108 protein-coding genes (2 of these 108 cut by a window edge) are annotated in these 112,830 nt (G+C 64.9%); 69 read left to right on the top strand and 39 right to left on the bottom strand.

Going from position 1 to position 112,830, the window contains the following annotated elements; all coding sequences use genetic code 11:
• The 4 genes from lysS to BM154_RS09820 form a co-directional block, all read left to right on the top strand.
• A protein-coding gene (gene lysS / locus BM154_RS09805; RefSeq protein WP_074882716.1) for a lysine--tRNA ligase crosses the window boundary here: on the top strand, positions 1 to 1,318 show its 3' portion. 185 nt of this gene lie to the left of the window's left edge; 1,318 of the gene's 1,503 nt are visible here — the last part of the coding sequence; its start codon lies beyond the left edge, outside the window; the stop codon is at positions 1,316 to 1,318.
• Between the two features lie 152 nt (positions 1,319 to 1,470).
• Positions 1,471 to 2,022: a hypothetical protein gene (locus BM154_RS09810; RefSeq protein ID WP_074882719.1), complete on the top strand. Its 552-nt coding sequence runs from the start codon at positions 1,471 to 1,473 to the stop codon at positions 2,020 to 2,022.
• 28 nt (positions 2,023 to 2,050) lie between these two features.
• Complete coding sequence (locus tag BM154_RS09815; RefSeq protein WP_074882721.1) at positions 2,051 to 3,346, top strand: flavohemoglobin expression-modulating QEGLA motif protein; 1,296 nt, start codon at positions 2,051 to 2,053, stop codon at positions 3,344 to 3,346.
• A gap of 90 nt (positions 3,347 to 3,436) precedes the next feature.
• Positions 3,437 to 3,739 (top strand): PA3694 family proteiin, encoded by a 303-nt coding sequence (locus BM154_RS09820; RefSeq protein ID WP_074882723.1) that lies wholly within the window; start codon positions 3,437 to 3,439, stop codon positions 3,737 to 3,739.
• A gap of 326 nt (positions 3,740 to 4,065) precedes the next feature.
• On the opposite strand, the gene lptF is transcribed toward BM154_RS09820, so the two are convergent.
• The 3 genes from lptF to BM154_RS09835 form a co-directional block, all read right to left on the bottom strand.
• A complete protein-coding gene (lptF, locus tag BM154_RS09825; RefSeq protein WP_074882725.1) occupies positions 4,066 to 4,851 on the bottom strand; it encodes a lipotoxin F family OmpA-related lipoprotein LptF in 786 nt (261 codons plus the stop codon).
• Between the two features lie 44 nt (positions 4,852 to 4,895).
• Positions 4,896 to 5,321, bottom strand: coding sequence for a DUF4398 domain-containing protein (locus BM154_RS09830; protein ID WP_074882727.1), 426 nt, complete (start codon positions 5,319 to 5,321; stop codon positions 4,896 to 4,898).
• Between the two features lie 268 nt (positions 5,322 to 5,589).
• A complete protein-coding gene (locus BM154_RS09835) occupies positions 5,590 to 5,916 on the bottom strand; it encodes a pilin assembly protein (protein ID WP_074882729.1) in 327 nt (108 codons plus the stop codon).
• Positions 5,917 to 6,080: 164 nt separating this feature from the next.
• Between BM154_RS09835 and ppc the strand changes: the two genes are divergently transcribed.
• The 6 genes from ppc (at position 6,081) to BM154_RS09865 (ending at position 13,001) form a co-directional block, all read left to right on the top strand.
• The gene (ppc, locus tag BM154_RS09840) at positions 6,081 to 8,717 is read left to right on the top strand and encodes a phosphoenolpyruvate carboxylase (RefSeq protein WP_074882731.1); all 2,637 of its coding nucleotides are present in this window, start codon (positions 6,081 to 6,083) and stop codon (positions 8,715 to 8,717) included.
• Positions 8,718 to 9,051: 334 nt separating this feature from the next.
• Positions 9,052 to 9,699 carry an adenylate kinase gene (adk, locus tag BM154_RS09845; protein ID WP_074882733.1) on the top strand — a complete coding sequence of 216 codons (648 nt, stop codon included), beginning with the start codon at positions 9,052 to 9,054 and terminating at the stop codon, positions 9,697 to 9,699.
• Between the two features lie 254 nt (positions 9,700 to 9,953).
• The gene (locus BM154_RS09850; protein ID WP_074882735.1) at positions 9,954 to 10,733 is read left to right on the top strand and encodes a 5'-nucleotidase, lipoprotein e(P4) family; all 780 of its coding nucleotides are present in this window, start codon (positions 9,954 to 9,956) and stop codon (positions 10,731 to 10,733) included.
• A gap of 179 nt (positions 10,734 to 10,912) precedes the next feature.
• The gene (gene tsaB, locus BM154_RS09855) at positions 10,913 to 11,605 is read left to right on the top strand and encodes a tRNA (adenosine(37)-N6)-threonylcarbamoyltransferase complex dimerization subunit type 1 TsaB (RefSeq protein WP_074882738.1); all 693 of its coding nucleotides are present in this window, start codon (positions 10,913 to 10,915) and stop codon (positions 11,603 to 11,605) included.
• 119 nt (positions 11,606 to 11,724) lie between these two features.
• The gene (locus tag BM154_RS09860) at positions 11,725 to 12,066 is read left to right on the top strand and encodes a hypothetical protein (RefSeq protein WP_074882741.1); all 342 of its coding nucleotides are present in this window, start codon (positions 11,725 to 11,727) and stop codon (positions 12,064 to 12,066) included.
• Between the two features lie 71 nt (positions 12,067 to 12,137).
• Positions 12,138 to 13,001: a DUF72 domain-containing protein gene (locus BM154_RS09865; protein WP_074882744.1), complete on the top strand. Its 864-nt coding sequence runs from the start codon at positions 12,138 to 12,140 to the stop codon at positions 12,999 to 13,001.
• 209 nt (positions 13,002 to 13,210) lie between these two features.
• Here the strand turns inward: BM154_RS09865 and BM154_RS09870 are convergent, their stop codons facing one another.
• The 9 genes from BM154_RS09870 to BM154_RS09910 form a co-directional block, all read right to left on the bottom strand.
• On the bottom strand, positions 13,211 to 14,305 hold the full coding sequence (locus tag BM154_RS09870; protein ID WP_074885248.1) for a DUF1513 domain-containing protein: 1,095 nt from the start codon (positions 14,303 to 14,305) through the stop codon (positions 13,211 to 13,213).
• Positions 14,306 to 14,314: 9 nt separating this feature from the next.
• Positions 14,315 to 15,376 carry an imelysin family protein gene (locus BM154_RS09875; RefSeq protein WP_074882746.1) on the bottom strand — a complete coding sequence of 354 codons (1,062 nt, stop codon included), beginning with the start codon at positions 15,374 to 15,376 and terminating at the stop codon, positions 14,315 to 14,317.
• 10 nt (positions 15,377 to 15,386) lie between these two features.
• Complete coding sequence (locus BM154_RS09880) at positions 15,387 to 16,805, bottom strand: di-heme oxidoreductase family protein (RefSeq protein ID WP_074882749.1); 1,419 nt, start codon at positions 16,803 to 16,805, stop codon at positions 15,387 to 15,389.
• A gap of 75 nt (positions 16,806 to 16,880) precedes the next feature.
• Complete coding sequence (locus BM154_RS09885) at positions 16,881 to 17,246, bottom strand: SH3 domain-containing protein (protein WP_074882751.1); 366 nt, start codon at positions 17,244 to 17,246, stop codon at positions 16,881 to 16,883.
• Positions 17,247 to 17,343: 97 nt separating this feature from the next.
• Entirely contained in the window at positions 17,344 to 18,681 is a 1,338-nt protein-coding gene (locus tag BM154_RS09890) for an imelysin family protein (protein WP_074882753.1), read from the bottom strand.
• A 144-nt stretch (positions 18,682 to 18,825) separates the two neighbouring features.
• Complete coding sequence (locus tag BM154_RS09895) at positions 18,826 to 20,889, bottom strand: putative bifunctional diguanylate cyclase/phosphodiesterase (protein WP_074882755.1); 2,064 nt, start codon at positions 20,887 to 20,889, stop codon at positions 18,826 to 18,828.
• 269 nt (positions 20,890 to 21,158) lie between these two features.
• Entirely contained in the window at positions 21,159 to 21,740 is a 582-nt protein-coding gene (locus tag BM154_RS09900; protein ID WP_074882757.1) for a superoxide dismutase, read from the bottom strand.
• 174 nt (positions 21,741 to 21,914) lie between these two features.
• Positions 21,915 to 22,754 carry an EamA family transporter gene (locus tag BM154_RS09905; protein ID WP_074882760.1) on the bottom strand — a complete coding sequence of 280 codons (840 nt, stop codon included), beginning with the start codon at positions 22,752 to 22,754 and terminating at the stop codon, positions 21,915 to 21,917.
• Between the two features lie 62 nt (positions 22,755 to 22,816).
• Positions 22,817 to 23,419 carry a LysE/ArgO family amino acid transporter gene (locus BM154_RS09910; protein WP_074882762.1) on the bottom strand — a complete coding sequence of 201 codons (603 nt, stop codon included), beginning with the start codon at positions 23,417 to 23,419 and terminating at the stop codon, positions 22,817 to 22,819.
• A gap of 122 nt (positions 23,420 to 23,541) precedes the next feature.
• Between BM154_RS09910 and BM154_RS09915 the strand changes: the two genes are divergently transcribed.
• From BM154_RS09915 to BM154_RS09925, 3 genes are all read left to right on the top strand, one after another.
• Entirely contained in the window at positions 23,542 to 24,450 is a 909-nt protein-coding gene (locus BM154_RS09915; protein WP_074882764.1) for a LysR family transcriptional regulator ArgP, read from the top strand.
• A 45-nt stretch (positions 24,451 to 24,495) separates the two neighbouring features.
• Positions 24,496 to 25,482: an NAD-dependent epimerase/dehydratase family protein gene (locus BM154_RS09920; RefSeq protein WP_074882765.1), complete on the top strand. Its 987-nt coding sequence runs from the start codon at positions 24,496 to 24,498 to the stop codon at positions 25,480 to 25,482.
• Between the two features lie 182 nt (positions 25,483 to 25,664).
• Positions 25,665 to 26,537, top strand: a complete 873-nt coding sequence (locus tag BM154_RS09925) for an ATPase (protein ID WP_074882767.1) — start codon at positions 25,665 to 25,667, stop codon at positions 26,535 to 26,537.
• A gap of 63 nt (positions 26,538 to 26,600) precedes the next feature.
• On the opposite strand, the gene BM154_RS09930 is transcribed toward BM154_RS09925, so the two are convergent.
• Positions 26,601 to 27,650 (bottom strand): alkene reductase, encoded by a 1,050-nt coding sequence (locus tag BM154_RS09930; RefSeq protein ID WP_074882769.1) that lies wholly within the window; start codon positions 27,648 to 27,650, stop codon positions 26,601 to 26,603.
• A gap of 79 nt (positions 27,651 to 27,729) precedes the next feature.
• Complete coding sequence (locus tag BM154_RS09935) at positions 27,730 to 28,041, bottom strand: ArsR/SmtB family transcription factor (RefSeq protein WP_074882771.1); 312 nt, start codon at positions 28,039 to 28,041, stop codon at positions 27,730 to 27,732.
• 154 nt (positions 28,042 to 28,195) lie between these two features.
• Between BM154_RS09935 and BM154_RS09940 the strand changes: the two genes are divergently transcribed.
• A complete protein-coding gene (locus tag BM154_RS09940) occupies positions 28,196 to 28,792 on the top strand; it encodes an acyl carrier protein phosphodiesterase (RefSeq protein WP_074882773.1) in 597 nt (198 codons plus the stop codon).
• Between the two features lie 4 nt (positions 28,793 to 28,796).
• Here BM154_RS09940 and BM154_RS09945 read toward each other — a convergent pair whose 3' ends face one another.
• The gene (locus BM154_RS09945) at positions 28,797 to 29,735 is read right to left on the bottom strand and encodes a GntR family transcriptional regulator (protein ID WP_074882775.1); all 939 of its coding nucleotides are present in this window, start codon (positions 29,733 to 29,735) and stop codon (positions 28,797 to 28,799) included.
• A 326-nt stretch (positions 29,736 to 30,061) separates the two neighbouring features.
• On the opposite strand from BM154_RS09945, the gene BM154_RS09950 reads away from it, so the two are divergent.
• Entirely contained in the window at positions 30,062 to 31,111 is a 1,050-nt protein-coding gene (locus tag BM154_RS09950; RefSeq protein WP_074882778.1) for an AbrB family transcriptional regulator, read from the top strand.
• A 493-nt stretch (positions 31,112 to 31,604) separates the two neighbouring features.
• On the opposite strand, the gene BM154_RS09955 is transcribed toward BM154_RS09950, so the two are convergent.
• Positions 31,605 to 32,375: a lysophospholipid acyltransferase family protein gene (locus BM154_RS09955; protein WP_074882780.1), complete on the bottom strand. Its 771-nt coding sequence runs from the start codon at positions 32,373 to 32,375 to the stop codon at positions 31,605 to 31,607.
• Between the two features lie 98 nt (positions 32,376 to 32,473).
• The gene (olsB, locus tag BM154_RS09960) at positions 32,474 to 33,232 is read right to left on the bottom strand and encodes an L-ornithine N(alpha)-acyltransferase (RefSeq protein ID WP_074882782.1); all 759 of its coding nucleotides are present in this window, start codon (positions 33,230 to 33,232) and stop codon (positions 32,474 to 32,476) included.
• A gap of 230 nt (positions 33,233 to 33,462) precedes the next feature.
• Between olsB and BM154_RS09965 the strand changes: the two genes are divergently transcribed.
• From BM154_RS09965 to BM154_RS09980, 4 genes are all read left to right on the top strand, one after another.
• Complete coding sequence (locus BM154_RS09965; protein WP_074882784.1) at positions 33,463 to 33,744, top strand: hypothetical protein; 282 nt, start codon at positions 33,463 to 33,465, stop codon at positions 33,742 to 33,744.
• 88 nt (positions 33,745 to 33,832) lie between these two features.
• Entirely contained in the window at positions 33,833 to 34,618 is a 786-nt protein-coding gene (locus BM154_RS09970) for an oxygen-binding di-iron domain-containing protein (protein WP_074882786.1), read from the top strand.
• A 116-nt stretch (positions 34,619 to 34,734) separates the two neighbouring features.
• Positions 34,735 to 35,892 (top strand): phospholipase D-like domain-containing protein, encoded by a 1,158-nt coding sequence (locus BM154_RS09975; RefSeq protein ID WP_074882789.1) that lies wholly within the window; start codon positions 34,735 to 34,737, stop codon positions 35,890 to 35,892.
• Positions 35,893 to 36,083: 191 nt separating this feature from the next.
• A complete protein-coding gene (locus tag BM154_RS09980) occupies positions 36,084 to 36,521 on the top strand; it encodes a hemerythrin domain-containing protein (protein ID WP_074882790.1) in 438 nt (145 codons plus the stop codon).
• Between the two features lie 29 nt (positions 36,522 to 36,550).
• Here BM154_RS09980 and BM154_RS09985 read toward each other — a convergent pair whose 3' ends face one another.
• Complete coding sequence (locus tag BM154_RS09985; RefSeq protein WP_074882792.1) at positions 36,551 to 39,322, bottom strand: hybrid sensor histidine kinase/response regulator; 2,772 nt, start codon at positions 39,320 to 39,322, stop codon at positions 36,551 to 36,553.
• Positions 39,323 to 39,563: 241 nt separating this feature from the next.
• On the opposite strand from BM154_RS09985, the gene BM154_RS09990 reads away from it, so the two are divergent.
• The 3 genes from BM154_RS09990 to BM154_RS10000 all read left to right on the top strand — a co-directional run bounded on the left by BM154_RS09990 (position 39,564) and on the right by BM154_RS10000 (position 42,237).
• The gene (locus tag BM154_RS09990; RefSeq protein WP_074882793.1) at positions 39,564 to 41,168 is read left to right on the top strand and encodes a histidine kinase famiy protein; all 1,605 of its coding nucleotides are present in this window, start codon (positions 39,564 to 39,566) and stop codon (positions 41,166 to 41,168) included.
• Positions 41,169 to 41,284: 116 nt separating this feature from the next.
• Complete coding sequence (locus BM154_RS09995; RefSeq protein ID WP_074882796.1) at positions 41,285 to 41,584, top strand: PHP domain-containing protein; 300 nt, start codon at positions 41,285 to 41,287, stop codon at positions 41,582 to 41,584.
• Positions 41,585 to 41,697: 113 nt separating this feature from the next.
• Positions 41,698 to 42,237: a thioesterase family protein gene (locus tag BM154_RS10000; RefSeq protein WP_074882799.1), complete on the top strand. Its 540-nt coding sequence runs from the start codon at positions 41,698 to 41,700 to the stop codon at positions 42,235 to 42,237.
• A gap of 79 nt (positions 42,238 to 42,316) precedes the next feature.
• Here the strand turns inward: BM154_RS10000 and BM154_RS10005 are convergent, their stop codons facing one another.
• Positions 42,317 to 43,417, bottom strand: coding sequence for an oxidoreductase (locus BM154_RS10005; RefSeq protein ID WP_074882801.1), 1,101 nt, complete (start codon positions 43,415 to 43,417; stop codon positions 42,317 to 42,319).
• Between the two features lie 145 nt (positions 43,418 to 43,562).
• On the opposite strand from BM154_RS10005, the gene BM154_RS10010 reads away from it, so the two are divergent.
• The 3 genes from BM154_RS10010 (at position 43,563) to BM154_RS10020 (ending at position 46,050) form a co-directional block, all read left to right on the top strand.
• A complete protein-coding gene (locus tag BM154_RS10010; RefSeq protein WP_074882803.1) occupies positions 43,563 to 43,856 on the top strand; it encodes a hypothetical protein in 294 nt (97 codons plus the stop codon).
• 110 nt (positions 43,857 to 43,966) lie between these two features.
• Positions 43,967 to 44,959, top strand: coding sequence for a hypothetical protein (locus BM154_RS10015; protein WP_074882805.1), 993 nt, complete (start codon positions 43,967 to 43,969; stop codon positions 44,957 to 44,959).
• On the top strand, positions 44,956 to 46,050 hold the full coding sequence (locus BM154_RS10020; RefSeq protein WP_074882807.1) for a lipase family protein: 1,095 nt from the start codon (positions 44,956 to 44,958) through the stop codon (positions 46,048 to 46,050). Before BM154_RS10015 ends, BM154_RS10020 begins: the two co-directional genes overlap by 4 nt.
• A gap of 81 nt (positions 46,051 to 46,131) precedes the next feature.
• On the opposite strand, the gene BM154_RS10025 is transcribed toward BM154_RS10020, so the two are convergent.
• Together BM154_RS10025 and BM154_RS10030 are read right to left on the bottom strand one after the other, a co-directional pair.
• Positions 46,132 to 46,596, bottom strand: a complete 465-nt coding sequence (locus BM154_RS10025; protein WP_074882810.1) for a hypothetical protein — start codon at positions 46,594 to 46,596, stop codon at positions 46,132 to 46,134.
• Between the two features lie 217 nt (positions 46,597 to 46,813).
• Positions 46,814 to 47,032 carry a hypothetical protein gene (locus tag BM154_RS10030; protein ID WP_139225429.1) on the bottom strand — a complete coding sequence of 73 codons (219 nt, stop codon included), beginning with the start codon at positions 47,030 to 47,032 and terminating at the stop codon, positions 46,814 to 46,816.
• Positions 47,033 to 47,342: 310 nt separating this feature from the next.
• Here BM154_RS10030 and BM154_RS10035 point away from each other — a divergent pair, with 310 nt between their 5' ends.
• A complete protein-coding gene (locus tag BM154_RS10035) occupies positions 47,343 to 48,923 on the top strand; it encodes a YdgA family protein (RefSeq protein ID WP_074882813.1) in 1,581 nt (526 codons plus the stop codon).
• A 64-nt stretch (positions 48,924 to 48,987) separates the two neighbouring features.
• Here the strand turns inward: BM154_RS10035 and BM154_RS10040 are convergent, their stop codons facing one another.
• Positions 48,988 to 51,180, bottom strand: coding sequence for a TonB-dependent siderophore receptor (locus BM154_RS10040; RefSeq protein ID WP_074882816.1), 2,193 nt, complete (start codon positions 51,178 to 51,180; stop codon positions 48,988 to 48,990).
• Positions 51,181 to 51,359: 179 nt separating this feature from the next.
• On the opposite strand from BM154_RS10040, the gene BM154_RS10045 reads away from it, so the two are divergent.
• Positions 51,360 to 51,836, top strand: a complete 477-nt coding sequence (locus tag BM154_RS10045) for a GNAT family N-acetyltransferase (RefSeq protein WP_074882818.1) — start codon at positions 51,360 to 51,362, stop codon at positions 51,834 to 51,836.
• On the opposite strand, the gene BM154_RS10050 is transcribed toward BM154_RS10045, so the two are convergent.
• A complete protein-coding gene (locus tag BM154_RS10050; protein WP_074882819.1) occupies positions 51,833 to 53,080 on the bottom strand; it encodes an MFS transporter in 1,248 nt (415 codons plus the stop codon). The genes BM154_RS10045 and BM154_RS10050 overlap by 4 nt on opposite strands.
• Before the next feature lie 266 nt (positions 53,081 to 53,346).
• On the opposite strand from BM154_RS10050, the gene BM154_RS10055 reads away from it, so the two are divergent.
• The 3 genes from BM154_RS10055 (at position 53,347) to BM154_RS10065 (ending at position 56,168) form a co-directional block, all read left to right on the top strand.
• Entirely contained in the window at positions 53,347 to 53,709 is a 363-nt protein-coding gene (locus BM154_RS10055) for a hypothetical protein (protein WP_074882820.1), read from the top strand.
• Between the two features lie 163 nt (positions 53,710 to 53,872).
• Positions 53,873 to 55,456, top strand: a complete 1,584-nt coding sequence (locus BM154_RS10060; protein ID WP_074882822.1) for a sensor domain-containing diguanylate cyclase — start codon at positions 53,873 to 53,875, stop codon at positions 55,454 to 55,456.
• Positions 55,457 to 55,565: 109 nt separating this feature from the next.
• Positions 55,566 to 56,168, top strand: coding sequence for a hypothetical protein (locus BM154_RS10065; RefSeq protein WP_208609430.1), 603 nt, complete (start codon positions 55,566 to 55,568; stop codon positions 56,166 to 56,168).
• A gap of 6 nt (positions 56,169 to 56,174) precedes the next feature.
• Here BM154_RS10065 and BM154_RS10070 read toward each other — a convergent pair whose 3' ends face one another.
• Positions 56,175 to 57,077, bottom strand: coding sequence for a LysR family transcriptional regulator (locus BM154_RS10070; protein WP_074882826.1), 903 nt, complete (start codon positions 57,075 to 57,077; stop codon positions 56,175 to 56,177).
• A gap of 92 nt (positions 57,078 to 57,169) precedes the next feature.
• Here BM154_RS10070 and BM154_RS10075 point away from each other — a divergent pair, with 92 nt between their 5' ends.
• The 5 genes from BM154_RS10075 (at position 57,170) to BM154_RS10090 (ending at position 61,938) form a co-directional block, all read left to right on the top strand.
• A complete protein-coding gene (locus tag BM154_RS10075) occupies positions 57,170 to 57,946 on the top strand; it encodes an SDR family NAD(P)-dependent oxidoreductase (protein WP_074882828.1) in 777 nt (258 codons plus the stop codon).
• 9 nt (positions 57,947 to 57,955) lie between these two features.
• Positions 57,956 to 58,138 (top strand): hypothetical protein, encoded by a 183-nt coding sequence (locus BM154_RS24285; RefSeq protein ID WP_170286252.1) that lies wholly within the window; start codon positions 57,956 to 57,958, stop codon positions 58,136 to 58,138.
• Positions 58,139 to 58,142: 4 nt separating this feature from the next.
• Positions 58,143 to 58,898, top strand: a complete 756-nt coding sequence (locus tag BM154_RS10080; RefSeq protein WP_074882830.1) for an SDR family NAD(P)-dependent oxidoreductase — start codon at positions 58,143 to 58,145, stop codon at positions 58,896 to 58,898.
• Between the two features lie 214 nt (positions 58,899 to 59,112).
• Positions 59,113 to 60,504 carry an aspartate aminotransferase family protein gene (locus tag BM154_RS10085; RefSeq protein WP_074882832.1) on the top strand — a complete coding sequence of 464 codons (1,392 nt, stop codon included), beginning with the start codon at positions 59,113 to 59,115 and terminating at the stop codon, positions 60,502 to 60,504.
• 66 nt (positions 60,505 to 60,570) lie between these two features.
• Positions 60,571 to 61,938 (top strand): glutamine synthetase family protein, encoded by a 1,368-nt coding sequence (locus tag BM154_RS10090; RefSeq protein ID WP_074882834.1) that lies wholly within the window; start codon positions 60,571 to 60,573, stop codon positions 61,936 to 61,938.
• 39 nt (positions 61,939 to 61,977) lie between these two features.
• On the opposite strand, the gene BM154_RS10095 is transcribed toward BM154_RS10090, so the two are convergent.
• Positions 61,978 to 62,439, bottom strand: coding sequence for an Lrp/AsnC family transcriptional regulator (locus tag BM154_RS10095; RefSeq protein ID WP_074882836.1), 462 nt, complete (start codon positions 62,437 to 62,439; stop codon positions 61,978 to 61,980).
• A 218-nt stretch (positions 62,440 to 62,657) separates the two neighbouring features.
• On the opposite strand from BM154_RS10095, the gene BM154_RS10100 reads away from it, so the two are divergent.
• On the top strand, positions 62,658 to 63,788 hold the full coding sequence (locus BM154_RS10100; protein WP_074882838.1) for a cysteine desulfurase family protein: 1,131 nt from the start codon (positions 62,658 to 62,660) through the stop codon (positions 63,786 to 63,788).
• Positions 63,789 to 64,033: 245 nt separating this feature from the next.
• Entirely contained in the window at positions 64,034 to 64,690 is a 657-nt protein-coding gene (locus BM154_RS10105) for a hypothetical protein (protein WP_074882839.1), read from the top strand.
• A gap of 23 nt (positions 64,691 to 64,713) precedes the next feature.
• Here the strand turns inward: BM154_RS10105 and BM154_RS10110 are convergent, their stop codons facing one another.
• A complete protein-coding gene (locus BM154_RS10110) occupies positions 64,714 to 65,679 on the bottom strand; it encodes a LysR family transcriptional regulator (RefSeq protein WP_074882840.1) in 966 nt (321 codons plus the stop codon).
• 164 nt (positions 65,680 to 65,843) lie between these two features.
• Between BM154_RS10110 and BM154_RS10115 the strand changes: the two genes are divergently transcribed.
• The 7 genes from BM154_RS10115 to BM154_RS10145 all read left to right on the top strand — a co-directional run bounded on the left by BM154_RS10115 (position 65,844) and on the right by BM154_RS10145 (position 72,977).
• Positions 65,844 to 67,154 (top strand): MFS transporter, encoded by a 1,311-nt coding sequence (locus BM154_RS10115; protein WP_074882842.1) that lies wholly within the window; start codon positions 65,844 to 65,846, stop codon positions 67,152 to 67,154.
• On the top strand, positions 67,151 to 67,906 hold the full coding sequence (locus BM154_RS10120) for a class II aldolase/adducin family protein (RefSeq protein WP_074882844.1): 756 nt from the start codon (positions 67,151 to 67,153) through the stop codon (positions 67,904 to 67,906). The genes BM154_RS10115 and BM154_RS10120 overlap by 4 nt, the downstream gene beginning before the upstream one ends.
• A gap of 4 nt (positions 67,907 to 67,910) precedes the next feature.
• The gene (locus BM154_RS10125) at positions 67,911 to 68,843 is read left to right on the top strand and encodes a 2-hydroxyacid dehydrogenase (protein WP_074885252.1); all 933 of its coding nucleotides are present in this window, start codon (positions 67,911 to 67,913) and stop codon (positions 68,841 to 68,843) included.
• A gap of 47 nt (positions 68,844 to 68,890) precedes the next feature.
• On the top strand, positions 68,891 to 69,907 hold the full coding sequence (locus BM154_RS10130; protein ID WP_074882846.1) for a histone deacetylase family protein: 1,017 nt from the start codon (positions 68,891 to 68,893) through the stop codon (positions 69,905 to 69,907).
• A gap of 289 nt (positions 69,908 to 70,196) precedes the next feature.
• Positions 70,197 to 70,625 (top strand): DUF2231 domain-containing protein, encoded by a 429-nt coding sequence (locus BM154_RS10135; RefSeq protein WP_074882849.1) that lies wholly within the window; start codon positions 70,197 to 70,199, stop codon positions 70,623 to 70,625.
• Positions 70,622 to 71,914 (top strand): PQQ-dependent sugar dehydrogenase, encoded by a 1,293-nt coding sequence (locus BM154_RS10140; protein ID WP_074882851.1) that lies wholly within the window; start codon positions 70,622 to 70,624, stop codon positions 71,912 to 71,914. The genes BM154_RS10135 and BM154_RS10140 overlap by 4 nt, the downstream gene beginning before the upstream one ends.
• A 580-nt stretch (positions 71,915 to 72,494) precedes the next feature.
• Entirely contained in the window at positions 72,495 to 72,977 is a 483-nt protein-coding gene (locus BM154_RS10145) for an OsmC family protein (RefSeq protein WP_074882853.1), read from the top strand.
• A gap of 39 nt (positions 72,978 to 73,016) precedes the next feature.
• On the opposite strand, the gene BM154_RS10150 is transcribed toward BM154_RS10145, so the two are convergent.
• Positions 73,017 to 73,256, bottom strand: a complete 240-nt coding sequence (locus BM154_RS10150) for an Atu4866 domain-containing protein (protein WP_074885255.1) — start codon at positions 73,254 to 73,256, stop codon at positions 73,017 to 73,019.
• Between the two features lie 128 nt (positions 73,257 to 73,384).
• The gene (locus BM154_RS10155; protein WP_074882855.1) at positions 73,385 to 73,894 is read right to left on the bottom strand and encodes a nuclear transport factor 2 family protein; all 510 of its coding nucleotides are present in this window, start codon (positions 73,892 to 73,894) and stop codon (positions 73,385 to 73,387) included.
• Between the two features lie 238 nt (positions 73,895 to 74,132).
• Here BM154_RS10155 and BM154_RS10160 point away from each other — a divergent pair, with 238 nt between their 5' ends.
• The 3 genes from BM154_RS10160 (at position 74,133) to BM154_RS10170 (ending at position 76,629) form a co-directional block, all read left to right on the top strand.
• Positions 74,133 to 75,056, top strand: coding sequence for an AraC family transcriptional regulator (locus tag BM154_RS10160; RefSeq protein ID WP_074882857.1), 924 nt, complete (start codon positions 74,133 to 74,135; stop codon positions 75,054 to 75,056).
• A gap of 197 nt (positions 75,057 to 75,253) precedes the next feature.
• The gene (locus tag BM154_RS10165) at positions 75,254 to 76,258 is read left to right on the top strand and encodes a TerC family protein (RefSeq protein WP_074882859.1); all 1,005 of its coding nucleotides are present in this window, start codon (positions 75,254 to 75,256) and stop codon (positions 76,256 to 76,258) included.
• A gap of 50 nt (positions 76,259 to 76,308) precedes the next feature.
• Positions 76,309 to 76,629, top strand: a complete 321-nt coding sequence (locus BM154_RS10170; protein ID WP_074882860.1) for a hypothetical protein — start codon at positions 76,309 to 76,311, stop codon at positions 76,627 to 76,629.
• A gap of 630 nt (positions 76,630 to 77,259) precedes the next feature.
• Here BM154_RS10170 and BM154_RS10175 read toward each other — a convergent pair.
• Positions 77,260 to 78,135, bottom strand: coding sequence for an NUDIX domain-containing protein (locus BM154_RS10175; RefSeq protein ID WP_074882862.1), 876 nt, complete (start codon positions 78,133 to 78,135; stop codon positions 77,260 to 77,262).
• A gap of 120 nt (positions 78,136 to 78,255) precedes the next feature.
• Here BM154_RS10175 and BM154_RS10180 point away from each other — a divergent pair, with 120 nt between their 5' ends.
• On the top strand, positions 78,256 to 79,293 hold the full coding sequence (locus BM154_RS10180) for a GlxA family transcriptional regulator (RefSeq protein WP_074882864.1): 1,038 nt from the start codon (positions 78,256 to 78,258) through the stop codon (positions 79,291 to 79,293).
• Positions 79,294 to 79,425: 132 nt separating this feature from the next.
• Here the strand turns inward: BM154_RS10180 and BM154_RS10185 are convergent, their stop codons facing one another.
• On the bottom strand, positions 79,426 to 81,477 hold the full coding sequence (locus BM154_RS10185) for an HD domain-containing phosphohydrolase (RefSeq protein ID WP_244157127.1): 2,052 nt from the start codon (positions 81,475 to 81,477) through the stop codon (positions 79,426 to 79,428).
• Positions 81,478 to 81,751: 274 nt separating this feature from the next.
• Between BM154_RS10185 and BM154_RS10190 the strand changes: the two genes are divergently transcribed.
• Both BM154_RS10190 and BM154_RS10195 read left to right on the top strand, forming a co-directional pair.
• Entirely contained in the window at positions 81,752 to 82,105 is a 354-nt protein-coding gene (locus BM154_RS10190) for a FecR family protein (RefSeq protein WP_244157164.1), read from the top strand.
• 12 nt (positions 82,106 to 82,117) lie between these two features.
• A complete protein-coding gene (locus tag BM154_RS10195) occupies positions 82,118 to 82,714 on the top strand; it encodes an OmpA family protein (protein WP_074882871.1) in 597 nt (198 codons plus the stop codon).
• Positions 82,715 to 82,722: 8 nt separating this feature from the next.
• Here the strand turns inward: BM154_RS10195 and BM154_RS10200 are convergent, their stop codons facing one another.
• Positions 82,723 to 84,801: a CHASE2 domain-containing protein gene (locus BM154_RS10200; protein ID WP_074882873.1), complete on the bottom strand. Its 2,079-nt coding sequence runs from the start codon at positions 84,799 to 84,801 to the stop codon at positions 82,723 to 82,725.
• A gap of 234 nt (positions 84,802 to 85,035) precedes the next feature.
• Positions 85,036 to 85,938 (bottom strand): LysR family transcriptional regulator, encoded by a 903-nt coding sequence (locus BM154_RS10205; RefSeq protein ID WP_074882875.1) that lies wholly within the window; start codon positions 85,936 to 85,938, stop codon positions 85,036 to 85,038.
• 100 nt (positions 85,939 to 86,038) lie between these two features.
• Between BM154_RS10205 and BM154_RS10210 the strand changes: the two genes are divergently transcribed.
• The gene (locus BM154_RS10210; RefSeq protein ID WP_074882877.1) at positions 86,039 to 86,902 is read left to right on the top strand and encodes an oxidoreductase; all 864 of its coding nucleotides are present in this window, start codon (positions 86,039 to 86,041) and stop codon (positions 86,900 to 86,902) included.
• 16 nt (positions 86,903 to 86,918) lie between these two features.
• On the opposite strand, the gene BM154_RS10215 is transcribed toward BM154_RS10210, so the two are convergent.
• Positions 86,919 to 87,377, bottom strand: a complete 459-nt coding sequence (locus BM154_RS10215) for a GNAT family N-acetyltransferase (protein WP_074882879.1) — start codon at positions 87,375 to 87,377, stop codon at positions 86,919 to 86,921.
• Between the two features lie 91 nt (positions 87,378 to 87,468).
• Here BM154_RS10215 and BM154_RS10220 point away from each other — a divergent pair, with 91 nt between their 5' ends.
• The 3 genes from BM154_RS10220 (at position 87,469) to BM154_RS10230 (ending at position 89,742) form a co-directional block, all read left to right on the top strand.
• A complete protein-coding gene (locus BM154_RS10220) occupies positions 87,469 to 87,960 on the top strand; it encodes a MarR family winged helix-turn-helix transcriptional regulator (RefSeq protein ID WP_074882880.1) in 492 nt (163 codons plus the stop codon).
• Entirely contained in the window at positions 87,953 to 89,164 is a 1,212-nt protein-coding gene (locus BM154_RS10225; protein ID WP_074882882.1) for a PrpF domain-containing protein, read from the top strand. The genes BM154_RS10220 and BM154_RS10225 overlap by 8 nt, the downstream gene beginning before the upstream one ends.
• Before the next feature lie 98 nt (positions 89,165 to 89,262).
• Positions 89,263 to 89,742 (top strand): GNAT family N-acetyltransferase, encoded by a 480-nt coding sequence (locus BM154_RS10230; protein ID WP_208609431.1) that lies wholly within the window; start codon positions 89,263 to 89,265, stop codon positions 89,740 to 89,742.
• Positions 89,743 to 89,799: 57 nt separating this feature from the next.
• Here BM154_RS10230 and BM154_RS10235 read toward each other — a convergent pair whose 3' ends face one another.
• From BM154_RS10235 to BM154_RS10250, 4 genes are all read right to left on the bottom strand, one after another.
• Positions 89,800 to 91,272 (bottom strand): inorganic phosphate transporter, encoded by a 1,473-nt coding sequence (locus tag BM154_RS10235; protein WP_074882885.1) that lies wholly within the window; start codon positions 91,270 to 91,272, stop codon positions 89,800 to 89,802.
• A gap of 462 nt (positions 91,273 to 91,734) precedes the next feature.
• The gene (locus tag BM154_RS10240) at positions 91,735 to 92,295 is read right to left on the bottom strand and encodes a cytochrome b (protein WP_074882887.1); all 561 of its coding nucleotides are present in this window, start codon (positions 92,293 to 92,295) and stop codon (positions 91,735 to 91,737) included.
• A 110-nt stretch (positions 92,296 to 92,405) separates the two neighbouring features.
• Positions 92,406 to 92,612: a hypothetical protein gene (locus BM154_RS23825; RefSeq protein ID WP_139225430.1), complete on the bottom strand. Its 207-nt coding sequence runs from the start codon at positions 92,610 to 92,612 to the stop codon at positions 92,406 to 92,408.
• Positions 92,613 to 92,681: 69 nt separating this feature from the next.
• Positions 92,682 to 93,302, bottom strand: coding sequence for a TetR/AcrR family transcriptional regulator (locus tag BM154_RS10250; RefSeq protein WP_074882892.1), 621 nt, complete (start codon positions 93,300 to 93,302; stop codon positions 92,682 to 92,684).
• A 142-nt stretch (positions 93,303 to 93,444) separates the two neighbouring features.
• Between BM154_RS10250 and BM154_RS10255 the strand changes: the two genes are divergently transcribed.
• The 5 genes from BM154_RS10255 (at position 93,445) to BM154_RS10275 (ending at position 98,975) form a co-directional block, all read left to right on the top strand.
• A complete protein-coding gene (locus tag BM154_RS10255) occupies positions 93,445 to 94,707 on the top strand; it encodes a serine hydrolase domain-containing protein (protein ID WP_074882894.1) in 1,263 nt (420 codons plus the stop codon).
• Positions 94,708 to 94,846: 139 nt separating this feature from the next.
• A complete protein-coding gene (locus BM154_RS10260) occupies positions 94,847 to 96,181 on the top strand; it encodes an alginate export family protein (RefSeq protein WP_074882895.1) in 1,335 nt (444 codons plus the stop codon).
• A gap of 41 nt (positions 96,182 to 96,222) precedes the next feature.
• Positions 96,223 to 96,747, top strand: coding sequence for a DUF3237 domain-containing protein (locus BM154_RS10265; RefSeq protein ID WP_074882897.1), 525 nt, complete (start codon positions 96,223 to 96,225; stop codon positions 96,745 to 96,747).
• 41 nt (positions 96,748 to 96,788) lie between these two features.
• Positions 96,789 to 97,961 (top strand): MFS transporter, encoded by a 1,173-nt coding sequence (locus tag BM154_RS10270; RefSeq protein WP_074882900.1) that lies wholly within the window; start codon positions 96,789 to 96,791, stop codon positions 97,959 to 97,961.
• An 81-nt stretch (positions 97,962 to 98,042) separates the two neighbouring features.
• Positions 98,043 to 98,975, top strand: a complete 933-nt coding sequence (locus BM154_RS10275; protein WP_074882902.1) for a cation diffusion facilitator family transporter — start codon at positions 98,043 to 98,045, stop codon at positions 98,973 to 98,975.
• A gap of 24 nt (positions 98,976 to 98,999) precedes the next feature.
• On the opposite strand, the gene BM154_RS10280 is transcribed toward BM154_RS10275, so the two are convergent.
• Complete coding sequence (locus BM154_RS10280; RefSeq protein WP_074882904.1) at positions 99,000 to 99,824, bottom strand: IclR family transcriptional regulator; 825 nt, start codon at positions 99,822 to 99,824, stop codon at positions 99,000 to 99,002.
• 79 nt (positions 99,825 to 99,903) lie between these two features.
• Between BM154_RS10280 and BM154_RS10285 the strand changes: the two genes are divergently transcribed.
• From BM154_RS10285 to BM154_RS10330, 10 genes are all read left to right on the top strand, one after another.
• Positions 99,904 to 100,710, top strand: coding sequence for an enoyl-CoA hydratase/isomerase family protein (locus BM154_RS10285; protein WP_074882906.1), 807 nt, complete (start codon positions 99,904 to 99,906; stop codon positions 100,708 to 100,710).
• Between the two features lie 3 nt (positions 100,711 to 100,713).
• Positions 100,714 to 102,798: an acetate--CoA ligase family protein gene (locus tag BM154_RS10290; protein WP_074882908.1), complete on the top strand. Its 2,085-nt coding sequence runs from the start codon at positions 100,714 to 100,716 to the stop codon at positions 102,796 to 102,798.
• Between the two features lie 218 nt (positions 102,799 to 103,016).
• On the top strand, positions 103,017 to 103,844 hold the full coding sequence (locus BM154_RS10295) for an ABC transporter ATP-binding protein (RefSeq protein ID WP_074882910.1): 828 nt from the start codon (positions 103,017 to 103,019) through the stop codon (positions 103,842 to 103,844).
• Positions 103,845 to 103,868: 24 nt separating this feature from the next.
• Complete coding sequence (locus BM154_RS10300) at positions 103,869 to 104,636, top strand: ABC transporter permease (RefSeq protein WP_074882912.1); 768 nt, start codon at positions 103,869 to 103,871, stop codon at positions 104,634 to 104,636.
• 41 nt (positions 104,637 to 104,677) lie between these two features.
• Positions 104,678 to 105,676 (top strand): ABC transporter substrate-binding protein, encoded by a 999-nt coding sequence (locus tag BM154_RS10305; RefSeq protein ID WP_074882914.1) that lies wholly within the window; start codon positions 104,678 to 104,680, stop codon positions 105,674 to 105,676.
• Positions 105,677 to 105,752: 76 nt separating this feature from the next.
• The gene (locus BM154_RS10310; RefSeq protein ID WP_083414533.1) at positions 105,753 to 107,003 is read left to right on the top strand and encodes an OprD family porin; all 1,251 of its coding nucleotides are present in this window, start codon (positions 105,753 to 105,755) and stop codon (positions 107,001 to 107,003) included.
• 16 nt (positions 107,004 to 107,019) lie between these two features.
• A complete protein-coding gene (locus BM154_RS10315) occupies positions 107,020 to 109,098 on the top strand; it encodes a 3-hydroxyacyl-CoA dehydrogenase NAD-binding domain-containing protein (RefSeq protein WP_074882915.1) in 2,079 nt (692 codons plus the stop codon).
• A gap of 344 nt (positions 109,099 to 109,442) precedes the next feature.
• A complete protein-coding gene (pcaF, locus tag BM154_RS10320; protein WP_074885261.1) occupies positions 109,443 to 110,651 on the top strand; it encodes a 3-oxoadipyl-CoA thiolase in 1,209 nt (402 codons plus the stop codon).
• Between the two features lie 78 nt (positions 110,652 to 110,729).
• Positions 110,730 to 111,554: an AraC family transcriptional regulator gene (locus BM154_RS10325; protein WP_074882917.1), complete on the top strand. Its 825-nt coding sequence runs from the start codon at positions 110,730 to 110,732 to the stop codon at positions 111,552 to 111,554.
• Between the two features lie 49 nt (positions 111,555 to 111,603).
• Positions 111,604 to 111,987: a cupin domain-containing protein gene (locus BM154_RS10330; RefSeq protein ID WP_074882919.1), complete on the top strand. Its 384-nt coding sequence runs from the start codon at positions 111,604 to 111,606 to the stop codon at positions 111,985 to 111,987.
• Between the two features lie 45 nt (positions 111,988 to 112,032).
• Here BM154_RS10330 and BM154_RS10335 read toward each other — a convergent pair whose 3' ends face one another.
• Positions 112,033 to 112,830, bottom strand: partial view of a polyamine ABC transporter substrate-binding protein gene (locus tag BM154_RS10335; protein WP_139225432.1) — the 3' portion only. It continues 279 nt past the right edge of the window; 798 of the gene's 1,077 nt are visible here — the last part of the coding sequence; its start codon lies beyond the right edge, outside the window; its stop codon occupies positions 112,033 to 112,035.

Here is a 112,830-nt window from a genome sequence, read left to right on the forward strand (position 1 = left end):
AGCCGCTGCCATCCCGGTCAAGGTTGCCGGGCGCATCATGCTCAACCGCGGTGCCTTCATGGTCATCCAGGACATGAGCGGGCGCATCCAGGTCTACGTCAATCGCAAGACCCTGCCTGAAGAAACCCTCGCCCAGGTCAAGACCTGGGACATGGGCGACATCATCGCCGCCGAAGGTACCCTGGCCCGTAGCGGCAAGGGCGACCTGTACGTCGAGATGAGCAGCGTGCGCCTGCTCACCAAGTCGCTGCGCCCGCTGCCGGACAAGCACCACGGCCTGACCGACACCGAACAGCGCTATCGCCAGCGCTACGTCGACCTGATCGTCAACGAAGAGGTGCGCGACACCTTCCGCGTGCGTTCCCAGGTGATCGCCCATATCCGCCGCTTCCTCGCCGAGCGCGACTTCCTAGAAGTGGAAACGCCGATGCTGCAGACCATTCCCGGAGGTGCCGCGGCCAAGCCCTTCGAGACCCACCACAACGCCCTGGACATGGCCATGTTCCTGCGCATCGCGCCGGAGCTGTACCTCAAGCGGCTCGTCGTTGGTGGTTTCGAGAAAGTCTTCGAGATCAACCGCAACTTCCGTAACGAAGGCGTTTCGACCCGGCACAACCCCGAGTTCACCATGCTCGAGTTCTACCAGGCCTATGCCGACTACGAAGACAACATGGACCTGACCGAGGAGCTGTTCCGCGAGCTGGCCCAGACCATCCTCGGCAGCACCGACGTGCCGTACGGCGACAAGGTGTTCCACTTCGGTGAGCCGTTCGTGCGCCTGTCGGTGTTCGACTCGATCCTCAAGTACAACCCCGAGATCAGCGCCGCCGACCTGCAGGACCTCGACAAGGCCCGTGCCATCGCCAAGAAGGCCGGAGCCAAGGTGCTCGGCTTCGAAGGCCTGGGCAAACTGCAGGTGATGATTTTCGAGGAGCTGGTCGAGCACAAGCTTGAGCAGCCGCACTTCATCACCCGTTACCCGTTCGAGGTCTCGCCGCTGGCTCGTCGCAGCGACGACGATCCGAGCGTCACCGATCGCTTCGAGCTGTTCATCGGTGGCCGCGAGATCGCCAACGCCTACTCCGAGCTCAACGATGCCGAAGACCAGGCCGCGCGCTTCCTGCAGCAGGTAGCCGACAAGGACGCCGGTGACGACGAGGCCATGCATTTCGATGCCGACTTCGTACGGGCCCTCGAATACGGCATGCCGCCGACTGCAGGCGAGGGCATCGGCATCGACCGCCTGGTGATGCTGCTGACCAATTCGCCGTCGATTCGCGACGTGATCCTGTTCCCGCATATGCGCCCGGAACTCTAAGGATTGGACGAGCCGCCTCCGGGCGGCTTTTTATTGTCCGTGAATCAGCGCCTATCCTGTTGATGAACGCCCGGCCGGATGCTTGACGCGCGGCGCCAGGGAGTCGGACTATCAGCCCGGTGGCGGCCCGCAACGGTCTCGAGGAGAGCATGATGAAAGCCTGGCGCGCATGGGTAATGCTGTCGTTTCTGCTGTTGAGTGGCTGCCTGGTGACCTTCAAGGAACCGATCCCGGCGAACGAGACGGCGCCGATTCCGCTGCTGGGTCTGTGGTCGCGGGTGGATGAGTGGGGTGAGCTGCGCTATCTGGATATCAGCCGGTCGGGCGCCAACCTGTACAAGGCCGACACCTACGTCGACAACCCCGACAATGTGCCCAGCGTGCGCAGTTACAGCTTTACCGTGGCCCACCATGGGCGACGCTGGTACCTGTCTGCCGGCGTGCCCAAGCGCATGGGGGCGAACTTCGCCATCGGCGGCTTCGAGCTGACCCAGGCGGGCGAGCTGGTGCTGTTCAATCTCGATGTCGAGCGCATCAGGCAGGCCATCGCCAGTGGCGATCTGGCAGGCAGCGACGTGGAAATGCCCCAGGGTGAGGGCGTGCTGGTGAGCAGCTCGCTGGACAAGGTGTTCGCCTACCTCAACGACCCTGCCAACTCCGACCTGTTCGTCGAAGTGGCGCGCTACCAGCGCAGTGCGCCTTGAAAACGTCAGCCAAGCAAAGAGGATTGTCATGAACAGCCATACCGCACTCGACGGCTACCAACTGGTGGTGCGCGCGCTGTCGGACCGTATCGTCGAGGCGCAAACGCCGATCCGCGTACTCGACGCGGTGAAATGGGACGACTCCATCCGCCAGGGGTTTCTCAAGCACAAGGGGCGCGAGCTGCCGGCCATCGACCGCAGCTACTACGACAGCCGCCCGCTGGCGTTCGACCCGGCCGCCAAGAAGCTGGAATTCCAGAACATCGAGCGCGACATCACCCGCCAGCTCGGTCAGTTCAACCCGGTGGGGCAGATCATGCGCCGCATGTGCCGCGAGTACCGCATGGTGATTCGCATGCTGGAGGCGCGCGGCACCTCGGATTTCGGGCTGATTTCCCAGGAACTGTATGGTGCGGCGTCCGACGCCTTCCATGCCGGTGATCCGACCCTGGCCGATCTGGGGCTGATGTTTTCCGGCTACCTGAACAACATCGACAGCCGCGGCGACCTCAAGGACGAGCCCAAGACGCTGAGCGCCAAGGACGCCGTCGCCTTGCTGCAGGGCCGGCTGAATCTGGTGTTCGGCGAGAGCGACAGCACCATCCGGGTGTTCGAGTCCGATGGCATTCTTGCCGATGCGGCGGCGGGTGCCGATTACATCAAGATCCGCAGCGACGCGATGTTCAACGAACGCGACGTCAAGGCGCTGGAGGTGCACGAAGGGTTGGTGCACGTGGCCACCACCCTCAACGGCCAGAATCAGCCGATCTGTACCTTCCTGGCCAAGGGGCCGCCCTCGTCGACGGTCACCCAGGAAGGCCTGGCCATCCTCATGGAGGTGATCGCCTTCGCCTCCTATCCGAGCCGCCTGCGCAAGCTGACCAATCGTACCCGGGCCATTCACATGGCCGAGCAGGGCGCCGACTTTCTGCAGGTCTGCGATTTCTACCGCGAGCAGGGCTTCAGCCTGGAGGACAGCTACAGCAATGCCAGCCGTGCCTTCCGCGGCTCGGCGCCGGACGGTTTGCCCTTCACCAAGGACCTGTCGTACCTGAAGGGCTTCATCATGATCTACAACTACATCCAGCTAGCGGTGCGCAAAGGCAAGCTGGAACAGATCCCTTTATTGTTCTGCGGCAAGACCACGCTCGAGGATATGCGTACCCTACGCCAACTGGTCGATGAAGGGCTGGTGAGCCCGCCCAGGTACCTGCCGCAGCAGTTTCGCGACCTCAACTCGCTGTCGGCCTGGATGTGCTTCTCCAACTTCCTCAACCATTTGAGCCTGGATCGGATCGAAGCCGACTACGCCAACATTCTCTGAGCACCAACTCGGGAGTGGCGGCGCGGCACGCGACCGCCCTTCACTTCGCCGAGCTGCCGTGGGCGGCCGGCTCGTACTCGAGATGTCGGCATGACAGCGCGCAACCCCATCCCCCTGATTCTCACCGCCATTGGCAGCATCGCCGGCACCGTGGCGGTGCTCGGCTTCTACGGCTACCTGCATTTCGCCAAACCGGAGGATGCCTTGCTGCTGGCCGAATTCACCATGCTCAAGACCGTGCCCGGCGAGGACTATCGAGTCAGCCTCAAACCCGCCGACCAGGTGGCGCAGTGCATCGACGGCGTGCTGGTGCTGTTCGACCTGCAGCAAAAGGGCCTTAGCGGTGTGCTGGTCGACGACTCCAAGCGCGCGGTGCGCTGCAACCCTTCCTGATACCAGAAACGACAAACCCTGCTGGACCAGGGTGTCTGGTGAGGCAGCCCCCCACTCCCATGGGCGCAGGCTGGCTCAGGCAGGGCGGGGCGTTAGACTTTAGGCGTCCTCGCCGAAGGCAGTACGCCGTGACAAGCTTCTGCAGATGAGCCGCCTGTGGCCGGTGGGCTGTTCGCCCGGGCTACGAGTGGCCGGCATGCCGGGCTGTCCTGCGCAGCTGCAACCCCTCCCGATGCCAGAAACGACAAACCCCGCCTGAGCGGGGTTTGTCTTGTGAGGTTGCCTGCACCCTTTGCAGTGCAGGCTTGCTCAGGCAGGCCGCAGCCTTAGTTGCCCATCGACGAGCGAGGGGCGACCGGCTTGCTGTCGTTGGAAATGGTCACTTCCACACGACGGTTCATGGCGCGGCCGGCCGAGTCGCTGTTGCTGGCGACCGGGTATTCCTTGCCATAACCCTGGGCGACGATGCGCTCCGGACCAACGCCCTGCTTGATCAGTGCGGCGCGAACGGAGTTGGCACGGCGCTCGGACAGGCTCTGGTTGTACTGAGCCGAGCCGGTGCTGTCGGTGTAGCCTTCGACGATCACCTTGCGGTCCGGGTTTTCCTGCAGGAACTGGGCGAGCTTGGTGATGTTGTGCATGCCGCCGGGCTTGAGCTCGGAACGATCGAGGTCGAACAGCACGTCACCGAAGGTCACCAGGGTGCCGCGCTCGGTCTGCTTGGCGTTCATGCTCTCCTGCAGCTGCTTGATCTGCGCATCACGGGCATCCAGGCGGGCCTGGGCACGCTGGGCGCTGCTCTGCTCCAGGTTCTGCTCGGTGGTACGCAGGGCGATGGTCTGCTCGGCCAGCTCGATACGCTTGTTGGCCAGGTAGGACAGCTGGTCAACGCGCTTCTCGTCTTCTTTCTCGCGGTAGGCTTTTTCCGCACGCTCCAGCGCTTCACCGGCGTCCTTGGTTTCCAGGGCGGCGACTTTTACCGACTCAGGGTTGGTCTGCAGGCTGGAGTAGCTGCTGCGCGCCTGTTCCAGGTTGACGTTGGGCTTGGAGGCACAGGCGGCCAGGCCGACGCTCAGCGCCAGCAGGGCAGGAATCATCACTTGATTACGCATGGTCGTTCATCCTTCTATGAATTGGCGAAAGCTGTCGTGGGGCGTTACTGCTGCTGACCCTGGGTACGGATCTGCTGGGCGCCACGCATACCTTCCTGACGCAGTTCCTCGATGCCCTGCTGAGCATCCTTGAGCGCCTTGTCAGCCTTGGCGGCCTGAGTCTTGCGGGTGGCTACGCGAGCGTCCCACTCGGCCTGTTCGGCCAGGCGCTTGGCTTCTTCGTAATTCTTCTCGACCAGTTCCAGTTCGGCCTGCTTGAGCTTGTCCTGCGCGGACTTGGTCTCTACCGCGGCGAACTCGGTGCCACCGGAACTCACGGCTTCGTTGACCGCCGATTTGGTTACGGCCATTTGTTCGCTGGGCGGATTACCGGCGCAACCAGCCAGCAGCAGGCTGCTGCCAATGGCCAGCGCAGCGACCTTCCAGCTGGCCAGTTGAGTACGAGCGTTTGGGGCAGTTTTAGTGGTCATGGTGCAACTCCGTTGGTAAATACCTGGCAAAACAGTCGGTTTCCACGATGGTTACCTGCCGTGCGGGACTCAGGAGCGAGCGCGGCTGAGTAAGTTTTTTCCCGCCGACCGGTGGTCGGTAACGGCATAGTTCTGTGAGTTGGCGACGGCTGGAAACGTTCAGCAAAAAACTGCGATTTGCCGGATTCGCGTCGCCAGAAAATCGGCGTAGGCCCCGTCAACCGCGGACTTCGCCACTCCTGCTGATCGCTCAGGGCATGCTCGGCGGCTACTCGGTATCGAGTTCCTGGCGGTAATGACGGGCCAGTTCGAGAAAACGCGGGGTCGGCCCGATGTCCTCGTAGATGGGGTTGCCTTCCTCGTCGTTGGCCACCACTTGAGTGCCCTGCACGTAGGGCAGGCTGGCCTCGAGATCTTCCAGGGCGGCGCCCAGCAGCTCGGCGAGCAGGTCTTCGGGGCGGCGCTTGGGGTACATGTGGCTGAGCGCCGCCAGGCGTGCAGCCGCCTCAAGATCCAGGTGAACCTGGTAGGGCGTACTGGCCAGGCGGCCGGTGGCGTGCTGTTCCCATTGCTGGACGAGCTGGCGGATCTTCATAGGTACCTCGGTGCAGGGGTGTTTGCTAGAGACAGGCGCAGGCTGGCGGCGTTCCGGTTGCCGCGTGCAGTGCCTGGCGCCTGCTGCTTTGCTCGCATTGCGGCTTGTCAGGTGCTTCGCGGCTGGGCAATCTGCAGGTTCACGCAACGGCGCAGGAGACTGGTATGACGCAAATCGATGCACGTCTACGCGAGGACGTTCACCAGCTTGGTGAGTTGCTCGGCAGTACCATCCGCGACCAGCATGGCGAGGCCTTTCTCGACAAGATCGAGCGTATTCGCAAGGGGGCCAAGGCCGCGCGGCAAGGCTCGGCCGACGGCGCGCGGCAGCTCAGCGAGACCCTTGACGGGCTGCACGACGACGAGCTGCTGCCGGTGGCCCGCGCCTTCAACCAGTTTCTCAACCTGGCCAATATCGCCGAGCAGTACCACCGGGTGCGTCGCCGCGATACGGGCGAGGCGCAACCGTTCGAGAACCGCGTGTTCGACGAGCTGCTGCAGCGCCTGCGCGCCAATGGTCATGATCGCCAGGCCCTCGCGCGACAGGTCGCGCAGCTGGATATCGAACTGGTGCTCACTGCGCACCCCACGGAGGTGTCGCGGCGCACCCTGATCCAGAAATACGATGCCATCGCCGCGCAACTGGCCGAACAGGATCACCGCGACCTGTCGGCTGCCGAGCGCGAGGCCATCACCAGCCGTCTGCAGCGGCTGATCGCCGAGGCCTGGCACACCGAGGAGATTCGTCGCGTACGCCCCACGCCAGTGGACGAGGCCAAGTGGGGCTTCGCGGTGATCGAGAATTCCCTGTGGCATGCGCTGCCAACGGTGATGCGCAAGGCCGACCAGGCGTTGCAGCGCGAAACCGGGCAACGCCTGCCACTGGACGCCGCACCGATTCGCTTCGCCTCGTGGATGGGCGGCGATCGCGATGGCAACCCCAATGTCACCGCCACGATCACCCGCGAGGTGCTGCTGCTGGCGCGCTGGATGGCCGCCGACCTGTACCTGCGCGACATCGACAACCTGGCCGCCGAGCTGTCCATGCAGCGCTCCAACGACGAGCTGCGCGCACGCGCCGGCGATAGTGCAGAGCCCTACCGCGCGGTGCTCAAGCAATTGCGCGAGCGGTTGCGTGCTACCCGCACCTGGGCCCATGAGTCGCTTTCCGGCCCGGTCAGTGCATCGGCGCAGGTGCTGCACGACAACGCCGACCTGCGCGAGCCCCTCGAGCTCTGCTATCGATCCCTGCATGACTGCGGCATGGGCGTGATCGCCGATGGCCCGCTGCTGGATTTCCTGCGCCGGGTGGGCACCTTCGGGCTGTTCCTGGTGCGCCTCGACGTGCGGCAGGACGCCACCCGCCATGCTTCAGCCATGGCCGAGATCACCGAGTACCTGGGCCTGGGTCGCTACGACAGCTGGGACGAAGAGCAGCGGCTGGCGTTCCTGCAGGGTGAGCTGAGCGGTCGCCGGCCCTTGTTGCCCGCCGACTTCGACCCCAGCGCCGACACCGCCGAAGTGCTCGCCACCTGCCGCGAAGTGGCAGCTGCGCCGGCGGCCTCGCTGGGCTCCTATGTGATCTCCATGGCCGGCGCCGCCTCGGACGTGCTTGCCGTGCAACTGTTGCTCAAGGAAGCCGGGCTGCGCCGCCCCATGCGTGTGGTGCCGCTGTTCGAAACCCTGGCGGACCTGGACAACGCCGCCGTCGCCATCGAACGGCTGCTCGGCCTGCCGGACTATCGCGCCGGTCTGCAGGGGCCACAGGAAGTGATGATCGGCTACTCGGATTCCGCCAAGGATGCCGGCACCACCGCGGCCGCCTGGGCGCAGTACCGTGCCCAGGAAAGTCTGGTGCGCATCTGCCGTGAGCATGACGTCGAGCTGCTGCTGTTCCATGGCCGTGGCGGTACCGTGGGACGTGGTGGCGGCCCGGCCCACGAGGCGATTCTGTCGCAGCCACCCGGTTCGGTGAACGGGCGTTTCCGCACCACCGAGCAGGGCGAGATGATCCGCTTCAAGTTCGGCATGCCGGATATCGCCGAACAGAACCTCAATCTGTACCTGGCCGCGGTGCTGGAAGCCACCCTGCTACCGCCGCCCGTGCCGCGACAGGCCTGGCGAGAGCAGATGGACAAGCTGGCCGCTGACGGCGTGGCCACCTACCGCAGCGTGGTGCGCGAGCATCCGCAGTTCGTCGAGTACTTCCGCCAGGCCACGCCCGAGCAGGAGCTCGGCCGCTTGCCCCTCGGCAGCCGGCCAGCCAAGCGGCGTGAAGGCGGGGTGGAGAGCCTGCGCGCCATCCCATGGATTTTCGCCTGGACCCAGACGCGCCTGATGCTGCCCGCCTGGCTGGGCTGGGAAGCCGCGCTGCGCGAGGCACTGGCCCGTGGTGAAGGTGACCGATTGCGCGAGATGCGTGAGCAGTGGCCGTTCTTCCGCACACGTATCGACATGCTGGAGATGGTGCTGGCCAAGGCCGATGAGTCGATCGCCAGGCTGTACGACGAGCGTCTGGTGGACAGCGATCTGCATCCCCTGGGCGCGCATTTACGCGACCTATTGTCGCAGGCGAGCGAGGTGGTGCTGAACCTGACCGGGCAATCGCAGCTGCTGGTGCACAGCCCCGAGACCCTGGAATTCATCACCGTACGCAACACCTACCTCGATCCGCTGCACTTGCTGCAGGCCGAGTTGCTGGCCCGTTCGCGGCAGCGTGAGCAGCAGCCCGGCAGCGCTCTGGAGCAGGCGCTGCTGGTCAGCGTGGCGGGTATCGCGGCGGGGCTGCGCAACACCGGTTGAGGCGTGGCCAAGCGGAGTGCATTCAGAGGGGATCATGCGTGCAAAAGCGCTGATCCAGAGATGATTTACAGGGTATCTGCCGGACTGCAGCGCGCGTTCGACTTTGGTGGGATGGCGCAGGAAGCGCCGCTGCGGTCAAGCTGTGTCAGCGCAACGGCAAATTGGCGGTCGATCGCCATGACCTGCGGCTTTTCAACGGCTTGTGCGCCATTGGAGCGCTGTGTATCTTGATCGACCTTCTGACAGTTCGGCACCTGGCCGGGCTGCCGAAACCCTTTTCGAGATTGGCCCCGCAAGGCGAGTCCACAATACCAAGAACTTGAGGAGCACATCGATGCGCGTGATTCTGTTGGGGGCGCCCGGTGCCGGCAAAGGTACTCAGGCAGGTTTCATCACCAAGAAATTCTCGATTCCGCAAATCTCCACCGGCGACATGCTGCGTGCCGCGGTCAAGGCCGGCACCGAGCTGGGCCTGGCGGCCAAGAGCGTGATGGATGCCGGTGGCCTGGTCTCCGATGAGCTGATCATCAACCTGGTCAAGGAACGCATCGCCCAGCCCGATTGCGCCAACGGCTTCCTGTTCGACGGTTTCCCGCGCACCATCCCCCAGGCCCAGGCTCTAAAGGATGCCGGCGTACATATCGACCACGTGGTGGAAATCGCCGTCGACGACGAAGAGATCGTTGGCCGTATCGCCGGCCGCCGCGTGCACCCGGGCTCGGGGCGCGTGTACCACACCGAGCACAACCCGCCTAAGGTTGCTGGCAAGGACGACGAAACCGGGGAAGACTTGATCCAGCGCGAAGACGACAAGGAAGCCACCGTGCGTCATCGCCTGTCGGTCTATCACTCGCAGACCAAGCCCCTGGTGGACTTCTACCAGAAGCTGTCGGCTGCCGAGGGCACACCCAAGTACAGTGCCATCGAAGGTGTCGGCTCGGTCGAGCAGATCACCGCCAAGGTGCTGGCAGCGCTGAGCTGACCTGACCTACGCCAACAACGGCCCGCTTGCGGGCCGTTGTCGTTTCTGGGCATGCCAGGGCGGGCTAGGGCCCGGCTCGAGTCGCTGGTGGGCAGCCACCGTCGCCGCCGTTTCGTTACTATCGGGCTTCCCACCGCCATCAGGCATGCTCCGAGTGCCAACCGGCGCGCCCATGCGTCTGCTGGTTGCTCGACCGCCACCAACAGCGTCGAGAAAGGCGGCCATAACCACCACCCCCCAGCAGAGTGCATTCCATGACCCAGAACAGAAGATTCGCCTGCTTGCCCATCGCCCTGGTATCGGCGCTGAGTGCATCCGTCGCCCTGGCCGACGGCGCCGCCGAGAAGCACGAGTGCTCGGTAGACCAGTTCAGCATGGCATTGCGTTACCAGCAGCAATCCGCGGAAGTTCGCGCCTTGCAGATGCAGGCCTACAACATCGCCACCGAGAAGCTCGACGCCGCCGTGGCGGCCGCCGAGGATCCTTCCAAACTGGCCATCGTCACCGATGTGGACGAAACGGTGATCGACAACTCCGCGTTGCTGGCGCGCGACCTTGCCAACTGCCACACCTACGATGGCTGGGACACCTGGCTGCCGTGGGAGCGCGATGGTGATCCGGTGCTGATCCCCGGGGCCAGGAAGTTCCTCGAGCACGCCGACAAGCTGGGCGTGACCATCCGCTATGTGTCCGACCGTTCCGAGGAGCAGAAGGCCTACACCCTCAAGGCCTTGGAGAAGCTCGACCTGCCCCAGGTCAGCGCCGACAGCGTGCTGCTGCTCGGGCCGCCCAAGGTCGAGCGCCGTGCGCTGGTAGCCAAGGACCATCGTATCGTGATGCTGCTCGGCGACACCCTGCACGACTTCGACGCACGCTTTCGCAAGACCCCGGTGGCCGAGCAGCGGGCGACCGCCGAAGCCGAGTCGGCGAAGTGGGGCACCGAGTGGATCGTGTTCCCGAATGCCGGCTACGGCACCTGGTCCAAGGAGCCGCTCAAGGCCTGGGATGCCAAGCCCGTCATCGAGAAGTGGTAAAGGGTCTGGCGGATCGCTGATCCGCTGGCTGGCCGGCGCGTGCCTGGCGCGGCTGATGTGCTCAGGCGCTCGCCTGGCCGCCGAGCGTCCTTTCGGCAGGCCGGTTGGCTCGCTGCGCTGGAAAAAAACGGCCCAAACCGTTTTAATGCCCGCCCGCTCAGCCACCTCTACAGATTGCCATGACCACTCTGCTGGCCCTCGATACCGCTACCGAAGCCTGCTCCGTCGCCTTGCTGCATGACGGCCGCGTAACGAGCCACTACGAGGTGATTCCACGCCTGCATGCGCAGAAGCTGTTGCCGATGATCAAGGCGCTGCTGGCCGAGCAGGGCGTTGCGCTGTCGGTGTTGGATGCCATCGCCTTTGGGCGCGGCCCGGGCGCCTTCACCGGCGTGCGCATCGCCATCGGCGTGGTGCAGGGGCTGGCCTTCGCCCTGGATCGCCCGGTGCTGCCGGTTTCCAACCTGGCGGTGCTGGCCCAGCGTGCACAGCGTGAGCATGGCGCCGGCCAGGTGGCTGCGGCCATCGATGCGCGTATGGATGAAGTGTACTGGGGCTGCTACCGCGCCGAAGCGGGCGAGATGCGTCTGGTTGGTCGCGAGGCGGTGCTGGCTCCGGAGCTGGCCCAATTGCCAGGGGACGCCCAGGGCCCGTGGTTCGGTGCCGGCACCGGCTGGGGAACCTTCGCCGAACGTCTCCGTGGCCAGGTCGCTGCCTGCGACGGCAGCATGCTGCCCCATGCCGAAGACCTGCTCAGCCTGGCCCGTTTCGCCTGGGCCCGTGGCGAGGCGGTGGTGGCCGACCAGGCCCAGCCGATCTACCTGCGTGATCAGGTCGCTACCCCGAAAATGCCGCCACCGGCGGGCTTTTGAACGCCAGGCGACGAGAGGGTCGTCCTTTTGTCGTCAACTTCTCGGCATCCATTGCCAAGGATTCATGGCGCGGCTAAATTGCCAGTACTTCCGCACGCCTTCCTGCCGAGCCTTCATTGATGCGTATCGACGGTAACATCGCGCCCTACTCACCGGATCGTGGCCCCCGCTCGGGGACCGCGGTTACGCCTTATCGCGAGGCGAACCGGGAAGTAGAGGTAAAGCGCGAGCAACCGGCACCGACGGCAGGCACCCAGGGCTTCGAACAGACGCCGCAGATCCGTCGCGTGCAGCAGAGCAACGCCAGCACCGACTACTATCCGGTGCGCTCGGCCGACACCACCTACCAGCCGGCCATCAGCAACCGCGCCGCCCAGGCCATCGCTAGCTACAGCAGCACCGCGGCGTTCGCCCGTGACGTGGATGCTCAGCAGGTGCTGGGCCTCGACCTTTACGCCTGATCGACTTGTGGTCGGCCTGACTCGCCTGGGTCAGGCACAATAGGCGTTTTAGTCTGCCCTGCGATTTTCTGATGCTTCCGTATTTTGTTGGTTGTCCTTCCTGGAACGAGCCTGCCTGGCGCGGCAGCTTCTACCCACCCGACCTGAACATGAGCGACAGCGTGGAGCACTATTGCCGGGTGTTCAACGCGGTGGAGGGCAACACCACCTTCTATGCGCGTCCCGATCAGGACAAGCTCGCCCGCTGGGTGGCGCGCATGCCGGCGCATTTCCGCTTCTGCGCCAAGGTGCACAAGGACATCAGCCACGAAGGCGACCTGCGCGAGCAACTGGGCAGCACCCACGCATTTCTCGACCTGCTCGCGCCGCTGGGTGAGCGGATCACGCCGTTGTGGCTGCAGCTGCCGGCGCAGTTCGGCCCTTCGCGGTTGGGTGAGCTGGCGGTGTGGCTGGACGAATTCGCTAACCGGCGGATTGCCGTGGAAGTGCGCCATCCGGCGTTCTTCGACAAGGGCGACGAGGAACGCGTGCTCAATCGGCTGCTCCACGAGCGTGGCGTGGAGCGCATCTGCCTGGACTCCCGGGCGCTGTTCAGTTGCACCTCCAGGGACCCGGCGGTGCTGCATGCCCAGGCCAAGAAGCCGCGCCTGCCGATTCGCCCCGCGGCGTTCACGGACAGCCCCCAGGTGCGCTTTATCGGCGGGCCGGACCTGGCGGCCAATCAGCCGTTTCTCGAGCCTTGGCTGGACAAGGTGGCTGCCTGGATCGAACAGGGCCTGACGCCCCATGTATTCCTGCATACCCCCGACAACCACCTGGCCGCGGCCCAGGCGCTGCGCTTCCATGAGCTGCTCTGCGAGCGCCTGCCGGGCCTGCCGCCGCTGCCACCGTACACCGACAGCGAACCCAGAGCCGAACAGTTGGGGTTGCTTTAAGGCAGAAGCAGACATCGATGCAGGACCTGTGAGAGCGGGCCGGCCGCTCCCGCCACCTTGCTGTCCGTCAGGGTAGGATGGGTGAAACCCATCAATTAACCGATGGGTTTCACCCATCCTACGTTGGCAATTGGTGGTTTAGGAGTTCGTGATTGTGGGAGCGGGCCATGCCCGCGAAAGATCGCGGACACGCCGAGTTCCTACAGCCGTCAGGCCAGGCGCAGGTGGTTGTCCCAGAAACCGGCTGGCAGTTCCAGCGGCTGCATGGCGATGCGTTCGCTGCGGCAGTCGTAGAGGCGGCAGCGGCCGATACCGGCACTGACCACGAAGCCGTGCTCCGTCGCGCCGACGCCGGCGCAGTCGGGCAGGGCGGTATCCAGGCGTACGGCGCCGCTGTCCAGATCCCAGATGAACAGGCGATTGCCCCGCGGTGCGGTCATCGCCAGCAGGCGCAGGTCGCTGTGCACGGCCACGCTGGCGGTGTACTGGCTCATCATCTGGCGCTGCGCATCGGCCATGGGGAAGTGCTGGAACGGCTGGCCCGGACGCTTGATCGCTACCAGCGGCACGGCATCCATGGCATCGCCCATGTACTGCTGGCCACTGACCACGGTGCCGTCGCTGGCCACGGCCAGGTGGCGCACGCTGTTCATCGGCTCCGGCAGCTGTTCCTTGCTGTGCAGGGTGCCATCGCGGGCCATCAGCACCAGGCTGGCTTCCATGGCGTCGAGGTTCATCTCCACCCGGCTTTCCGCTTCGGTGCGAATGCCACCGTTGGCCACCACCAGGGTTTCACCGTCGGGCATCCACAGCAGCTGGTGCGGGCCCAGGCCGTGGCTGGACAGCTCGTCGCGGTGCACCAGGCGCTCACCTTCCAGTCGATAGGCGCCAAGCACGCCGCGGCCGGGATCGCGGGTATCGTTCTCGGTGGCGTACAGCCATTCACCGTCCTTGTGGAACACCGCGTGGCCGTAGAAATGCCGATCCTGTTCGCTGTGCAATGTCTGCAGCAGGCGGCCGTCCCGGGTGTCGATCAGGTAGCTCTCGGTGCTGGGCCGACGCCCGACGAACACCGCCATCGGCAAACTGGGATGGGGCACCACGTCATGGCAGCGTTCGCTGACCTGGGTAGCGAAGGCGCGCTGACCATCGAGGCGGTAGCCGACCGCGTAATGCTTGCCGCCTTCATCGTTGCGCGCCGACAGCAGCAGCGGCTGGTGGCCGGTGTGGGTCAGCCTCCAGCCGCCGACGGCGCCTGCCGCCAGCAGGGTGGCGCTCAGGCCGAGAAATGCCCGGCGTTTCATGCTCATGGTTCAGTCTCCGTCGTGGGCGTTGAAGCCCAGCTGGATGCCCAGCGCCCGGGCCAGCTCGCCTTCGTGCAGGCGATGCAGCACGTTGAGGCTGTCGTAGAAGGCATTGAGGGTCTGCCGCCCGTGCTCGTCGGCGAGCAGCTCGCCAAGAGGGCGCTGCAGGCCGGCGAGTTGTTTGCGGCTTTCGGCGTAGGCGGCGTCGATACGTTTCTTGAGATCATCCTGATCGCTGCCCAGCAGGGCTTGCAGGCCGTCGTCCTTGGCACCGTGCCAGAGCTGTTCGGCGCCGCTGAGCGCTGCGCCCAGGTTGCTCAGGCTGGCCTGGCTGCGCCAGGCTTCGGCCTGGTAGGGTTGCGGCACGCCCTTGCTCTGCCGGCCCAGGGGCGCGCCGAGCTTTTTCTTCAGGCCATCGATGGCGCTGACCTGGGTGCGCAGCATGTCGGAGATCGCCTCGCCGGCTTCGGCATAGCGCTCATTGGGGAAGGTGCGAAACAGCGCCAGGGCGCCGTTCTCGCCTTGCCACTGATCCAGCACGGTGTTGGCCAGTGCCTGCTGATGCTCGCCGATCGCCACCAGCAACGGGCAGTAGCGGGTTTTCTGCTCGGCGTTCTGCAGGTCGATCTCGGGGTCGAACATCAGGTATTCGTAAGCGGTAAGCCCCTGGACCACGACGCTGGCCTTTTCCAGGTCGGCGGCAGCCAGTTGCGGCTTGGCCTTGACCAATGCTTCGACCTGACGGGCCACCAGGTTCTTCTTGTCCGGCCAGAACTGCACCTGCCAGGCGCGATTGCCCTCGGCCAGCGGGCCGACCGCCAGGGGCTGCAGGCTGGCCCAGGCGCTTTGCGCGGTGAGGAACGCCTGGCGAGCGCTGGCCAGGTCTTCCTGGCCTGCGCAGAACGCATTGGCGCTGCTGGCCAGGGCGACATCCGCCTCTTTCCAGGTGGCGTGGGCCGGCAGCAACACGCCTTCGGCCAGTGCCGAGCTGGTGGTGGCCTGCGGGTCGGCCGGCGAGCAGGCGGCCAGGGTCAGGCCCAGCAGAGTGACGGTCAGCGGAGAACGGATCATGCGCGGCTCCTTACAGTGAATTCAGAAAGGCCAGGAGCGCGGCGCGCTCCTCGCTGGAAAATTGCAGCACCTGCTGCTTGGCCGCTTCGGCTTCGCCGCCATGCCAGGCGATGGCTTCGAGCAGGTTGCGGGCGCGGCCGTCGTGCAGAAACTGGGTGTGGCCGCTGACCGTTTCGGTCAGGCCGATGCCCCACAGCGGCGCGGTGCGCCACTGGCGACCGTTGGCCAGGAACTCGTCGCGGCCATCGGCCAGGCCGTCGCCCATGTCATGCAACAACAGATCGGTATAGGGGCGAATGGTCTGGTTGGCCAGCTCCGGTTCGGCGGCATCGGCGGCGGTGACGAAGCTTGGCGTATGGCAGCCCTGGCAGCCGGCGCGATGGAACAGGGTCTTGCCGGCCAGCACCTGGTCGTCGTCGACCTTGCGGCGCGCCGGCACGGCGAGGTTGCGAGTGTAGAACAGCACCATGCTCATGATGTTGTCGCTGACTTCCGGCTCGCCGCCGTGGGGCGCCTGGCGGCAGGGGGTCTGTGCCATGGTGCAGCCATCGCTGGGCTGCAGGCTGCTGGTCAGCCCCATGTCCTGCAAGAAGGCGTGGGCGTTCTGCTGGTTGAGCGTCGGTTGCCCGGCCTTCCAGCCGAAGCGGCCAAGTACGGTTTGCTGACGTGCATCGTCCCACACCCGGTTGGGTTGGCCGCGGATGCCATCGCCGTCGCGATCATCCGGGTCGGCGTTGGCCAGGATCGCCGCCTCGGGAATCGCTTCGAGCAGGCCGAGGCCGATCATCGGCGGGGCGACCCGCGCCGAGAACAGGGTGTCCGGGTGCATCGGCCCGTAACCAAGCTGGCTGATGTTCAGCTGCGGCTTGCGCAGTTCGATGCTGTAGCCGTCGGCGAAGCGCACCTGCTCGGTGCGGTAGTCAACGCGCACCTTGCCTTCCGGGGCGACGCCGGGGTTGGCCATGTCCTGCAACTGGCCACCATAGGTGGGCTCGGGCAGCACACCGAGGCGTTGCAAGGCGGCATGATCGGCATCGCTGGCCGGAATCGACAGGCGCACCAGCATCGACACGGCGTTGACGCTGCCCGGCTCTGGCGGGTGGCCGCGGCCATCGCGGATATGGCAGTTCTGGCAGGCGTTGGTGTTGAACAGCGGGCCGAGGCCGTCACGGGCGGTGGTGGTTGAGGGGGCGATCACCCAGGGGTTGCGAAAGAAGCTGTTGCCCACGCTGAAGTCCAGGCGGCGTTCGGGCGGCAGATTCGCGGAGGGCAGGGAAAAGGCCACGCGGTCGCTGCGTGACACCGTGGCAGCACCGCCGGACAGCGCTTCGCCGGGTTCGGCTGCGGTGAAGGTCGGCGACTTATCGCAGGCGGTCAGGCCGAGAGCCAGAAACAGCAGTGGCAGCAGGCGACCGGGTGACGCTGGCATGGATGGTCCGCAGGGCAGAAATCGAGGGCGGCAATCTTAGCAGTCTGCGTCGCTTTAAATAAGATGGATTTGCGTTTAATCGGCCAGCACAACCAGGCTCTGCCCCGGTACCCAACCGCTTTCGCCGCTGGCCTCGCGTAGGCACCAGAGCCAGCCGTTCAGATGGCGGCTGGCAACCAGCAGTTCGTTGACCCGGGTATCCAGCTCCCGTGCGGTATAGCGCTCTAGCGCGCGTGCGCTGCCGTCGCCAAGCAACTCGAGAATGCTCAGCGGCACCCAGCCGCCGGGGTGGGCGTCGGTGCGGCAGAAATACCAGTCCTGCCAGTCTTCAGGGCCGTCGTAGCGCTCGCCAAGCTGGAGCAGGGTTCCGGCGTCGAAGGCGATGGGGTTTGGATACTCGCTGCGGTGGGCGGTGACGACCCGGCAGCCTGTGGGCTTCATGATTACCTCTTGGGTTCGCGACAGGGTATGCCGCCAGGTATAAAAAAGCCGGTGCGAAACCGCGCACCGGCTTGTTAGTCGCTCGCTTACCGCGTGATCAGAACTCGTGATCGGCGGTGTCCGGGTTGAGGTCGCTGATACCCAGCTTACCGGCGGCCTGTTCGATGGCGCCGGTCTGCTTGACCAGTGCGGCGATGGCGTCGCGTACCAGCTGCTGGCCTTCGGCGTTGTCGGCGGCGATCAGCTGATCGAAGTGCACACCCTTGTTGGCGCTGTCGACCAGGGCCTGGAGCTTGGCCTGGGTGGCGTCCAGATCGGCCTTCACGGTGCTGTCGGTGGCCGCGTCGGCCTTGGCGACCAGCGACGACAGGCTCGGGCCGCTCAGGGTGCTGCCGTCGACCTTCTTGTACTCGCCCAGGTAGACGTTACGGATGCCCAGGCCGTTGTAGTAGTGCGAGTTGTGGGTGTTGTCGCTGAAGCAGTCGTGCTCGTCTTCGGTGGAGTTGGCTTCCAGGGCGACCTTCATGCGCTCGCCGGCCAGTTCGCCGAGGGACAGGCTGCCCATGCCGAAGAGCATCTTGCGCACGCCGTTTTCGGCGGACTCGCCTTCCAGGGTGGCGCGATAGTTGTCGGCCACACCGGCTTTCCACTGCCCGGCCATTTCGTCGAGGTCGGCGACCAGCAGGTCGGTGGCGGCTTTCAGGTAGGCACGGCGACGCTCGTTGTGGCCACCGGTGGCGCCGTCACCCACCACGTAGTCGGTGGCTGGGCGCTCGCCAGCGCCGGGGCCGGTACCGTTCAGGTCCTGGCCCCAGAGCAGGAATTCGATAGCGTGGTAGCCGGTGGCGACGTTAGCTTCGGAGCCGCCCAGCTCGTTCAGGCTGGCCAGCAGGTCCGGAGTGATTTCGCTGACGTCGAGCTTGTCTTCGCCAACCTGGATCTCGGTGTGGGCGATGATGTTGGCGCCCGCTGCCGGGTTGCCCAGGGCGTGCTGGTAGTCGGCGTCGACGTAGTCGATCAGGCCTTCGTCCAGGGGCCAGGCGTTAACCTGGCCTTCCCAGTCGTCGACCAGGGTGTTGCCGAAGCGGAACACTTCGCTCTGCATGTACGGCACGCGCGCGGCCAGCCAGGCTTCGCGGGCGGCTTTCAGGGTCTCGTCGTTGGGATTGGCGAGCAGGGCGTCGACGGCGCTCTGCAGCTTCTTGGCGGTGCTGGCGGCATCGTCGAACACGGCGGACGCGATGTCGGCGTAGTGCTTGACCACGGCCTGCGCAGCGGCTTCGTCGAAGGCGCCGGCTGCTGCTGGTGCACTGCTGCCGGTCGCTTGCGCAGCCGGTGCGGCGGCTTGGTTGGCAGGCGCCTTGTCTTCGCCGCAGCCCGCCAGGGCAATGGCGATGGTCAGCAGGCTGGCAGAGGCCAGGGGCATACGAATCATGACGAAATCCTTTGCGTGTTAATGGGGAGCGCGCGTGGGGGCCCACACGAGCTGCAACATAATGCGAAAGATTTGCATTTTAAGCAAAGGGTGGCTGTGCTGGCGCCACCGAGTCGATTGCGCCACTCGCTACTGATACGGGAGTTAGAGCGTGGCCGGATTGATAAGCCGCTGCGCGCGGCTGGCATGCTTGAGGTACTGGGTCAGTTCGCGGGCGGGCAGGGGCCGGCTGTAGTAGTAACCCTGCCCTTCATGACAGCCCTGGGCGATGATGTAGGCTTCCTGCTCGGCGGTTTCCACGCCTTCGGCGATGACCTGCATGCCCAGGCTCTTGCCCAATTGAATGATGGCGCGAACGATGGTGGCATCGTCCTCGTCGTCGAGCAGGTCCTGCACGAAGCTCTTGTCGATCTTGATCTTGTCCAGCGGCAGGCTCTTCAGATAACTGAGTGACGAGTAGCCGGTACCGAAGTCGTCGATGGCGATCAGCGCCCCGGAGCGGCGCAGGCTCAGCAGATGCTGGGCGGCAGTGCTGATGTCTTCCATCAGGCCGGTTTCGGTGACCTCCAGCTCCAGGCTGCGGGCCGGCAGGCGATACATCTGCATCAGGTTGTTGACCACCCGCGGCAGCTCGGCGTGGTGCAGCTGCACGGTCGACAGGTTGACCGCCATGCGCAGGTCGCCATAGCCCTGGTCGTGCCATTCGCGCAACTGGCGACAGCTCTGGTCGAGCACCCATTCGCCGATGGCGATGATGCTGCCGTTCTGCTCGGCCAGTGGAATGAACAGGTCCGGGCCGACGGAACCATGCTGCGGGTGCTGCCAGCGCAGCAGCGCCTCGACGCCGACCACCCGCTGGTCGCGGTAGCTGATCTGCGGCTGGTAGACCACGTGCAGCTGGTTCATCGCCAGGGCGTCGCGCAGATCCTTTTCCAGCTCGCGACGGCGGCGCATCTCGCTGTCGACGCTGGCGATGTAGAACTGGTAGCGGTTGCGCGAACGGCTCTTGGCCAGGGTCATGGTCTGTTCGGCTTTCTGCAGCAGTTTCTCGGGGCTGTCGCCATCTTCGGGGAACAGGGTGATGCCGATGGTGGCGCGCAACTGCACCTGGTGATCGTCTAGGGTGAAGGGCATCTCCAGGTCGTCGAGCACGCTCTGCGCCAGTTCGGCGGCTTCGTAGGGCTGCTCGATATCGGCCTGCACCAGGGCGAACTGGTCGCCGCCCAGGCGCGCCAGCGCTCCCAGCCGGCCGCTGTGGCTGCGCAGACGATCGGACAGTGCCAGCAACAACTGGTCGCCAGTCTGGTAGCTGAACTGTTCGTTGATACCCTTGAAGTCATCCAGGCCCACGCACAGCACGGCGACGCGGCGTTGCAGGCGCCCGGCATCCTCGAGAATCTGCTCGAGTTGCTGCTGCAGCTGCTGGCGATTGGGCAGGCTGGTCAGAAAGTCGTACTGCGACAGGCGCTGCAGGCTGTTTTCCGCCTCGCGGCGCAGATTGGTATTGCGCTCGATCGAGGCGAGCAGCCCGTTGGCGGTGTTGATCCACAGGCCTAATTCGTTCTTTTCGTTGCCCGGCAGCATCGGCAGCTTGTTCTCGCTGGGCCGGTCGGGGTTGATGCGACTCAGGTGCTCGATGATCACGCCCAGCGGCTTGGTCAGCAGCCAGTAGTAGACCAGGTACAGCACCAGGCCCATGGCCAGGGCGCGCAGCACCCCGGAAATGAAGATGATCACCGAATTGGTCAGAAAGCTTTCCCCGTACAGCGCGGTGTCCAGGGTGATGTTCAGGTCGCCGTAGTATTCGTTGTACGGCTCACGGCCGACCAGGCGGGTGCTGAAGTGCTGCTCTTCGCCAAGGATCGGGTCGGTCAGCCAGCGAATGGGCAGGTCGGCGAGCGGGCGGCTCTTTTCCGCGAGCATCTGCTCTCCGGGATGGCCGATGGAGGCCTGGCGCACCGATTCGTGCTGGAACAGGCCTTCGACCACCTGCATGCCCATTTCGCGATCCAGGCTGTAGACCGCCTGGGTGGAAGGGTCCCGGAACATGCCGAGGATACGCTGGGAATCGCTGGTGATGGAGTGGCGTGTCTTGTAGATGTCGAACACGATCTGCCCGAGGCTCAGCACCACGCCCACCGCAAGCGCGGACAGCAGCACCACGCGCAGCAGTTTCACCGACAAGCTGTGCTTGAGTTCCAGCTTCAAATGGCAGTTCCTTGTGCGATACCCGGCGCCGGATTGGGATTGAGTATTGGCAAAGTCGCGTTGGCAGTCAAAGGCCTCATGCATGGGGTACAGATTGTCGCCGTGCCGAGGGATGCATTATCTGCATTGTTTCGGAGAGAAGGGGGCATCTCTTGAGTACCATCCGTCGATGCCGGGGCCCCTTGGCAGGCGACGGCGCGCGGGCGATGGACAAAAAAATGCCCCCCTGATTCGCATCAGGAGGGCATCTTCATCTACCGGCCCTGGTCTCAGGCAGCGAAGTTCTTCGCCACGAAGTCCCAGTTGACCAGGTTCCAGAAAGCCTCGACATACTTCGGACGCACGTTGCGGTAGTCGATGTAGTAGGCGTGTTCCCAGACGTCGCAGGTCAGCAGCGGGGTGTCGCCGCTGGTCAGCGGGCAGCCGGCGCCGATGGTGCTGGCCAGGGCCAGGGAACCGTCAGCCTTCTTGACCAGCCAGCCCCAGCCGGAACCGAAGGTGCCGATGCTGACCTTGCTGAACTCTTCCTTGAACTTGTCGAAGGAACCGAAGGCCTTGTCGATGGCCGCTGCCAGTTCGCCGCTCGGCTGGCCGCCGCCGTTGGGGCTCAGGCAGTTCCAGTAGAAGGTGTGATTCCACACCTGGGCGGCGTTGTTGAAGATGCCGCCGGAGGAGGTCTTGACGATTTCTTCCAGGCTCTTGCCTTCGAACTCGGTGCCAGGTACCAGGTTGTTCAGGTTCACGACATAGGTGTTGTGGTGCTTGTCGTGGTGGTACTCCAGGGTTTCCTTGGAGATGTGCGGCTGCAGGGCATCGTGTGCGTAGGGCAGCGGCGGCAATTCGAAAGCCATGGTTATTCTCCTAATCAGGTCTGTTGCGGTGAGCGCAAGGCCGATCACGGGCGGCCAAACATGCATCGGCGGATTTATACCCTTTGCGACGCAGGGCAGGGATCATAGCACCGGGGCAACGCCATAACCACGCAGCAACTGTGCGGGATACCGGGCCAGAGCCGTTGCGCCGATTCAGGCCAGCTTCATCATCGCCACGCCGGTGAGAATGATCAGGCAAGCCACGGCGCGCAGCGGCGGCAGGCTTTCCTTGAGCCACAGCCGGCCGATCAGCAACGCGAACACCACGCTGGTTTCGCGCAGCGCCGAAACCAGCGCCACCGGCGCCAGGGTCATGGCCCAGATGGCGATGCTATAGGCCAGCATGGACATGGCGCCGCCGAGCAGGCCGGCGCGCCAGTGCGGTCCGAGCGCGGAGATGACCGTAGGGCCGCGCTGAGCGAAGATCACCAGCGCCATCACCAGCCCGTTGACCGCGAACAGCCACGCCGAATAGGACAGCGGATCGCCATTGGCGCGGGCGCCGCTGGCGTCGGCCAGGGTGTAGCCGGCGATGAACAATGCGGTCAGCAGCGCATTGATCAGCAGGCCACTGCTCGTCGCGCCGCGGCCGCCGCGGATCGCCATCAACCAGATGCCGCCGACCAGCACGCCGAGGCCCAGCCATTGGCCGGCCGGCAATACTTCGCCGAGCAGCAGAATGCAGAGCACCGCCACCAGCAGTGGCGAGCTACCCCGGGAAATCGGATAGACCTGGCCGAGATCCCCATGCTGGTAGGCGCGGCTGAGAAACAGGTTGTAGCCGATGTGCAGCAGCGCCGAGAGCACGATCCACGGCCAGGCTGCCGCGTCAGGGAAGGCCACGAAGGGCAGGGCGAAGAGGGCGACGATGCCGGCGCCGATCTGGATCAGCGAGGCGGTGAGAAAGCGATCCAGGCCGATCTTGAGCAATGCATTCCAGCCGGCGTGCAGGGCCGCGGCGGCGATGACCATGAGAAAGACACCTGTTTCCACTGCTGCTTCGCCCGTTGCCTGGAGCGCGCCAGCATAGCAGCTGGGCGCGCGTCGTGCGGGCGTTACAGCGGGCTGGCGATCAGTTGCCAGGCGATGGCGAACATCATGGCCGCCACCACCAGGTCGATGATCCGCCAGGTCAGCGGGCGCGCCAACCAGGGCGCGAGCCAGGCGGCGCCGAGGGCCAGGCACAGGAACCAGACCAGCGAAGCGCTGGCAGCGCCGGCAGCATAGGCCGGCGGCACGCTCTGCTGGGCGCCGAGCGAGCCGATCAGCAACACGGTATCCAGGTACACGTGGGGGTTGAGCAGGGTGACCGCCAGGGTCGCCAGCAGTACGGTGCGCAGCGAGCGCGGTGCGCCTGTTTCGGCCTGCAGCCCGGCGGGGCGGCAGGCACGCCGCAAGGCCTGGGCGCCATACCAGATCAGAAAAGCGGCGCCGCCCCAGCGGGCGACACCCAGCAGCAACTCGCTTTGCAACAGCAGGGTGGCCAGGCCGAATACCCCGGCGCTGATCAGCAGCGCGTCACACAGGATGCACAGCAGCGCCACGGGCAGGTGGTGCTCGCGGCGCAGGCTTTGCGCGAGCACGAAGGCGTTCTGGGCGCCAAGGGCGACGATCAGGCCGGCGGTGATTGCCAGGCCGTTGGTGTAGCTCTGCCACATGCTGAGGATCCTTGCTAAACCGAGCGTTCGAACGCTGTGGGCGGGTTGGGATGGCTATCAGTCTGCGCCCCGAGGCTGTATAAGAAAAAGCAATAGTGCTGATCAGTCATTAGGAAAATCGATTGCTCGATTACAAGCTGCTGGCCGCCCTTGCCGCGGTCGTCGAACAGGCCGGCTTCGAGCGTGGCGCCCAGGTGCTGGGCCTGTCGCAGTCGGCCGTGTCGCAACGCATCAAGCTGCTGGAGGCGCGTATCGGCCAGCCGGTGCTGCTCAGGGCTATGCCGCCGACGCCCACCGATGTCGGGCGGCGTTTGCTCAACCACGTGCAGCAGGTGCGTTTGCTCGAACGCGACCTGCAGCAGCAGGTGCCAAGCCTGGTCGCGGAAGGTGAAACCCAGCGCCTGCGGGTGGCGGTAAACGCCGACAGCCTGGCGACCTGGTGGGCCAGGGCCGTCGCCGAGTTCTGCGCCAGCCATCGGGTGCTGCTGGAGCTGGTGGTCGAGGATCAGGAAGTTGGCCTCAAGCGCATGCGCGCCGGAGACGTGGCGGCCTGCGTATGCGCCGCGGAGCGTCCGGTATCCGGCGCACGCAGCCTGCCGTTGGGCGCCATGCGCTACCGGGCCATGGCCAGCCCGGCATTCATCGCCCGGCATTTTCCGGACGGGGTAAGCGCCGAGCGTATCGCCCAGGTGCCGGCCATCGTGTTCGGCCCGGATGATCAGCTGCAGCACCGCTACCTCAACGCACTCGGGTTGTCGGGCAGCTTTCTGCACCACCTGTGTCCGTCGTCCGAGGGGTTCGTGCGCTTGACCGCCGAAGGCCTGGGCTGGGGCATGGTGCCCGAGCCGCAGATGACCGAGGCCATGGCCCGTGGCGAACTGGTCGAACTATTGCCCGGCCGGCCCATCGACGTGCCGCTGTACTGGCACCACTGGCGTAACGGCGGTGACCTGCTCGACCAGCTCACCGGGCATTTGCATCGCCATGCAGGGGATTATCTGGTGCCACTGGTAGCCGCACAGCTGCCGTGACAGGTACAACGCACTTATAGTGCCCAGCAGCGGGCGGAGGGCGTGATGAAGATTCTGGTCACCGGAGCAAGTGGTTTCATTGGCGGGCGATTCGCCCGGTTCGCCCTCGAGCAGGGCCTGGACGTGCGCGTCACCGGCCGCCGCGAAGAAGCGTTCGAGCACCTGATCCGCCGCGGCGCGCAGTTCATCCCCGGCGACCTGGCCGATCCCGAGCTGGCGCTAGGGCTGTGCAGCGGTGTCGAGGCGGTGGTGCACTGCGCTGGAGCCGTTGGCGTATGGGGGCGCTACGAGTACTTTCACCAAGGCAACGTGGTGCTTACCGAGAACGTCATCGAGGCCTGCCTCAAGCGCGGGGTGCGGCGCCTGGTACACCTGTCCTCGGCATCGATCTATTTCGATGGTCGCGACCACCACAGCCTGCTCGAAGAGCAGGTGCCCAAGCGCTTTGCCAACCACTACGCGCGCACCAAATTCCTCGCCGAGCAGCGTCTGTTCGGCGCCCAGGAGTTCGGCCTGGAGGTGCTGGCGCTGCGGCCACGCTTCGTGACCGGGGCAGGGGACGTGAGCATCTTTCCGCGGCTGATCGCCCTGCAGCGCAAAGGCCGCCTGGCGATCATCGGCAACGGCCTGAACAAGGTCGACTTCACCAGCGTGCACAACCTCAACGACGCCTTGTTCGGCGCCTTGCTGGCCGCCCGTCCGGCGCTTGGCAAGGCCTATAACATCAGCAACGGGGCGCCGCTGCCGCTGTGGGACGTGGTCAACTACGTATTGCGTCAGCTGGAGCTGGCGCAGGTGACCCGCCACGTGCCGGTGGCCCTGGCGCGTAGCCTGGCCACCGCCAGCGAGGGTGTGTGCAGCCTGCTGCCCGGGCGCCCCGAGCCTGCGCTGACCCGCCTGGCGGTGGACGTGATGAGCCGTGACTTTTCCCTGGATATCAGCCAGGCCCGTGAGCACCTGGGCTACCAGGCGAGCCATGGCCTGTGGCCGGCGCTGGACGAGTTCTGTCGCTGGTGGCGGGCGCAGGGTTAGCGCCAGAACGCTGCGCCTCGCCAGACCGTCGCGGAACCCGAGTCGCCCGCAGCAGGTCTCTGTGCCCAATACAGGCCGTCGCGACCCGTCGATTACTGGCACTACGACACCCAAGCGCCAGCCATGAATCGGTATACTGCGCGGCACTTTGCCTCCACCGTGGTTTTCTCAAGGTTCCCTACATGCGTAACGATGCCCACGACGACTTCGATGACGTACCCAGCCTGACACCGGATCGCCGCGACCCGGATGATTTCGAGCCCGAGCCGCAGCCCTACGCCCGTAGCGGCGCGGCTTCGCGTGCGGCCAAGGCGCCCCGGGCGGCCAGCACCGGCCCGCTGTGGGCGCTGGTCGGCGCCCTGAGCATCGCCCTGGCGGGCCTGGGCTGGTGGAGCTTCCAGCAGATCAGCCTGATGGAGCAGCAACTGGTGGCGACCCAGGAAAGCTTCGCGCGTATCAGCGAGGAAGCGGCCGGACGTATTCAGGATATTTCCGGCAAGGTGGTGGCGGCCGAGTCCAACGTCACCACCGGCAGCGAAGCCCTGCGTCTGCAGGTGCGTCAGCTGGAAAACAAGGTGGCCGAGCTGAGCAAGCAGCAACAGGCCGCCGGTGGCCAGCAGAGCGGGCAGGACAAGCGCATCGAGCAACTGGTCGCCGACCTCAAGGCCCAGCAGGGCGATGCCGGCAAGTATGGCGACAGCCTGAAGGCCCTGGGCAGTGGCCAGGACGCGCTGAAAAGCGAGCTGACGGCGATGAAAACCGAACTGGCTTCGCTCAAGGGCAGCCAGGGTGATGCCGGCAAGCTGGCCAGCCAGGTCAAGAGCCTGGCGGGCGAAGTCGAAGCCCTGAAGAAGGCCGGCAGTTCCAATGCTGCGGTCGAGCGCCTGGAGCAGGACATGCTGGTGCTCAAGAGCCAGCTGGACAACCGCCCGGCCGCCAGCAACAACGCCGGCAGTACCGCCGAGTTCGACGCCTTCCGCGCGCAGACCACCCGTAGCATCAACACCCTGCAGGCGCAGATTCAGAACCTGCAGCAGCAAATCGACGCGCGTTGATCCGCGCTGCAGATATGAAAAAGCCCGCGTTTTACGCGGGCTTTTTGTTAGTGCAGATGAAGCTTACAGGCGCGGGTAATCGATATAACCGACCGGGCCGGAAGCATAGAAGGTTTCCTTGTGCGGCTCGTTCAGCGGAGCGTCCTGGCGCAGGCGCTCGGGCAGGTCCGGGTTGGCGATGAAGGGCACGCCAAAGGCCACGGCGTCGGCCTTGCCGCTGGCCAGCCAGGCGTTGGCCTGGTCCTTGGTGAAGCCTTCGTTGGCGATGAACACGCCGCCGAACGCCTCTTTCAGGCTGGGCGACAGGCTGTCGTCGGCTTCGTGCTCACGGGCGCAGAGGAAGGCGATGTTGCGTTTGCCCAGCTCGCGAGCCACGTAGGTGAAGGTTTCGGCGCGGTTGGAGTCTCCCATGTCGTGGCTGTCTGCACGCGGCGCCAGGTGCACGCCAACGCGGCCCGGCTGCCACACGCTGAGTACCGCATCGGTGATTTCCAACAGCAGGCGGGCACGGTTTTCCAGGCTGCCACCATAGTTGTCGGTGCGCTGGTTGGTGCTGTCCTGCAGGAACTGGTCGATCAGGTAGCCATTGGCGGCGTGGATTTCCACCCCATCGAAGCCGGCGGCCTTGGCGTTCTCGGCACCCTGGCGGTAGGCCTCGATGACGTCGGCGATCTCCTCGCTTTCCAGGGCACGCGGGGTGACGAAATCCTTCATCGGGCGAATCAGGCTGACATGCCCAGCGGGTTTGATGGCGCTGGGGGCCACCGGCAGTTCACCGTCCAGGTAGACCGGGTCGGAAATACGGCCGACGTGCCACAGCTGCAGAACGATCTTGCCACCGTTGGCGTGCACCGCCTTGGTCACGCCGCTCCAGCCACGCACCTGGTCTTCGGACCAGATGCCGGGGGTATTCGGATAGCCAACGCCCATGGGCGTGACCGAGGTCGCTTCGCTGATGATCAGGCCGGCGGAGGCGCGCTGTACGTAGTACTCGGCCATCAGGGCATTGGGCACGCGGCCTTCGTCGGCGCGGCAGCGGGTCAGGGGCGCCATGATGACGCGGTTGGCGAGTTCCAGATCGCCGATCTTGATAGGGTCGAACAGTGTGGTCATTGCCTTGATCCTCGAATCATTCGCTCGGTAGGGTTGGTGGACGGTTGAAAGAAATGGGCCGGCTGGCGTTCCCCGAAGGTCAGAGATCGCGGGCGATCAGTTCGATGAAGGCCTCGATGGTCGCATCGTTGCGCTTGAAGAAATTCCACTGGCCGACCTTGCGGCTGGTCACCAGGCCGGCGCGCTGCAAGGTGGCAAGGTGCGCCGAGACCGTGGATTGCGAAAGCCCCGTGCGTTCGTCGAACTTGCCGGCGCACACGCCGATATCGAAGGAGTGATCGGGCTGCACGAAGTGCGCCTGCGGCTCCTTCAGCCAGCGCAGGATGTCTCTGCGCACCGGATGGGCCAGGGCCTTGATCACTTCGTCGAGGTCGATGTCGTTGTTACTCATCGGGACGCCTGCAAGGTGTAACGCTATATCGCGATGGAGCGAACTTTATATCGAGACTTGGCGATATACAGATCGTTCAAGCAGATAGTGCATATCGACCGGCATGATGGCGCGCCTCTCGCCGCCGGCAAGTGGAGGCTTTAAGCTGGTCGCCATGAACTACCTCGCACATTTGCATCTGGGCGGCGATGCGCCCGCCGAGCTGCTTGGCAGCCTGTACGGCGATTTCGTCAAGGGGCCGCTGGCCGGGCAGTGGCCGGTCGCCATCGAGGCGGGCATCGCCTTGCATCGGCGTATCGATGCCTTTACCGACAGCCATCCGCTGCAGGCCAGGGCGCGGGCGCGCTTTCCCGCCGAGCGGCGGCGCGTGGCCGGCATCTTTCTCGACCTGTTCTTCGATCATTGCCTGGCCCGCGACTGGCAGCGCTACAGCGAGCAGCCGCTGCAGCGCTTCACCGCGCGCGTATACCGCGTGCTGGCGGCCGAGGCGCAGTTGCCCGGCAGCCTGCAGCACATTGCCCCGCGCATGGCGGCGCAGGACTGGCTCGGCAGTTACCAGGAGTTCGAGGTGCTGGGGCAGGTGATCGCCGGTATGTCGCGGCGCCTGTCGCGCCCGGGCCTGCTGGATGGTGGGCTGGACGACCTGCGCAGTCTCTACGAGCCGTTGAGCGAAGATTTCAGCGCCTTCTATCCGGAGCTGATGGCCTTCGCCCATGAGCAACGTGAAGCGATGGTAAAGGCTGCGCGCTGAGCAATCAGCCCGGTGCGCAGCCGTTTTGCAGGTTATCGAACAGGGCTGCATCGACCTTCTTGCGCCGCGCGCCTTCCAGATGCGCGCGCATGCGGTCGGCGGCGGCGAGGCGATCGCCCTGTTCGATCAGGTCGAGAATCTCCAGATGCTGCTCGACCTGCGCGCGGCGATGCTCGCGGGACACCTCGACGCGGTATTCGACCAGGCGGCGCAGGCGATCCAGGCGTTTGAGCGACTGCAGCAAAAAGCGGTTGCCGGAGAACCCGGCGATGATCTCGTGGAAGTGCGAATTGGCTTCGTAGAGTTCCTCGATGGTCATGCTCAGGTAGCCGCCCTCGGCGATGAACGTCTGTTGCCTGCGGCAGCTGGCCAGCAGCTCGCGGTCGACCTGGAAGGTCGGTGACAGCAGCCCGGCCGGCTCGATGATCGAGCGGAACGCGAAACTTTCCTCATAGGCCTCGATGGAATCGATCACCGGCAGCATCTTCCAGCCCTGGCCGCTGCGCTGCTCGGCCCAGCCCTCCTGCTGCATGCGCAGCAGGGCCGCGCGCAACTCGGCGCGGGATACCCCGAACTGGCGCATCAGCTCGATCTCGGTGAACTGCTCGGGCAATTGCCGCGACAGACGCAGGGCGACGAAGCGGCGGTACACCGAATCCTCCTCGGCCTCGGCGATTTCCTGCACCAGTTCGTTGAGGTCTTCAGCCGCCCGGGCCAGGAAGAAGCCGCGATTGCGGTCGTGCGTGAGCATGCCGCGCTGGGCGAGATGGCTGAGCACGAACTTCACGGGCGTGCGCGAGGTGTTCAGCGTTTGCGCCAGGTGCGATTCGGCCAGGTGATGGCCGATGGGCAGACGCTCGCGACGCACGTAGGCGATCACCTCGCGGGCGACGCGCTTCTGCAGGGCAGTGAGAACCGCTGAAGGGGTGTTGTCCTGGGCCATGGCAGTGGGCGAGATCCTGTCTGGGCAATGCGTGCGCCGGTCTGCACGGCAAACGCTGCATTCTGCTACGTAATTCAGGCCACGGAAAGATGCAGTGCGCTGCGCTTCATCAGCTGCATATTGTTTTTTATGCTTCTAAAGATCAATAATAGTGAGGTCGAAATCACGAGGACAGCGGCAGATTCTCTAGCTAAATGCCGCTGCGCTCGACAGGCTGTGATCAACGTAGCGATATAAAACATCGAATAACCAGGCTTTCGTTTTCCGCGACCACCTCGATCTGGATCTCACACCAGGCTACTGGTGCACGTACCGAAGGGGACGCAATGTTCAAGACCCACTGGAGCAATCACCTGGGCACGCCACTGGTCGGTGCCTTTGGTGCGCTGATCGCCACGTTCATTGGCTGGCCACTGCCCTGGATGATCGGCTCGCTGGTGGCGGTGATCCTGGTGCGCTGCTTCAGTACCTGGCAGTTGCAGCCGCTGCCGGGCGGGCGCAAGGTCGGCCAGTGGATCATCGGCATAGGTATCGGCCTGCACTTTACGCCGGCGCTGGTGGCGCAGATTGGCGGGCATCTGCTGCCGATCATTGTCGGCGCGCTGATCACCGTGCTCAGCAGCATCGCCGGGGTGTGGTTCATGCGCCGAACCGGGGAAAGCATGGCCACGGCCTACTTTTCCAGCATGCCGGGCGGCTCCGGGGAAATGGTCAACCTGGGGGCTCGCAACGGCGCCGAACTGACCCGCGTTGCCGCGGCGCAGAGCCTGCGGGTGGTGGCCGTGGTGTTGCTGGTGCCGGCGCTATTCAAATTCCTGCTCGGCGACGGCGAGTTGCACCTGCACGCCGTTCAGGTGGACTGGCCCTGGCTGGCGTTGATCATGCCGGCGGCCGCGTTGGCCGGCTGGCTGCTGCAGCGCTATCGTCAGCCCAACCCCTGGCTGTTCGGCCCGCTGTTGGTTAGCGCCGCCGTCAGCATCGGCTTTGACCTGAGCAGCACGCTGCCGGCTGGCGCCAGCCAGCTTGGCCAGCTGATGATCGGCAGTGCGCTGGGCTGCTTCTTCAACCGTGCCTTCTTCCGTTACGCCCCGTCATTCCTGGCCCGCACGCTGCTCACCACGCTGGTGATGATGCTGGTGGCTTTCGTCGGCGCCGTACTGGTGAGCTGGGCGAGCGGGCTGGATATCCAGTCCCTGACCCTGGGCATGATGCCCGGCGGTATCGCCGAGATGAGCCTGACGGCGGAAACCCTGCAGCTGGCGGTGCCGCTGGTGACCGCCATGCAGGTGATGCGGCTGTTTCTGGTGCTGTTCCTGGCCGAGCCGATCTTCCGCCGCTGGTTGCAGACCGATAGCCGGCAGTTGCGGCGGGCTTGAGCGAAACTACATGGGCCGCGGACCTGGCCTGGGAAAGCGGGTATCAGCGTGCTACCTGTGGGAGCGGGCCATGCCCGCGAAAAATCATGGGCATGGACTAGGTGTCCGCGCCCTCTACCACAGCGAGCCCGACTGCATTACCGCGTTGTTTGTGCGCTTGGTTGCGCTCTGGCGAGCGGGTTTCTTTTGGCATTGCCCGGATGGCCGGCCCCGCCAAAAGAAACCAAAAGGTCTAGCCCCGACATCCGGCCCCGGCTGCGCCAGGGTTCCCTCGTTCCATCATTGTTCCGAGGGCCGGCCTGGAAGGGCCATCCCTGGCCCATCAGACCTCTCGCCGCATCCATGCTGCTCGTCCCCCTGCACAACGATTCCACTCGGCCTCCTGAAGGGGCGATTGGCGTCGTTAGTAATTTCTGTGCAAGAGAATCACCCAAAAAGCCAAAGCGATGGCCTTCGCTCTATGGAAATGCGAGCCCAAGGATCCTGAGTAGGACTACGCCGCCGCCTGCGCCTCCGGCTGCGGGCCGTACAGCGCTTCGCTGACCGCCGCCTGGGCGCGGCGGGCCAGTTCGTTGCGATTGCCCGAGTTGCTGGCGATCGGTTCGAGCAGCTGGATTTCCACTTCGGCGATATCGCTGTTCATCAGGCGCAGCAGATGCGAGAGCATGTCGTCGTCGCCGATAAAGGGCGCCACCTTGCAGCGCTGGCCATCGCGAACATAACGAATGGCCACCGGCTGCAGGTCGATACCGCTTTCGATGGCACTGCTCAGTAGACGGCCATGGAAGGTGCGCAGGGCTGCGCCGTCGCAGGTGGTGCCTTCGGGAAAGATCAGCAGGTGGCGACCGCCGCTCAGGTGACGTCCCAGTTGCCGGTTGAGCAGTCCACCATCACCAGCGCCGCGGCGGATGAACAGGGTGCCGGCCTTGTGTGCCAGCCAGCCGGCCAGCGGCCAGGTACGCACCTCGGCCTTGGATAGGAACGACAGCGGCGCCAGCATGCCGATCAGCGGAATGTCGGTCCACGAGATGTGGTTGCTCAACCACAGCATGGGTTTTTGCGGTATCTGCCCCTGCACGCGGACGCGAAAGGGCAGGGCATTGCCCAGACGGGCGAGAAACCAGCGGGTCAGGCCTTGGCGCAGGCCCAGCAAGTCGCGGCGCGTCAGGCGTTCGACCGGTACCAGAAAAGCTGCCAGCAGCGCACCGACGCCGAGCACTGCCGCAAGGCGGGCCAGGCGCAGGTACAGACGCAGTTTGTTCATGGATTCTTTAGCCTGGAAATAAGAGAGAAGGGCGCTAAAGCGGGCAGCGCCCGGCACGGCATTTCTACCGTGACGGGACAGCGTGGGCAAGTCGTCGATCAGACCGCGGCTTTGAAATGTTTGGCGTAGCGTGGGCACAGCTCGTCGCGCTTGAGCAGGATGAACACGTCGGCGACCTGGAAATCCTTGTCCCAGCAGGGCTCGCCGCAGATCTTGGCGCCCAGGCGCATGTAGGCCTTGAGCAGCGGTGGCATCTCGGCGATCACGTTGCCCGAAATCTCCAGGCTGGGCAGCGGCGTTTTCGGCTCGGCGCGCAGGTTCTCGGTGCACAGGTAGCGTTCGCGCAGGCGCTGCATGATCGCCTGGGCCTGAATGCCGCCGTCCTGCATGGGGATGCTGGCGCAGCCCATCAGGTAGCGGTAACCGCCCTCGTTGAGCACTTCGGCCAGCTCGGCCCACAGCACGGCGATGGTGCCGCCGTTGCGGTACGCCGCATCCACGCAGGTGCGGCCGATTTCCAGCACCGGGCCCTGCAGGTGGCGCAGGCCGTGCAGGGCGAATTCCTCTTCGCTGTAGAAACGCCCCAGGCCGGCGGCGGCTTGGTGATCGAGCAGGCGGGTTGTGGCCACCAGCTCGCCGCTGTTCAGGTCGCGCACGCCGATGTGCCGGCAGTGCAGGTCGTAGTCATCCATGTCCAGGCCCAGTTCGGCACCCTTGAGCTTGGCGTCGAATTCGGCGCTGAACACGCGAAAGCGCAGGGCCTGAGCTTCGCGCAAGGCGCGCGGCGTGGTCAGGCGTTCGGCCTGCAGGCGACGGGGAGTGTTGCTGCGCTCGGGTGCCATGGCGTTTTGGGTCATGCCTTACCTCCGTTGCGGATCGGGCAGCCTGGCTGCGCACGAACCGAAATTAGCCTGCAGACCTGAGTAATCTCAGGAAACACATTCAGGCTAGGCAGGGCGGGTGTCACGCCCATGAAGGTTCGGTGATGCTTATGTGACAGGGGGGATGGCTACCGGGCACTGGGAGTGCCGTGGGCAGGCAATCTTGCTTACCATATGCGCCCGCCGTCTTCGAGCACGTACAGCCTATGTTCTTCATCCGCAACCTTGGTTTGCCTTTCATCTTCATCATCGGCGGTGTGGTGACCATGATGGGACTGGTGATCCTTTCCCAGCAGGGCGGTGCCGCGGCGGGCTGGGCGCGGATGATCTTTCCCTGGATGATGGCATTGCCGGCCCTTGGTACGGCCTGGGCCGCACGGCGCCTGGTGCAGATCGGGCAGTGGCGACGCGGCACCCTGAATGGCGATTGCCCGCGCTGCACCGGGGTGATGGCGGGCGGGCGTTGTCGCATGTGCGGACAGCGCTGAGCCCGCGTCGACTTTCCCTGACCCACGTCATCACCCGCGCCCTGGTAGCTCCCTAAGCTCTGCCACTTTGGCTGACGAGTGTGCCGGTATGCGCCGCGACCCCATCGTGCTGTTCGACAACGGCACCCACCGCTGCATGATGTTCGACGATCTGGTCAGTGGCGAAGGCGTGCAGTCCAACCAGTTCCTGATCATCGACCATGACCAGTACCTGCTGCTCGACCCTGGTGGCGACCTGACCTACGTGCCGCTGAGCATGGAGCTGTCCAAGCACATTCCGGTGCAGGAGCTCACCTACATCTTCGCCTCCCACCAGGACCCGGACATCATCGCCTCGCTCGACAAGTGGCTGCTGCACACCAGGGCCCAGGTCATCTGCTCCAAACTGTGGGCGCGCTTTCTACCGCACCTGACGGCCAACTACCTGGCGCTGAGCCGTGGCATCAACACCTATGACCGCATTATCGCGCTGCCTGACCGTGGTCAGTCGTTCGCCCTCGGGCGCTGTACCCTCAAGGCCGTGCCGGCGCATTTCCTGCACTCGGTCGGCAACTTCCAGCTCTATGACCCGCTGAGCAAGATCCTCTTTTCCGGCGACATGGGCGCCTCGATGCTCGATGACAGTGGCCCCGTCGAGGATTTCTCCGCCCACGTGCCGAGCATGCTCGGTTTTCACCGCCGCTACATGGCCAGCAACAAGGCCTGCCGCCTGTGGGCCGCCATGGTGCGCAACATGGACGTGGAGATGATCGTGCCGCAGCACGGCCGGCCGTTCGTGGGCGGCGAGATGATCAGCGCCTTTCTGTACTGGATCGAAAACCTGGAATGCGGGCTGGATCTGCTCGGCCCCGAGGACTATCAGCTGCCGCGTTAGCGCCTGGCGTGCGCCGCGCTTTGCAAGGTGCACGCGGCCGGCTATCGTGGCGCCTCACCCAGCTGTCGCCGAGATGCCATGCGCCGCCTTTCCCATCCCTTGTGTGTGAGCGACTGATGCCTGGTCAGGTCTTTGCCTGGCGGTCGGGCAACCAGTTCACGCTGCTCAACGACGGCCCGGCGTTTTTTCCGCGGATGATCGCCTGCATCGATGCCGCCGAAGAAACGGTCGAGCTCGAGCAGTATCTGGTGTGCAGCAGTGCCTGCACCGATGCCCTGCTGCGCGCATTGTGCGCCGCCGCCGAGCGCGGCGTAGCGGTGCGCTGCCTGTTTGACGCATTCGGCTGCCAGGCGCTCAACGCCACCGACCGCCAGCGCATGCTTGATGCCGGTGTGCAGTTGCGCTGGTACAACCCACTGCGTTGGCGTCGCGGGGTGCGTAACCTGTACCGTGACCATCGCAAGCTGCTGGTGGTCGACAGCCGTGTGGCCTTCGTTGGTGGCACCGGCTCGACCGATGATTTCTGGACCCCCGGCGAGCCCGAAAGCGCCTGGCACGAAGTGATGGTGGAAATCGACGGGCCTCTGGTAGCCGACTGGCTGCAGCTGTTCGACCGCCAGTGGCAGGCCAACAACTCGCGCTTCGCCTGGCGCCCCTATCTCACCCCGCACCGCCAGCCCGTGCCGCAGCTGCCTGCGCAGGGGGCCGGCTGGGGCCGGGTGGCCTATGCCGACGCCCGGCAGCATCGCGACATCCTGCGATCGCTGGTTCGCGCGCTCAGCGGCGCCCAGGGCCGCGTGTGGCTGGCCACCCCGTATTTCCTGCCTACCTGGCGCGTGCGCCGGGCCTTGCGCAAGGCCGCCGGCCGCGGCGTCGACGTACGCCTGCTGCTCAGTGGCCGGCATACCGACAATCCACCGGTACGCTTTGCCGGTCAGCGTTACTACCCGCGGCTGCTCAAGTCGGGTGTGCGCATCTTCGAATTTCGCCCCCGCTTCCTGCACCTGAAGATGGTTCTGGTGGACGACTGGACCAGTGTCGGCTCCTGCAATTTCGACCACTGGAACCTGCGCTTCAACCTCGATGCCAATGTCGAGACGCTCGACGCGGCATTCACCGAAGCGGTGCAGCAGAGCTTCCAGAACGATTTCGCCCAGAGCCGGGAAGTCGACCTGCAGATGTGGCAGGCCCGGCCGTTCTGGAAACGCCTGCGTCAGCGAGTGTGGGGCTGGGCGGATCGTATGGTGGTCAATCTGCTCGATCGACGCCGCTGATCCGCCGGGCGCGCCTGCATTGATCGCGTGCTTATCCGCCGCTGGCGAATGATGGGTTCAGCGCTGCGGGAACGGCGAGTCGGCCGGCAAGGGCTGCGGTAAATGGTTGAACCTGCCTTTCGCCGCTTCGGTCACAGCCTGCAGACGGCCTACCAAGGCCGCGGATAGCCGAAAGCCGATGAGGAAACCCCATGCAGATCTTCGAAGCGTTGCGAGAAAGCCATGATCGTCAGCGGGCCATGGCCGAGGCGCTGGTGGCCACCCAGGGCGACTCGCCCGAACGTGCCCAGTATTACCAGGAACTGAAGGAGGAGCTGCTGGCCCATGCTCGAGCTGAAGAGCGCTTCTTCTATTCGCCGCTGATGAAACATGATGGCGGCGTCGACCTGTCCCGCCATGGTATGGCCGAGCACCATGAAATGGACGAGTTGCTGGAAACCCTGGAGGAAACCGACCCGTCCAGCCCGTCGTGGATCGCCACGGCGCGCAAGCTCAAGGACAAGATCTTCCACCACTTGGAGGATGAGGAGCACACCTTCTTCCAGCAGGCGGGCAAGATGCTCGGTGCCCAGGAAAAGACCACCCTGGCCACCCAGTACCTCAAGGACTACGAAGACGCCCTGGACTGATCAGGCGTGCGGGCAACCACCGAACACCATCAGTTGGCGAGCAGTTCGCGGACCCGCGAGGCCAGGGCATCCAGGGTAAAGGGTTTGGTCAGTACGGTAATGCCGGGCGCCAGCTGACCATCGGTAAGCAGCGAGTTTTCCGCGTAGCCGGTGATCAGCAGCACCGGCATCGCCGGCCTGGCCTGCAAGCCGATGTCGGCCATCTGCCGGCCATTCATGCCGCCTGGCAGGCCGACATCGCTGATCAGCATGTCGATGGTGACATCCGACTGCAGCAGCGTGGCACCGCTGGCACTGTCGCTGGCTTCGATGACCACCAGGCCAAGCTCTTCCAGCACATCGGTAACCAGCAGGCGGATCGTAGGCTCGTCGTCGACCACCAGCACCGTCTTGCCATGCCGTTCAGGCACGGGCTCCAACCCACTCGCTGCCTGGGGTAGCGTATCGGGTTGCGGCTTGCCGGCGTGGCGCGGCAGGTACAGCGTCACCACCGTGCCTGCGCCGACTGTCGATACGATGCGCATCTGCCCGCCGGACTGTTTGGCGAAGCCGTAGGCCATGGACAGCCCCAGGCCGGTGCCTTCGCCGATCGGCTTGGTGGTGAAGAACGGCTCCACCGCGCGGGCCACGATCTGTGGGGGCATTCCTACGCCGTTGTCGCTGACCGCCAAACTCAGGTACTGCCCTTCCGGTAGATTCAGCGCCGCACCGCGCGCCGCGTCGATCCACAGGTTCTGCGTGGCGACCTTGATCACGCCGCCATTGGGCATGGCGTCGCGTGCATTGATGCACAGGTTGAGCAGGGTGTTCTCCAGTTGCGAGGCGTCCACCAGGGCGGTCCACAGGTTGGCCTGCAGCTCGCTTTCCAGGCGGATGCCGGGGCCAACGGTGCGCTGGATCATCTCCAGCATGCCGGCGATCAACTGATTGGCGTCGGTGGGCTTGGGTAGCAGCGTCTGCCGGCGCGAGAAGGCCAACAATCGGTGGGTCAGTGCTGCAGCGCGGCGGGTGGCGGTCTCTGCCGAACCCATGTATTTGCCCACCTCGTGGAAGCGCCCCTGCTCGATGCGCAGGCGCATCAGTTCCAGCGAGCCGGAGATGCCCGTCAGCAGATTGTTGAAGTCATGGGCCAGGCCACCGGTCAGTTGGCCGATCGCTTCCATCTTCTGTGACTGGCGCAATGACTCCTCGGCCATGTGCTGGGCGGTGACGTCGCGGCCGACGAAGTGGAAAACCCGGCCTTCCGGATCCGGCGCGGCCGTCCACAGGAAGGTGCGGGCTTCCCCGCTCTTGCTGCGCAGGCGACTGCTGAAGCCGCTGACCCTCTCACCGTTGCCGAGGCGCTCCATCAGGTCGAGCACGTCCGCGCGGTCATCCTCGACCACCACCTCGAGAAACGGGCTGCTGAGCAGCTTTTCGGCCTCCCAGCCCAGCAACTGCGTCCAGGCCGGATTGATGGTCTTGAAGTAGCCGTCCAGCCCGGCAGAGCCCATCAGGTCGTTGGTACTCTCCCACAGCCGATCGCGTTCGGCGGTGCGCTTGCGCAGCTCGGCGCGGTTGAGTTTTTCCCGGGTGATATCACGCGCCGAGCAGTAGGTCTTGCGGCCATCGGGCACTGCCACCCAGGACAGCCAGCGCCATTCGCCGTTCTTGCACCGGAAGCGGTGTTCCAGCCCCAGTGCCGGCTCGCCGGCCTCCTTGAATTTCAGCCAGACATTCTGCGTGCCGGCCTGATCCCTGGGGTGGACGAATTCGAGGAAGTGCACGCTGGCCAGCTCTTCCTCGGACCAGCCAAGGGTTACCTGCCAGGCCGGGTTGGTCGCCTCGAAGTAGCCATCGTGGTTGAGCACGCCAAGCAGGTCGGGAGTGATCTGCCAGGTACGCCCGCGCTCGAAGGTCTGGGCGATGACCTTCTGTTCCAGCTCGGCATTGAGGGCCATGACCCGCGCGATGGCGCGGTCGCGCTCGCCTTCGATCGCGCGACGCTCTTCCACGTTGATCAGCACGCCCGGAAAGCTCAACCCGCTGCCATCGGCCGCCAGTTCCACTCGGCCATTGGCCTCCAGCCAGTAGTAATGGCCGTCGGCGCGGCGCACCCGATACTGGTGGGCGTAGGGGCCGCCGCGGGCTACCGCTTCGTTGATCGCCGCATGCAGGCTGTCGATGTCTTCGGGGTGCACCGTCGCCACTACCTGCTGCAGGCTCAGGCCACTGCGTCCCAGCGCCGGGTCGAGTCCGAAGCTGCGGGCGAAGGCTTCATCGACGGTAAAGCGGTTGCTGGGCAGATCCCAGAACCAGGTTCCGATGATCGCCCCTGCGGCCAGGGCCAGTTGTACCCGCTCGGCGTTGGCAATGGCCGGCTGCTCGATGGTGACCACCTTGGTGGTTTCGATGGCCACATTGAGAAAACCGGCGATCGCTCCGGTGGCGTCGGCCAGCGGGCTGTAGGAGAAGGTCCAGTAAGTGTCCTCGGGGTAACCCTTGCGAGTCATCAACAGGTACATGTCCTGGTGATGCACGGGCTCGCCGGCGAGCACCCGCTGGACCAGCGGGGCGATGGTTGGCCATACGTCTGACCAGACCTCTTCGATTGGCCGCCCCAGTGCGCCGGGGTGGCGTTTACCCAGAAAGGCGATGTAGGCATCGTTGTAGATCAGGGTTCGCTCGGGCCCCCAGGTCGCGCACATGGCGAAACTGCTGGTGCGCATGATGGCGTAAGCGGTGCGCAATTCGCTGGGCCAGCTGTCGTGCGCGCCTAGCGCGGTCGCGGCCCAGTCGAAATCGTCAAGGATGGATGGCACGGGGGAAAACCTTGCGCTGGCGGTGCGGGAAAGGTTGCGAGAGTGCCATTGCCAGGCACCTTCTCAACAGCTGCATGTGAGCAGTTTAAGCCACTGCTCGCTACGGCGCATTGATCCGACTCACAGCGGTCAGGTAGTTGTACAGCCTATATTCGTTGTAGAACTTCTCGCCGCCTCGTTGCTCGAATTCACTACAGGGGCCAGCTCTACTGGCCGCGCCAGCAGCTCTATAGGTGAGCCGATGCCAACAGGTGGCAAGCAGGATTTTCGAGTCGACAACGCCTCGTCAGGCGACATTTCCGATTCGGGCAAGAACATCTTTTTCGCGGCCGTGGAAACCACCCGCATGCCGATGATCGTGACCGACCCCAACCGTGACGACAATCCGATCATCTTCGCCAACAACGCCTTCCTGGAGATGACCGGCTACCACCCCGAGGAGATCGTCGGCAAGAACTGCCGCTTCCTGCAGGGGCCGGAAACCGATCGCAGCGTGGTTGCGCAGGTGCGCGAAGCGATCACCGCGCGCCGGGAGATTTCTGTCGAGCTGATCAACTACCGCAAGGATGGCTCGACCTTCTGGAATGCCCTGTTCATCTCGCCCGTCTATAACGATGCCGGCGAGCTGATCTATTTCTTCGCCTCGCAGCTGGATATCAGTCGTCGCCGCGACGCTGAAGAAGGGTTGCGCCAGGCGCAGAAGATGGAGGCCCTGGGCCAGTTGACCGGCGGCATCGCCCACGACTTCAACAACCTGCTGCAGGTAATGATCGGCTACCTGGAAGTGCTCGAACGAACGGCGAGCAAACCCGCGTACGATCATGATCGCATCCTGCGCTGCGTGACCAATGCCCGCAGCGCCGCTGATCGGGCAGCCACGCTGACCCAGCAACTGCTGGCGTTTTCCCGCAAGCAGAAGCTAGAGGGCAGGGTGCTCAACCTCAACGGGCTGATCGGCGGTTTTCAGGAGCTGGGCGAGCGTACCCTGGGCCGCGCCAACCTGCGCCTGACCCTCGACAAGTCGCTGTGGAACTGCCGCATCGATCCGACCCAGGCCGAGGTGGCGTTTCTCAACATCCTCATCAATGCCCGCGATGCCTTGGAAGGGCGCGAGCAGCCGGTGGTACACATCGAAACCAAGAACGTGACGGTGGAAGAACTCGCGAGCATGTCCTACGACGGGTTGATGCCTGGCCGCTACGTCAGTGTGGCCATCACCGACAATGGCGTTGGCATGTCCGACAGTGTGAGCAGCCGGGTCATGGATCCCTTCTTCACCACCAAGGATGAAGGCAAGGGATCGGGGCTCGGTCTGTCGATGGTCTATGGCTTCGTCAAGCAATCTGGCGGCGCTGTACGTATCTACTCCGAGGAAGGCGTCGGTACCACCCTGCGCCTGTATTTCCCGGCCGATGACAGCCAGGTGATTCACAGCCCGGCGAAGGAACGCACCAACGAACGCAACGGCACCGAGCGCGTGCTGGTGGTCGAGGATCGCCCTGACGTCGCCGATCTTGCACGAATGGTTCTGGAAGATTACGGCTATGTGGCGGAGATCGCCCTGAACGCCCGGGAAGCGTTGCAGCGCCTGGAGGCGGCTGACTACGACCTGCTGTTCACCGATCTGATCATGCCCGGTGGCATGAACGGGGTGATGCTGGCCCGTGAGGCCCGGCGTCGCAAGCCAGGCCTGAAGGTGCTGCTGACAACCGGCTACGCAGAGACCTCGATCGAGCGTACCGATGCCGGTGGCAGCGAATTCGACGTCATTTCCAAGCCTTACGTGCCCAACGAGCTGGCCCGCAAGGTGCGCCAGGTGATCGACGGGCCGACGGGGGTTGGCTGAATTGGCGGGGCTGCGACCCTGGCCTCAGCGGTCGCGCTGGGCGCCAGCTTGGCCCCGCGGTGCCCGGCCCCCGGGCACTCTGACGAGCGGTCAAAAGACTATACGAACTGTTCTGCATGTATCTGTCTCACAAGCTTATGGACAAATACATCAGCAGATTCACCAAGGAAACCGGCTGCCAGCTCGAGCTCGAAAGAGGCCCTACCGGAATATGCTTCAAAGCGATTTCCACTGAGGGACAATGCCTCGGCCAACGCCATCTGAGCACCTCGCAGCTGGGTAATGGGGTGCTCGTGCAGGCGGTGATGCTGGACTTCATCGCCCAGGTCAAGCGGCTGCAGGAACTCGGGGGAAAGACGGTGACGACAGGCTCCCATTCGTTGCGAGACGATTCGGGCGCCGCGCCGCGGCACTGAAACCGCCCAGCTCGGTTGTGCCTAAATCCCATGGTAAACGGCTGTTTCACAGCTACCTGGGATTGCCATGCCCCGTATAAAGTGGCGCCTTTTCGCTGATACAGGCCCGCCCCGTGAATCTCTGGTTTCGCCTCTTGCTGATGCTCCTTCGCCGCCCGTGGCGCGATTCGGTTGCTCCGTTCGCGACCACCGTGGTGCGCATGCGCGTCTGGCCACTGGATCTGGATCTGAATCGGCATGTCACCAATGGCCGCTACTTCACCCTTTCCGATGTCGGCCGTATGGATTACGTATTGCGAACGGGGGCCTTCAGGGTCGCGCTGCGTCATCGTGCGCTGCCCATCGTCGGTGATGTATGGGGCAAGTTCCGCCGCGAACTGAGGCTTTTCGAAACCTTCGAAATCCATACCCGCATGCTGGGCTGGGACCACAAATGGAGCTTCGTCGAGCACCGCTTCGTGAAGGACGGGCGTGTAGTGGGCGTGGTCATCATGCGCGGCCTGTTCCGCGGCCGAAAAGGCAATGTGCCGCCGGGCGAGTTCGCCGTGGAGCTGGGGCTGGCGCAACAGTCACCGGCGCTGCCGGACTGGCTGGCCAACTGGTCTGCCAGTTGCGACCGGCTGAGCGGCCAGCTGCGTGCCGAGGAGCAGTAAAGGCCGCGCAGACGCAGAGGAAGAGTCGGTTCGTTGATGGCGCGCACGGCAATCGCTTGCCGCGCGCGCGAGCGTGCAGTCAGACCAGCGTAGCGAGGTCTGCCGCGTCGAATCCCGGCAGCGGCGCACCGTTGCGGACTTTATCGGCCCACTGGGCATCGGAAATCAGCACCCGGCCCACGGCGATCAGGTCGAACTCCTCGCGCTCCATGCGCTGGTGCAGGTTGTCCAGCACGGCGGCGCCGGAGCCCTTGCCGCCGAAGGCTCCGAAGAAGTCGCCGTCGAGCCCGACCGATCCAACGCTGATGGTCGCTGCACCAGTGAGTTTCTTCGCCCAGCCGGCGAAGTTGAGCCCATCGGCGCCGTCGATGTCGGGGAATTCAGCTTCCCAGAAGCGCCGCTGGGAGCAGTGCAGGATATCCACGCCGGCGTCGACCAGCGGCGCCAGCCACTCGCTCATCTGTTGCGGCGTGGTCGCCAGGCGTGCGGCGTAGTCCTGCTGCTTCCATTGACTGACCCGCAGGATCAGCGGGAAATCCGCGCCCACGGCCGCGCGCACGGCACGTACCGCTTCTGCAGCGAAGCGCGAGCGTTCGGCGATGGTGGCGCCGCCAAAGGCGTCGGTGCGGGTGTTGGTGCCGGCCCAGAAGAACTGATCGATCAGGTAACCGTGGGCGCCATGCAGCTCCACCGTGTCGAAGCCCAGGCGCTTGGCATCGGCAGCGCCCTTGGCAAAGGCGGCCACGGTGTCGGCGATGTCTTCCAGGCTCATCGCCACACCACGCGGATCATTCGGCGCCACCAGCCCGGAGGGGCTTTCGACCGGCGCATCGGGCACCCACTCGCCGCGGGAACGGGTCGAACCGGTGTGCCAGATCTGCGGCCCGATGTGCCCGCCGGCTGCGTGCACGGCACTGGCCACTTCGGCCCAGCCGGCCAACGCGGTATCGCCATGGAAGAACGGAATGCCCGGCATGTTGCGCGAGGCCGGACGGTCGATCACCGTGCCTTCGGTCAGGATCAGGCCCACCCCGCCAGCCGCGCGGCGGCGGTAGCACTCGGCATGTTGCGCACCCGGTATGCCTTCAGGCGCCATCGCGCGGGTCATCGGGGCCATGACGATACGGTTGGGCAGATCCAGGCTTTTCAGTTTGAAGGGGCTGAACAGGACGTCGGACATAAAACACTCCATTTCGGGTTGAGTGGCCGCTGCACGGTCAGCGGTCTGCAAATAGGCTGAAGCCGGCTTGTGACGATGCGGCTGCTTAGCCGCACGGCGGCGCTAGGTCCGCAGCGGCTGGAGACCGTCAGCGAGCGTCGCGCACATGAACACGACCGCCGGGGTGTTTACAACATCGGCAACGCAGCTGATGCGTGGGTTATTCATGCCGCGAATAATCGCCGGCACACCCGCTGTGCCGCCGCTCCCGACCAGCACGATCAGGCCGTATGGTTTCCGTGGGCAAGCTGGTGATGCCGCGGCGCCCCAAGCAGTATGCGGCCTCGCCACGGTGGAGCAGCAAATCAGCCGGCTCGACGCAGCAAGCGGGCTGGTCACGGTGACTCCGGCGAAAATCGCGACCGCCTGGGCAGCGAGCAACCCCATGCGCGGGTGGTGACCTGGCTTCGGGTCGAGCCAATCGGCACGCTTCGCAGTATGATGGCGTATGGCTATGTTGCATCGGGTGCCAGCCGCCCGGGTAACGCCTTTGCATCGTCAGGAGAGGATATGGGCACGGAGATGCTGAGCAAAGCGCAGCTCAAGGAATTGGCACGGCGGGTCATCGTTGCCCAGGGCAACGCCTTCATCAAGGAGCTGCTGCGCGGCACCACGGCGAGGATCGGGGCGAGCAAGGAAGACTTCGCCGCCAACCTGGATGCCGCCATCGACGCCAACGAGCTGACCGAGGAAAAACTGCAGGCCTGGTTGGCTGAGGTCGAAGGCTGGGGCGACCAGCACCTGTATCTGATCGAGCCGCCGCAAACCGAGGTGGCCACTCTTGCCGCCGGTATCGCGGCGAGCCCGCATGCCGACGCGCTGAACGCCAGCGCCAGCCTGGACTTTCCCGAAACACTCGCTCTCAAGCACATCGCGCTGTCCGACACTGCACTGTCGTTGGTCTGGCACCAGGGCAAGGCCGGCTGGAATCGCTGGAAAGCGAAGGATTTCAGCATCCAGGAAGGGCTGGAACACTACCGCTTCGACGCCTACCGGCAGCGTCTGGATCGCAGCGTGGTGCGTTTCGAGTGGCGTTTTGCCGATCCCTATTGCGCGGTGCTGATTCACCGTAACCCCGAGATCGATCACCGGGCGGTCTTCGAGGATGTGCGCCGGACACTGGCTGCGATTGGCTGTGGGGCCGCCGCTCTGCAAGCGATCCCGCTCAACCAGGCCATGAAGGTCGCGGCGAGCAAGGGCAAAGGGGTGCACTCCACCCGCTTCGAGCTCGACGGGGGTTACGTGGAAATGGCCTCGACCCTGGCCGAGGGCGGCATCGAGGCCGTGGAGCCGGTGCGTGTGGTGCTGCAGGCAGTGGATACCGGCCAGTTCGACCGGGCCCAGGGCATGCTGCATTTTGCCGCCGAGGAGCACGGTACCAGCCGGCGCATTGCCGTGCAGGTGTATGGCCGCGAGGGCCGACTGCGGATCTGGGCGCAATGCAAGCGCGAGGATATCGTGCGCATCGTCGAACTGCTTTGGTCATACAACGGCGCGCCATGAAGCCATCCGAGCACGACCGCTGGCAAGCGGAGGTCGCCCGGCGTCTGGGGCAGGGCGTCGACCTGGAATTCTCGTTGGCGCAGTTCGCACGGGCAGTCGATGCTGCCCCGACTGACCCTGCACTGCAGCGCTTTCTCGCCGGCCTGGTCGAGGCGGCTGCCGCGGCGCCTATCGACGCCTGGCGCTGCCCGATGCCTGATTGTGCCAGGCTGCTTCCGGCTGGCGTGGCCAGTACGCTGTGTCCGTTTTGCCAGGCCGATTATAAATATGAGGGTGTTGCGCCGGCCCGTGAGCAGCATTATCGACTGGTCGGCGAGACCAGTCGTGACATCCGCTGGGTGATCGTCATCCATGGCATGAACAGCCGAGCCAAATGGCAGGAGGCGTTCAGCTGGGAAATCGCCAATCGCCTGAGCTACTCGGCACCCGTGCTGATCTACAAGTACGGCTGGGCGACCATCGACGTGTTCGCGCGCTGGCTGCATCGCCGGCTGGCCCGGCGCCTGGGTGAGCGCATGCGCATCGCCATCGAGCAGGCACGCCAGAGCAGGCACCCGGCGCAGCCTGACATCATTGCCCACAGCTTCGGCACCTTGCTGCTGTCGCAGGTTCTCGAGGATCCGGCATTCGCGGATCTGCGCTTCGGGCGCATCATCACGGCGGCGAGCATCGTGCGCCCGGATTTCGACTGGGATCGGCTGGTAGCTGACGGGCGTGTGGAGGCGGTACTCAACCACGTGGGCGGCCAGGATGCGGCGGTACCCTATGCGCAGTATGCGATTCCCGGCGCGGGGCCGGGCGGCGTGGTGGGCTATCAGGGCCAGGCGGTGCTCAATGTACGGGCCGACAGCTTCGGTCATTCGAGCTTTTTCATTCCCGAAAACCTCAGCCTGCTGATCTCGCGCCAGGGCCTGTGGCATGGCTTTCTGACCCGTCCATTGGCGCACTTTCACCCGCCAGGCGCCTTTGTGGCCGAGCCCCATTGGCAGCCAGCGCCCTTGTTGACGCGGCTGTGTACCCGGGCCATGGCCTACGCCTTGTTCGCCGTGCTTGCGCCGTTCTCTTGGTTGCGTCGGCGCCTGGACCCATAGGCGACCATGCGCCGCTGAGCAGCCCGCGTTCGCTCAAGGCGCAGGTCGCCGGGCAAGAGTTGCCGGCGCAGGGCGCCGCGATCAGTTGCTGGGACGCTGTTTGGTCGAGTCCAGCTCGGCCTTGCTGGCAGTGGTGATTTCGGTGATCTGTGCGGACTTGGCGATGGCGTAGTCGAAGGTGTCCTGCATCTTGGCGATCGCTTCGGTGGGCGTGCCTTTCAAACCGCCGCTGGCTGCCCAGTCGAAGTTCCAGACCCCGGACAGGTCATCGGCACCCGCCACGTCGTGGGTCTCGATGGCGGTGAACACGTCAGGGTGACGCTGCATGTACTTGGCGGCCTCGATGACCTCACCTGGCACCTTGCCCGAGGTATCGTTGGCCAGTTGGGAGACTTCCTGTTTGGTGATCGCCTGCCTGCCGTTCTGGCGCATGTAGTCGGCAATCGTCTTGCTGGATCGTGCGATATCCAACTTCGCATCGAACGCGGAAGTCGATGAACTCGGAGTATTCGGGTTACCGCCGGTAGGTGATACGGACGTGGACATCGCTCTGCTCCCTCAGTGGCTCAATGGCATACGGCAGTTGGTACTACCTCCGCCACAAAGCTATCAGCTGACCATCGGCAGTGGTGCACCGGCTTCACAGCAATTCGCAAATCCGCAGAGATTTCACAGCCTTTCACAGCAGGTGCAGCGATGGAGCTGCGCGCCTCGCCACGCGGCAGGCCAGCTGCCGCGCACTTTCTGCACGGGCGCGGCAGGCTCAGAGGCGCGGTGCGCTCTTCACCGTGGAGAGTGCCCGTTCGATGGCTTCATGAGGGGTCGAGGGCAGAGGCTGCTCGACGTAGTTGTACTTGCTGTTGTCCAGAATCAGCACCTGAGCCTTCTTCGCCAGCTTGTCGACGTCGTAGCCCAGATCGATGCAGGCGCCCAACATGGCCAATATGGCCTGCTCCAGCACCATCTCACTCTGTGTAGCCATTTGCGCACCTCGGTCATGGCCGTTCGCGGCCTGCATTGAGCGCAGATCATTCCACGCCCTACTGGTGAGTTATGACTGTGCCAGTGCGACAAGGATTCAGCACAAGTTACCTGTGCCAGGCGGCTAACCGATGACTGACATGCTGCCGTTCCGTTGCCTCGGACAGTCGGCGACGGCGGGAACAGAGAGCGATCTCACAGTGCCTCGAACTTCGGGGTGATAAGATTGCCGCCGCCTTTCGCAGCACCGCGCACCTTGCGCCAGGCCAGGAAGGCCGAATATCCCATCATGGACATGCATCGAGCAGACGATGAACAAATTAGCAGTAGTAGCAGTAAGTCTGGTGGCGGTTGGCGCACTCAGCACCGCGGGCGCCTGGTACACCGGCACCCAGTTGCCCGGCGTTCTCAACGACCTCATCGAGGAATCCAACCGCCAGGGCGCTGAAGCGCTGCTGGGCACGGGCGCCAGCTTCAAGCTGGAGCTGGTGTCGCTGGAGACCCGTCTGTTCACCAGCACCGCGCGCTACAAATTCAGCTTCGACGCGCCGTCCGAAGAGGGTGAGGCGCGGCATATGGAAGTGCTGCTGCTGGACAACATCGAGCACGGCCCGCTGCCGCTGTCGCGCCTGATGCGCCTGAATCTGTGGCCGGTCATGGTGGCCAGCAACTACCAGCTGGAACCCAACGAGCTGACCCAGAAGTGGTTCGATGCCGCCAAGGGCGCCGCGCCGCTCACCGGGCAGGCCAGCCTGGGTTACAACGGTGCCAGCCGCGGTTCGCTGGTGCTGACGCCGCTGGATTTTGCGCCGTCGCCAACCTCCACGGTCAAGTTCTCCGGCATGACCCTGGACTTCGAAGCCAGCAAGCACGCCAAGGAAGTACAGGTCAGCGGCACCATGGACAGCCTGTCGATCACCAGCACCGAGGACACGCCGGTGCAGGCCGACTTGCAGGGCCTGACCCTGACCAGCGACCAGCGCCTGGGTAGCGCCGATTTCTACGTCGGCGACAGCAGCATCAAGCTGGCTACCGCGCAGATCAAGGTCGGCGACAAGCCTGCCGTGCTGATCAAGGACATCGCCCAGGTCGGCAGCCTGCAGGAAAGCGGCAGCATGCTCAACGGGCAGATCGGCTATGACCTCGGCATGGTCAGCTACGACGGCAAGGACATCGGCGGCCTGCGCACCCTATGGGCCATCAAGAACTTCGACAGCACGGCGCTGCAGTCGCTGTTCAAGCTCTACCAGGACAAGCTGACGCCCATTCAGCAAGCCCAGGCCCTGGGTGAAGAGGCCCCGCAGCTCGACTTCTCCGCCGACGAGGAGGCACGCATGAAGGCCGACCTGGAGAAGCTGCTGGCTGGCAAACCCCAGCTGGCGCTGGACAACTTCACCCTCACCACACCCCATGGCCAGGCCTCGCTGCGCGTAGCGGTGGACATGGACAAGCCCGAATCCTTCGAGCTGCCGCCTGACGAGCTGGCCCGCCAGCTGATCGGCAAGCTGGATGCCAAACTGACGGTCGCCAAGGCGGTGATCGGCGATGGCGTGCGCATCCAGGCCATGGTCGAGGGCGTCACCGACGCCCAGGCCATCGAGCAGCAGGCGGCGATGATGACCGAGATGGGCAGCGGCATGGCGCTCGGCACCGGCCTGCTGACCCTGAAAGGCGAGACCCTGCAATCGACCCTGCACTACGCCGACAACAAGGTGACCTTCAACGGCCAGGACATGAGCGTCGAGGAGTTCGTCACGCTGGTGATGTCCAAGACCGGCGGCATGGGCGGTGGTCTGGGTGATGATGCGTCGGCCTACGGCGATGATGCGCCGCAAGACCTCGGTGGCTACGACGACGGCGCCGAGACGCAGGCGCCCGATCAGGCCGAGTGATCCAGTCGCGTGGGTGCAAGAAAGCCAGTCGAAGGACTGGCTTTTTTGTGGGTGAGGTTTGGACTTAGAAGCTGTACTTGGCGGTCAGCATCAGGTTGCGTGGGGCACCGTAGGTGTCGCCGCCGTACTGCGTGGAGGTGGAAATCGACGAATAATATTTTTTGTCGAAGACGTTGTTGGCATTGAGCTGCAGGTCCAGGTTCTCGTTCACCGCATAGCCTGCCATCAGGCTGGTGAGTGCGTAGGCGCCTTGCTTGAGGCGGTAGCTGCTGCCGCCGTCCAGCGGTATGTCGTTGTACATTCGGCTCTGCCAGGACAGGTTGCCGCCCACTCGCAGCTTCTCCAGTGGCCCTTGGAAGCGGTAGACGGTGGAAAGCTTGAACAGGTGCTCCGGCATATCGGTATCGAAGCGCTGGTTCTCGTTCTGCGGGTTGGCGGCATCCTTCAAGGTGTGCACGCGGGCGTAGGTATAGCCTGCTCCGAGCTGCCAGTTTTCGGTCAGCGCGCCTTGCAGTTCCAGATCGATGCCCTGGCTGCGGACTTCGCCTGACGCCACGCTGCAGTTTTGTTGATCGGAGCAGTTCAGACGGTCGGCACCGGTCACGTTGACGGCGCGGTTTTCCTGATCGATACGAAACAGTGCCGCGCTGGCGTTCAAAGCGCCGTCGAAGTATTCCCCCTTGATCCCCACCTCGTAGTTCTTGCCGACGATCGGTTTGATTGGGCTTCCGGAAGTGTCCTTGTTGCTCTGCGGTGTAAAGATATCGCTATAGCTGACGTAGACCGAGTGATGGTCATCCAGGTCATAGATCAGCCCGGCGTAGCGTGTGACGTTGCGGGTGACCTTGTAGTCGGCCTCCGAGCTTTCCTTGTCGTCATAATCGTACCAATCCAGGCGCCCGCCGAGGATCAGCTTCAGCGGGTCGGCCAGGCTCAGGCGAGTGGTCATGTAGACGCCATCCTGACTGGTTACCGCGCGTGAACTGGAGATACGCGTGAAATCCGGTTTGCCGCCATCGACCGGCCAGGAAGAAAAGTTGTACGGATCATAGTCGTCGCTGGTCATGTCGTAGATGCGTTTGCTCGCACCGATGACCAGTTCATGAGTTCGCCCAAATGCTTGAAAAGGGCCACTGGCGAAAGCGTCCAGACCTGTCTGCCGCTCATCATTCTTTGTTTGGTAAACGGTTCGTTCTAGGCGCCTATCTGCCTTGAAACGAGACTGGTAAGAGCCTGAAAACAACGCATTCTGCTTGGCATAACTGCCGTTGAACTGCAGCTTCCAATCATTGGCCAACTGATGACGCAATTCGGCGAACAGCGTGTTGGTTTCCTGCTCCTTGTTTTCCCAATCGGTGCCCGGGTTGTAGGAGCGCGGCAGATCCTGGTGACGACCGTCGAGGCCTACCAGCGAGGCGCCCCAGAAATTGTTGGTCTTGTCCTTCTGATGGGAAAAGCCGACGGCCAGGGTGGTGTCGTCGCTCAGATCCGCCTCGGTGATGGCGTAAAGCAGGCCATGATCCTCCTCGGCACCATCGATGTAGCTGTTGGCATCGCGGTAGGAGGTCACTACCCGGCCGCGCAGGGTACCGCTTTCGTTGAGCGGGCTGGAGGCGTCGACCTCGCCACGGTAATCGTCCCAGCTACCGGCTGCGCCGGTGAGGGTGACGCGCTGATCGCCTAGCGGACGCTTGCGCACCATATTGACCGCTGCCGAGGGGTTGCCTGCACCGGTGACCAGGCCGGTGGCGCCACGCACGATCTCCACCCGGTCGAACATCGCCAGGTTCGGTTGCACGCCCACATTCACGCCGTTGTAGCCGCTGGGAATGCCGTCATACATCAGGTTGTCGATCTCGAAACCGCGGGCGTAATAGGTTTGGCGGCCGGGGCCGCTGGCGTAGCTGAGAAATACCCCGGGGGTGGCATCAATGGCGTCATTGATGCTGGTCATGCCCATGTCATCCATGCGCTGGCGCGTGATCACGGTTACCGCCTGAGGTGTTTCACGCATGGTCATGGGCAGCTTGGTGGCGGTGGACATGGCGCCTGTGGTGTAGGAACGCGAGCCTTCGGTGGTGCTGCCCAACTGGGTGTTGGTGATTTCGGTGGCGCCCAGTTCCAGCACGTTGCCCGCCGCGCTTTGATGCGCCTCGCCCTGTTGGGCCAGGGCCGGGGTCATGGTGGCCATGCAGATGGCCAGAGCCAGATGATTGCGGGGCGCAGCAAGGCAGCGAGGTGGCGTGAGGCGCGACATGGAAGAGCTCCTGATAGTCGATTGGTGGGCGTTATGATTGTGATAATCATTATTATTATATCTCCATAATTTGTCGGAAGGACAAAGCGTGTCATGCCAATTTATTCGACTGATCAAGGGGTTAACGGTCAGGAAACAACAAGCGCCAGCTAGCCGGCGTATTGAAAGGAGGCAGAAAAATGAATGTCGGACCCACGGGCGGCGATTCGAAACCTGTGCTGAGGCCCGCGCGGGTCACTGATTTACCGGCCATCTACCGCGGCGAGCTGGGTTATATCCGCCAATGGGAGCCGCAGCACGAACACGCCTGGCAGATGGCTGCCGAGCAGAACCTTTTACAGTGGGTCGAGAACTTCGAGCGACTGATCGTCGCCTGTGTCGAGGACCAGCTCGTCGGTTATTCGCTATGGAGCGATGAGCAGGGGGAGGCGGAGCTGTGCACCCTGCATGTCAGCCAGGCATACCGGCGAAGGGGGATCGGCCAGGTGCTGGTCGATGCCTATGTCGCGGAGGCGAGGCAGGCGGGGTTCACTGCCCTGAGCCTGCACGTGCGCAGCGATAACCCGGCCCGGCGGCTCTACGAGCGGGCCGGGTTCGCTGAAGTCGGGGCCAATGCCCACGGCTACCTGCGCTATGAACGGCAGGCAGCGGTTTAGCGGCTTGCGGATGTCGGCGCTGGCGCCTGCGGTTTGAGCGGCCGGGTGCGCGGCAGCATCGCGGTGGCCAGGCCCAGCAATGGCAGGAACGACACCAGGTGGTAGACCCAGACGATGCCGTGCACGTCGGCCAGCTCGCCGAGCCCGGCAGCGCCGATACCGCCGATGCCGAACATCAGGCCGAACATCAGCCCGGACACCATGCCGACGCGCCCGGGCACCGCTTCCTGGGCGTAAACCACCAGGGCCGCGAACGCCGAGGACATCACCAGGCCGATCATGATCGCCAGCACCGCCGTCGCCGTGGCGCCAACATAGGGCAGGGCCAGGGCGAAGGGCGCCACGCCCATGAAGGATATCCAGATCACTGCCTTGCGGCCGATGCGGTCGCCCACCGGGCCGCCGGCGAAGGTGCCGAGCGCCACCGCGGCGAGAAAGATGAACAGGTAGATCTGGCTCTGCTGAACGCTCATGGCGAAGCGCTCGATCAGGTAGAAAGTGAAGAAGTTGGTGAACGCGGCGATGTACACGAACTTGGCGAACATCAGCACGCAGATCACCGCGATCGCCTGGATCACCTGGGCGCGATCCAGACCAGCCGCCTGGTTGGTGGCCAGGCTTTTCAGCTTCGCCTGGCCGTGATGGACGCTCCAGACGGTGAGGCGGCAGAGCACGAAGATCGCCAGGGCGGCGGCGAGCATGAACCAGGCGATGGCGTGCTGGCCGTAGGGAATGACGATGGCGGCGGCCAGCAGCGGGCCCAGGGCCGAGCCCGAGTTGCCGCCGACCTGAAAGGTCGACTGCGCGGTACCGAAACGCCCGCCGGAGGCCATCCGCGCGATACGCGAAGCCTCGGGGTGAAAGGTCGCCGAACCCACGCCGACTACCGCCGCCGACAGCAACAGCATCTCGTAGCTGTTGGCGAAGGCCAGCAGGGCGATGCCGATAAAGGTCATCAGCATGCCCGAGGGCAGCAGGTAGGGCTTGGGGTGCTTGTCGGTGTACATGCCGATCCAGGGTTGCAGCAGCGAGGCGGTGATCTGGTAGACCAGGCCGATCCAGCCGATCTGCGCGAAGCTCAGCGAGAACTGGGTCTTGAGCATGGGGTAGACGGCCGGCATTACCGCCTGAATCAGGTCGTTGAGCAGGTGCGAGAACGCGGCGGCGCCCACCACCGGCAGCAGAAAGCCATGGGGCTGGGCGGACGGGGCGGCAGTATCGAGTTGGGGTGTGGTGGTTTTCATACGCAAGGCTTCGAGTGGCTGGCGGGCCTGCTGGCATCCGGGTGCCAGCCCGGCCAGATGGCGGGACAGGGCGCCAAGCTTACGGGCGCCGGCCGCGCCTGTCTCGCCTGATTCGGCAAGGGGTTAAACTTACGCGCCGCCGCGCCGGGCGACTGTTGCACAGCCATCCATCAGCGGCGAGGGCCCATGCACAACGAAAACAGTCAGCAGCGAGCACGTCGTCGGTACGGCGCATGCGTAATCCGTAGCGGCGCATTGGCTGGCCGATGAGCGCCCCAGCGGCGCCGTTGCGCACGCCCGATGGTCGTTATCTGATCGTCAGGGGCAGGCTGTGGCGCTTGTCCAATCCCGCGCTGGGCGATTCGCAGCGCCAGGCACTGGTCGACTCACTCATGACTGCCCGGCGTCAGGTGAAGGCTGCCAAGGCCGCGGACGACAGCGACGCGCTCAGGCTGGCGCGAACCCAAGTGCAGGCCGCCAAGGTCGCGCTGGGTGAGCGAGGGCCGGTGTGGTGGGACGATGGCGCGCCGGACTATAACCGCCGCCTGGTCGGCAACAGCCCCTACGCTGACTGGTTCGATGCCCTCCAGCGCGAAGGTGGCGCAGCCCATCTTTCAGCCCCCAGTTGAAGGTGGAATTGCTCGCCTGTCGGGCTGGGCGTTGCGCTTATCTGGGCGTACGCTGTGCGCGCGGCTTGGCGGCGGATTTTCCTGTGCACAGATCAGTGTCGCGAGCGCATGCGGAGCAACGGGGGTGATGTGATGGCACGACGGCAAACAGAGAACGACGGACGTGCATGATACCGGTCGACGCCAGTTCGACCTGCCTTTGGCGACTGGCAACCCCCGACGCCTGGTGATCGCGGCAGTGATTTTCATGTGCGGCGTGCTGCTGCTGTCGACCGCCTTGCACGTGCGTTGGGACAGGTCCCAGGCCGTGGCAAAGAGTACCGAGGCCATGCAGACCCTGGCAGCGGCGCTCAACGGCCAGGCCGAGTCGACCTTTCGTATCGCCGATACCGTGCTGACCGCACTGATTTCCATGCACCGCTCCGGCGGGCACGGCGCGGCTAATATTGGCGAATTGAATCAGGTGGCCAGAACCCAGATACGCGAACTGGGCGAGCTCGATGGTCTGTACATGTCCGATGCCCAGGGGCAGTACTTTCTCGCCACCAATGCCAACCCGCATACGCTCAACAATGCCGATCGCCGCTATTTCCAGCACCACCGCCAGGGGCCGGACGACGGGCTGTACATCGGTCAGCCGATCAAGGGCAAGACTACCGGACAGTGGGTCATTACCCTGTCGAGGGGTATCTATGGCGACGATGGCAGCTTTCAGGGGGTTGCCCTGGCCACGCTCAACGTCGAGCGCTTCAGCGGCCTGTATCGTTCGCTGCCGCTCGGCGAGCAGGGCATCGTGGTGCTGGCCAAGCGCGACGGCACCATCCTCGCCCGTTCCGAGAGCAATGCGCAGACCTACCTGACCAATATTTCCCAGAGCCCGATGCTCCAGGCCATCAACCAGGGAACGCCCAAGGGCGCGGTCACCCTCACTGCCATCGTCGACGGCGTGCGGCGCATCTACGGCTTCGACGCCAGCCCCAAGTACCCGGTGCTGGTGGCGGTGGCAATGCCCGAGCAGGAGGCACTGGCTGCCTGGCAGCAGCGTGCCTGGGCGATAGGGGGCTTTGCCCTGGCGGCAGTGCTGGGTGTGGCCATCATGGGCATGCTGGTGTTGCGCGCACTGGGCAAGCAGTCCGCGATGGCGATCGAACTGCGTGCGGCGCACCAGTCGCTGGCCAGCGCCAACTCCACCCTGAGAACCCTCGCCACGGAAGACGGCCTGACCGGCCTGGCCAATCGCCGGCACCTCGACGACTATCTGGCGAGCGCCTTTCGCCGTGCCCGGAACGAGGCCATGCCGCTGGCCTTCGCCTTGGTCGATGTCGACTTTTTCAAGGGTTACAACGATGCCTACGGGCACCTGCGGGGTGATCAGGCACTGATCGAAATCTGCAAGGCGATGCGTGCGCGGGTGCGCCGCGAGGGCGACCTGGTGGCCCGCTACGGCGGCGAGGAAATGGCCATCGTGCTGCCTGACGTGGCAGCCGAGCAGGCACTGACCATGGCCGAACAGGTGCGTGAAGCGGTGCAGGGCCTGGGCATCGAACACCGCCAGTCGGCCTACGACCAGGTCACCGTGAGCATCGGCGTGGTTGCCGGGGTACCTGGTGTGGACTTCGACGATGCCGAGGCCATGGTGGCGGCCGCCGACAGGGCGCTCTACGCAGCCAAGGGCGGCGGCCGCAACCGCGTGGTGCTGGCGGCGCGGCAACATTCAGACACCGGGCAACTGGCCGAGATGCCTTGAACAGCGCCGCGCGGGGGCGTGTCAGATTCAGCATCTGTCGGCTGCGCTGAGCTCGAGGCTTATGAGAATTGCCTGTCTGGGATGGGGATCGCTGATCTGGAAACCTGGTGTGCTGCCGGTTGACGCCCACTGGCGCCGTGATGGCCCCGACCTGCCTATCGACTTCGCCCGCGAGTCGGACGGTGGCGAGCTGGCGACCGTGATCTGCAGTACCGCCCCGATGAGCCGGGTAATGTGGTCACTGCTACGTACCGATTCGATGGCCTGCGCCCGCGAGCTGCTGCGCCAGCGTGAAAAGATCCCGTCTTCCCAGCCACGCTCGATCGGTGGCGTGATGCGGGGTGTCGCTGCTGACCCACGGCTTGCGTATGCCGAGACGATTGCCCTCTGGGCTCGGGCCCAGGGCCTGGATGGCGTGGTGTGGACAGCGCTGCCGCCACGTTTCGCCGGGGAAAATGGGCGCATCCCGGGTGTCGCGCAGGCCCTGCAATACCTGCAAACTTTGTCGGAGGATCGCCGGCGTCACGCCGAGCTCTATGTGCGGGCTACCCCGCGCTTCGTGGCCACGGCGCTACGCGAGGCACTGGAGCAGCAGCTCGGCTGGCTGCCCGATGCAAGCGCTGCGCCGCTGCTGCGCGCCCGGCAGGGGGCGCCGAGGCCCGGTTGCAGCCGGCGGCGCTCACCAGTGGCTGGCGGTCGCCTGCCTCGCTAGAGGCCGTCAGGAGCGCGCCGGCCCCGCCTCGACCTGCTCGCGCAGCAGCTGCAGGTAGCGGCGCGCGCCAAGGCCCAGCGGGCGGCTCTTGTACCAGATCACATCGACCCACAGGCGGATCTGGCTGGCCATGTTGTCGAACTTCACCGCCGCCAGCACCCCTGAGTCGATCATCGGCTGCACCAGTGGATGGGGCAGGTAGGCCCAGCCCATGCCGGCCTGCACCAGGCCGAGGGTGGCCATGTAGCTATCGGTCAGCCACACCCGGTGGGAGAGCACGATCTGCGGCTCCGAGGCCTTGGGGTCGTCACTGGCCACCACGATCTGGCGGGTATCGGCCATCTGCCCAGCGTCCAGCCGTTTGCCTTCACTGTCGAATGGGTAGCCCGGCGCCGCCACCGCGGTGAGCAGCTGGCTACCGGCCTCGGCAAAGGCTTCGCGTTCGTCGATGCCGGGACGCTCGAACATCAGCGCCACGTGCGCACTGCCGTCATGAATCATGCGCACCGCATCGGTCTGCGCGGCCGAGCGGATCTCGATTTCCAGGGTCGGAAATTCCCGTGCCAGGGTGGTCAGTGGCCGGCTCCAGGCGCCGGTCTGCAGCTCCGGCGCCATGGCCAGCACCAGGCGCCGCTCCAGGCCCTTGTGCAGCTGCAGGGCGTGGGCATCGAGCAGGTTCAACTGGCTGGCCACCTGCCGGGCCTGGGGCTCCAGGGCGCGGGCAGCCGGCGTGGGCAGTGCCTTGCGGGTAGAACGATCGAAAAGGATCAGGTCGAGCTCGGCCTCCAGCTGGGATACCGCCATGTTCACCGCCGAGGGCACCCGGCCCAGGGCGCGAGCGGCCGCGGAAAACGAGCCATGGTCGATAACGGCGAGAAACACCCGCAGCGATTCACTGGTGAAAACCATGATTGTCAGTTTTCCTGATAACAGTTGTCTTTTTGTATCAGATTTATGCGCCTAGCATCCAGCCCATCGCAACCCGTGTGCATGAGGTGGGTATGTTCAAGGCAATCGCAGGTCAGGTCGCGTTGGTCAGTGGTGCCGGTAGCGAGAGCGGCATCGGCATGGCTATCGCGCGTCGGCTCGGCGCCGCTGGCGTGAAGCTGATCGTCACCGCAAGCAGTGCGCGCATCGCCTACCGGGTGGCCGAGTTGCGCGCCGCTGGTTTCGAAGCCGAAGGCTGTGCGGTGGACCTCACCGACGAAGCGCAGACTCAGGCTTTCGCCGATTGGGCCGAGGCACTCTGGGGGCGCATCGACATCCTCGTCAACAACGCCGGTATGGCCCTGCAGGGCAGCCCCGAGCCCTTCGTCGAAGTCTCGAAGATGAGCCTCGATGTCTGGAATCTCTCCATTTCCCGCAACCTGACCACCGCCTTCCTGCTTACCCGTGCCGTGCTACCGGGCATGCAACAGCGCGGTTATGGCCGCGTGGTGCACGTCAGCTCGGTGACCGGCACCCGCGTCGGCAACCCCGGGGAGGCCGGCTACAGCGCGGCCAAGGCCGGGATGGTCGGCCTCAACCTGTCGCTGGCCCTGGAAGTGGCCGGGCAGGGCATCACCGTGAACTCCGTCGCGCCGGGCTGGATTGCCACTGCAGCCAGCCTGCCGGAAGAAGTACGTGCCGCTGCCTACGTGCCGGTGGGGCGCGCCGGCCATCCCGAAGAAGTCGCCGCTGCGGTGGCTTTCCTGGCGTCTCCCGAAGCCAGCTACATCACCGGTGAAACGCTGGTGATTGATGGCGGTAACAGTTTGATCGAGAACAAGGCGCCCTGAGCAGGCCGTGTGAAAACTACTGCGCTCGGTCAGGCGGCGTTAAAAACCGGCTCAAAATGCTCATTTACAGCTCGTAAACTGCGCTTTTTCGCCGATTTTCGCCTTGCCTGCCCTTCGCTCGCCACGTATTCACACGGCCTGCTGCCAGCCCTTCCTTTTTACCTCTCAAGCGGCCTGCGGGCCGAGGAGTGAACCGATGCAACCTGTCGTTCTGATTACCGGTGCTCTGGGCGGTATCGGCCAGGCCATGTGCGAGCGTTTCGCAGCGGGCGGCTGGGCGGTGTTCGGCACCGACCTGGACGCCAGCGCACTCGCCGCCCTGCAAGCCGAGGGCAAGCTTGCCGGCGCCCAGGCTGCGGACATCCGCAAGCCCGATGCCTGCCGCGAGGTGGTCGCCGCGCTGCTGGCCAGCCGCGGCCGCCTGGACGCCCTGATCAACTGTGCCGGGGTATGGCGCGAAGGGCCGGTGGAGTCGTTCAGCGAAGAGGACTTTGACATCGTGCTGGACGTCAACCTCAAGGCCACCTTCTTCATGTGCTCGGCCAGCATCCCGGCGCTGCGTCAGAGCAAGGGCGCCATCGTCAACATCTCCAGTGACGCCGGCCGCCAGGGCAACCGCAATGCCGCTGCCTACTGCGCCAGCAAGGGCGCGGTGACCCTCATGACCAAGGCCCTGGCACTGGACCTGGCCCCCGATGGGGTGCGCTGCAACAGCCTGTCTCCGGGCGATGTGCAGACCCCGATGCTCAGGTTCCAGGCCGAGCGCTACGGCAATGGCGACACCGCCGCCTATTACCAGGAGCTGCTGGCCAAGTACCCGCAAGGCGAGGCGGCGCGCTTTATCCAGCCCGGCGAAGTGGCCGACCTGGCGTTCTTTCTGTGCCAGAGCGGTGCGCGGTCGATCACCGGCGCCGACCTGGCCATCGACTGCGGTGTGTCGGCCGGCAACTGACAGGCCATTGAAAAACGTGGGCGAGGCAGCCAGTGCAAGGCCTGGGCGGCCCCACAAAAACAGCCGAAAAAGCGGAGTGTACGAGCTGTACATGAGCATTTTGACTGGGCTCGCAATCGAGGCTGTTTTTAACGCAGCAATGGCAACGTAGGTAGTTTTTCAACGGCCTGCTAAGTGTTGCGCTGACCCAATTGACAACAACAGGAGCCTTCCCATGTACCCGAGTGGCATCAATGATAAAGCCTTGGAAACCTTCGCCGCCCGTGAGCGCGAGCATTTCCTGCAACGCAACCCGAAATCCGTCGAGCTGGCCAAGCGCGCGCGCAAGTCCCTGTTCGGCGGCGTCCCCATGCACTGGATGAGCGACTGGTCGATGCCCAGCTCGCTGTTCGTCAGCCATGCCAAGGGCGCGCGCTTCCATGACGTCGACGGCCACGAGTACATCGACTTCTGCCTGGGCGACACCGGCAGCATGTTCGGTCATTCGCCGGATCCGATAGCCAAGGCCATCGCCGAGCAGGGCGCCAACGGCCTGACCACCATGCTGCCCGGCGAAGACGCGATCATCGCCGGCGAACTGCTCGCCGAGCGCTTCGGCCTGCCGTTCTGGCAGGTGGCGACCACCGCCACCGACGCCAACCGCTTCGTGATTCGCTGGGCCCGTGCGATCACCAACCGCAAGGTGCTGCTGGTGTTCGACGGCTGTTACCACGGCACCGTCGACGACGTGATGGTGCGCTGCAAGGAAGGCCGCACCGTGCACCGCGGCGGCCTGATCGGTCAGGCCCGCAATCTGGCCAAGACCAGCCGCGCCGTGCCGTTCAACGATGTCGCCACGCTCGAAGCGGCGCTCGCCCAGGGTGACGTGGCAGCGATTCTCTGCGAACCGGCGATGACCAATATCGGCATGGTATTGCCCGAGCCGGGCTTCATGGACAAGGTCCGCGAGTTGAGCAAGCAGTACGGCAGCCTGCTGATCATCGATGAAACCCACACCATCTCCACCGGTGCCGGCGGCTGCACCAAAGCCTGGAACCTCAAACCGGACTTCATCACCCTCGGCAAGCCGATCGCCGGCGGCGTGCCGTGCTCGGTATACGGTTGCAGCCACGAAATGGCCCAGGCCATGCGCCTGGCCCAGCAACACGCCAGCGAAACCAGCAGCGGCCATGGCCACAGCGGCATGGGCACCACGCTGTCGGCAAACGCCCTGGCCATGCGCTGCATGCGGGTGAACCTCGAACAGGTGATGACGCCCGCGGCCTACGATCACATGTTGCCGCTGGCCGCACGCCTGGCCGACGGCCTGCGCGGGCTGATCAGCAAGCATGGCCTGAACTGGTCAGTGACCGAGCTGGGTGCGCGCTGCGAATTCCAGTTCTGCGCCACCTCGCCGAAAACCGGTGCCGAGGCCGAAGCGGCCTTCCATGACAGCCTGCAGATGGCCCTGCACCTGTACCTGATCAACCGTGGCATCCTCATCACGCCGTTCCACAACATGACCCTGTGCTGCCCGGACACCACTGCCGCCGACGTCGACACGCTGCTCGCCACCCTCGATGAAGGGCTGACCGAGCTGCTGGCGATCCCAGGTGCCCGTGCCTGACCAATCGACCGGCCTGGTCCTGGAGATCACGCCGGTGTTTCCCGCAATCCCTTACGAGTACTGATCATGCAATTCGCCGACATCCAGGAAGCCCGCGACTTTCTCGCCGCCCACCCCGAGGTGCGCAGCATCGAGCTGATGCTGATCGATGCCAACGGCATTCCGCGTGGCAAGCTGCTGCACCGTGAAGAGCTGCTGGCGATCTACCAGAATGGCCGCCCGCTGCCCAGCTCGATCCTGGCCCTGACCATGCAGGGGGAAGACGTCGAAGCCACCGGCCTGGTCTGGGAAGTGGCCGACGCCGACTGCTGGACCTACCCGCTGCCCGGCAGCCTTACCCTGCAGCCCTGGCGCAGCACGCCCACCGGGCAGTTGCAGGTAAGCATGCACCCGACCCAGGGGCTGCCGGCTGCCCCGGCCGATCCGCGCCACGCCCTGGTGCGGGTGATCGAGCGCCTCAAGGCCGACGGCTTGCATCCGGTGATGGCCGTGGAACTGGAGTTCTACCTGCTCGACAAGCAGCGCGACGCCAACGGCCGCCCGCAACCGGCGGTGCAGATGAACGGCGTGCGCCCCGAGGCTCCGCAGGTGTACGGCGTGTACGAGCTGGAGCAGGTGCAGCCGTTCCTCGACGACCTGTACGCGGCCTGCGAAGCCCAGGGCCTACCGGTACGCACGGCGATTTCCGAATACGCGCCGGGCCAGCTCGAGCTGACCCTGGAGCACCGTTTTGACGCGCTGCAAGCCGTCGACGAGGGCATTCGCTACAAGCGCCTGGTCAAGGGCGTGGCCAACAAGCATGGGTTGCAGGCCTGCTTCATGGCCAAGCCGTTCGGCGATCTGGCCGGCAGCGGCATGCACATGCACGTCAGCCTGGCCGATGAGCAGGGCAACAACCTGTACGCCAGTGAAGACCCGCAGGGCACACCGCTGCTGCGTCACTCCATCGGCGGCATGATGGCCACGCTGCTCGATTCGCTGGCGATCTTCTGCCCCAACGCCAACTCGTTCCGCCGCTTCCAGGCCAACAGTTATGCGCCACTGGCCAAGAGCTGGGGGGTGAACAACCGCACCGTGTCGTTCCGCGTGCCAGGTGGCCCGGCCGTCAGCCGTCATATCGAACATCGCATCTGTGGCGCCGACGCCAACCCCTACCTGGCGGCCGCGGCGATTCTCGCCGGCATCCACCACGGTATTCGCGAACAGATCGACCCGGGCGCCGCCATCGTCGGCAACGGCTACGAACAGGCCACCGAATTCCTGCCCACCGATTGGCTCACCGCACTGCGCGCCCTGGAAGGATCGAGCTGGGCTCGCCAAGCCCTGGGCGAGGAGTTCCTCAAGGTATTCCTGGCGATCAAGAAAACCGAGTACAGGCAGTTCATGGGCGAGGTCGGCGAGCAGGACTGGCGCTGGTACCTGAACCACGCCTGAGTACGATAGCCGGGTGACCCGGATTATGGGGCGGCGGCGTCAGAAGCTGGCAGGCAAGGGCAGGGCGGTGGTCGACTTGATGCGTTCCATGGCGAAGCTGGAGCTGACGTCGGCGATGCCGGGAATCCCGATCAGCCGCTTGTAAACGGCGTCGTAGCCTTCGATGTCCGGCACCACCACGCGCAGCAGGTAATCGGTCACCCCGGCCAGCCGGTAGAAGTCCACCACCTCGTCGATGGCGGCCACCTTCTGGTGGAACTGCTTGAGCCAGTCGGCATTGTGCTGATTGGTGCGCACGAAGGCGAATACCGTGACCGGTACACCGACCTGGCGCGGCTCGAGCAGCGCCACGCGGGCGCGGATCACCTTGCTTTCCTCGAGCTTCTGGATGCGCCGCCAGCAGGCGGTGTTGCTCAGGCCCACGCGCTCGGCCAGCTCGCCCAGGGCGAGAGTGCAGTCGTGCTGCAGGAGACCGAGGATGGCGTGGTCGAACTTGTCCATGATGTGCCCCGTTAAGATGATCGTGGAATAAGAAAAGCACGCGATCGGATAATCATGGAAATATTTTTCATGATTATGGCCTTTGATGGAATGCAGTTGCGTATTTGCCTGCTGCTGGCCGCCAAATATCAAATTATTTCTTGCGGCCTTCTCTTAGCATATTCGCTCTGACCCGCCGTTACGGACGGCACCTCTTCGACCCGCAAGGCCGTTATCCCATGACAGAGCGCTATTTCGACTACGCCGCCACCACGCCTATCGACGATGGCGTAATCCAGGACATGCTGGCCCATATGGGGCGCGAGACCAACTTCGGCAATCCGGCGTCGGCCTCGCATTCGTTCGGCCAGCGCGCGCGCCGCGCGGTGGAAAAGGCGCGCCGGCAGGTCGCCGAACTGGTCGGTACCAGCGCCGACAACCTGGTGTGGACATCCGGTGCCACCGAATCCAACAACCTGGCGCTCAAGGGCGTGGCGGCCGCGGCGCAGGGGCGCCGGCATATCGTCACCAGCAGCCTGGAACACAAGGCGGTGCTGGATACCGCCCGGCAGCTGGAGCTCGACGGCTTCGAGGTGACTTGGCTGCAGCCGGACGGCGAGGGCCTGATCCAGCCCGAGGCCGTGGCGGCGGCGTTGCGTGACGACACCCTGCTGGTGTCACTGATGTGCGTCAACAACGAGCTGGGCACCCTCACCGATATCGCCGCGATTGGCCCGCTGGTGCGGCAGCGCGGTGCGCTGTTTCATGTGGACGCCGCCCAGGCCACCGGCAAGGTGGTGATCGACCTGGCCAGCCTGGCGGTGGACCTGATGTCGTTCTCGGCGCACAAGACGTATGGCCCCAAAGGCATCGGCGCGCTCTACGTGGGTGAGCGCGCGCGTGGGCTGATCCAGGCGCAGATCCATGGTGGCGGCCATGAGCAGGGGCTGCGCTCCGGCACCCTGGCTACCCACCAGATCGTCGGCATGGGCAGTGCGTTCGCACGGGCGGGCGAGGTGATGGAAGAGGAAAACCGGCGTATCGCCGGGCTCGCCGAGCAGCTTCGCGAAGGCCTGTCGAGCCTGCCCTGCGTGCGTCTCAACGGTTGTGCCAGGCAGCGGGTACCGCACACCCTCAACCTGTGCATCGACCACCCCTGGTTCAACGTCGAGAGCCTCAGCGGCAGCCTGGCGTTCTCCTCCACCTCGGCGTGCAATTCGGCCAGCAGCGCGCCTTCCCACGTGCTGCTGGCGCTGGGGCTGGACGCTACCCAGGCGTATCGCAGCATCCGCCTGAGCCTGGGGCGCTACACCACCCTCGAGGATGTCGAGGCGGCCATCGAGGCCATTCGCCAGTGCTTGCCGCAGTAGGCGGTTTACAGGCCAACCAGTAGCAGGTTGCGCGCTGCGTTTGAGCATGGCTTTGCTTCGTGGCGTCCGTTGCGTTGTCGGCGCAAGAGCGGCAGTTAACATGAGCGGCAATATTCACGAAACTTTTGCGGCCTGGCCCATTTGCGGTGGCGTAGCAGGGTGCGACGCATTGGCGCAGGTGAATCCAAGCGGGCTTATCGAGTAGCCTTGCGCTGGTGTTTTCGCAGCGGCAGTAGGAGTCGACATTGAGTCACAAGGGTAAAGCGGTTCTGTGGGGCAGCGCGGGCTTGAGTCTGTTGCTGCTGGTTGTCGCGCTGCGGCTGTTCTTCGTCTGGGCGACCACCTTGCCGCTCGACGCGCCGGTGCGCCTCGACAAGGGTGAAACCGTCGAGTTGCCGGTCAAGGTGCGCACGCTCGAGTTCGACACCCTGGCCGTTGTGTTCTCCACGGGCGAGCTGCCGCTGTTCACGGTGCGCAAGCTGTCCGGCGGGCCGATCTGGGAGAACGAGCAATGGGTCGAGTACCCGCCGGCGCCCTTGACCCTGGCCTGGAAGCTGCTGTCTCCGGCCGGCGAACTAGTGTCCGCAGGGCAGGGTTCGCTGGGCGACGAGCTGACCAGCTATGGCAGCGACGAGATCACCCGCGCGGTGGCGCGCATCCCCATGCAACCGGGTGATTACCGGCTGCAGGTGCAGGTGCTCGACCCCGATGCGCGCTTTGGCGAAGTCGCCACCCGGCTGGTTTTCGTGGCCCCCGGCAAGGGCCGAACCTGGGAGACCGGCGTGGCCTGGTGGGGATCGGTGCTCTCCGGCGTGCTGCTGATTCCGCTGGTGATCATCTGCGGCCTGCTGACCCTGCATCACTTCATCCGCTGGCGCTACGGCGCGCCCTCGGCGGACTGAGCCATTGGCGGGCGTTGCCCGCCTCAGAACCTGTTGCGCACGTCGGTGGCCAGCAGCGCCTGCTCGAAGCGCTCCAGAAACACCGCCTCGGCATGGGTGCGTTTCTGGTCGCGGTTCCACAACAGGTAGACATTCACGTCGATCACCCCCTCCGCTGGCGGCAGGCGCCACACCTCGCCGGCCTGCACGTCCTTGGCGACGATATGCTCCGGCAGGCAGCCGATGCCGTAGCCGGCGGCGACCAGGCGGCGGATTTCGTCGAGACTGGGCGAGGACGCCACGATACGCCCAGTGAAGCCCTGCTGGTCGCGGAAGACGGTCAGCGGCGACAGGTTGCCGCCGATCTGGTCGCTGGTGAAACTCACGAAGTTCTCGCTTTTCAGATCCGCCAGCTTCAGGTCGTTGCGCCCGAACAGAGCGTGGCGCTTGCCGCAGAAGAACGCGTAGCGCTGCTGGAGCATCACCCGTTGCTCCAGGCGTGGCTGCGGCGTGCGGCACAGGCTCAGGCCAAAGGAGGCGGTCTTCTGCAGCAGCGCGCTGACCACGTCGGAGCTGCGCAGCACGTCGAACTCGAATTCGACCCGCGGGTAATCGACGTGAAAATTGGCCAGGAAGTCGTCGTAGAAGTGAGACTCGATGCGGCTGATCATCAGCATGCGGATCTTGCCGGCGACGGTTTCCTCTGGCGCGTCGAGGGCCGGGCCGAGGCGCGACACGGTGCCGTACAGCTCGGCGGCGATCTGCAGCACTTCCTCACCTGCCTTGGACAGGGTGATGCGCGGCCCGCTGCGAATCACCAGGGCGCTTTCCAGCTGCTCTTCCAGGCGCTTGAGCGCCTGGCTCACGGCCGGCTGGCTCAGGTGCAGGCGCGCGGCGGCGCGGCTGATGCTGCCTTCCTGGCCGATAACCAGAAAGGTGCGCAGCAGGTTCCAGTCCAGCCGGTCATTGAGAAAACGGCGCGCCTCGGCGTCGCGGTGGCCAGTGCTCATGCTGTTCAAGTATCCATTTTTCTTATACTTGAGTATTGAAATTAGAAGCTTTGCTTAGCATAGGGTCGGGGGCATGATCTGGCAATGCACCGCCAGAGTGCGATTGATCCCTACCGGGGATATGCCTTTTCTCCTGCCTATAAAAACGAATCCGGGAGCCTGCGATGACCACCCCTACCTCCACGCCGCGCCGTGCTGCGGCGGCTGCCTTTATCGGCACCACCATCGAGTTCTACGACTTCTACATCTACGCCTTCGCCGCCGCGCTGGTGCTCGGGCAGCTGTTCTTCCCCAGCGACAACGCGGTGCTGAGCACCATGGCGGCGTTCGCCACCTTCGCCGTCGGCTTTATCGCTCGGCCGTTCGCCGGCGTGGTGTTCGGCCACCTGGGCGACCGCCTGGGGCGCAAGAAGATGCTGCTGTTCACCATGGTGCTGATGGGCGGGGCCACCACCTGCATCGGCCTGCTGCCGACCTATGCCCAGGCCGGCATCTGGGGGCCGGTCGGCCTGGTGGCGCTGCGTTTCCTGCAGGGCATCTCGGTGGGCGGCGAGTGGGGCGGCGCGGTGCTGATGGCCAGTGAACACGCACCCAAGGGCCGCAAGGTGTTCTTTGCTTCCTTCGCCCAGCTGGGCAGCCCGGCGGGCCTGCTGCTGGCACTGATCGCCTTTCGCGCCATCAGCGAGATGGACCAGGAGGCGTTGATGAGCTGGGGCTGGCGCGTGCCGTTCCTGCTCAGCGGCGTGCTGATGCTGGTGGGCCTGGCGATTCGCTTCGGCGTGCCGGAGTCGCCGGAGTTCGCCAAGATCAAGGAGCAGAAGCAGACCTCCAGGAGCCCGGTCAAGGACGTGCTGCGCCACAACTGGCGGCAGATCCTGTTCGCCGCGGCGGCGGTGACCATCGGCTCGGGCGGCTTCTTTTTCACCAACACCTTCATGATCACCTACGTGACGCAATACCAGGGCATCTCCAAGTCGACCATTCTCGACTGCCTGTTCCTGGTCACCATCCTGCAGTTCCTCTCCCAGCCGTGTTCGGCGCTGCTGGCCGAGCGCTTCGGTGAGGGGCGCTTCCTGAAGTGGGTGGCGGCGCTGTGCATGCTGGTGCCGTACCCGATGTTCCTGCTCGTGCAGACCGGCAACCTGGTCTACATGACCGCCGGCATCGCCCTGGCGGTGTTGCTGCTGGCAGCCCTGTATTCGGCGATCGCCGGCTATATGGCCGAGGCCTTTTCGGCCCAGGTGCGTTACTCGGGCATTTCCATCGCCTATCAGCTGGGCAGTGGCCTGACCGGCGGCCTCACGCCGCTGATCGGCACCTACCTGGCCGGGCAGTTCGCCGGTCAATGGCTGCCGCTGGCGCTGTTCTTCAGCGTGCTCGCGTTCATGTCGCTGGTCGGCGTGATCGGCCTGGCCCACCTGCGGTCCCAGCGCCACACCCTCAGCCCGTCCAACCCGGAGGTCGTGACCCCATGAGCAAACCCGAGATCATCAGCGACGCCGAATGGCAGGCGCGCTGCGACCTGGCCGCCCTGTACAGGCTGATCGCCTATTACCGCATGACCGACCTGATCGACACCCATATCACGTTGCGGGTGCCGGGCCCCGAGCATCATTTTCTGATCAACCGCTACGGCGTGGCGTTCGAGAGGATGCGTGCCAGCGACCTGGTGCTGATCGACCTGCACGGCAATGTGGTGGATCGCCTGAGCGGCGAGCGACGGGTCAACGCTGCCGGTTTCGTCATCCATTCGGCGATCCACGAGGCCCGCCCGGACATGTGCTGCATCGTGCACACCCATACTGCCGCCGGCATGGCCGTGGCGGCCCAGCGTGACGGCCTGCTGCCACTGACCCAGCATGCGCTGAAGTTTTACGGCAACCTGGCGTATCACACCTACGAAGGCATCGCCCTGTCGCTCGAAGAGCGCGTGCGCCTGGTGGCGGACCTGGGCAGCCACAGGGCGATGATTCTGCGCAACCACGGCCTGCTGGCAGGCGGGCAGAGCGTGGCCCATGCCTTTCACGAGATATATTTCCTGGAGCGCGCCTGCCAGGCGCAGATTCAGGCGATGTCGGCAGGCGTGGCGCTGAATATCCCCAGTGAGGAAGTCTGTCGGCATACCGCCGCTCAGTTCGCCCGCGATGGCATCGACGGCATCATCGACCTGGCCTGGCAGGCCGCCCTGAGCCTGATCGAGGAGCAGCGCGATGACTGGTGCCGCTGAACCCATGCCCAGCGTCGTGTTGCTATGCCGCGAGCAGCCGCTCGAGGACTGGCTCGCCGGTGTGTTCGCCTGCCATGCGCCCGAGCTCAAGGTGCTGCGCCCGCATGACCCTGGCGCCGAGCGGGCCGAGGTGGCGGTCTGCTGGTACCCCGCCGAGGGTAGCCTGGGTCGCTTGCCGGGGTTGCGGCTGATCCACTCGATCGGCTCGGGCGTGGACCACCTCGAGCATGATCGCTCCCGGCCTGCCGGGCTTCCCGTGTGTCGGGTGGTCGATCCCGATCACTCGCTGGGCATGGCCGAATACGTGCACTGGGGCGTGCTGCATTTTCACCGCGGTTTCGACCAGGTTCTCAATGGCCGTGCTGGCCAGCAATGGCAGCGGCCGGTGCAGCGCGCTGCGCGGGATTATCGGGTCGGCGTGATGGGCCTGGGCGCCATCGGCACGCCGGTGGCCGCGCGGCTGGCCCAGGCCGGCTATGGAGTGCGCGGTTGGGCGCGCACAGCGCGCGAGCTGGACGGCATCGCCACTTTTGCCGGTGATGGGGCATTGCCCGGCTTTCTCGACGGCCTGGACCTGCTGGTCAACCTGCTACCACTGACCGCCACCACACGCGGCCTGCTCAACCGCGAACTGTTCGGGCATATGGCCCAGGGCGCGGCGCTGATCAACTGCGGCCGCGGTGAGCACCTGGTCGAGGCCGATCTGCTCGACGCGCTGGCCAGCGGTCAGCTGCGTGGCGCGTTGCTGGATGTATTCGCCAGCGAGCCATTGCACCGCGACTCGCCGCTCTGGCAGGCGCCCGGCGTGTGGATCACCCCGCACATGGCGTCTGCGGCATCCGACGCCTGTATCGCCCGGCAGATCGCCGACAACCTGCAGCGCCTGCGGGCCGGCCTGCCGCTGAACCATCAAGTCGATCCCGAACTGGGTTACTGAATCGCCGACGGGCGCGCGCCCGTCGGCCACGACTACGGATAATCGCCATGAAAACCTTTTTCCATCCTCAGCAACGCCTGCATCACCCGCGCAGCTACCTGTCCCGTGGGCAGATGCGCGAGCCCCAGGAAATCCCTGCACGCATCGACCCGCTGCTGACCATGGCCCGCCAGCTCGGTTTCACGGTCAGCGAACCGGCGGACCACGGCCTCGCGCCGCTGCGCGCGGTGCACAGCGACGCCTATCTGGATTACCTGCAGAGTGCCTACGCCCAGTGGCACGAGGTCGACGAGGACTGGGGCGACGAGGTGATGTCGAACATCTTCATCCGCGAGAACAACCCGCTGCGCGGCATTCTCGGCAAGACCGCGCGTTACCTGGCCGACGGCAGTTGCCCGATCGGCGAGCACACCTGGACGGCCGCCTACTGGTCGGCCCAGGCCGCCGTTGCCGCCGCCCTGGCGGTACGCGATGGCGAGCCCCAGGCCTATGCGCTGTGCCGCCCGCCGGGCCACCACGCGCGGGCCGAGGCGGCTGGCGGCTTCTGCTTTCTGAACAATGCGGCCATTGCTGCCCAGGTGCTGCGCGCCAGCTTCCAGCGGGTCACCATCCTCGACACCGACATGCACCATGGCCAGGGCATCCAGGAGATCTTCTACGAGCGCGACGACGTGCAGTACGTTTCCATCCACGGCGACCCCACCAACTTCTACCCGGTGGTGGCCGGCTTCGATGACGAGCGCGGCGCGGGTGCCGGCCTGGGCTACAACCTCAATCTGCCGATGCCCCATGGCGCCAGCGAGGCGGATTTTTTCGCTTACCTGAGCCAGGCCGAGCAGGCGATCATCGACTTCGCGCCGCAGGTGCTGGTGCTGTCGCTGGGTTTCGATATCTACGAGAACGACCCGCAGGCCAAGGTCGCGGTCAGCCACGCTGGTTTCGAGCAACTGGGCCGGCGTATCCGCGCTCTGGGCCTGCCCTGCGTGGTGGTGCAGGAGGGCGGTTACGATATCGCCACGTTGGACGAGAATGCCGCGCGGTTCTTCAAGGGGCTGCTTGGTTGATCCGCCTGCAAGGCGTCAGCCGCGTGTTCGCGCAGACGCCTTGCAAGGAGCGTTATTCTCACGCGCCGATGATGCAGCGTTACTGGTGGGGGGTTTCGTGGCGCTCCCTCGATCGGCAGAAGCCGAGCAACGGCGGATTTTGCAGGATATTTCCGACCGGAAATGGAGGTGAACTAACGTTCTCGTCGCGCAATCTTCCCCTATGCGCAGTCAGCGCGAGCCTGACCGACCGGTGCCTTCGCCGACGGTCAGCACCGCAATCGCTGAACGATAACGTTAAGGAGCCACCGTGACCGTTACCACTCACCCCGACTACCGATACAGGCCAGGGCCGCTGCACGCGATGCTGCTGGCCGGCACCGTTCCGCTGTTTCTCGGCGCGCTGCTCAGCGATATCGCCTACTACAACAGCTTCCAGATCCAGTGGGCCAACTTCGCGGCCTGGTTGATCGCTGGCGGGCTGCTGTTCGCCGGTCTGGCGCTGTTGTTCGCCCTGGCCAACCTGGTCGGTGCCGAGCGCAAGGCCGGTCGCCCGTTGCTGTATTTCCTGTTGCTGCTGGTCACCTGGGTACTCGGCTTGATCAACGCCTTCGAGCACGCCAAGGACGCCTGGGCAGTAATGCCCACCGGCCTGGTGCTGTCGGCCATCGTCGCCGTGCTGGCGGTGATCACGGCCTGGCTGGGCCTTAGCAACCTGCGTACGGGAGGTGAGCGATGAGAACTGCAGGCGCACTGACCACCCTGAGCATGGCGCTGCTGCTCGGCGCCTGTGGCGGCGAAGCGGACTCCACCATCGAGCGCGGTCCCGATCCCAAGCTGCCGGAACCGCAACGCGGCCTGTTGCCGAGCATGAAGATCGCCGAACCGGCCGAGTGGGGCGATAAAAAGCCCGCGGTGCCGGACGGTTTCAGCATCACCGCGATCGCCACCGACCTGAAGATTCCGCGCCAGACCCTGGTGCTGCCCAATGGCGACATCCTGGTGGCCGAAGGGCGTGGCGGCAACGCCGCCAAGCTCAAGCCCAAGGACGTGATCGCCAGCTACATCAAGGCCCAGGGCAATACCAAGGTCAAAGGCGGTAACCGCCTGACTTTGCTGCGCGACGCCGACGGTGACGGCACTTACGAAACCCAGACGGTGTTCGCCGAGAACCTCAACGCGCCCTATGGCCTGGCCTTCCACGAGGGCAACCTGTACGTGGCCAATCAGGACGCCGTGGTGCGCTTCGACTACCAGGACGGCCAGACCCAGGCCAGCGGCGCGCCGACCAAGGTCACCGACCTGCCGAAAGAGATCAACCACCACTGGACCAAGGCGATGACCATCAGCCCCGATGGCCGTTACCTGTACGTCGGCATCGGCTCGAACAGCAACATCGGCGAGCGCGGCATGGAGGTCGAAGCCGACCGCGCGCTGGTCTGGCAGATCGACGCCGCGAGCGGCATGCACAAGCCCTATGCGACCGGCCTGCGCAACCCGACTGCACTGACCATCCAGCCGGAAACCGGCCAGCTGTGGGCCGTGGTCAACGAGCGTGACGAGCTGGGCCCGGATCTGGTGCCCGACTACCTGACCTCGGTGCAGGAGGGCAAGTTCTATGGCTGGCCGTATGCCTACTGGGGCCCGAATGCCGACACCCGCGTGCAGCCGCACAAGCCGGAAATGGTCGACATCACCATCAAGCCGGACTACGCCTTGGGGTCCCACGTGGCGGCACTGGGCGTGGACTTCTCCATCCCGGAGATGGGCGAGCAGTTCGCCAACGGCGTATTCGTCGGCGAGCACGGCAGCTGGAACCGCGACAACCCGGTGGGCTACAAGGTGATCTTCGTGCCCTTCGCCGATGGCCGCCCAGCCGGTGAGCCCATCGACTTCGCCACCGGTTTCCGTGGCGAGGATGGCAAGACCCGCGGCCGCCCGGTGGGCGTGACGGTCGACCCGAAAGGGGCGCTGATCATCGCCGATGACCTGTCCAACACCATCTGGCGGGTGACGCGCGACCAGTGATCCAGACGTCTCGGGGCGGGCAGCCGCCCCGAGACGCTGCGGTTATCGGGCGCTGATCATCCAGGCCGGCGCCCGGTAACTGCTCTATCGTCGCAAGCTCCGTACTGATGCAATGTCAGTGCTTTTGTCGTCATGCACTCCCCTCGATCGAAGAGCGAACAGAGTGCCTTTGGCTGCCCGAAAATCAGCGAAACGTACAACCGTCGGGCGCGCGAAAGCGCTAGGGTCTGTTGCCGTTTCAACGCGAGCCGCGTTGTCGCGAGAAATCTCGCCAGGCTAGGCGGAGGACGCAGGTAATGGTTGTTCCCTTGCCAAGTCCTCCAACGACGCATGGCGAGATTTCCCGCACAACCCGTAGGCCGGGCCTGTTTTGTCGCGATGCTGCGTTTCTCGCCGGCTCATTTAGCCAGCTAAACTTCGCGGCTGTGTGACCCACATGGATGTGGGAAATGCCGCAAGCCCGCCGGGAGCGGGCGCGGCCCTTACCTCGCGACAAAACGGGCTCCGGCGCGGCCGTGCGTGAAACGGCAACAGACCCTAGGCTCGCCGAGCAGATTGACGATCATTCAAGGGGCATCAAATGGCGGAAAAGCAGCATCACTACGACGTGCGCGTGACCTGGACCGGTAACGAGGGCAGCGGCACCGTGTCCCATCGCGGCTACAGCCGGGCGCACAGCATCGAGGCGCAGGGCAAGGCGCCCATCGACGGCTCATCCGACCCGAATTTTCGCGGTGATCCGGCACGCTGGAACCCCGAGGAACTGCTGGTGGCGTCGTTGTCCGCCTGCCACAAGCTCTGGTACCTGGGCCTTTGCGCTGGGGCTGGCGTGGTGGTGACCGCCTACGAGGACAACGCCCAGGGCGCGATGCTCGAACAGGCCGATGGAGCCGGGCAATTCACCTCGGTGGTGCTGCGGCCCAGGGTGACCCTGGCTGCCGGAAGCGATCTGCAAAAGGCCCGCGCGCTGCATCATCAGGCTCATGAAATGTGCTTTATCGCCCGCTCGATGAATTTCCCGGTCAGCCACGAACCCGAGCTGCTGATCGACACCACCGGCTGAAAATGGCTAGGCCGCCCTTGTAAGGCGGCCTGCATTTGGCTAGCGGCGGCGCAAGATCATGCCGCCGTGGTGCAGCGTATCCTGATCGACGAACTCGCCATCGGCAGTGAAACCGGTGTCGTCCCAGTAGTCGATATGCGTGCCGTTCACCTCGTATCGACCCTGATAGGCGCTTTCCCTTGTGCCACGTGCTTCGTCGTAGCGGTTGTCTGGCAGTAGTTCGTGGCGGATCTGGCCGTCGTCGGTGACCCACATGCCCACGTAGGGATGCTCAGACATGGTTTTCTCCTGGCTGGGCGGCGTGGCCGCAGTGGTTGGCTGGGAGGCGAGCACCGCGCCGGGTGCTGCCAGAGAGAGTGCGCCCAGCAGCAGGGTGCGCAGGCAGGTTGCCTGGCAGTTCATGGCGGTCATGCCGGGTCGGGGATGCGTTGCAGCACATCGTCATAGGCCGGCAGGTCGAGGTAGGCCGACACCTCGTAGGCCTTGCCGTCGCGCATGCGGAAGATCCACGCGTAGCTGTTGCGATAGGGCTGGCCATCGCGGGCCATGCCGGCGCCGTCCCACTGGATGATCACGTGGTCACCATTGGCCCACACCTGCTTGCTGACCGGCCGTACCGGTGTGGACAGGCGGGCGGCGAAGGGCTGAACTGCCTTGGCCACGAAGGCGTCCACGCCGCGATAAACGCCGGCGCTGGGGCCCGAGCCCTTGATGGTCCACACCACATCGGGCGTCAGGATGTCGCTGAAGAACGTGGTGCCGCCGGCCGCCCAGCGCTCGAAGGCCTGGCTGACCGCCTGCTTGTTGCGGGCCTCGATATTCGCGTCGGCCTGGGCCAGGCCCGGCACCAGGGCGCCGAACAGCAGGGCTCCGCAAAGGCCCGCGGCGCGGGTGTTACGCAGGGTTGCAATACGCATGGCTGGAGTCTCTCTTGTGGTTTGGTCTGCCTGATCGGCATGCCTGGCCTATGCTGGCTCGGGCTCGTTGCCAGGCCTGCACCTGCTCGCTGGGCGGTAAAGATGGCCTGGCTGCCGATCTGTCGTGAACGAGTCTGCCGGTGCGGCACTCTGTGTTCGTAACCGGATCGTCGCGGATACTTATCCGATCATCCGCTTGAAAAACCTTGTAAAACCCTGGTTGCGCAGAGGAGAAGCCATGGATTCGCTGGACAAGCTGGTACAGATCATCGGTCGTCATACGCCGAGGGACGGCATCCAGCCGACGCCGATTCCGGGCATCGCCCTGGTGCGCTCCGCCACGCCGACGGTACCGATGCCGGTGGTCTACGAGCCGACCCTTTGCCTGATCGTCCAGGGCCGCAAACAGGTGACGGCTGGCACCACGACCTATGTCTACGATGCGGCGAACTACCTGATCGCCTCCGTGGACGTTCCGGTCATGGGCTCGGTGATCGAGGCGAGCGAAGAGAGGCCCTACCTGTGCCTGGTGGTCGATCTGGACATGACAGTGCTCAGTGACCTGGCTCTGCGTTACCCGGCAGACGACAAGGACGGCGCGCCCGCAGCCGGTATCCAGCTGGGCGAGACCACGCCTGAGCTGCTCGATGCCGCCGCCCGGCTCGCCAGCCTGCTGGATGCGCCTGGCGATATCGCCGAGCTGGCGCCGCTTACGGTGCGCGAGATCCTCTACCGGCTGCTGATCGGCAGCGGCGGGGCCATGGTGCGGCAAATGGTCAAGGCCGACAGTCGCCTGAGCCAGATTGCCAAGGCCATTGTCTGGTTACGCGGCCATTACGCCGAGGCCTGCCGGATCGACGATATGGCCGATATCGCTGGCATGAGCCGCTCCACCTTCCACGCCCACTTCAAGGCGGTCACCGCCATGAGCCCGCTGGAATTCCGCACCCACTTGCGCCTGCAGGAGGCCCGCCGCCTGATGGTCGCCGACGCGCTGGATGCCGCGGGCGCCGGCTACCGTGTGGGCTACGAAAGCCCTTCGCAATTCAGTCGCGATTATGTGCGTATGTTCGGCCTGCCGCCAGCCAGGGACGCCAGCCGCCTGCGGGGCAGTGCGTGGGCGCCGGGCGACAAGCCCGACGCAATTCGAGAAAGCGCCTGAAACAACTTATTTCTCGCCTGATGGGAACTTTTAAGCGAATTTCCCGAGTGTTCGCCTCGTTATAATTTGCAACGAGTCGCCACTTGAGAACCCCGCAGCGCCTGCTAGATTGGCGCTGCGACGCCGGGCCCCTCTGACAGCTACCAGGCTGCCATGTCGGAGTTGCAGTTTGTACAACTCTGACTTAGGAGGGGCTCATGAGCACCCTAGTACCGTTCCTCACCGCCGACTTCCTCGGCACACCTGCCTGGTTCTGGCTCATCTTCATCACCATCGTCGTCAGCCTGCTGGTCTTCGACCTCGGGGTGCTGCACCGTGAGCATCGCGAAATCGGCGTCAAGGAAAGCCTGCTGCTGTCCGGTGGCTATATCACCGCGGGCCTGCTGTTCGGCCTGTGGGTCTGGCACATGAAGGGCGCCACCTCGGGTATGGATTTCTATACCGGCTTTCTGATCGAGAAATCGTTGTCGATGGACAACGTGTTCCTGATGGCGATGATCTTCAGCTTCCTGGCCATCCCGCGTAAATACCAGCACGAGGTGCTGTTCTGGGGCATTCTCGGGGTGATCGTACTGCGTGCGATCATGATTGGCCTGGGCGCCGCGCTGATCGCGCAATTCAGCTGGATCCTCTACGTGTTCGGCGCCTTCCTGCTGCTGACCGGCGTGAAGATGCTGTTCAGCAAGGTCGACGACCACCCGGATCTGTCTGAAAACAAGCTGATCAAGTTCGTGCGCAAACGCATGCGGGTTACCGACCGCCTGCACGAAGGCCGCTTTTTCGTGCGTCAGCCCGATGCCAACGGCAACATGGTGCGCTGGGCCACGCCGCTGTTCCTGGCGCTGGTGCTGATCGAGTGTGCCGACCTGGTATTCGCCATCGACAGCGTACCGGCGATCTTCGCCATCACCCAGGATCCGTTCATCGTCTACACCTCGAACATCTTCGCGATCCTCGGCCTGCGCGCGCTGTACTTTGCCCTGGCCGCGATGATCCATCGCTTCGCCTACCTCAAGTACGCCCTGGCCCTGGTGCTGGTGTTCATCGGCGGCAAGATCTTCCTGGTCGGCATCATCGGCAAGACCCCGCCGGTGATTTCCCTGAGCGTCACGCTTGGCCTGCTGATCGGTGGCGTACTGCTGTCGATGTGGAAAACCCGCAACGACCCGCCGGTCCTCGACGCTGAAAAGACCCCGCACTGACGATCCAACGCCCCGGCGCCGCCGGGGCTTCTCACCACAGGAGATGAGCCATGAATCCATCACCCCTTTCTGCGCTGGCCCTGGTTGCCGTGATCGGCCTGACCCTGGCCGGCTGCGAGATGGCCGAAGAATCGGCGCAGAAGTTCACCGAAAAGGCCGAGCAGGCCGTGCAGGACATTGCCCGCGAAGCGGTCAGCGATACGGTCACTGCCTTCAACAAGCAGATCGACGAGGTGCAGAAGTCCACCAATGAAATGCTTGGCAAGCCGGAGAAGGAAGGCGCCGAGGAAAAGCCGCAGCAGCAGGAAAAGCACGAACAGCCTGAGCAGGAACAGCCGCGCACCTTCCCCAACGAAAGCGTGGAAACCTGACCGGCGCTTTTTTCAGCGGGGAAGGGAGGCCCCACGACCCTTATCGATCGCGGCGTTTTGCTTTAGAGCCTGTTCACTATCGTTATGCGCATTAAGCGGTAACTACAAGGCAATAGCTGCCGTTCGCAAAACGCGTAGGAGGGGCTTTAGCCCCGAGCTTTTTAAGTTTCATACGCCGTGGGTAAGCTGTGGCTTGCTAGCATTATCGCGTCGCTCATACGTCCGGTTCCGCTCTGTCGAGCGGGTTTCTTTTGGCATCGCCCCAAAAGAAACCAAAAGGTCTAGCCCCGACATCCGGCCCCAGCTTCGCTGCGGTTCCCTCGCTTCATCGTTGTTCCGAGGGCCCGCCGCGAAGGGCCATCCCTGGCCCATCGCGGCTCTCGCGGCATCCATGCCGCTCAACCCTCTCCACAACGATTACGCTCGGCCTCCTGAAGGGGCGATTGGTGTCGCCTGCAAATTTTGTGGCATGAGGAGCACCAAAAAGCAAAGCGGCCGAGCGGCCGCTCCCGCCACTTAGCTGCCAAAATCGACGAACCTGGGCTGAAAGATAATGAACAGGCTCTTGGTGCACCTCTCGCTCGTCCATCTCGCCAGCCTGCGACTAGCCCTGACCAAGCATCTCGCGAGTTATACGCGGGCCGCTTGCATGCCGATGATCTCGTCCAATTCTCTGTAAACCCTCATCCCTTTCTCTTGCGCCAACGCCACCAGCCTGTCTGCCTGACCGGACGACCCCGCCGCACGCAACAGCGCATCGCAGCGGCTGAGCAGCAGCTGCCCATAGCGCTCGGTATCCATCGTTGAGTCTTCTTCTCCGGCCTGCGTCGGCCAGCTTGCCGTGACTGGCAGATGCCCGGCCTGCAACAGCCTGGTCGCGCAGCTTTGCATCGCGTTCTGGGCGCCGGCGATAAGGATCATCAGAGGCGCGACGGGCATCAGCGTTTTCAGGTACTGCAGCAGGATGATGGTCTTGCCGTCCATGATGCGACCGTCGTCGACCATCGCCAGGGCCTCGGCGAAGGGCAGCTCCAGCACCTCGATATCTTCGCCTTCCTCGGCCAGGCCGCCGCCTTCGGCAACGCGGTCCTCGGGCTGATACTCGCCGACGAAGAAGTGCACCCGTTCGGTCACCGAGCCGGGACTCATGAATGCCTCGAAGAGCTTGCGCACCGATCGTACGCGATAGCCGGTCTCCTCTTCGGCCTCCAGACGAATGCGCTCCTCAGGGCTGGCGTTGTCGAGCAGGCCCGCGGCCGCTTCGATCAGGTAGCCGTCATGCTCGTTGAGGAACGCCGGGATGCGAAACTGTCGGGTCAGGATCACGGTGCCCTTGGCCCGGTTGTACAGGATGATCGTGGCGCCATTGCCGCGGTCGTACACCTCGCGGGTCTGCGCCTGCCAGCTGCCGTCACGGCGCTGCAGTTGGAAGTCGATCTTCTTCAGTACGTACCAGTTATCCGATAGCAGGTGCTGCTTGAGGATGCGAACGTTGGGGGTGCTCACCGGCAGTGTCCTCGCGGGTCATGAGAGCGGTGCAGTGTTTCACAATCAAATGAACGCCCCAAGTCCGCCGTCAGCTGCCACAATCGGCCAGAGGTGACAGGTCTGCAGAGGGGGCGGACGATGGCGGACAGGCGAAGTTTCAGCGAGACCCTACAGGGGCAGAACCTGCGTTTCGTGGCGGCGAAGAAGGACGCCTCGCGGCAGACCCGGGTGGGGTTTCTGCTGCAGGAGCACTTTTCACTGCCGGCCTTCACCCAGGCGCTGGACGTGCTGGTGACCGCCAACCTGATCGACCGTGGCCTGTTCGCTACCCGTACCTTCAGCCTGGACGGTGCCGCGGTGACCAGCGACCTGGGCATCGTCATCTGTCCGGATGCCGAACTGACCGGCAAGGATCTCGCCGAGCTGGACCTGCTGGTGATCTGCGCCGGCCTGCGCACGCCGCTGCGGCCGACTCCGGTGCTCAGGCAGCTGCTGCGCAACGCCGCCGACAAGCAGGTGGCGTTGGCGGGGCTTTGGAGCGGCGCCTGGTTTATCGGCCAGGCCGGGCTGCTCGATGGTTACCGTTGCGCGATCCATCCCGAGCACCGTGCGGCATTGGCCGAGATCGCCCGGCACAGCCAGGTGACCGCAGAGAGCTTCGTGGTCGACCGTGACCGACTGACTGCCGCCAGCCCGACCGGCGCCTTCCATATGGTGCTGGAGTGGATCGGCACGCTGCATGGCCATGATCTCGCCGAGGGCATTGTCGGCATCCTGGCGTTCGAGGAGTCGCGCTACAAACGAGTCAAACCCACCCTGCACGCGAAGATGAGCGAGCCGCTGCGCACGGTGATCAACCTGATGAGCGCCAATATCGAGGAGCCGTTGAGCACCGACCAGCTGGCCGCCTACTCGGGCCGCTCGCGGCGGCAGATCGAGCGGCTGTTTCAGCAGCAACTGGGCACCACGCCAGCGCGCTATTACCTGGAGCTGCGCATCACCGAAGGCCGCCGCCTGCTGCAGCACTCGGACCTGCCGGTGCTCGATGTCAGCGTGGCCTGTGGCTTCGTCTCGCCGAGTCATTTCAGCAAGTGCTACACGGCGTACTTCGGTAACTCGCCGTCCAGGGAAGTCCGTCACGGCAATGTGAAATCCAGCCAGCGGCGGGGCGAGTAGCCATCTGGCGACGAGCCGGGCTGCCGGCCATTGCAACAGCATATCCCCGGCCGTGGTCAGCTCGCAGAGCCGGCGCTGTGCTTTGCCGGGCTGGTTTGCGAAGCGGCACCTGCAGCGCCGGCAAGCCGCTGGTCAGTCAGCTACCGACCGGGTTGCGGGCGGTTCGACAGGCACAAAGCGGCTGACGTCAATGACATCTATCTGGTCCGGGTGCAGATGGCGTTCGGCGTAGCGCATCGGCATTTCGCTGTGCAGGAACAGGGCGAACAGGTCGGCATCGATATGTCCGTTATCGCGCAGCCGGGCGAGGATCTCGATGGATTCGGAGAGCGTCTTGGCCTGCTTGTAGGGGCGGTCGGAAGCGGTCAGCGCCTCGAAGATATCGGCGATGGCCATGATGCGCGCGGGGATCGACAGCTGGCTCTTGTCCAGCTTGCGCGGGTAGCCGGTGCCGAGCAGGGTTTCGTGGTGGGTGCCGGCGTACTCGGGCACGCGCTTGAGGTTCGAGGGCAGCGGCAGGTTTTCCAGCATGACGATGGTCTGGATGATGTGCTCGTTGATCTTGAAGCGCTCTTCGGTGGTCAGCGTGCCCTTGCTGATGCTCAGGTTGTAGAGCTCGCCGTGGTTGTACAGGTGTTCCGGCACGCTGATCTGGAAGCCGTACTTGGGGTCGAATTCCTTGGTGTCGGGGCGCGGGAAGATGTGCTGTGGCTTGTCGGCCAGCAGCCGCTCGCGCGCCGGAAGCGACTCGGCGGGCAGTTCGGCCACGCGCAGCAGCTCGGCCTGGGACAGCCCCAGGCGATCATCGAAATGCCTGAGCCAGGTACGTTCGGCGGCCTTTTGCAGGGTGCCGACGTGCTCGGGGTTCATCAGTTCGCTGCCGATGTTGCAGCCGGCGATAAAGGCGAACTCCTCCTGCAGCGCCTGGGCGGTAGCCTGGTAGCGGGCGTCGGCCTGGGCGCGGTCCTGGCCGTCGAGCAGCTGTTGCAGGCGTTCGACCTGGGCGTCGCGCAGCAGCACCTCGAAGCGCATGCGCACCTCGTGGATGCGGTTGTAGATGGTCTCCAGCTTGGTGGCCTTGTCGACCACGTGCTCGGGCGTGGTGATCTTGCCGCAATCGTGCAGCCAGGCGCCGATTCGGAACTCGCGCCATTCGTCCGCCGTGGTGAAGCGAAAATTCGCCAGCGGCCCGTCGTCCACCTCGCTGGCCGCTTCGGCGAGCATCATCGCCAGCTCGGGCACTCGTTCGCAGTGGGCGCCGGTGTACGGGCTCTTGGCATCGATGGCACCGGCGAGAATCTCGATCATGCCGTCGATCAGCGCGCGCTGCGAATCGATCAGGTTGTGGTTCTCCAGCGCCACGGCGGCCTGGGAGGCGAGGGCGCCGATAAAGGCCACTACCGGCGGGGAGAAGGCGATGACCTCGCCGGTTTCGACGTCCAGGGCGTTCATGAACTGCAGCACGCCGATCACTTCACCGCCGCGTGGTGCCAGCGGCACGGTGAGCATGGACACGGTGTGAAAGCCCGATTCGCTGTCGAAATTGCGGGTGCCGCTGAGGTCGAAGCGGCTTTCGCCGTACACGTCGTCGATCACCACGGTTTCGTTGTGTAGCGCGGCGTAGGTGGACACGTGCCGTTCGTTGGGCAGGCCGGTGTGCGGGTCGTGCAGGGGGATTTCGACCGTCGGCAGTTCGTCGTCCATGGAGCGCAGGGCGAAGCGTAGCGTGCCTTGCTCGGTCTTCAGGTACATGGTCGCCGCCTGGGCGTTACAGGTGCGCTTGCCCTGCATCAGGATATGGCGCAGCAGCGCGTCACGGTCGCGCTCGGAAGACAGCAACAGGCCGTTTTCCACCAGGCTGGCCAGCTTGAGCTGGGAGGCCTGCAGCGCCTGGGTCTGGCTTTGCAGGGCGGCCTTCATGTCGATGTGGTTGCGGTTGAGGGTTTCGATCTCGGCGAACAGCGAGGCCGGCGGCAGCTCGCCGGAGAAATCCATCTGGCGGATTCTTTGCGTGTCCTGCACCAGCAGGTCGATGGTGCGATCTATGCTCTGCATACCGCCCAGCACCAGCGGCATGGTGCACAGCAGGATGCCGACGGACAGGCCCAGCACCAGCAGGGGCGGGGCGCCCAGTGTCAGGGCCAGCAGCGGCGCCAGCTGCAGCAGCAGGAACAGGCCGACCACCAGGCTCCTGCTTCTGAAGCGTAGTCGGAATCGCTGCTTGATTTGCCCTGATGACATACTGCAACCTGCGCTACTGTCCCATCGCGTATTTCACGTACCATCCGACCAGGCAACGGTGCTGTGGCTGGATGTGCAACGCTCAGTTCGGCTCAGGGAATTGAGATTAGAAAAGGAGAGTACTGTGTTTGCACCTTTCAGGATATGGTCGCTTGCTGGCGTATTGCTAGCGGGGCCGGTTTTCGCCGCTGAACCCAGCTCGTCGATCGGCTATGTGATGAAGGTACAGGGTGAGGCAAGCGTCACTCAGGATGGCGCGACCCAGGCCGCGACCATCGGCACGCCGCTGTACGTCGGCAGCACGGTGAAGACCGGCTCGGCGGGCTCAATGGGCGTGACGCTCAAGGACAATACGGTGATGTCCTTTGGCCCCAACAGCGAGCTGACCCTCGACGAATTCCTCTTCGACCCGGCCCAGGACGACCTGAAGCTGAGCGCCAAGATCACCCACGGCACGCTGGACTACATTTCTGGCACCATCGCCAAGCTCAAGCCCGAAGCCGTCGAGATCAACACCCCGACCGGTACCATCGGGGTGCGCGGCACGCACTTTCTCGTCAAGGTGGATTGAGGTCGATTAGGCATGATTCGCACCTACATCCACGCAGTGGCCCTGCTGCTCTGCGCAATGCTCGCCAGTGGCTGCGCCTCCAAATCCTACGTGGTGCTGGTGGAAAGCCCGGACGGCAGCACGGGGGCCATCGAAGTCAGAACCGACAAAGGGCTGAGCCGCGTCGACCAGAAGGGCTACGCGGTCAGCCTCGACGGCAGCAGCGCCAGGCCGTTTCAGGTGGACCAACCCAGGCTCGACAAGGACTTCTCCGCCGCACGGGCTGCGCAGCCGGCGTTGCCGAAAAGCTATCTGTTGTACTTTCGCACCGGTACCTCGCGGCTGACCGCCAAGTCCCAGGCGGAGATTCCCGAGGTGCTGCAGACCGTCCGTGACCGCGGACCCTCGGCGGTATCGGTGATCGGCCATACCGACACCGTCGGCAGCAAGATCGATAACGAAGATCTCGGGCTGCTGCGCGCCCGGGCCATCGCCCGCCAGTTGCAGGAAAACGGCCTGCAGGCGTTGGAGCTGGTGGTGACCTCCCACGGCGAAGGCAACCTGCTGGTGAAAACCCCGGACAACACGCCGGAGCCCGCCAACCGCCGGGTGGAAATCACCGTTCGCTGAGGCCTGCCTTACTTGCTGGCCATCACCAGCCGGTTGCCACGCTCGCCGTTGCGCAGGCGCTGCAGGTGATAGGCCGCCAGGCCATCCCAGGGGCGCTGCTGGCTGAGCGTTTCGAATGCGCCCAGCGCCTCGGCAGCATCGCTCGCCAACAGCTGGTAGGCCATTTCGTAGGCCTCGTCGCGGTCAGTTGTCGGCACGCTCATCGCTTCGAGCGGCTCGAACACTGCGACCGCCTCGGCCTTGCCCTTGAGCTGCACCTCGCCGACCGGGCGCATCGGCACCTCCGGGCAGTGTTCGCGGATGGCGGCTGACACGCAGACCAGGGTGCCGATCTGGCCGTTCAGGCTTTCCAGGCGCGAGGTGGTGTTCACCGGATCACCCAGTGCGCGGTAATCGAAGATCACCGAGCCGCCGAAATTGCCGACCACCACGTCACCGCTGTGCACGGCGATGCGCGTCTGGCCGAAGGCGATGTCGCGCTCGCCCAGGGCGGCGACGTAACCCTGGGCGAAGCGGTTGATCTCCAGGGCGCAGGCCATGGCGCGGCGTTGATGATCGGCCTGGGGAATCGGCGCCGAAAACATGATCGCCACCGCATCGCCGACGATACGATCGAGCGTGCCCTCGTGACGGAAGGCGATACCGATCACCTGTTCCAGGTAATCGTTGAGCAGGCTGACCGCGGCCTCCGGTTCCTGGCGCTCCATCATCGCGGTGAAGCCGGTGATATCGGTGAACACGAAACTGCAGGTTTGCCGTTGCCCGCCGAGCGCCAGCTGCTCGGGATGGGCGACCAGGTGGTTGACCAGGTTGGGCGACACGTAGCGCGAGAAGGCCTCCTGGATCCAGCGCTGCTCACGCTCGGCCGCCATATGGCGCACGATGCTGGCGGCGCCGTAGACCAGCAGCAGGCCGAGCGACGGGGTGAACAGGTCGAGCAGCACGCGGTGCGCCACGAAGCCATACCAGGCCGCCGCATTCAGCGCCGCCACCAGCACCATCATCAGCAGCGCCGACCACAGCGCCGGTGCGTACAGCCCCAGCAGACCCAGCGCCAGGCCGCCCAGCAACAGCGCCAGGCCTTCCACGGCCGTGGCCCAGCCGGGGCGCAGCAGCAGGCTGTCGGTCAGTACCTGTTCCAGGGCCTGGGCGTGGACCTCTACGCCGGGAATGATCCCGCCCAGCGGGCTGAAGCGCAGGTCCTGCAGGCCCTGGGCTGAAGTGCCGACGAGGATGATGCTGCCGGCAAGCGGCGGCGCCGAACCGTCCAGCACCTGCCAGGCGGGAGTGCTGCGGCTGGCCTGTGGCCGGGTGAAATACACCCACAGCTCGCCGCTGGCAGCGGTAGGGATCTGCAGGCGACCGATATCCACACGCTGCATACCCGAGTCGCTGCTGATCAATCGGTAGCGCGCGGTACGCTGGGCCACCCGTAGGGCCTCGGCTACCAGAGAGGGGCGCAACTCACCGTTCAGTGACACGAACAGCGGCACCCGCCGTACCACACCATCGGCGTCGGGCCGGAAGGTCATGGCACCGAGGCCGCGGGCGGCCTGCTCCAGCTGCGCCAGTGGTCGCGCGGCGCCCTGGAAGGCGGGCACGAAGGCCAGCGGCGAGGGGCCTTGCTGCACCAGGCCGAAGCGACTCAAAGGTGGCCCGCCGGCGCGGGGGCTCTGCTCGGCGGCGAAGCCCAGCACCACATTGCTGCGCTTCAGTGCCTCGGCGAATTGCCCGTCGTGGTCCGGCAGGGCGGCCAGTTGGGTGGCCAGCGCTGGCGGCAGCAGGTTGCCGCGCAACAGCTGTTCGGGTGAGGTGCGATCAGGCTCGGCGAACAGCACGTCGAACACCACCGCCGCGGCGCCTGCCTGCTCGAGCCGCTGCACCAGCTCTGCCACCTGGGTGCGTGGCCAGGGCCACTGGCCGATGCGCGCGAGGCTCTGTTCATCCAGGTCGACGACGCGCACCGGCGCCGCCTGATAGGCGCGCGGTTGCCAGCGCTGGTACTGGTCGAACACCGCGTGGCGAGCCTTCTGCACCGGCATCGGGTCGAGCAGAAACACCACGCAGAGGCCCAGCAGGATGGCCATGCACAAGCCACCGCCCGAGGACAGCAGGCGAGACTTAACCAATTACCAGGGCTCTGGGTTGGGTGAAGAACTGCAGCTGGGGCATGGAAAGACACCTGAGAGGCCGGGCGGACTGGGCGACTGGCCCAGGCAAGAGCTGCCGCGCCGCAACTGGCCCCATGTGCCAGGGCAAGGCGATCAGCGCCGCGATTTGTTCGGTAGCGACTTTGCCACATAAACCCCGGCCATGGATGCTCAGCAGGGCGCCGTCTTGACGAAATCGATGAAGGCCCTGAGCGGCGAAGGCAGGTAGCGGCGGCCGGGGTAGTACAGGAACGGGCCCGAGAAACTCTGCCACCAGGGTTCCAGTACCGGCTCCAGCGCGCCGCTGTGCAGGTGCGGGCGCAGCCAGTCCTCGAACAGGTAAACCATGCCCAGGCCGTCGATCGCCGCCTGCACGGCCAGGTCGACGGCGCCGCCGATGCGCACGATCAGCGGCCCGGTGGGGTCGACGCTGATGATCTCGCCGTCGCGTTCGTACTCCCACAGCGGCATGGCGCCGCTGGGAAACTTGCCGCGCAGGCAGGCGTGCTGCAGCAGGTCGCGCGGGTGCTCGGGGCGGCCGTGGGCGTCCAGGTAGCCGGGCGAGGCGGCAGTGGCGCAGCGTTGCAGGCGCGGGCCAATGGGCACGGCGATCATGTCCTGTTCCAGGCGGTCGTCGTAGCGAATGCCGGCGTCGCAGCCCGCCGCGAGCACGTCGACGAAGCTTTCCTCGGCGACCACTTCCACGCGGATGTCGGGGTAGGCTTTCAGAAAGGGCGTGATCAGCGTAGGCAGCACCAGCCGCGCGGCGCTCAGTGGCACGTTGAGTTTCAGGGTGCCGGTGGGGCGTTCGCGGAAATCGTTGACCACGTCCAGCGCCGCGGTCACTTCGCCCAGCGCCGGCACGATGCGGTCCATCAGCAAGCGGCCCGCTTCGGTCGGTAGGATGCTGCGCGTGGTGCGGTTGAGCAGGCGCACGCCAAGGCTGGTTTCCATGCGTCGCACGGCGTCGCTGAGGCTGGACGCGGATTTGCCACTGAGCCGCGCGCCCTCGCGGAAACCGCCGGCGTTCACCACGGCCACGAAGGCCAGCAGATCCTGGATGTCAGTGTTCACTGTTCGCTCTCCCGTACGGCCCGTGCTGATTGCACCTGATTATCGGCGCAGTGGTCAACGCCTATAGTGGCCCCGACATCCACTGATCGAGGCAGATGACATGAGCAACGCCAGCCAGGCCGGTACCTTTTCTCTCGGTGAGCGCACCGTCAATCGTATGGGCTACGGTGCCATGCAGCTCGCCGGGCCCCAGGTGTTCGGCCCGCCCCGTGATCGCGCTGCGGCGCTGGCGGTGCTGCGCGCCGCACGCGAAGCCGGGGTCAACCATATCGACACCGCGGACTTCTACGGCCCGCACATTACCAACCAGCTGATCCGCGAAGCGCTGCATCCTTATGGCGATGAGCTGGTGCTGGTCACCAAGGTCGGCGCCCGGCGTGAAGCGGATGCATCCTGGCACCCGGCCGCGACCCCTGTCGAGTTGACCCTGGCCGTGCACGACAACCTGCGCAACCTGGGTGTCGAGGCGCTGGACGTCGTCAATTTCCGGGCCTGGGGCACGCAGCATGCGCCTGACGAAGCGTCCATCGAGGAAGCCTTTGGCACCCTGGCCGACCTGCAGCGCCAGGGGCTGATCTGTCAGCTGGGCCTGAGCAACGTATCGGTGCTGCAGATCAGCCAGGCCCAGCGTATCGCACCGGTGGTCTGCGTGCAGAATCACTACAACCTGTCGCACCGCGACGACGAGTTGCTGATCGCCGAACTGGCCCGCCAGGGCATCGCCTATGTGCCGTTCTTTCCGCTGGGTGGTTTCTCGCCGTTGCAGTCGGAGGCGTTGTCCGGCGTGGCGGAGCGCCTGCAAACGTCGCCGCTGCGGGTGGCGCTGGCCTGGCTGCTGCAGCGCTCGCCGAACATTCTGCTGATTCCGGGCACTTCCTCGGTAACGCACCTGCAGGAGAATCTCAGCGCCAGCGAGCTGGTGATTCCCCCTGCATTGCTGGCCGAGCTGGACGCTCTGGCCTGACAGAAGATCGTTACGACTACAGCACCTTCTTGTAGCCGATATGCGAGGCCTCGAAGCCCAGCCCTTCGTAGAAGCGCTGGGCCTGCTTGCGGGTGTGGTCGCAGCTCAGCTGGATCAACTGGCAGCCCCGTGCACGGGCTTGCTCGAAGGCCCACAGGAACATCTCGCGGCCGATGCCGGCGCTGCGGCAGTTCGGGTCGATGCGCACGGCCTCGATCTGCGCTCGCCAGGCGCCCAGGCGCGAAATGTTCGGCAGGAAGGTCAGCTGCAGGGTGCCGATTACCTTGCCCGCTTCGGTGACCACGACAAGCAATTGGTTTGGATCCGTGTCGATGGCCTCGAAGGCGCTGACGTAGGGTGCGGGCAATGGTGTGGAAGCATCTTCACGGGACTGGCCAAGCGGGTCGCTGGCCAGCAGGGCGACGATGGTTTCCAGGTCGGTGCGTTGCGCTTTGCGAAAGGTCAGGGTCGGCATGTTGGCGTCTCCAGGGCGGGCAAGGGATGTTCATTGCTGGAAAACTACATTAGCGCTAATGTATTTGGCAAAGGTGCTTTTGGAGCCGTCGATGACCGTGAAGATCGAACCCGGTCTGGGTGAGTTGCTGCGCTACGTGTCCGAGCTGGTGGAGCGGGGCGCCGAGCAGCATTATCAGGACATGGGCCTCACCTACCGTGCGCGCTACACGCCGGTGCTGCGCGCCATCGAGGCCGGTGCGCAGACCATCACCGAGATCACCGCACGCACCCACCTGACTCAAGGGGCGATCAGTCAGACGGTAAGCCAGATGGAGACGGACGGCCTGATCACCCGCCAACGCGGCGCCGATGCGCGCAAGAGTGAGATCCACCTGGCGCCGGCCGGCGAACGGCTGATGCCCGAGCTGATCCGCCATTGGGCGGCGACCTTCCGCGCCATCGAACAGCTCGAACAGGACATCGGCCATCCACTGCGCCTGGTGCTGCAGAAAGCCGCCCAGGCGCTCCAGCATCAGGACTTCGCGCAGCGCCTGAGCGCCGCCAAACAACCACCCTCAGCAGGAGTAACCGGCAATGCATGAGCCCCTTTCGACAGGTATCCGCGTGGAAGGTGGCGTGGTCAACTTCCCGGTGCACTTCATGCGCGGCGGCACCTCCACCGGCCTGGTGATCGACGAACGCTGTGCCCCTCAGGACATCGTTCTGCGCGAGGAACTGCTGCGTCACCTGATGGGCGTGCCGCTGCAAGGCGAGCTGCCCGGCAACCGCCAGCTCACCGGCCTGGGCCGCGGCCCGGCGACCAGCAACAAGGTGTTCTTCGTCGAGCTGGAAAACGCCGAGGGCAAGCTGCGCCTGGTCAGCACCCTGGCGCAACTGGCCGCCAGCCACTCGACCATCGACTGGAGCGTGAACTGCGGCAACATGTCGTCGGCGCTGCCGCTGTGGGCGCTGGACGTGGGGCTGGCCGACGGTGCGAGCGGTGATTTCGAGATCGACATCCGCAACACCAACACCGGGGTGATCTCCACCGGCCGGGTTCTGCGCGATGCCGACAACGCGCTGCGCAAGGTGGCGATTCCCGGCGTGCCGGGGCACTTCCCAGGCGTGGACCTGTTCCTGCATCACCCGGTCGGTGCCAAGACCGGTGCCTTGCTGCCGACCGGCAATGCGCTCGACGAGATCCTCGGTCACCCGGTGTCCTGCGTGGATGTGGCGGTGCCCATGGTGATCATCGACGCGGAGTCCTTCGGCAAGACGGCGCGCGAGCCGCTCGCCGAACTGGAGGCCGATAGCGCCTTCATGCAAGCGCTGCGCGAGGTGTGGATCGAGGCGGGGCTGCGCATGGGCCTGAAGAAACGCAGCGGCGAGTTGATGAGCCGCGAGGACATCAGCCGCAGCGAAACCATCCCCAAAGTATGCATCATCGGCCCGGCTGCGGCCGGCGGAACGCTCTCGGTACGCTACTTCACCCCGCAGACGCTGCACGCCTCGATGGCGGTGTCCGGTGGCTGCTGCCTGGCCGCCGCCACGCTGATACCGGGCACCGTCGCCGCCCGCCTGGCTGCCGCCACACCGCAAGTCGGCGAGCAGTTCGCCGAGTTCGCCGTGGCCATGGAAAACCCTGCCGGCACCCTCGATGCCACGGTGGTGGCCCGTGATGCCGGCGCCGGGCTGGAGGTCAGAACCGTGGCCTACCGGCGCAGCGCCCAGGTGCTGCAGCGCGGCCATGTGCCGCTGTATAACGCGTCGCAGCAACTGGCGGCAGCGCTGATGGCGTTGATGTAGGGGCGCCGGAGCGAGACCCGGCGTCTGGTATTCAATAACGGGCGCCTCCGGTTTACGGCCGACCAAACTGTTGATCACAGCGGATTAGATAAACCTCCATGGATATTCGACCAACGCAGCGAGCCGACTGGGCGCTCTTGAAGCAGACCCGCCTGGCTGCCCTGCGGGACATGCCGACGGCGTTCGCGGTGACCTACCAGACGGCAGTTGGCTACAGCGACCAGCAATGGCAGGAGCGGGCTGCGGGAACGGGCACGCAGTTCTGGCTGGCGCTGGAGGGCGACAGGCCGGTCGGTATGATCGGGGCTGGCATCAACGGTGCTGGCCGTTACGAGCTGATCGGCATGTGGGTCGCACCGGATGCCCGGGGCTCGGCTGCGGCAGCCGGGTTGGTGGCGGCCGTGAAGGCCCGTGCCTCCGAGCGGGGGTTTGCGGCCGTGTTTCTCGAGGTCTCGCCGGACAACGGGCGCGCCGTGAGCTTCTACCGCAGGCAGGGTTTCGGGTTTCTGGACGAGTGGGAACCGCTGGACAGCCACCCGCACATCCTGCTGCAGACCATGTGCTGGCGTTGTGGCTGAGCGGCAGGCGATAACGAAAACGAGGTACCTGGCGGGCAGGTACCTCGCGTTTTTCGATCAGCCGAAGATCAGCGTCGAGACGTAGAACAGGCCGGCGGCCAGGGCCATGGAGGTGGGCAGAGTGAGCACCCAGGCCAGCAGGATGTTGCTGATGGTGCTGCCCTGCAGGCCGCTGCGGTTGGCGACCATGGTGCCGGCGACGCCCGAGGACAGCACGTGGGTGGTCGACACCGGCAGGCTGTAGACGTTGGCCAGGCCGATGGCGCAGGCCGCGGTGATCTGCGCGCTCATGCCCTGGGCGTAGGTCATGCCCTGCTTGCCGATCTTCTCGCCGACGGTCTTCACCACGCGTTTCCAGCCGACCATGGTGCCGATGCCCAGGGCCAGGGCCACCGCGAGGATCACCCAGAAAGGCGCGTACTCGGTGGTGGCGGTGAGGTCCTTGCGCAGCTTGTCGAGGTCGGCCTTGTCGCGGGCCGACAGCTCGGGCAGCTTGCCGACTTTCTTGGCCGAATCGTCGAGGCACAACAGGTAGCGACGGATATCGATACGCGCTTCCTCGCTGAGGGTGCGGTAGTCGGTCACGCCATCGAGGGTGCGCAACAGGGCGCTGATGGTGGGTTCGGTGAGCTTGGGATCGCAACGGAACTGCCTGGGCAGCTCGGTGTTGGCGGACTTACCCAGGGCCAGGAACTCGTTCAGGGTCGGCGAGTTGCGCTGGTAGAACTCGCCCAGGTGAATGGCCGCGTCACGGGTGCGTTCGATCTGGTAGGTGGTGGTGTTGAGATCGAGCACGAACTTGGCCGGCACGATGCCGATCAGCACCAGCATGATCAGGCCGATGCCTTTCTGGCCGTCGTTGGAGCCGTGCACGAAGCTCACCGCCATGGCCGAGACGATCAGCACCAGGCGGTTCCAGAATGGCGGCTTGTTCTTGCCCTTGGTTTCCTTGCGCAGCACCGGCGTGCTGTGCACCTTGGGGGTCGGCATCCAGTATTTGAGCGCCAGGAACAGCAGGGCGGCGACCACGAAACCGGCGATTGGCGAGAAGATCAGTGACAGGCCTATGTCCATCGCCTTCTGCCAGTTCACGCCATCGCCGAGGGGAATGTCGGTGAGCAGCGCGTTGGCCAGGCCCACGCCGAGGATCGAACCGATCAGGGTGTGCGAGCTGGAGGCCGGGATACCGAAATACCAGGTGCCCAGGTTCCAGGTGATGGCCGCCGCCAGCAGCGAGAACACCATGATCAGGCCGCGGCTGGTGTTGACGTTGATCAGCAGCTCCACCGGTAGCAGGTGGACGATGGCATAGGCCACGCCCACGCCGCCGAGCAGCACGCCGAGGAAGTTGAAGATACCGGACATGATCACCGCCAGGTTTGGCGGCATGGCCTTGGTGTAGATGACCGTGGCCACGGCGTTGGCCGTGTCGTGGAAACCGTTGATGAATTCGAAGGTAAGGACGAAGAGCAGGGCGAGTGCCAGGCTCAGCGCCAACCAGGCATCAAGCCCGCTGAAGAGTTCGAACATGGAGGTTACGTCTGGCTCGTGGGAAGAGGTGGGTTGTTCCAGGCAACGCGTGGAGTTGTCGATCTTCGCGTTGAATGGCAGCTGCCGGTTCGTCGAGCAATGCCGAGCAGCCTGCGTGACAGCTGGCAGCCGTGGAGGGAGCGCTGGAGCGGTGTGTGATGCCTGCCATGCTCTGTATCCGGTCGAATGCCAAGGCACGCCGCGGGGCATTGCCCAGCAGCGTGCGGTCGTGGCGGATGCTGGCGCCTGTCATGGGCGCGAGAACGGCCAAGGGCGGTGCCGGAGCAGCCGGTGACCGAGGTTTTCTCGTCGCCTGGGCAGGCGCGAATCGCGCCACCTGAAATATCCGGACGCGATTTACCCCGAAAATCGATCCGGAAACAACTAGTGGCGCATAAAGAATCCGTATTTTTTGATCTGCGGCAGGGCTGGCTGCCTCGGCGTCGCAGCGTGGCGCAACGTCTAGATCATGCGTTTGAGCAGGTTGTCGCGGCGCAGGAAGTGGTGCCAGAGCACGGCGACGATATGCAGGCCGATCACGTAGTAGAACGCGGTGCCGACCGTGATGTGCAGGTCCTCGATGCGGTGCGCCAGGCGCGGGTTCAGCTCGAAGGGTGAGGGCAGCATGAGCCCGCCCAGGGGAATGCCGCCGCGTTCGAGAAACACCACCAGCATGCCCATCAGCGGTTGCAGCAGCAGAAAGACGTACAAGGCGATATGGGTGACCTTGGAGGCCAGGCGGTTCAATGGATTGAGCGCCGGCGCGATTGCTGGCGTCGGGCTCGCGAAGCGCGCCAGCAGGCGCGGCAGCACCAGGGCGAATACCAGAATGCCGACCCAGAAGTGGCCCTGTACCACGAACAGGCGCGGGTCGCTGCCTTTCTCGAACCAGCCGCGGCTGGTGATCAGCACGTAGGCCAGCACCACCAGGGCGGCCATCAGCCAGTGCAGGCGACGGCTGGTGGCGCTGTAGCGGGGTGACGCCTGCGCATCATTGTTGGGGTGGGCGCCTGGGCTGCTCATGGTGACCTCTCGGGATTACGGTTGGGAAAAAACAGGGTTCGTCGTGCGGTGCACGGGGCAGCAGCAAGGTGGCCAGCAGGCCGCCGTCCGGGTGATTGCTGAGGGTGATGCTACCGCCCAGATGGCTGGCGATCATTTCCACGATGGACAGGTTGAGGCCCGCATCCAAAGCGCCGTTCGCGTTGCAACAGTTGTTCGATCTGCGAGAGCAGCCGTTTGAGCGCCGCCTTCATCGCCACCAGAGACAGCGGCAGGTTGCGCCCGGCATACGGGCCAACAGGCTGCGCGAGGGCAAGGTTCCATTCGGTATCGATCATTGGCAGCGCTCCAGCGACTAGGCAGTGGAGACACTATCGGGGGCGAACCTTAATGAAGTCTGAAGGCCATCACGCCGGCAACGCGCGCATCCCTTCGAAGATCAGGCGCGTGCTGGCACGCACGTTGGCGGCGTGGGTCTGGCGGTCCAGCTGGTCGCTGGCGGTCAGGCGCAGCAGCTGCAGGTGGGAGTAGTCGTTGAGCAGGAAACCGGCGAGTTCCACGTCCAGGTCGGCGCGCAGCTTGCCGGCCTCCTGCAGTTCGCGCAGCACGTTGGCGATTTCGCCCTGCAGGCCGCGGTTCATCTGGCGGTAGGCCTCGGGCAGGCCGCTGCCGCCGCCCACCAGTACCAGGGGCAGCAGCTCGCGCCAGAGCGCGGCGGGTAGCACCTCCAGGGCATAGCTGACCAGCAGGTGTTCCAGATGGCAGAGCGCGTCGACAGGGTCGTCGAAATCGCGGATGCGCTTGCGCACATCGACCAGGGCGCGGTGATCGGACTCCTTGATCATCTCCAGAATGATCTCGTGCTTGCTGCCGAAATACTTGAACACCGTGGGGGCCGAGACGCCGGCATCCCGGGCGATCTGCTCGACCGTGGTCTCGCGAAAGCCCTGGCGCTGGAACAGTTTCACGGCCGCTGCCGAGATGGCCGCGCGGCGTAATTGCTTCTGACGTTCGCGTAATCCGCTCACCGGCGCTCCTGGGTATTTGGGGGTGCGGCAATGATAGCGGGCTATCTTTTATCGGGAAAATATTTTATTGACTAAAGAAATTAATAGGATTAATTATTTTCCCGTACCTGCCGTACGCAGGGCCATTTCCAGGATGAGTCAGATGAACCAGATTCTCGACCGCTCCCTGGTTTCCCGTCATACGGAAGTCAGCGAGATGTACGACCAAAAACAACAAGAGCCCGTACTGATGCAGGGCTTCCCTGCCGAGCCGGAAAAGCGCGTGACCTGGGCCAACTGGATGTCGCCGCCGTTCAATCGCTGGGGCTTTCGCAACCTGGCGCGCCTGCGCCCGACCATCGATGTCGCCGCCGGTGCGCGGCCGAGCTCGGTGCTCGCCCATGCCCCGGTAGAGCTAGAGAGTCTGAGTTTCAAGAGCACCTGCGGGCGCACCGTCAGCGTGCTCGACAACCTGCGGGCCAGCAAGACCGATGGCTTTTTGGTGCTGCACAAGGGCCGTGTGGTGTACGAGAACTACTTCAACGGCCAGGTTGCCAGTGACCGCCACATCATGTTCTCGGTTACCAAATCGCTGATCGGCGTGCTCGGTGAGCAACTGATCCACGACGGTGTGCTCGATCCCGGGGCGCAAACCCAGCGCTACGTGCCGGAACTGGCCGGCAGCGCCTTTGGCGACGCGACCGTGCGCCAGCTGTTCGACATGGCCGTTGGCGTTCACTACAGCGAAATCTACGACGACCCGAGTTCGGAAAGCTCCCAGTACGGCTACGCCTGTGGATTCAAGCCGGCGCTGCCCGAATATGCCCAGTACGAGTCGCTGTATCAGTACCTGCCGTCGTTGCGTAAGCGCTGCGAGCATGGCGGCCTGTTCCACTATGTGACCGCCACCACCGAAGTGCTGGCCTGGGTGATGGAGCGTGCCAGCGGTGTGGCCTGCGCCGAGCAACTGCAAGGGGTATGGCAGCAACTGGGTTGCGAGCGCGACGCTTATTTCATGGCCGACCCCTGGGGCCGCAGCGTCGCCGGTGCCGGCTTCAATGCCACCCTGCGTGACATGGGCCGCTTTGGCCTGATGCTCGGCAACGGCGGCAAGGTCGACGGCCGCCAGGTCATCGACAAGGCGGTGATCGAGGCGATTGCCAAGGGCTCGGACCCAGCCATCTACGGCGTGCACAAGGATTTCTCCGAGTGGACCCCGGGCGCTTCCTACCGCAGCCAGTGGTACGTCTTCAACGACCACAGTCCAGCCATCATGGCCGCCGGCATCCATGGTCAGTACCTGTTCGTCGACTTCGACTCCGAGGTGGTGATCGTCAAGCAGTCGTCGCTGCCCGATGCGGTCACTGAGCTGGATATCGACACCGTGCAAATGCTCAGGACCGTCACCGCCCATCTGCGCGGCTGATTCAACGCTGATTTTTCGACCAACAAGATCCAAGAGCGCGGGTTCGCCAGCGCTCATGCCTGCTGCGTCAGGCAATCGGTGGCCGATTTGGCCACCGCTCACTGCCCTGTAATACAAAAAAAATACACAGGAGCTTCATATGTACAGGTCCAAGCGCATCCCCTGCGTGTTGCTCGCACTCGGCATTCCGTTGGCCAGCCAAGCGGCCCTGGCGGGTTACTCGTTCGAATACGAGAACCTCAAGGGCGAAATTAACCTGACGGCTGGAGCCGCTTCCGTCACCACCCGTGGCGCCAACTTCGGTGCCGGTGCGGTAGACGTCCGCAGTCTTGAAAACAAAGGATCCAAGGTCGGCTGGCAGGAGGCTTACCTCAAACCGGGCATCACCCTCGACTATTCCCTCAGTGACACCCTCAGCCTGCTGGCGGGCGCTTCTGCCGTAGCCGCCGGCACCTACGGTGACGGCGATGCGGGAGGATTTACGCGCAGCGCCGACAACTGCATCAACACCGAAGAGGCCTACGTCGGCATCCGCGCCGGCGACTGGAAGTTCACCGCCGGGCGGCAGAACTACATCATCGGCAGTGGCTTCATCGTCATGGATGGCAACCTCGACCTGTTCGGCGACGGTGCCTACTGGCTCGGCCCGCGCACCGCCTTTAAGGACTCGGCCATCCTGGCCTGGAGCCATGGCCCGGTACAGGCGCAAGCCTTCACCCTGCGCACCGACGACCACTACGGCGACTACCGCATGAACGGCGTCAACCTGGACTACGACCTCGACGGCCAGGTGACCCTTGGCGCCATGGCCATGAAGGTCGACACCCTGGCCAGCAAGCGCAGCAATGCGACACGCCGCGACGGCATGCAGGTCTACAACCTGCGAGCATTGCGTGGCCAGCTGCCGGGCGTGCCAGAGCTGACCCTCAATGGTGAGTACGCCGTGCAGCGCGGCGGCGACGGCCCCCTCGAGTACGACGCCAAGGCCTGGTACGCCCAGGCGGACTACCAGTTCCAGGCGCTGCCCTTCACCCCCACGCTCGGCTACCGCTATGCGGTGTTCTCCGGCGACGACGACCTGGCTGATAACACCCAAAAGGCCTGGGATCCGCTCAACAAGGGCTTCGTCGACTGGAGCACCTGGCTGGTCGGCGACGTGGTGGGCAATTACCTGCTGTTCAACAGCAACGAACGGGTGCAGCAGTTCTCGATCAAGAACCGCCTGACCGACACCCTCGCCCTGGGCGCCATTCACTATCAGTTCTGGCTCGACGAGAACAACTTCCGCGGCGCCGAGGTGGACGACCGCCGCTTCGCCGACGAGACCGTGGTGTATCTCGACTGGACGCCCAACGAGCGTTTCTACAGCTCGCTCTCGTACAACTGGGTTCAGGCCAAGTCGGCGGCCAAGCAGGCCTTCGGCGACGATGACCGGTTCAGCGCCCTCGAACTGTATTTCACCTACCGCTACTGAACCGAGCCACAGACGCCCCCGCGGGGGCACAGGAGTGCGTGATGACGACGACAGCGCAAACCGGGCTCGGCGTGCCAAGCCTGGAATGGGTGATGAGCCTCCATGTGGCAATCGCTCCGGGGGATGGACTGGGCGTGTGCACGGATGGCCAGCGCAGCAATTACCGGATCCTCGGGGGCCACTTCGAAGGCCTGGACGTGCGCGGCGAGGTGGTCGCCGGCGGTGCCGACTTCTATCTCCAGCGCAGCGACGGCGTGGGCGAGCTGGACGCTCGCTACAGCCTGCTCAGCGACCGCGGTGAGTGGATCAACATCCACAACACCGGCCTGATCGTACTCAGCGACAGGGGCCGCGAGCTGGAAGCGCAGGGCGTCTGGCCGATTCCCGAACACCACTACCGGTGCAGCTGTTCGCCGCGTTTCCAGGTGGCCAGTGGGCGGCTCGACTGGCTGACCCGCAGCGTGATGATCGGCAAGGCGCTGTATCCGGCTGCGGGCCAGGTCGCCATTCACTGCTACCGGCTCGCCTTAGCGGCTTCCCTTGTCGCCAACGATGAATTCCACTGAAGCGGCAGGCCACCCGGTGGCCCAGCCGGCAGGTATCGACCATGAACATCGCTAATCAAAACCTCGTACGTGCCGCGTGCATTTTCATTGCCGCGGCCTCGATTCTAGTCATCGGCGTGCAACCGATCTTCATCGGCCTGCTGACCGAGCGCCTGAGCATGACCCTGGTCCAGCAGAGCTGGACCATGTCCGCCGAAATGTGCGGCTCCATCGTCGGGACGCTGTTGTACCTGCCGATGATTCGCTTTCTCGGGCCACGCAGCATCGCCCTGAGCATGGCTCTCGTGCTGCTGTTCGCCAACGCTGCCACCGCCAGCGTCACCGGGCTCGACATGCTGCTGGTGCTGCGCTGCATCTCGGGCATCTGCTCGGGCATCCTGTATTCCTACGCCATCTATTGCCTGGGGCGCATGGGCGGACCGGATCGCTCCTTTGGCATCCTGCTGTTCGTGCAGACCGGGCTGTTCGCCAGCAGCGCGGTGATGCTGCCGATCGTCGCCGAGTGGAAGGGCTTCTCGGGGGCGATCTACTACCTGGCGGCCTGGTTCGTGCTGGTCTGCCTGATGTGCTTCTGCCTGCCGACCAGGCAGCGCGAGGAAGACCGCCAGGTTTCGACCGAGCCACCGTTGTCCGGGTTGACCCTGATCGGCGTCTGCTCGCTGCTCGGCATGCTGTTTCTGCAACTGGCGATCTACTCGCTGTGGGGCTTCGTCGAAGGCATCGCCAGCGAGGCGGGGGTGGCTCCAGTGGATATCGGCTGGGCGATCAGCATCGGCCTGCTCGGCGGTTTGCCCGGCGCGGCGCTGCCCAGCGTGGCAGGGCGGCACCTGGGCCGCGTGCCGATGATCCTCACCGGTTCGCTGGCCGTGCTCGGCGCCATCTACATGCTGGCCACGCGCATCCATACGGCGTCGGACCTGATGATCGCGGTGTTCCTGATGAACTTCGGCTGGAACCTGGCGCTGTCCTACTACATGTCCTCGGTGGTGGCCCACGACCCGACCGGCCGCCTGACCAAGCTGGTCGGCGTGGTGCAGGTGGCATCGGCCGCGGCGGCGCCGACCCTGCTGAGCCTGTTCATCGAGGGCAACGACCGGCACAGCATCTTCGTGCTGTCTTCGAGCGCCATCCTGATCGGCTGCTTGCTGATGGTCGTCATGCTGTCGTTCGGGCGGCGCAGCGTGCACGGCAAGCCCCTCGACTCGTCCGCTTGAAACAGGCGCTAAACACGCCTGCCTGCAACGGCGGCCTGGTAGGGGTACCCTTGCAGTTTTGTCCAGTCAAGGAGCGTGCAGATGGCGATCAACACGGAACAGGGAATCCTGCGCGGCTCCATAGCCATGACCCTGCTGGTGGGGGCCATCGGGATCGTCATCGGCCTGCTGTCCGGGTCGTTCTCTATCGTCTTCGATGGCGTCTACTCCCTGGCCGACGCCAGCATGAGCGGCCTGGCCCTGATGGTGTCCACGCTGATTCGCCGGCACACCTCGGAGAGCGAAGCCAGCCGCCGGCTGGCCGCGCGTTTCAACATGGGCTTCTGGCACCTGGAGCCCATGGTGCTGGCGCTCAACGGCACGCTGCTGTGCGGGGTAGCCGCCTATGCGCTGATCAACGCCGTCGGCAACCTGCTGTCCGGCGGTACACCGCTGGAGTTCGGCCTGGCGTCGCTGTATGCCGGCATTGCCACGCTGATCTGCTTCGCGTTCGCCAGCTACGAGTTTCGTGCGAACCGACGCATCCGCTCGGATTTCCTCGCCCTGGATGCCAAGGCCTGGGTGATGTCCGGGTGCATTTCCCTGGCCCTGCTGGTCGCCTTCGTGATCGGCCAGCTGACCGAGCAGAGCCGCTACGCCTGGCTTGGCCCCTACATCGACCCGGCGGTGCTGGCGGTGATCTGCCTGGTGATCCTGCCGCTGCCGCTGGCAACCATCCGCCAGGCGCTGTCCGACATCCTGCTGGTCACCCCGCCTGATCTCAAACAGCATGTCGACGCCGTGGCCCAGGGCATCGTCGAGCAGTACGGCTTCATCAGCTACCAGGCTTATGTGGCGCGGATCGGTCGCGCCCGGCAGATCGAGCTGTACTTCATCGTGCCGGTCGATTGGCCGGCGCAAACCCTCGACGAATGGGATGCCGTGCGCGACGTGATCGGCCAGGCCATCGGCGACGAAGGCCCCGACCGTTGGCTGACCATCGCCTTCACCACGGACCCGCAATGGTCCCGGTGAGGTGGGCGTTCGCCCGCACTGCGTTCAAGCCCTGTTGAGGTAAGCAGTGCGAATCGCTTGGGCGAGTTCCAGCAGCACATCGGCGTAGCGCTCGACGATTACCTCGGCACTTTCGGTGGTCGCCAAGCTGATGTTCAGCGCATGGGAGCGGTAGGCGGGAATGTCCAGGTGCGTGGCGATGGCCATCACTTCCGGCTGCCAGGACGTCACGCAGTAACCACGGGTACGCACGCTGTGCACGGCCTCGTCGATCTCCTGTTGCAGCTGCGAAGCGCGTGATTCGCAGCGCCGTGATTTGAACAGCTCGACCAGTGATTTTCGCTGCGCCTCGTCGAGCACCGACAGGTAAGCGCGCCCCAGGGAAGTCACGTCCATGGGCAGGCGCTGGCCGGTGAGCACGTTGCGCGGCGACTTGCGCGCGCCCATGCGGATCGACTCCAGGTAGATCATCTCGTCGCCATCGGCAGCCGCCAGGCTGACATTGACCTGCTCGCTGCGCGCCACCTGCGCCATCAGCGGGCTGGCCACCTGCAGCAGGGCGCTGCAGTGGTACATCGAGTGAGCCAGGCCGAGCAGCGATACCGAAAGGCGGTAGGCGCCGCTGGTGCCGTCGTAATCCAGAAAACCGGCGCGAACCAGGGTCTGGGTCAAGCGGCTCACGGTGGATTTCGAAAGCCCGGTGGCCTCGCTCAGATCCCCATTGGTCAGGTACTCGGTGCCCGGTCGAAAGGCCCGCAGCAGGCCAAGACCGCGCTCCAGTGAGCGGTTGGGGGTGGCCTTGCCGCGGCCCGGTACGGCAGCCACCGTGGAGTCAACCTGTTCCATCTGGTGGAATGGGTGCGTTGTCATGATCGGGGCTCTCCCTAAGACTGAAATTCAGCCGGCCAGCACCGGATGGATATTCAACGAATAAAAAGAGAGTAACCGCATGACGATTTCCCAGGAAACTTCCACGCCTATCGAATTGGCCGTCGTCGACGGCATCGCCACCCTGACGCTCAATCGCCCCGAGGCGCGCAACGCCATCAGCGACGCCATGCGCAGCCTGCTCATCGAGCACCTGGAGCAGATCGCGGCAGACCCCGCGATCAAGGCCCTGGTGGTCACCGGCGCTGGCAAGGGCTTCTGTGCCGGCGGCGACATCAAGGGCATGCAGGCGCGCATGAGCGCCCCGGCCGGCTCGGTGGCCTTCAACGGCTGGAAGCGCCAGCAGCGTGTGCACCATGCGGTTTCCCTGCTGCACAACATGCCCAAACCGACCATCGCCGCGGTCAACGGCGCGGCCACCGGGCTGGGCTGCGACATGGCGCTGAGCTGCGATTTCATCATCGCCTCGGAGCAGGCGACCTTCGCCATGAGCTACATCGCCCGTGGGCTGATTCCCGATGGCGGCGGCCTGTATTTCCTGCCGCGGCGGGTCGGCCTGCCCAGGGCCAAGGAGCTGATCTTCAGCGGCCGTATGGTGGCGCCCCAGGAGGCCCAGCAGATCGGCATGGTCGATCGTGTGGTGCCCCACGACAACCTGCTGCCCGCCGCTCAGGACTGGGCGCTGCAACTCTCCGCCGGTTCGGCCACCGCCCTGGCCCTGAGCAAGTCGATTCTCAACAACAGCTTCGAGCTGACCCAGGGGCAGATCTCGGCCATGGGCAGCCAGGCGCAGGGCATCTGCTACACCTCGAGCGAGCACCAGGAATCGGTTGCTGCCTTCCTGGCGCGCAAGGCGCAGAGGAGCTGAGCGATGAACCAGATCAGCCGTCTTCTCAGCCCCTCCAGTGTCGCGGTGATCGGCGCTTCCGGCGATGCCCGCAAGACCTCCGGGCGACCGATCGCCTTCCTGCGCAAGCACGGTTTCCAGGGGCGTCTGTACCCCGTCAACCCGCGCTATGAAGAGATCGATGGCCTGCGCTGCTATGTCTCGGTGGCCGAGCTGCCCGAGGTGCCGGACGTGGCGCTGATCCTGCTCGGCCCGGAGCGCGCCAATCAGGCCGTCGCCGAGCTGTCGGCGCGCGGTTGCGCGGCGGCCATCGTATTGGCCGGTGGCTACGGCGAAACCGGCGCCGATGGCCTGCAGCGTCAGCAGGCGCTGGATGACGCGCGCGGCCAGATGCGCATTCTGGGCCCCAACACCATTGGTCTGGTGAACCTTACCGAGCGCATCACCCTGTCGGCCAGTGGCGCCCTGGACATGGACGAACTGCTCGCCGGACGCATCGCCGTGGTGTCGCAGAGCGGCGGCATTCTCGGCGCGCTGCTGTCGCGCGGGGTGTCGGCCGGCATCGGTTTCTCCAAGCTGATTTCCACCAGCAACGAAGTCGATCTGGATGTCGCCGATTTCGTCGACTACCTGGCCGACGACCCGGCGACCGCGGTGATCGCCCTGTACCTGGAAGGCCTGCGCGATAGCGAGAAATTCACCCGTGCGGCGCTCAAGGCACGGGCCGCCGGCAAGCCGGTGGTGGTCTACAAGGTCGGCCGCTCGGAAGCGGGCGCCCATGCGGCCAACTCGCACACCGGCGCACTGGCCGGTGCCGACAACCTCTATTCGGCGTACTTCCGGCAGCTGGGCGTGATCCGCGCGGAAACCTTCGCCGACCTGCTCGACATTCCCTTCGCCCTGGCCAGCGGCCGGGTGATGCACGGGCGCCGGGTGGCCATCCTGACGTCCACCGGTGGCGCCGGCACGCTGATCGCCGACAACCTGGGTGTGGCCGGTTTCGAGACGCCAACGCCGGGCCTTGAAACCGCAGCAAAACTGCGTGCGCTGGATATCGGCGATCAGGCGGTGCTCGATCGCAACCCCATCGACCTGACCCTGGCCGGCTTGCAGCCGGAGCTGATGCGCAGCGCCATCCGTATCCTGCTCGAGAGCGCGGATTTCGATGCGGTGATCAGTGTGGTCGGCTCGTCCGGCGTGGCGCAGCCCCATCTGATGGCCGACGCGATCCGCGACAGCCTGGCCGGCTCCGACAAACCGGTGCTGGCCTATATCAGCCCCCATGCGCCGGCTGCCGCGCAGCGCATCAATGGCTCTGGCGGCGTGGCGTTCAGCGCGCCGGAAAGCTGCGCCAGTGCCCTCAGCGCCATGGCCAGTTTTGCCGAGCAGAAGGGCGCGGCGCTGTCGCCCGCGGCGGTATCGTCGGCCAGCACCAGCATCGATCTGCAGCTGCCCGCCGGCCAGCTCGACGAGGAACGCAGCAAGCGCCTTTACGCCAGCTTCGGTATTCCGGTGACCCGCGAGCGCGTGGTGCACGACGGCGAGCAGGCCGCCCTGGCGGCGCGCGAGCTGGGCGGGCAGGTGGTGCTCAAGGTGCTCTCCGAGCGCATCGCCCACAAGAGCGAAGTGGGCGGCGTGGCCCTCGGTCTCGATGCCGAAGCCATCGGCGAGCGCCTCGAACGCATGCGTGACGAGGTGGGCGGGCATGTCGGCTTCGTGCCCGAGAGCTTCCTGATCCAGGAAATGGTGGTAGGCGGGCAGGAGCTGATCCTCGGCTTTCACCGCGACCCACAGCTCGGCCCGGCGCTGTTGCTGGGCATGGGTGGGGTGACCGCCGAACTGTTCCAGGACACCACCTTGCGGCTGTTGCCGGTGAGCCACGACCAGGCTCGCGAGATGTTGCGCGAGCTGCGCACCTTCCCTTTGCTGGACGGTTTCCGTGGCATGCCCAAGGGCGATACCGAGGCCGCCGTGGCGTGCATCGTGGCGTTCTCGGACATGGCCATGCAGCTCGGTGATCGCCTGCTGGAAGCGGAGATCAATCCGCTCCTGGTGCGCCCCGCTGGCCGCGGCGTGGTGGCCCTGGACGGGCTGACCGTCATCGCCTGAAGCAGCGCTGTTCCATCTGATGGAACAGCGCCGTTGCCCCTGGAAATCAGGCTCGCATAATCGAATACAGCTTCATTTCAGACTCATAAAAACAAGTAGGTCGCTATGAACCATCATGCTCACACCACGCCGTGGTGGCCGTCCATTTCGATCCGTCCCGTCGTCGAGCACGTGAGTCACGCGTTCGGCAGCCAAACCTCGAACGTGGAGTAACCGCCATGACTGCCGTGCTCAAGAATGCCGTCACCTTCGAGGCGGTCGGTGCCAAAGCAGCCGCACCCACCGTCATCTCCTTTCGCGACGTTTCCAAGTCCTTCACCGTCAAGGGCGTGACCAAGCAGGCGTCGCACAGCATCAACGTCGACATCCAGCAGGGCCAGGTGGTGACCATCATCGGCCCGTCCGGCTGCGGCAAATCCACCCTGCTGAACATGGTCGCCGGGCTGTTCGCGCCCACCACCGGCGAGGTGGTGTACCGCGGTGAGCCGGTCAGTGGCATCAATGGCCGCACCGGCTACATGACCCAGAGCGACCACCTGCTGCCCTGGCGTGACGTGGCCAGCAACATCGCCACGCCGCTGGAAATCCAGGGCGTGCCCAAGGCGCAGCGCCAGGCGCGCATCGCCGAGCTGATGGCCCTGGTCGGCCTGACCGGCAACGAGAAGGCCTATCCGAGCCAGCTCTCTGGCGGCATGCGCAAGCGCGCCGCGCTGGCCCGGCTGCTCGCCTACGACCCGGAAACCCTGCTGATGGACGAGCCGTTCGCGGCCCTCGATGCGCAGCTGCGCCTGCGCATGCAGACCGAGCTGTTCAAGCTCAGCCGCCAGTTGAAGAAGACCGTGCTGTTCGTCACCCACGACCTGGACGAGGCCGTGGCGCTCGGTGACCGCTGCCTGATCTTCTCCGGCCGTCCCGGCACCATCGTGCGTGACGTGCCGATTCCTCTGGGCGACGACCGCAACATCCTCCAACTGCGCAAGGACCCGCGCTACCACGAACTGTGCGGCGATCTGTGGGAATTCATCACCCCAGATCACGACGCCTGACGCCCATTTTTCGGAGGATTTCACATGACTATTTTTCTGGGACGTATCGCCATTCTGGCCACGCTTCTGATCGGCTGGCAGCTCGCTTCGGGGCCGTTGATCGACCCGTTCTTCGTCAGCTCGCCGGCCGAGATCGGCAAGCGCTTCGCCGATCTGGTCAGCAGCGGCCGGCTGTTCTCCCATGGCTGGATCACCGTGCTGGAAACCCTGGTGGGCTTCTTCTTCGGTGCCTGCGCCGGCATCACCGTGGGCCTGGTGCTGGGGCGTAACGAGCTGCTGGCCAAGCTGCTCGACCCGATCCTGATCGCCATCTACAGCCTGCCGAAGATCGCCCTCGCGCCGCTGTTCATCATGTGGTTCGGCATCGGCATCGAGATGAAGATCATCCTCACCGCCACCATCGTGTTCTTCCTGGTGTTCCTCAACACCTACAGCGGCGTGCGTGCCGTGGAACGCGAGCAGCTGGAAATCCTGCGCCTGATGGGCGCCAGGGAGCATCACCTGATCACCAAGGTGGTGCTGCCCTCGGCCATCCAGTGGGTGTTCACCGGCCTCAAGCTGTCGGTGCCCTATGCGCTGATCGGCGCCATCGTCGGCGAGATCATGGCGGCCAACCGTGGCCTGGGCTACCTGCTGCAGGACGCTGCCGGGCAGCTGGACACCGCCGGCGTATTCGCCGCGCTGATCGCCATCATCGCCCTGGCACTGCTGCTGCAGGCCGCGGTGCGCAAGCTCGAACAGGTACTGATGCCCTGGAAGCGCGATCAGCAAGAACGCGAGCTGTCGGTCTGAAATTCCCCAACCAAAACAACAAGAAACGCGAGGTTTAAACCATGTCGATCAAAGCTTTGGTAAGCGCACTGGGCCTCAGCGCCCTGCTGGGATTGTCGTCGATGCCGGCCATGGCGGCGAAGGAGATCAAGGTGGCCCTGGGCACCGAGGGCTTCGTGCACATGCCGCTGTTCGTGGCGCTGGACGGCGGCTTCTTCGAGAAGCACGGCCTGGATGTCGAACTGGTCAAGTTCAAGGGCGGCGGTGCGGCGGCTTCCGGGCTGGCCAGCCGCTCGGTGGAGTTCTGCTCCTGCGCCATCCAGAACGCCATCAACGCCAAGGTCAAGGGCGCGGACATCACCCTGCTGGGGCGCATGGTCGGCCAGTACGCCAGTAACGTGGTGATTCGTCAGGAAGTCGCGGACAAGCTCGGTATCACCGAGCAAACACCGATCGAGCAACGCCTGGCCGCGTTCAAGGGCCTGCGCCTGGCGGTCAGTGGTTCCGGTGGCAGCGCCGACTTCCTGGTGCGCTTCCTGGGCCAGGAGGGCGGGTTGCAATCGGAGAAGGACTTCACGCTGCTCTACCTCAATAACGGCGGAGCGATGCTGGCGGCCTTCGCCCAGGGCAACATCGATGGCTTCGCCCTGTCGTCGCCGACCTCGGAAAGCGCGGTGATCGAGCAGAAGGGCTACATGCTGCTGGACATGTCCAAGGGCGAGGTCAAGGCACTCGACGGTTATCCGTCCATCGCACTCAGTGCCCGTCGCCAGTGGGCCGAGGACAATCAGGACACGGTCAAGGCCTTCATGGCCGCGCTTAGCGACGCCACCACGCTGATCAACGAGCAGCCGCAAGAGGCGATGAAGCAGGTGCGCAAGCGCTTCGACGGGGTCAACGACCAGGTCTACGCCGCCGCCTGGGAAAACAACCGCGAGTCCTTCCCGAAAACCCCGTACCTCGAAGAGAGCGATGTGGAGCGGGCGATCAAGTTCCTCAGCCAGATCCAGGGCGTGACCATCCCCGGCAAGGCTTCCGACTACCTCACTCAGATCCGCTGACCGGCGTATTCCTCAAGGTTTGACCGGCGCCTGCGCCACGCAGCAGGTGCCCGGTTCTTTTCTTCGGTACCAGACCATGAACATGACCAGACACATGCCGTTTCTAGCGGCAGGGATCAGCCTTGCCGGTTACCTGCCTGTTGCCGGCGCCGAGGGCTTTTTCGAGGACAGCAAAGCCTCGATGGAGCTGCGCAATTTCTACATGAACCGCGACTTTCGCGAGGGCAGCGGCCAGTCCCAGCGCGAGGAGTGGGCGCAGGGTTTCATCCTGCGCTACGAGTCGGGCTACACCGCCGGAACCGTGGGGGTAGGGGTGGATGCCATCGGCATGCTCGGCGTCAAGCTGGATTCCGGGCGCGGGCGCAGCGGCACCGGTCTGCTGCCCGTGCAGGATGACGGCGGCGTCGACGACGATTATGCGAAAGCTGGTGCCACGCTCAAGCTCAAGGTATCCGACAGCGAGCTGCGCGTCGGCACGCTGCTGCCCAAGTGGCCGACCCTGGCGGCCAACAACGGCCGCCTGCTGCCGCAGATCTTCGAGGGCGCGCAGTTGCAGATCGGCGAGTTCAAGCCCCTCGAACTGGTCGGCGCGCATATCCGCGACACCGTGTATCGCGACCAGTCCGGCTCCGAGGGCCTGAGCCTCAACAACAAGAACCGGCGTTTCAGCGGGCCGCTCGATGGTGGCGACTTCGATGTGCTGGGGGCCACCTACCGCCTGGGGCAAGCCACCGACCTCACCGCGCAGTACGCGGTGTTCGAGGACATCTACCGCCAGCAGTTCTATGGCTTCACCGACCGCCGCCAGGGTGACTGGGGCGCCTTGCTCAGCGATGTGCGGCTGTTCGTCACCGACGACGAGGGCCAGGCCCGCGGCGGCGCCATCGACAACCAGGCGTTTAGCGCAATGGGCACCTACAAGGCTGCGGGTCACTCCTTCGGCCTGGGCTATCAGCGTATGTCCGGCGACTCGGCGTTCGCCTACGTCAATGGCACCGACCCTTTTCTGGTCAACTTCGTGCAGGTCGGTGACTTCGCCGAAAAGGACGAGCGCTCCTGGCAGGCTCGCTACGACTACGACCTGGCCAAGCTCGGCATCCCCGGCCTGACCTTCATGACCCGCTACACCAAGGGCAGTGGCGCCGATGTGCCGGGTGCCGATGGCGGCGGCGAGCGCGAGTTCGACATGGAGCTGCAATACGTGGTGCAGAGCGGTGCGCTGCGTGGCCTGTCCACGCGGCTGCGCAGCGCCACCTACCGCTCGGACTTCTCCCGCGATGCCGACGATGTGCGAGTGATCGTCAGCTATCCGCTTTCCCTTCTGTAACCCGCCGGAGGCATTCATGAATTCGATCGTGATTTTACGGCACGAGGGCGAGATTGCGCTGTTGCTCATCGACAACCCGCCGGTCAATGCGCTGTCGCGCCAGGTGCGCGAGCAACTGCTCGAGTGCCTGCACGCGGCCCTGGCCGATGATGCCGTGACGGCCCTGGTGATCGCCTGCGAGGGCAAGACCTTCGTGGCCGGCGCCGACATCAAGGAGTTCGACCTGCCGCTGCAGCCGCCCCAGCTGCCGGACGTGCTGGCGCTGATCGAAAACGCCGCCAAGCCGGTGGTCGCTGCCGTGCAGGGCTCGGCGTTCGGCGGCGGCCTGGAGCTGGCGCTGGCCTGTCACTATCGCATCGCCGAGCGCGGCGCCCAGTTCGCCCTGCCGGAAGTCAGCCTGGGGCTGATACCAGGCGCCGGTGGTACCCAGCGTTTGCCGCGATTGTGCGGCATGCCGGTGGCGCTGGAGATGGTGGTGGGCGGTGAACGGGTAGGCGGCGAGCGCGCCTTGCAGCTCGGGCTTATCGACAGGCTGGTGGCGGACGAGCTGCGTGCCGGCGCGATAGCCCTGGCGCGCGAGGTTGCCGGGCAGCCGCCACGCCGGCTGAGCGAACAGCAGGTGCCTGGGTATGACTCGACCGTGTTCAGGGAGCGCGCCACGCAACTGCTGCGCAAACTGCCCGGCCAGGAAGCACCGCCCCTGGCACTTGAGGCGCTGGAGCAGGCCGCGCGCTTGCCGTTCGACGCCGGCATGGCCCATGAGCGCGAGGTGTTTATCGCCCGTCGGCAGAGTCGCCAGGCCCATGCCCTGCGCCATGTGTTCTTCGCCGAGCGCGACCTGGCTTCACGCGCCCGGGCGCTGGGCAAGCGTGCGCCCACCCGGCCCATCGAACAGGTCGCGGTAATCGGCGCCGGCATGATGGGCAGCGGTATCGCCCTGTGCCTGGCGAATGCCGGCCTCCCGACCTTGCTTATCGATACCCAGGAGCAGGCCCTGCAGCGTGGCCGTTCGGTGGTCGAGGGCTACTTTCAGGGTTCGGTGGAGAAGGGCAAGCTCGACGCCGATGAGGCGGCGCGCCGCACCGCGTTGATTGGCTTTGCAACGAGCCTGGAACGGGTTGCCGACGCCGACCTGATCATCGAGGCGGTATTCGAGGACCTGGCGATCAAGCAGGACGTTTTCCGCCAGCTCGACCAGTTCGCCAAGCCGGGCGCCATTCTCGCCACCAATACCTCGTACCTGGACGTGACGGCGATCGCCAGCGCCACCACGCGCCCTGGCGAGGTGATCGGCATGCACTTCTTCAGCCCGGCCCAGGTGATGAAGCTGCTGGAGGTGGTGCGCACCCCACAGGTGGCGCCCGAGGTGCTGGCCAGCGTGCTGCAGCTCGGTGCGAGGCTGGGCAAGACGGCCATCGCGGTCGGCAACTGCTACGGCTTCGTCGGCAATCGCCTGCTGGCGGTGCGTGAGCGCGAGGCCGGTTTTCTGCTCGAGGAGGGCGCCAGCCCCCAGGACGTGGACCGGGTAATTCGCGGCTTCGGCTTCCCCATGGGTCCCTTCGAGCTGCGCGACCTGTCCGGTGTGGACATCGCCTGGCGCAATCGTCAGGCCCGCGAACTGTCCGAGGCCGAGCGCCGCTGCGACCTGATCGAGCAATTGCATGCCGCCGGGCGGCTGGGGCAGAAGTCCGGCGCCGGCTATTACCGTTATGAACAAGGCCAGCGTCGCGGTGCAGAAGACGAATTCGTCAGCGACCTGCTGGCCGAGCACCGGCGCCGCCGGGGCATCACGCCGCGTTCGATTGGCGACGATGAAATCCTCCAGCGCTGCCTGTTCGTGATGATCAACGAGGCGGCGCATCTGCTCGAGCAGGGCATCGTCGACAGCGCCAACGATATCGACCTGGTGTGGCTGCATGGCTATGGCTTCCCGCGCTACAAGGGCGGGTTGCTGTACCACGCCGACGAGGTCGGCCTCGCCACTGTGGCCAGCGCACTCGATGGCTGGCGCGCGGCATTTCCTGAGCGCGGCATCGAAGTGGCGCCGCTGCTACGGCGCCTGGCTGAACAGGGTGGCAGCTTCACCCGCGGCTAGGGTCTGTTGCCGTTTCAACGCGAGCCGCGTTGCCGCGAGAAATCTCGCCAGGCCGGGCGGCGATCCGCTAGGCGGAGGACGCAGGGAATGGTGTTCCCTTGCCAAGTCCTCCAACGACGCATGGCGAGATTTCCCGCGCAACCCGAAGGGCCGGGCCCGTTTTGCCGCGATGCTACGTTTCTCGCCGGCTCATTTAGCCCACTAAACTTCGCGGCTCATGCCTTGCCTCGCGGCAAAACGGGCTCCGGCGCGGCCGTGCGTGAAACGGCAACAGACCCTAGCTGTTTTCTTCGGCCGGTCGGCCTGGGTGCTGGCCGGTTTTTTCAAGGCATGGAGCAATGCTGATGAACCGAGATGTATTTATCTGCGATGCGGTGCGCACGCCGATTGGCCGCCTCAACGGCGCGCTCTGCGCAGTGCGCGCCGACGACCTGGCGGCGATTCCGCTCAAGGCGCTGGTCGAGCGGAATCCGCAGGTCGACTGGTCAGCGGTCGACGAAGTGTTCATGGGCTGCGCCAACCAGTCCGGCGAGGACAACCGCAACGTGGCGCGCATGGCGCTGCTGCTCGCCGGCCTGCCGGAAACGGTGCCGGGGGTGACCCTCAATCGTCTCTGTGCTTCGGGTATGGAGGCGGTCGGCGCCGCCTTCCGCGCCATCGCCGCGGGCGAAATGGAGCTGGCCATTGCCGCCGGCGTCGAGTCGATGACCCGCGCGCCCTATGTGATGGGCAAGGCCGACAGCGCCTTCGGCCGTGGCCAGAAGCTGGAGGACACCACTTTGGGTTGGCGCTTCGTCAACCCGGCGATGAAGGAGCAGTACGGCGTCGACCCGATGCCGGTCACTGGTGACAACGTCGCCGAGGACTACGGGGTCAGCCGTGCCGACCAGGACGCCTTTGGCCTGCGCAGCCAGCAGCGCGCTGCTGCGGCCCAGCAGAGCGGTTACTACGCCGAGGAAATCGTCCCGGTGGTGATCAAGACCAAGAAGGGCGAGATCGTTGTCGACACCGACGAGCACCCGCGCGCCGACACCACCGCCGAAGGCCTGGCCAGGCTCAAGCCGGTCAATGGCCCGGACAAGACCGTGACCGCCGGCAACGCCTCGGGCCTCAACGATGGCGCCTCGGCGATGATCCTGGCCTCCGCCGCAGTCGTGAAGCAATACGGCCTCAAACCACGCGCCAGGGTGCTGGGCATGGCCAGCGGTGGCGTGGCGCCACGCATCATGGGCGTCGGCCCGCTGCCGGCGGTACGCAAGCTGCTGGCGCGCCTGAACCTGAGCATCGAGCAGTTCGACGTGATCGAACTGAACGAAGCCTTCGCCGCCCAGGGCCTGGCCGTCACCCGCGACCTCGGCTTGCCGGACGACAGCCCCAAGGTCAACCCGAACGGCGGCGCCATCGCCCTTGGCCACCCGCTGGGCATGAGCGGCAACCGCCTGGTACTGACTGCCGTGCACCACCTGGAAAAGACCGGCGGCAAGTTGGGCCTGGCGACCATGTGCGTGGGGGTGGGGCAGGGGTTGGCACTGGCTATCGAGCGAGTATCTTGAGTTGCTGAGCAGACGAGCTTTTTAGCGTCCGAGGGGTTACCGTGTCGCCTGCTGGGTGGCGGTATGGAGAACCACGACATGGGCAAATCGACAGGCCGCAATGACTGGGTGCTGCGCAGCCATGCGCCGGGGCGAGTCGAGCGCATCGAGGCGTATTTCAGCGGCCACGGCTACGACCCTCATCGCCATGACTCCTACGCCATCGGCCGCACCTTGGCCGGCGTACAGAGCTTTCGTTATCGGCGCGCCATGCGCCACAGCCTGCCCGGCGGAACCCTGGTGCTGCACCCGGATGAGCTGCACGACGGCATGGCCGGCACCGACGCCGGCTTTCATTACCGCATGCTGTATATCGACCCGGTGCTGATCCAGCAGGTACTCGGCGGCCAGCCGCTGCCGTTCATCCCGGGAGGTTTGAGCGACGACGTGCGCTTGCGCCGGGCGACGGAAAGCTTTCTGCAGGCCATGGACGACCCGCTGGAATCCTTGCAGGAAGACGATGCGATCTTCGACCTGGCCCACGCCCTGCAGGCGGTTGCCGGCAAGCCCCGTGGCCGTCGCGCCTTCGATTATCCCGCCACGCAGCGGGCGCGGGAGTACATCCACAGTCGCAACGGCGCGAGCATCACCCTGGACGAGCTGGAGCATGTCAGTGGTCGTGATCGCTGGAGCCTGTCGCGGGATTTTCGTGCCCTGTTCGGCACCAGCCCCTATCGCTACGTGACCATGCGCCGGCTGGCGCGTTGCCGTGAGCTGGCCCTGTCGGGTATCGGCCTGGCCGATGCGGCGCTGATCGCCGGGTTCTTCGACCAGAGCCATATGACCCGGCATTTCGTGGCCAGCTTCGGCCTGTCTCCGGCGCGCTGGCTGAGCATGGTGAAGTTGCAGGATCGTACAAGATAGCGCCCGGGGTGCCTCGTTAGAGTGGTGAAAACCAACCGAGGAGCCTCCCGTGAACCAGCCAAGTCCATCCACCAAACAAGCCATCCACCTGCTCGGCAAGCTCGACCTGATCGCCGAGCAATGGTCACCGCGGGTGGTCGCGGAAATGAACGACTACCAGTTCAAGGTAGTGCGCCTGCAGGGCGATTTCATCTGGCATGCCCATGCCGAAACCGACGAAGCCTTTATGGTGCTCGACGGCCAGTTGCGCCTGGATTTTCGCGATGGCTCGGTAACCCTGGGCAGTGGCGAGCTGTACGTGGTGCCCAGGGGGGTGGAGCACAAACCCTATGCCGAAGCCGAGGTGAAGTTGCTGCTGATCGAGCCGCGCGGTGTGCTGAACACCGGGGCCGAGGGCGGGGAGCGTACGGCGCTCAACGATCTGTGGATCTGACGGTCGGGTTGGCGCTCCTGCGAGCGCCAACCCTTGGCAACCGTTTCAGGTGCCGCTTTTCACCTTGGTCCAGATCCGTGTGCGGATGCGGTCGATGTTCAACGGCATGGCTTCCAGGGCGTAGAGCTTTTCCATCACCTCAGCGGGCGGGTAGACGGTGGGGTCGGCCATGAGCGCCGGGTCGACCAGCGCGTCTGCCTGGCTGTTGCCGTTGGCGTAGTGCACATGGTCGCTGATGCCGGCGATCACCTCTGGCTCGAGCAGGTAATTCATGAAGGCGTAGGCGGCTTTTTCATTGGGCGCGTCCTTGGGCATGGCGACCATGTCGAACCACATCGGCGCGCCTTCCTTGGGAATCACGTAGGCGATGTCGACGCCGTTGCCAGCCTCCTTGGCGCGGGCGCTGGCCTGCATGATGTCGCCGGAGAAACCGACCGCCATGCACACGTCGCCATTGGCCAGCTCACCGACGTATTTGGAGGAATGGAAGTAGGCGACGTTCTCTCGCATCTCCATCAACAGCGCTTCGGCCTTCTTGTAGTCCTCGGGCTTCTGGCTGTGGTGCGGCAGGCCCAGGTAGTGCAGGGCGATGGGCAGCATCTCCGGGCCGTTGTCGAGAATCGCCACGCCGCATTTGCTCAGCTTGGCCATCAGTTCGGGCTTGAAGATCAGGTCCCAGGAGTCCAGGGGCACGTCGCTCCCCAGCACCGCCTTGACCTTCTCCACGTTGTAGCCGATGCCGGTGCTGCCCCACAGGTAGGGGAAACCGTGCTTGTTGCCCGGATCGTTGCCTTCCAGGGCCTTGAGCAGCGTCGGGTTGAGGTTCTTCCAGTTGGGCAGCTG

The sequence above is a fragment of the Phytopseudomonas argentinensis genome, from assembly GCF_900113905.1.
Taxonomy (GTDB): domain Bacteria; phylum Pseudomonadota; class Gammaproteobacteria; order Pseudomonadales; family Pseudomonadaceae; genus Aquipseudomonas; species Aquipseudomonas argentinensis.

Bases quoted from the DNA above. Each gene is read 5' to 3' on its own strand.
- BM154_RS10150 (WP_074885255.1), bottom strand. From the start codon at position 73,256: ATGTCTGAGCATCCCTACGTGGGCATGTGGGTCACCGACGACGGCCAG.
- BM154_RS10140 (WP_074882851.1), top strand. From the start codon at position 70,622: ATGAGAACTGCAGGCGCACTGACCACCCTGAGCATGGCGCTGCTGCTC.
- BM154_RS10130 (WP_074882846.1), top strand. From the start codon at position 68,891: ATGAAAACCTTTTTCCATCCTCAGCAACGCCTGCATCACCCGCGCAGC.
- BM154_RS10020 (WP_074882807.1), top strand. From the start codon at position 44,956: ATGAAGCCATCCGAGCACGACCGCTGGCAAGCGGAGGTCGCCCGGCGT.
- BM154_RS10030 (WP_139225429.1), bottom strand. From the start codon at position 47,032: ATGGCTACACAGAGTGAGATGGTGCTGGAGCAGGCCATATTGGCCATG.
- BM154_RS09925 (WP_074882767.1), top strand. From the start codon at position 25,665: ATGCGTAACGATGCCCACGACGACTTCGATGACGTACCCAGCCTGACA.
- BM154_RS10215 (WP_074882879.1), bottom strand. From the start codon at position 87,377: ATGCCGACCCTGACCTTTCGCAAAGCGCAACGCACCGACCTGGAAACC.
- BM154_RS10080 (WP_074882830.1), top strand. From the start codon at position 58,143: ATGCAACCTGTCGTTCTGATTACCGGTGCTCTGGGCGGTATCGGCCAG.
- tsaB (WP_074882738.1), top strand. From the start codon at position 10,913: ATGACCACTCTGCTGGCCCTCGATACCGCTACCGAAGCCTGCTCCGTC.
- BM154_RS09970 (WP_074882786.1), top strand. From the start codon at position 33,833: ATGCGCCGCGACCCCATCGTGCTGTTCGACAACGGCACCCACCGCTGC.
- BM154_RS10255 (WP_074882894.1), top strand. From the start codon at position 93,445: ATGAACCAGATTCTCGACCGCTCCCTGGTTTCCCGTCATACGGAAGTC.
- BM154_RS09935 (WP_074882771.1), bottom strand. From the start codon at position 28,041: ATGAGTAACAACGACATCGACCTCGACGAAGTGATCAAGGCCCTGGCC.
- BM154_RS09820 (WP_074882723.1), top strand. From the start codon at position 3,437: ATGACAGCGCGCAACCCCATCCCCCTGATTCTCACCGCCATTGGCAGC.
- BM154_RS09865 (WP_074882744.1), top strand. From the start codon at position 12,138: ATGCTTCCGTATTTTGTTGGTTGTCCTTCCTGGAACGAGCCTGCCTGG.
- olsB (WP_074882782.1), bottom strand. From the start codon at position 33,232: ATGACCCAAAACGCCATGGCACCCGAGCGCAGCAACACTCCCCGTCGC.
- BM154_RS10070 (WP_074882826.1), bottom strand. From the start codon at position 57,077: ATGGTTTTCACCAGTGAATCGCTGCGGGTGTTTCTCGCCGTTATCGAC.
- BM154_RS10325 (WP_074882917.1), top strand. From the start codon at position 110,730: ATGGGCAAATCGACAGGCCGCAATGACTGGGTGCTGCGCAGCCATGCG.
- BM154_RS10110 (WP_074882840.1), bottom strand. From the start codon at position 65,679: ATGAGCACTGGCCACCGCGACGCCGAGGCGCGCCGTTTTCTCAATGAC.
- BM154_RS10055 (WP_074882820.1), top strand. From the start codon at position 53,347: ATGAGCGCCCCAGCGGCGCCGTTGCGCACGCCCGATGGTCGTTATCTG.
- BM154_RS10290 (WP_074882908.1), top strand. From the start codon at position 100,714: ATGAACCAGATCAGCCGTCTTCTCAGCCCCTCCAGTGTCGCGGTGATC.
- BM154_RS09975 (WP_074882789.1), top strand. From the start codon at position 34,735: ATGCCTGGTCAGGTCTTTGCCTGGCGGTCGGGCAACCAGTTCACGCTG.
- BM154_RS10050 (WP_074882819.1), bottom strand. From the start codon at position 53,080: ATGAAAACCACCACACCCCAACTCGATACTGCCGCCCCGTCCGCCCAG.
- pcaF (WP_074885261.1), top strand. From the start codon at position 109,443: ATGAACCGAGATGTATTTATCTGCGATGCGGTGCGCACGCCGATTGGC.
- BM154_RS09810 (WP_074882719.1), top strand. From the start codon at position 1,471: ATGAAAGCCTGGCGCGCATGGGTAATGCTGTCGTTTCTGCTGTTGAGT.
- BM154_RS10125 (WP_074885252.1), top strand. From the start codon at position 67,911: ATGCCCAGCGTCGTGTTGCTATGCCGCGAGCAGCCGCTCGAGGACTGG.
- BM154_RS10195 (WP_074882871.1), top strand. From the start codon at position 82,118: ATGATTCGCACCTACATCCACGCAGTGGCCCTGCTGCTCTGCGCAATG.
- BM154_RS09900 (WP_074882757.1), bottom strand. From the start codon at position 21,740: ATGGCTTTCGAATTGCCGCCGCTGCCCTACGCACACGATGCCCTGCAG.
- BM154_RS10040 (WP_074882816.1), bottom strand. From the start codon at position 51,180: ATGTCGCGCCTCACGCCACCTCGCTGCCTTGCTGCGCCCCGCAATCAT.
- BM154_RS10310 (WP_083414533.1), top strand. From the start codon at position 105,753: ATGAACATGACCAGACACATGCCGTTTCTAGCGGCAGGGATCAGCCTT.
- BM154_RS10260 (WP_074882895.1), top strand. From the start codon at position 94,847: ATGTACAGGTCCAAGCGCATCCCCTGCGTGTTGCTCGCACTCGGCATT.
- BM154_RS10035 (WP_074882813.1), top strand. From the start codon at position 47,343: ATGAACAAATTAGCAGTAGTAGCAGTAAGTCTGGTGGCGGTTGGCGCA.
- ppc (WP_074882731.1), top strand. From the start codon at position 6,081: ATGACGCAAATCGATGCACGTCTACGCGAGGACGTTCACCAGCTTGGT.
- BM154_RS10005 (WP_074882801.1), bottom strand. From the start codon at position 43,417: ATGTCCGACGTCCTGTTCAGCCCCTTCAAACTGAAAAGCCTGGATCTG.
- BM154_RS10015 (WP_074882805.1), top strand. From the start codon at position 43,967: ATGGGCACGGAGATGCTGAGCAAAGCGCAGCTCAAGGAATTGGCACGG.
- BM154_RS10090 (WP_074882834.1), top strand. From the start codon at position 60,571: ATGCAATTCGCCGACATCCAGGAAGCCCGCGACTTTCTCGCCGCCCAC.
- BM154_RS10275 (WP_074882902.1), top strand. From the start codon at position 98,043: ATGGCGATCAACACGGAACAGGGAATCCTGCGCGGCTCCATAGCCATG.
- BM154_RS09950 (WP_074882778.1), top strand. From the start codon at position 30,062: ATGTTCAAGACCCACTGGAGCAATCACCTGGGCACGCCACTGGTCGGT.
- BM154_RS10305 (WP_074882914.1), top strand. From the start codon at position 104,678: ATGTCGATCAAAGCTTTGGTAAGCGCACTGGGCCTCAGCGCCCTGCTG.
- BM154_RS09995 (WP_074882796.1), top strand. From the start codon at position 41,285: ATGTATCTGTCTCACAAGCTTATGGACAAATACATCAGCAGATTCACC.
- BM154_RS10170 (WP_074882860.1), top strand. From the start codon at position 76,309: ATGAATCCATCACCCCTTTCTGCGCTGGCCCTGGTTGCCGTGATCGGC.
- BM154_RS09920 (WP_074882765.1), top strand. From the start codon at position 24,496: ATGAAGATTCTGGTCACCGGAGCAAGTGGTTTCATTGGCGGGCGATTC.
- BM154_RS09880 (WP_074882749.1), bottom strand. From the start codon at position 16,805: ATGCCAGCGTCACCCGGTCGCCTGCTGCCACTGCTGTTTCTGGCTCTC.
- BM154_RS09815 (WP_074882721.1), top strand. From the start codon at position 2,051: ATGAACAGCCATACCGCACTCGACGGCTACCAACTGGTGGTGCGCGCG.
- BM154_RS10295 (WP_074882910.1), top strand. From the start codon at position 103,017: ATGACTGCCGTGCTCAAGAATGCCGTCACCTTCGAGGCGGTCGGTGCC.
- BM154_RS09940 (WP_074882773.1), top strand. From the start codon at position 28,196: ATGAACTACCTCGCACATTTGCATCTGGGCGGCGATGCGCCCGCCGAG.
- BM154_RS10190 (WP_244157164.1), top strand. From the start codon at position 81,752: ATGAAGGTACAGGGTGAGGCAAGCGTCACTCAGGATGGCGCGACCCAG.
- BM154_RS09965 (WP_074882784.1), top strand. From the start codon at position 33,463: ATGTTCTTCATCCGCAACCTTGGTTTGCCTTTCATCTTCATCATCGGC.
- BM154_RS09870 (WP_074885248.1), bottom strand. From the start codon at position 14,305: ATGAAACGCCGGGCATTTCTCGGCCTGAGCGCCACCCTGCTGGCGGCA.
- adk (WP_074882733.1), top strand. From the start codon at position 9,052: ATGCGCGTGATTCTGTTGGGGGCGCCCGGTGCCGGCAAAGGTACTCAG.
- BM154_RS10120 (WP_074882844.1), top strand. From the start codon at position 67,151: ATGAGCAAACCCGAGATCATCAGCGACGCCGAATGGCAGGCGCGCTGC.
- BM154_RS10200 (WP_074882873.1), bottom strand. From the start codon at position 84,801: ATGGCCATCCTGCTGGGCCTCTGCGTGGTGTTTCTGCTCGACCCGATG.
- BM154_RS09955 (WP_074882780.1), bottom strand. From the start codon at position 32,375: ATGAACAAACTGCGTCTGTACCTGCGCCTGGCCCGCCTTGCGGCAGTG.
- BM154_RS09890 (WP_074882753.1), bottom strand. From the start codon at position 18,681: ATGATTCGTATGCCCCTGGCCTCTGCCAGCCTGCTGACCATCGCCATT.
- BM154_RS09850 (WP_074882735.1), top strand. From the start codon at position 9,954: ATGACCCAGAACAGAAGATTCGCCTGCTTGCCCATCGCCCTGGTATCG.
- BM154_RS09835 (WP_074882729.1), bottom strand. From the start codon at position 5,916: ATGAAGATCCGCCAGCTCGTCCAGCAATGGGAACAGCACGCCACCGGC.
- BM154_RS10240 (WP_074882887.1), bottom strand. From the start codon at position 92,295: ATGAGCAGCCCAGGCGCCCACCCCAACAATGATGCGCAGGCGTCACCC.
- BM154_RS10230 (WP_208609431.1), top strand. From the start codon at position 89,263: ATGGATATTCGACCAACGCAGCGAGCCGACTGGGCGCTCTTGAAGCAG.
- BM154_RS10075 (WP_074882828.1), top strand. From the start codon at position 57,170: ATGTTCAAGGCAATCGCAGGTCAGGTCGCGTTGGTCAGTGGTGCCGGT.
- BM154_RS10045 (WP_074882818.1), top strand. From the start codon at position 51,360: ATGAATGTCGGACCCACGGGCGGCGATTCGAAACCTGTGCTGAGGCCC.
- BM154_RS10145 (WP_074882853.1), top strand. From the start codon at position 72,495: ATGGCGGAAAAGCAGCATCACTACGACGTGCGCGTGACCTGGACCGGT.
- BM154_RS09990 (WP_074882793.1), top strand. From the start codon at position 39,564: ATGCCAACAGGTGGCAAGCAGGATTTTCGAGTCGACAACGCCTCGTCA.
- BM154_RS10115 (WP_074882842.1), top strand. From the start codon at position 65,844: ATGACCACCCCTACCTCCACGCCGCGCCGTGCTGCGGCGGCTGCCTTT.
- BM154_RS10270 (WP_074882900.1), top strand. From the start codon at position 96,789: ATGAACATCGCTAATCAAAACCTCGTACGTGCCGCGTGCATTTTCATT.
- BM154_RS10160 (WP_074882857.1), top strand. From the start codon at position 74,133: ATGGATTCGCTGGACAAGCTGGTACAGATCATCGGTCGTCATACGCCG.
- BM154_RS10010 (WP_074882803.1), top strand. From the start codon at position 43,563: ATGAACACGACCGCCGGGGTGTTTACAACATCGGCAACGCAGCTGATG.
- BM154_RS10165 (WP_074882859.1), top strand. From the start codon at position 75,254: ATGAGCACCCTAGTACCGTTCCTCACCGCCGACTTCCTCGGCACACCT.
- BM154_RS10285 (WP_074882906.1), top strand. From the start codon at position 99,904: ATGACGATTTCCCAGGAAACTTCCACGCCTATCGAATTGGCCGTCGTC.
- BM154_RS09910 (WP_074882762.1), bottom strand. From the start codon at position 23,419: ATGTGGCAGAGCTACACCAACGGCCTGGCAATCACCGCCGGCCTGATC.
- BM154_RS10280 (WP_074882904.1), bottom strand. From the start codon at position 99,824: ATGACAACGCACCCATTCCACCAGATGGAACAGGTTGACTCCACGGTG.
- BM154_RS09930 (WP_074882769.1), bottom strand. From the start codon at position 27,650: ATGACCACACTGTTCGACCCTATCAAGATCGGCGATCTGGAACTCGCC.
- BM154_RS09885 (WP_074882751.1), bottom strand. From the start codon at position 17,246: ATGAAGCCCACAGGCTGCCGGGTCGTCACCGCCCACCGCAGCGAGTAT.
- BM154_RS10315 (WP_074882915.1), top strand. From the start codon at position 107,020: ATGAATTCGATCGTGATTTTACGGCACGAGGGCGAGATTGCGCTGTTG.
- BM154_RS23825 (WP_139225430.1), bottom strand. From the start codon at position 92,612: ATGATCGATACCGAATGGAACCTTGCCCTCGCGCAGCCTGTTGGCCCG.
- BM154_RS10100 (WP_074882838.1), top strand. From the start codon at position 62,658: ATGACAGAGCGCTATTTCGACTACGCCGCCACCACGCCTATCGACGAT.
- BM154_RS10265 (WP_074882897.1), top strand. From the start codon at position 96,223: ATGACGACGACAGCGCAAACCGGGCTCGGCGTGCCAAGCCTGGAATGG.
- BM154_RS10180 (WP_074882864.1), top strand. From the start codon at position 78,256: ATGGCGGACAGGCGAAGTTTCAGCGAGACCCTACAGGGGCAGAACCTG.
- BM154_RS09875 (WP_074882746.1), bottom strand. From the start codon at position 15,376: ATGATCCGTTCTCCGCTGACCGTCACTCTGCTGGGCCTGACCCTGGCC.
- BM154_RS09860 (WP_074882741.1), top strand. From the start codon at position 11,725: ATGCGTATCGACGGTAACATCGCGCCCTACTCACCGGATCGTGGCCCC.
- BM154_RS10155 (WP_074882855.1), bottom strand. From the start codon at position 73,894: ATGCGTATTGCAACCCTGCGTAACACCCGCGCCGCGGGCCTTTGCGGA.
- BM154_RS09830 (WP_074882727.1), bottom strand. From the start codon at position 5,321: ATGACCACTAAAACTGCCCCAAACGCTCGTACTCAACTGGCCAGCTGG.
- BM154_RS09980 (WP_074882790.1), top strand. From the start codon at position 36,084: ATGCAGATCTTCGAAGCGTTGCGAGAAAGCCATGATCGTCAGCGGGCC.
- BM154_RS09945 (WP_074882775.1), bottom strand. From the start codon at position 29,735: ATGGCCCAGGACAACACCCCTTCAGCGGTTCTCACTGCCCTGCAGAAG.
- BM154_RS10025 (WP_074882810.1), bottom strand. From the start codon at position 46,596: ATGTCCACGTCCGTATCACCTACCGGCGGTAACCCGAATACTCCGAGT.
- BM154_RS10225 (WP_074882882.1), top strand. From the start codon at position 87,953: ATGCATGAGCCCCTTTCGACAGGTATCCGCGTGGAAGGTGGCGTGGTC.
- BM154_RS10235 (WP_074882885.1), bottom strand. From the start codon at position 91,272: ATGTTCGAACTCTTCAGCGGGCTTGATGCCTGGTTGGCGCTGAGCCTG.
- BM154_RS10210 (WP_074882877.1), top strand. From the start codon at position 86,039: ATGAGCAACGCCAGCCAGGCCGGTACCTTTTCTCTCGGTGAGCGCACC.
- BM154_RS10220 (WP_074882880.1), top strand. From the start codon at position 87,469: ATGACCGTGAAGATCGAACCCGGTCTGGGTGAGTTGCTGCGCTACGTG.
- BM154_RS10300 (WP_074882912.1), top strand. From the start codon at position 103,869: ATGACTATTTTTCTGGGACGTATCGCCATTCTGGCCACGCTTCTGATC.
- BM154_RS10085 (WP_074882832.1), top strand. From the start codon at position 59,113: ATGTACCCGAGTGGCATCAATGATAAAGCCTTGGAAACCTTCGCCGCC.
- BM154_RS10095 (WP_074882836.1), bottom strand. From the start codon at position 62,439: ATGGACAAGTTCGACCACGCCATCCTCGGTCTCCTGCAGCACGACTGC.
- lptF (WP_074882725.1), bottom strand. From the start codon at position 4,851: ATGCGTAATCAAGTGATGATTCCTGCCCTGCTGGCGCTGAGCGTCGGC.